The sequence below is a fragment of the Pedobacter hiemivivus genome, assembly GCF_005144565.1.
GTDB lineage: Bacteria > Bacteroidota > Bacteroidia > Sphingobacteriales > Sphingobacteriaceae > Pedobacter > Pedobacter hiemivivus.
The window spans coordinates 1-115,343 of record NZ_SWDX01000011.1 but is presented as its reverse complement, the minus strand read 5'-3'; the positions used below and the strand labels follow the sequence as shown (position 1 = coordinate 115,343).

The window sequence follows — 115,343 nt, the reverse complement described above, 5'->3', positions numbered from 1 at the left end:
CTGCCCTGAAGCAAAAACACGTAAGTTTTTCAACTTTATTTTTGCAACATTAAAAGTATACCCAACTTCAATATTTTTCAGTCTTAAATAAGAAGCATCCTCTACAAAAACACTCGAAACCTCACTTCCGCCATTGCCACTTGATGTTACCCGAGGGGTAGTATTACTCGTACCCTCACCATGCCAGCTATCCAATACGGAAACCATTGAATTAAAAGGGCGAGTATCATAATTTAAAATCTGTTTTAAGTCATTGTAGGTATCGACATCATTAACCCCCTGAAATAAAAACGAGAAATCAAATCTTTGATAGGATGCGGAAAATGCCAGGCCATAAGTGAGGTTAGGAATAGGACTACCAACAAAGGCTCTGTCGTCATCATTAACCTGGCCATCATTATTGAGATCCTTAAACCTAATATCACCAGGTAACCTCCCATTAACGTTCGTAAATAAATGACTGCTTACTTCTGCTGCATTTTGATAAATACCGTCGAAAACTCTACCATAATAGGAATTGATTGGCTGTCCCACTTCAGTTTTAGTATGCGTTTTACCGTCTGAAATATTCTTTACAAACTCATAGAGCTTGTCTACTCTATTGGTTAATGTTGCAAAATTGGCATTTACATTATACTTAAATTTATGGTCATTGTTCTGAAAGTTCAATCCAAATTCAAAGCCTTTATTGCTCACCTCACCAGCATTAACATAAGTCCTGTCGATTATCCCTACAGCAACCGCAGGTAGTTCTACCGTTAATAGAATATCCGTCGTTTTTTTAATAAAGTAATCCGCCGAAAAAGACAATTTATTTTTCAAAAGCCCCATATCTAATCCAATATTAGTTTGGGTAGTTGTTTCCCATTTGATATCAGGATTACCATATCTCACTACATTTACAACACCACCTGCTTCTGAAACAATGTTTTCATAGGCATTATTTGGAATTTCCTGGTTACCTAGTTTACCCCAACTTCCTCGCAGTTTTAAGTTACTCATCCAATCTACATCCTTCATAAATGCTTCATTGGAAATTAACCAACCTGCAGAAACAGAAGGAAAGTATCCCCATTTATTATTCGGACCAAAACGCGATGACCCGTCAGCCCTAAATGTTGCCGAAGCATAATACCTGTTATCATAACCATAGGTAGCTGAACCAAAGAAAGACACCAGATTAAAGCTACTTGCGCTTCCCGCACTACGCGCATTGGTTAAACTACCATAATCAAGGTACTGGAACTCCGGACTTGCATTGTCGAAATTTTGCCTGCTCCCACCTATTCCTGAAGATTTATTGCTAATATTTTCGGTACCTAACAGTAGGTTAAGCGTATGTTTTTCATTTAACGTTTTTAAATAATTTAAGGTATTTGTAAAAGTAAAAGCCATCACCTCGCCTCTGTTTTCATCCAGATTATTGGGCCTATTGTTACGCCCCATGCCCGGATAAAGCTCATTAGGATCGTTGTCATTGTCGTCGCCAAAATTCTTAGCAAAGTTCTTATTGTGTGAGAAACTGATATCAACCCCAACATTCGATCTGAATTTCAGCGATTTATCACTTAAGAAATTATATTCAGCGTATATATTTCCGAAGGTTTGAAAGGTTTTCCGCTTATCATTTGTAAAGTGAACAATGGCAATCGGGTTTGAGCTAAACTCAAAGTTTTGATCCCAACCGCCTGGACCAATATTATTTTTATAAAAAGGCAGGTCTGTAAATGGATCATCAGCCGACCATGTTGGATCAGATGGATTTTTATACACACCTAAAACAGGTGGCCTGATTAAGGCATGACGAATGATTCCCGGGACATCTCCACTAGATGACAGTTTATCCTGTTTCGTATAAGCCAGCTGCACATTCGCTCCAACTTTAAAACGATCAGTTACATCAGCATTAATATTTGTCCTGAAATTAAATCGTTCGTACTTATCGTGATTTTCAACAACAATACCGTCTTGATTAAAGTAACCAGTTGAGATTAAATATTGTACTTTTTCTGAACCGCCATCAACAGAAAGCTGAAGACTTTTAGAATGGCCAGTCTCAAACAGTTCGTCCAGCCAATCTGTGTTAGCCAGATCTGTTCTACTCCTTGCTAGCTCATATGGACTAACAGCCGTAGGAGAATTCCCTCCATTGTGCCAGGCTCTGTCTTTAACCGTCAAATATTGATCGGTATTTAACAGCTTGGGCAAATTGGTTGCCCGATAAAACCCTGAGAAATATTCGGCATTGACATTCGATTGGCCTTTTTGACCGCTATTTGTGGTAATGATAACGACACCACTGGCTGCTCTCGAACCATAAATTGCACTGGCAGCAGCATCTTTCAGCACGGTCATGGATTTAATATCAGCTGGGTTCAAAAAGGAGATGTCTCGAGTAGGTGCACCATCCACAATGTATAACGCCTCATTATTCCCAAGTGTTCCCTCTCCCCTGATCCGGACCTTTATCCCATCACCTGGCGCACCAGTATTGGCAGCAACGAATACACCCGCAACCTGACCCTGAAGGGCTTGAGCTACATCTGCAACACGGGTTTTTGCTAAATCATTCATATCAACGGTAGCGACAGCTCCCGAGATGGAAGCCTTACGTTGTGAGGTATATCCAACTACAATCACTTCATTTAAATCAGAACTGCTGGGTTTCATCCCCGTATTGACAATCGCGTTTCCCGTATAAGCTATGGTTACCGGCGTATAACCTACATAATTAAACACCAATGACTTCCCGCCTGCATCCAAAAGGACAATAGTATAATTACCATTTGCGTCAGTAGCGGTCTTGTTCTGTGTATTGAGTTGCTGAACAACAACCCCAGGGAAAGGCTGATTATTTTCATCAGTAACCTTTCCACTTAATTTTTGCTGGGCAAAGGCGGTAAAGCCTGATAGTACTATGGCTAGTACCACACCCAGAGAGAAGAGTAGATTTCTTTTCATCTGTAATTATATTTGGTTAGAACAAATTTAGACGGGGCCCGTCCAGAAGTAGTGCACTATAGTTACATTTTAGTTCACTATAATTACAAAGAGCTGGTATTTTCCTCATATTGCTGCTGCCGATACTCATTTGGTGCGCAATGGTAAATCTTTTTAAACTCCCTGAAAAAGTACGATTTGTTATTAAAACCCGTACGGTAAAAAATCTCAGAAACGGTATATTGGGAAGCGATCAGCATATCTGCCGCATGCTTTAACCGTATCCTTTTGATAAACTCTGCAGGAGTCATTCCAGCCAGCGATTTTAACCGCCTATACAATTGCATCTTACTAATCGACAATGCACCTTCTATCGTGGCCGAATTCAGCTCTGGCTCATCCAAATTACGCTCGATCACCTTTAACAGGCTTTCTAAGAATTTTTTATCTGTATCTGCAATATCCGCATCCATAAACTGAGTGGTAATATGCTGATCCTTGATCAGGCTTTGCATTCGGTTTCGGTAATCTAGTAGTTTACGAATTCTGACAAGCAGGTAATTAATCTGAAAAGGCTTAGGGATATAGGCGTCAGCACCCAATTCATAACCCTCCGCTTTATTGTCCTCAGAACCTCTTGCCGATAGAATCACAAAAGGAATCTGTGCCCATGCAGGCGTTTGTTTGGCTACCCGACACAGCTCTAACCCATTCATATCGGGCATCATCACATCGCTGATGATCAAATCAGGCAATGATTTTTGTAAAAATGCCTGTGCTTCCAGTCCTGTACCAGCCTCGTAAATCACATATTGGTCTTTCAATACATTTTTAATCAAGTACCGCAGCTCCGGTTCGTCTTCCACCAATAAGATACTGGGCTTATCCGATCGCTGTAGATCATCAATCAGGCTATTTTTATTTTCTGACTCGGCAGTACGCATTTCTGGCTGCTCGTAAACCTGTACCAATGATTCGTACAAGGTCGAAGGCGCAGAAGTAATCACCTTTGCATCCTGATCCTCAGCGGTTGCCAACTGTACTTTTACCCTAAAATCTATCCAGTCATCTTGCAACGTTGCTTTAATATCCGCCCCCATTAGGGTAACCAGCTCTTTGGTAAAGGCCAAACCTATACCGGTGCTAAACTTTTCCGTTTGCTGCTCATTGCTGACATAGAACTTATTGAAGATCTGCTCTAGATGCTCCGGTTTCAAGGTACATCCAGAATTGGAAACACTGACCTCCAGAATACTGAAAGCAGGGTTGAAGACTACATTGAACTTAATTGTTTCAACAGGACCAGCGTGTTTAAAGGCATTAGACAACAAGTTAAACTGAATCTTTTCAAACTTATCCTTATCTATAAAACCCGCAATCCCCTCCTGAATCGTCCTAATGTATTTTTGATTGTTTTTTTCACTTGCCGGGACAAATAGTTCTGAAAGACTATCCAACATCTTGCTGATGTCTACATAATCATCATTCTTTTTTAGGTAGCCCGCCTCGGCCTTCCTAAACTCCAGCAATTGCTGCACCAGATAGGTTAACCGGGCAGTGTGCTGATGAACGATAGAAATGAAATAGTTGTTCTCTTTATTTTTAAGGAGTTCGGACTTCTTATTCTGTAAAAAGTGCTCCACAGAGCCCATGATCATCGTTAATGGGGTCTGGATTTCATGAGCGATATTGGTGAAGAAATTTAAACGTTGCTGATGCTCCTCTTCATCCTTTTCCCTCAACAGATGCTCCATCTGCAATTGATATTTCATCTGCAGCTTGTTTTTCCGATACACGTGAAAAGCATAACCCGAAGCTCCGAGCACCAGGATATAGGCCAATAAAGCCGGATAGGTTAACCAAAAGTATTGCTCGACATGCAGTTTAAATACGCTTATGCCCTCAGTCCAAACTCCTTCGCCATTACTCCATCGTACCTGAAGCGTATAATTGCCCGGTGGCACATTGTTGTATATGATTGTACCAACAGCCCCTGAATAGCTCCATGTTTTATCCAGCCCCACTAGCCTATAAGCAAGCTCATTCTTGGCTTCATTCAAATAGCTCATCGGCTTTAAACTCAACTGGAAGAAATTGCTTTTACGGGCTAAAGTGTACTCGGGAATAATAGACCGGTTAGTTTTTAGCACCTGCAATCTATTCTCATCCAGATTTTTGCCACCCATCTGGATGCCTGAAATCAATAAATTGGGTTGCAATTTATTCCCAGTAATCCGTTCAGGAACGAAGTAATTAAAACCGTATATCCCCCCAAAAAAGAGTAATCCTTTTGACGATTTCCAAACTGCCCCATCACTAAACTCATTACTTTGTAAGCCATCACTCTCCCTAAAGTTGGCCACGGCATCATTATCGGGGTTTAACCGGGCCAGGCCTCTATTTGTACTGACCCAAATGCTACCCGAATTGGCCCCTTCAATGGCATGTATGGTATTGTTTGGCAGTCCCTCGTTCATCGTAAACTGCTTAAATTTAGGCTTATCCTTTAGAGACTCCTCATAGCTTAGCATATTTAAACCATAGCTGGTACCTATCCACAGTCTTTTCTTCCTATCCTTATATAGCGACAGCACATCATTATTAGAGAGGCCATTTGACGAGGAAGTTGCTTTAAAGGTTTTAAACCTGCCTGTTTGCTTGTTCAATACACTTAATCCGCCATATCGGCAAGCAATCCAAAGATTCCCATCATCGCCATTGCTCAAAGCATAAATAATATCATTGGCAGGGCCGTTCTCTGTCCCTGAAAGATATTGTCGGAAGGACGTTACACTCAAAACACCTTGCCTGTTTTTGGCCAATTTTAAGTGGATCAGACCACTCCCACTTGTCCCAAGCCACAATGAACTATCCTTATCCTGCAAAATAGCATATACCGACCCGAAAGCTGGCAATTCGGCCGAGCCCGCGACATCCGACCAAGTCATGCTACGCTTGGCAGCTAAATCATAAATACCTATCCCTCGCCCATCCGTACCAATATAGACATAAGGATCAGTGCCCTTTTTTAGGGCATAAACGGAGTTATTCTCCAATCCATTGCTTGCATTTAAGCCTTCTTTTGATGGCTGTAGGTAGAACCGAGCCAGGAAATCTTTTAAGATCACAATTCCCTTGCCTTTGGTACCTACCCATAAATTCCCATCTACCTCAGCAAAAGCACGCACAGGCTTATTCAAATCATTAAAGTTGCTTTTATTGACAAGCCCAAAATAGTTGATCTTTGGGTAAATCTTAATCAATCCATTCCCATCTGTCCCAATCCACAATACACCGTCTTTTGCCGATTCAATCGTTGTTACCCTAGTACTGGCCAATTGCTTTACCTCTTCCAGCATCAGCGCAGCGGGTTTAAATTCATGATCGAATACGCCGATCCCTTGGCCCTCCCAACCTACAATGTAATTAGATTGGTAATATTGAATAGATTTAATGCCGCCCAGATTGTTGCTTACTTTTTTAGGAACAAACTGAGTCTCATCTACAGTCCACAAATCTCCCCCCTCGACAGTATAAAAAACCCGGTTATTTGCCAGAAAGAAATTACTAATCGGCTTTTGCTGCTTTATCTTTTTGATCAGACTTAATCCTGCCGGATTTGTTTTGCAGGCCATCAAGATTCCATCATTTTGAAGAAACCACATCAATCCAGCGTCACTACTTTCCATTTTAATAAGCCGTTTATTCCCTGCCGGAGAAGGAATGCGCTTAAATTGATTTAACTGTGCATCAAACCTGCTTAAGCCATAGATTTTACTGTAACAAAAAACGGTTCCATCTTTAGCCACCACCAATTCATATTCTTTTTCGGCAATACTTCTTTTTGTCGCCTGATTATAAAAATACTGATAAAACTTCCCAGTAATCTTCTCAAAACGGGTTATCCCACCAATGGTACTGATCCATATATTGGCACTTTTGTCTTCCTTAATATCCTGGATTACATTGTTCCCAATACTACCCGCTGGATTTTCACTGTTGTAATTAAAAACTCTAAAATCCGTACCATCGTACATATTCAATCCATCCCAGGTACCTACCCACAACAGCTGGTCCTTATCCTGAAAGACTACATTTACGGCACTATTTGACAAACCATTACGATTATCAAACTGCTGAAAATAAAACTGTAAAGGTTCCTTTCTCTCAAAGGCGTGGACGAATTGAGTCGTAAGAAGTAAAAGAATCGTGAAATAAAGCTTGCAAAAGTATTTCATCAATCGTATATGGGAAGGAGGGTTATCTCTTCCAATATACGATTAAATTGCAAAGATTAATCGAAACTATTGCTTAGCCTGTTCAAGCAAGATATCAATCTGTACAGCCAACTTATGCTCCAGCTCTGCGCCTTCAAAACCAATAGTACGGAATTGCATTTTCCCTTGATGATCTATCACTGCAATTGTGGGAATAAGCGCAAAGCCAACTTTATCTCCTATATCAGGGTCATTGTTAAAATACAATGGAAAAGTATACTGTGGGTTCTTAGCCTCCCAGCCAATAGCATCCTTTATGGTATTTTTCGCCCCACTATTTACAACCATAAACATCAATTGGGAGTTGTTTTTATACTTGTCGTACACTTTCTGCAGATAGGGCATTTCCTGCATGCAGGGCACACACCAGGTGGCCCAGAAATCAAGGACCACGATTTTACCTTGCATCATTTCTTTGGTAACCGGCTTGCCTTTAAGATCGGTTAAACCAGTTAGCTCCGGCCCAGGCTTGTTCATCAACTGCTTTTTCAGGGCTGCCTTGAGTTGTGCTAGCTTTAATTCTTCCAGCTTCTTGAGTTTCGCATTGAATTCGATTTCAGAAGGATTAAACTTTAGAAAATTCGTTTTCGCTGATCTGATTGCGGCAGTATCTGAAGGATCTCCCAGCAGCACTTTCCATGTCGCCTCAAATGCTTTTTCAAGGTTACCGGCTAGTTCATAAAGCAGCGCTATGTTCATCAGGCTTTCTTTATTTGCGCCATTGCCTTCGGCTTTAGCCGCAAGCTTCATCGCTTCGTCTTTATTTCCCAGGTAAAACTTATTCAGGGCGACGATGGCATTAAGGCTTGATTTTGCTTCAGCAATAGTCTTGGTCCGCACACTATCCGCCACAAAAGGTAAAATATGACCGTACTCGGGAAAATACCTGATGACACCTATCGGCCATTGATCAGCAACCTTCAAAGATGCTTCGGCATAAGCAAGTGCAGTATCGGCGGCGAGTCTTTGCGCAGTCAATTTTTCAGCAATTGTTTTTAGTTTCTGAGGTGTATAGGGCTCTGGTGCACCCATGCTTTTACGAGCATGATAAACGGCTTTCGTCTCATCTTTAAGCTTGACATAATGCTCAAAAAGGATCCGGTGGATTTCTGTCGAATTTTCACCTGCTTCCTTATCTTTTTTTAGTAATGCTTCGAGCTGGGCTACTTTTTTAGTTTCATCCTTTTCTTTGGAAATAGCGGAGATCAGATAGTCTTTTGCCAGGTCTGATTCGGGGAAACGTTTTGAAACCACCTTACGGATAGAGTCCAGCCTGTAATTTTCTCCAATAATCAGATAGCCCATGGTCACTTTGTTAAGGTTACCTCCGAAGGTGGGATTTTCCTCGAACTTTGCAGCGATGATCTTTCTGGCCTCCAGGCGATGCTTCATCTTTTCCTCTGGCGTTTTTGCCAGGGTCATCAGTACGCTTTGCTCACGTACTTTGGCTTCGTAATTATTGGGATAGTTGGTCAGTTCTTTTTTTAGCAGTGCCAGTTGCAAAGCAGGCAATTTCGGAGATTTGGACATCTGAACCCCAAGGCTATAGGATTCATGTAAAAACCCATCTCTTACCCGCTTATTACCATTATATACGGCAATAGAATAGTGCCGATCGGCCGCAGGCTTATCGATGATTTCACCGCTCTGCAGATAAAAGGAAGCAAAGGTACCGTAGCGCTGTAAAACAAAAGACGCGATCCATTTGTCGCCCTGTTTGGTCATTGGTAACTTCCAGGGCTGATCGTAAAATGTAGAATAAGTAAAGTTGATGAGGATGCTGCTGGCATCTTTGCCGATTGCAGCACCCGCGATTCCAGGATGATAAGTGATGGTCACCTTTTCTCCTCGTTGTGGCTTTTCGGGGGTAATTTGTACCGCCTGTGCTTGTACTTGCAAAATTGCAAGTACAAGGAGGCAGCTCATGAGCATGTGTTTTAACATAAGGATGCGAATTAGTTATAGCCCGGATTTGGGACCAAACTGTTATTACTGTTTAAAGCGGAAGATGGGATCGGGAAAAGAATGGCAGTTGATTTCCATGCTGTTTTCGTCAGACTCAATACGTCATCTGCTCTGGTTTTAGTCGGATCGCCAGTAACGCTTTTCCAACGCTTTAAATCAAACCAGCGGTGCCCCCACTCGGTAAACAACTCCAGCCTTCTTTCATTTTCTACCTGTGCCATGGCGACAGCCAGATCTGCTGTTACTGGTAACAGATTTAAGCCGGCTCTCTGACGTATCACATCTAAATCGTCCTTCATTCCAGAGAAATTTAGCTGCTGCGCACGGGCTTCTGCGCGGATCAGAAAGGCTTCAGCAAACCTAAGTACCATGGAATATTCAGTGGGTGCATTAATAGTCCCCACCCTCACTTTGTACTTAAACGGGTAGTAATGGATCACCGGCGGAACGGCTGTTGTTGTATATTCGCCAACCCAATTTGTTTTCCTCAGGTCAGTAGTTCCGAATGCTTCAATTAAGCTGCCAGCTCCTTTATTCAGTCGATAAAATGGTGCACCAGTAGATAATAGTGTATTGCCTTCCCAGGTATTTCTTCCGATACTGGTATTAATAGCCTGCAGTTGCCATACCGTTTCAGCGCTGTTTTTCAGAAAAACCTTGGTCATGTGTGCCGCATTATTGGGATCAGGATGATTAAGTATGGCATAGCCGCTGGTACCGATAACCTCAGCTGCTTCCTGCTCCGCAAGCGGATAGTTTCCGTTGTATAGATAAGTCCTGGCAAGCAACAGCGTTGCTGCTGTTTTATTTGGGCGTATGCGCTCCTTATTTCCCGGATAAGCAAGAACCAACACTTTTTTGGCTTCAGTCAAATCCTTAATGATGGAAGCGTATACTTCAGCCTTTGGTGTTCTCGGCAGATTCGTATTTTTAAGCACATCAGAATCCAGGATCAATGGCACATCACCGAAAAAGTTTACAAGATAAAAATGGCAAAAGGCCCGTACAAACAAGGCTTCACCAAGCAATTGATTTTTAACTTCGGGTGTGAGTGTGGTAGATGCGGATACACCTTCTATAGCCAGGTTTGCACGATAAATGAAACTGTAGGGTTGATCCCACATGATTTTGACGTACTGATTTCCTGCCGTAAGTGAATTGTTCTTAAATTCATCAAAAGGTGCTGATGCAGAAGCATAGGTAAACTCATCGGCAGCCATGGCACACATAAAGGTAGTGACTACATTAGCAAACTGATAGTTGAATCCGTTCATATCACTGTAAATTCCCGTTAGCACAGCTGTAGCAGATGCATCATTTACAAAGACTAGTTTACTGATCAGTTGATCTTTTGGATCCTCGATATCTACATATTTTTTACAGGAAACCAGTGTGCTTAAAATCACAACACACAGAATAGAATATAATGTTTTCATAATTTCTTTTTTTAAAATGCCAATTGTAAACCTGCAGTATAAACGCTTAATGGTGGCAATGCATACCCCTTTGTTTCCGGATCAAAACCATCGTATGAGGTGATGGTAAACAGATTCTGCGCCTGAACATATACACTCAGGTTCTTAAATTTCGAATTCTTTATCACATCCGTAAGATTGTATTTCAGGGAGACATTTTTCAACCGGATAAAGGAAGCATCAACCCAATTGGCATTTGATAACCTGTATAAGTTTTGATAGGCATTATAAATAGCCTTCCCTGATGTTGTGCTTGCCCCCGGAATGGAAGTCACCTGACCTGGACTCTGCCATCTGTCTAATGCACTCAGATCTTTGTTTTTCAAAGCTCCATTGGAAAAAGTCTGGAAACCATAGTTAAGTCCTGGTCCTTCTTGTTTAGCGAACTGGAAAAAGAAATCCAGACTAATTTTTTTGTAAGTCAGACTATTCGATAATCCGCCGTAAAACTTCGGCATGGTATTGCCCATCACGACCATATCCATCGTTTCCGTAAATGCTCCGTCCCCATTCACATCTCTGAATAAGGGTACACCTGTGGCGGGATTTATGCCGGTGAAGTCATAACCTTTCACAATGGTAAGTGGCTGTCCGATCACATATCGGTTTGAATTTGCCGTTGTGGCCAGGTTTGGATAGTCTATCAATTTATTTCTGGCAATGGTCAGATTCGCGGAAGTATTCCAGGTAAAGTTTCCGCCACGCACATTTGCTGAAGTGATTTCGAACTCGAAACCCTGATTCTGCACCACTGCCGGTAAATTCGCCGTATATTCGGTAAATCCGGATTGCGAAGACAATGGGTAGCCAATCAACTGATTACCTGAACGGGTGCGGTAGAAATTCGCCGTCAGCATAAACCGATCCTGAACAAATCCTAAGTCAATTCCAAACTCAAGTTTCTTATTGACTTCCCAGCTGTAATCGGGATTGGGGAAACGACTAGGATAAATTCCCGCGGAACCACCATAAGGAAGTGAAGTTGAAGACCAGCTGTCTAAGAACTGGTAGCTTCCGATCTGATCATTACCTACTGTTCCGTAGCTTGTCCTCAATTTAGCAAAGGATAAGAATTTCAACTGATCTTTGACAAAAGATTCATTGCTGATGAGCCAGGCTGCACCAACCGATCCAAAATTACCAAATCGTTTTCCTGGTCCGAACCTGGAAGAACCATCACGACGGAATGTACCGTTGATGATGTATTTTTCATCAAAATTATAAGTTAAACGCCCGAAGAAAGAAGCATATCTGTATTTGGTGTAGGTATAAGTACGAGGTGTGACTACCGTTGCTGCTTTGATATTTTCTAATTGTTCATCGCTCACATAGCCTCCGCCGATCACGGATTGAGCTTCGGTAATACTGTGCTGAAAAGTTCCCCCGGCCAAGGCAGAAAGATTGCCTTTTCCCAATTGAATGGTATAATCCAGCTGAGGCTCCAGGATATAGGAGTTGAATGAGCCATTTCCGTAGTTCCCGGTACTTCCGCTATAGGTAGCGGGATTGAAACTGATTTTAGGCAGCGTTTGCACTTGTTTCGTTTCCAAACGGTTATATCCGGCACTTAATTTTGCATTCAAACCTTTGATAATGGTATAGGCCAATGAGGTGTTGACAAACATATTATTGGTATTGGTCACATTTGTGCGTTCGAGCAAAGCCATTGGGTTCTGCTCAGAAGGACTATACCAATAGTAATTGCCATTTGCATCGTATATCGGCAAATTAGGCGCCAGATTGAACGAACCTGCCAGGTCTGTGATTGCCGAATTGTTTTCGTCAATCACATATTTTATCGAGCTGGTCATTCTGAATTTATTGTCTTGCGAATTGTAATTCAAGGATGAATTTAAGGATCCTCTTGTATAACCAGTATTGCCTGGCAATACGGATTTCTCATTGCGGAATGTTCCGCCAACCAAAAAATTAGTCTGTTCAGTTCCACCGCTTAAACTTAACTGTGCTTCGGTGAGGCCTGCAGATTTTCCAAATAATTTTTCCTGCCAGTTCTGGTCCAGATCCGGACTCCAGGTTAACAGATCGGGAGCCAGCGTTTCAGTTGGGGTGACTGCATCATTTTTAAAGGCTTCGCGTCTTAATTCCAGATATTGCGCAGTATTGAGCATGTCAACTTTATGATTCACCTGCGCGAATCCCTGGTATACGTTCATGTTGACTTCCGCCTTTCCAGATCTACCTTTTTTTGTCGTAATTAAGATCACGCCGTTTGCACCCCTGGATCCATAAATAGAGGTCGCATCCGCATCTTTCAATACATCAATTCGCTCTATATCTGAGGGATTGATGCTACTCAATGGACTTTGCGTTCCATTTGCTCCAGTAAACTGGCTTAAACTTTCCGAAATAAATGGTATTCCATCCACAATATATAACGGCGAATTACCGGAGGATATGGAATTCTGTCCGCGCAGACGCACATTATATCCAGAGCCAGGATATCCTGTTACCGCAGAAATATCTAAACCTGCGACTCTCCCTTGTAATGCTGCAAGTGGATCTGCTACCGGTTGATTTGCAATGCTTTTGGCCGTAATGGAACTTACCGATCCGGTATTGTTTCTTTTTGTTGTAGTTCCATAACCGATGACAACCACATCATCAAGCGTACCCACATCAGGCCTTAAAGAAACATTCGTCATGCGCCCGTTTTTTACCGGGGCCTCTGCCGTAACATACCCGATATAGCTAAAAACAAGTATCACATTTTCATTAGCGACTCTTATAATGTATTTACCCTCACCGTCTGTAGTAACCCCGGTGTTTGTTCCCTTTACTTTAACAGACACACCCGGCAATGGAAGGTTATTTTCATCCTTCACAACACCATTGATCGTTATATCCTGAGCCTTGGCAGGCGCGTCTTTAAAAATAATGACACTATTGTTGACCTGTTTATAATTTAAGCCCGTCCCTTTCAACAACTCATCCAATGTGCTTTTTACGGATCGGCTTTCTCCGTTAAGGGTGACGTCCTTAACAGAGGAAATCAGCTCATTCCGGTAAGCAAACCTAAAGTCGGTTTGTTTTTCTATCTGAGAAAAAGCACTACGAAGTGTCCCCCTGTTGATGTCGATGGAGACTTTCACGTCGGAAAGTGTCTGAGCAGAACCTGGGGAGGCCGTTAAGCTGCCAACGGTAAAAAGAATGACCAATAAGAGGATCGCGTTTACTTTCATAAAAAATCTTAATTTTTTAAAATTAAACGGAGCGTAAAATGCCGGAACACACCGGCTTGCAAAACGAGTAGAATTGTAATACATTGCGTTGGTTTTAGTTTGAACTGATACGAGAATTGAAACCATCCGCAAACTCCGGGTGCAACCGGGGTTTGCTTCTTTTGGTTTGGCGTGTAAATATTATGGTGATGCCTTGTTGTTCATTTCTGGTTGTTTAGGTTTTTTTATTATTTAACATCCCGGTCCGTCGATCGTAACCAGATTGTTTTTTAAGGTTAATGTTGCTCCTGTAATATCTTCTACCACACTCAATACCTGAGTAATATCATTTCTATTTAAAAAAGCCGCTGTAAAGCGACACGATTTCACCTTCTCATTGTTAAACTGAATTTTCACACCATAACGCTCTGCTATCATTTCTGCAGCTTCGCCTAAGGTTATATCATCCATGATCAGATCATGTTTTTTCCACTCCACAACCTCAGCAGCATTGACTTTCATTTTTACTGGATCGGGTAATTTGGTATTCCATGCCAATTGCTGGTCTGGGGTTAAAACGGCCAGCATTTTCTTTCCGTTCTCTACCTTAACTTTTCCGCGTGTTACCGTTACAGTTACCGCATTATTGGCATCATAAGCGCTAATGTTAAAGGCAGTGCCCAATACAGTAGTTTTAATTTTTCCGGTATGGATTACAAAGGGATGCCTGGCATCATGCTTAATATCGAAATACGCTTCTCCTATTAGGCGAACTTCCCGTAGGGCCTTCCCTTCAAAAGTGTCGGCATACTCCAGATAGCTACCCTGATTTAATTGCACAGAACTTCCGTCAGGTAGTTTAACCCATTTATGGGCCTCATTTTTTTTCGGTGCCTGACTCGTCTTTTTTATTCCGGCCAAATCTCTTTGTTCAACACCTGACCTTAATTGTAACACACCAATGCTTGCTACCAATACCAACACTGCTGCCGCAGCTATCCATGTCCAATTCCAATGTTTTTTTACCGGTAATTTATCCTCAATAGCTTGATTTATTTTCTCAAAAAGCTTAGCTTCATCTATATTCAGATTTGGATGCGCCGAATTGGCAAATTCCTGTTCTGTAGCTTCCAATGCCTGGCGCCACTCTTCTTCATAACCACCAGCTTTAACAAAAGCCTCGACCTGCTTTATTTCAGCAAGACTACAGCGGTTTAAAATGAAATTTATAAATAATTCTTTGACCTGATTTTCCAATTTTTCTTTGCCTGTTTATTATATTACAATTAACAGGCAGGGTACATTTACTCCAATTGAAAATAAATATTCTTTTTTTGAAGAGGACTGTCACTTTAGATAGTATATATGTTTTTATGGGTATATTTGGGTATATTTTTGGATAATGAAGATCAACTCACTTACGATAACACCTGAAATTTTAAGCATTATTTCGGGCATAGATGAATTTAAAGGTACGTGGAAGGTATTGGGTAATCTCGCACCTGAACAACTAACCTCTTTAAGAAGAGTCGCTACTATCGAAAGTATAGGATCCTCAACCCGCATAGAAGGTAGTAAGTTAAATGACAGGCAAGTAGAAATGCTACTCTCTAATTTACAAATTCAAAAATTTGAAAATCGTGACGAACAGGAAGTTGCGGGTTACGCAGCAGTAATGAGTACCGTTTTTGAGAATTACCAGGAAATCCCTCTTACTGAAAATTATATACGTCAGTTTCACAGAGATTTACTGAGATATAGTGATAAAGACTCTCGTCATCGTGGTGAATATAAAAAACATAGTAATCAGGTAGAGGTGTTTAATTCCGGTGGTAAAAGTGTTGGGGTTATTTTTGTTACAGCGAGTCCTTTTGATACACCATTAAGAATGCAACATTTAGTGGAATGGACAAATGAAACTCTGGCTAATAAATCATTACATCCAATATTGGTTACGGCTATTTTTGTTGTAGAATTTTTAGCCATACACCCGTTTCAAGATGGCAATGGAAGACTTTCAAGGGTATTGACTACTTATTTATTGTTATCCACAGGATATGCATATGTGCCATATAGTTCACTTGAATCAATCATTGAACATAGCAAAGAAGGATATTATCTGGCACTTAGGCAAACTCAGGGAACATTGGAAAATGACGCTCCTGATTGGCAACCTTGGGTATTGTTTTTCTTGAAAGCCTTATTGAAGCAAAAACAAAGATTGGAGATAAAACTCGAGAAAGAATACTTACTCTTGGGGCAACTTCCACAATTATCTGTAGATATTTTAGAACTGGTAAAATCCAGGGGACAAGTAACTATTAGTAATATTGTTACAATTACCGGGGCTAATAGGAATACGATCAAAAAGCACTTGGAAAATTTGGCATTACAAAAACAACTTCAAAAACATGGAGTAGGCAAAGGAACCTTCTATACTCGATAAATTCTTTTAGATGGCTATCCCCAATAGTTCTAAACTAATCAGGGAAGCTAATGGGGATAAAACAAAATGAATAGCAAGGCCCCATTACGAACCATAAAATCTTTAATCGTTTTAAGTGCCTTTACCATTTGACTGTTTACAGTACTGTCTTTAATGCCTAATTTCTCCGCAGCCTGTTTATAGGAATAACCATCCTCTCTGCAAAGTTCATAAATGGCCTTCCGCTTAGGTGGAAGCTGATTTACCGCCAAACTAATGAACTCACCTGTTTGTTTTCGCTCGGTATATTGCAAACCATCTTCAGATTGATGTATGGCATGTGTAAATAGTTCATCCGAAATCCAGGTTTCCCTTGATGCTCGTTTAATTACATTTAGCGACAGGTTTCTGGCAATGGTAAAAAGGAAAGCCTGAACAGAGCGGTCTGTTTGAATGCTGGCGGCATGTTCCCATAATTTAACAAAAGTATCTTGAGTGATGTCTTCAGCAAGTGCAGGAGATTTAAGAATTCCCAAGGCATAGGCATAGATCTTCTTTACATACAAGTTGTACAACTGCGAAAATGCTTTTGGATCTTGTAGTTTAAGTTTTTCTAATAATTCTATTTCCCTACCGACAGACAACCTCATGTTCTACAAATTTAGTAGATTTTATCTCAGAATCTCAATCTTTCGATTATTAATGGGAAAGTTACAAAATTTTAACACGATTAAGAAAATGAGGGATTAAATTGAAGGGGGCAATTGCCGGACATAGGAAGAAAAAAATAATTTTTAATTGTATGCCTTAACTAACTGCAGAATAAGTGCTGTGGGCATCACAAGGCCGCTTACTCTACTGTAACGGGCAATATTTATTCCATAGAAATGTCCTTTCGCGTCAAATACAGGCCCCCCGCACTGCTCTGGCCTCAAGATGGCATCATGTGAGAATACCTTACTGAACCCATCACGCCTGAAACTTTTCCCTCCTGCAAAATTCTCCGCAGGATGGTTAAAACTGATTTGAGGCATTGTTCCCAGGGTAACTTCCCTGATCAGGATGGTATCTTTTAAGGGCTCACTATTTTTACGAGTTATTTTAAGGGCGATTTTATCCCCCGGCCAATATTTCTGGTAAGCACTGATAAAATCAAATGGCTGAATGATGTTTATTTTATCAATACCAGCAATATGATCTCCAGGCTGCAAGTCAGCTTTGCTGGCAGCTGAACCAGGGTTTATGCCGGTTATGGTTAGTTTACCTTCGTTAAATCCAATTCCAGCACCCAGGTACCCTGCACTGCTCATTTTAGGCAATTCAAATGCAGCACTACCGATGACACTAATTTTATAAGTATTATTGGATTGCGGTGAGATTAAAAATTCCCCCAACTGGCTAAGTGTCAAAGTATCGGAATTTAGTGCCGACAATTTTATACCTCCTTTAAGTTTAACAGCAGTGGAAAGCAAAACCAGATCATTATTTCTGTCCCGGGCAATAACTGTGGCGGCAACTTCTTTTCCATCAAGCTCAATGACTGGATTTTGTCCAACCAAAGAACTTTTGCTGACTAAAAGGCTGCGGTTTTTAAGTTTATTGTTTAAAGGAGAACCGTCAGCTTGAATCAGCGTGGCCTGTATTGTTTGCAATTTACCATCCAGCAGGCTTTTGAGCAGACAGACAGTCCCCTGGAGTTTAGCTGCATTTTTCCCGAAACTGATCTCCGGTGTTTCCAGTCCCGGTAATCCTGTAAGCTCCGCAACGATTGGATCTATGCCAATCTCATCTTCCAAAGCAGGAAATGCTTTATAAGTTTCTGCTTTATTTAATGCTGTCCAGTATTTTCGGTAAAGATCAACCGGGACCTCAAAGTTATCCTGCTCGCCAACATCAATTGCGCTATGCAGACCGATTAATCGGCCATGGTAATCGAACAGCGGGCCACCTGAATCTCCTGGTTCCATGATACAGGTGGATGTAATGAAGCCGCGTTTATTTAGTACTTCAGCCACATAGCCAAAGCGTACCGTAGGCAGGGATTGGTTAAGACTTTCAGGATAGGCTATACTGATACAGGGTTCGTGTTTTTTCAGGCTCGACGACCAGCCCATCTCTGCATAGGGCCATGTACCTTGCTCGATGATCTTCATCATCGCCACGTCGGGAACCGAGGTATTGCCTTCTAGCTCGATTTCGCCCAAGCCTCGGGCAATATGCTCCGATCCATCCGGGAACATTACTTTGTAGGTAGCACCAGGCTTGTTTACGTGTGCAGCGGTAAGGATATGCCCGCTTGCGCTGACAACCACGCCACTGAATTGTCCACCGGTCCGGATTTGCTTTTCTATATCATAACCCCACATCCTGACACTTGCCGCAGATGCCTTTTGAATGACTTTTTGGACGGTAATCGTTAAACGGTCGGGGTTGAATTTTTGTGCATAGGCATTGCTACCTGTTCCTGTGATTAGGAACAGTGTAGCAATACAAATAAGAAATTTTGTCATATTACAGGTTTTACCTTCTCTCGTTGAATACTCCGAATTCCGCAATCGAAGGAACGCTATCAAACGACAGATATTTAATCCTCACCTTATTCCCCCAGATACGGCCGAAACGGTGTATTAAGATTCTCGATTTGCTTTTCCCTTCGGCTAAAGGATGCCATGAACTGTTAGCAAAATACTCGATAGTATAGGATACCTGATCAGATTTTGCCTGGGTAATTACAATCGCGTTAAAGGCCGTTTCTTTGATAAGGTCGACCTCAAACCAAGGGTTTTTAACTGTCGGGTGCGAGGTCCAGTTAGAGCTGAAATCATCATCAACAGCAAAGTCCATGATGGACATGTCCCAGCTCCAGCTTCCGTTGGCCGGCTTTCTTTTGGCCAGATTCGACGAAATAACAGGTGCTTCTGCCGCAGGAAATTTAGGAAATCCGCCGATTGGTTTATATAGTTTACCCATTTCACGCAATGCAACAAGGGCATTGTCGTCAATTAAACCATCACGGTTAGGGGCCACGTTGAGGATGAAATTGCAATAAACCTGGTTGTAAGGAACAGCATTTTCATTTATCATTTTCTCAGGAGACTTGACTGCTGTGGTTGGAAAAGATGTTTTCCAAAACCAGTTTTCCTGTAGGGGTAAACACGCCAGGGCAGGTAATTTATTGTGCTCTTTAGAGATGTGCTGACCGGCACCTTGCTCATACGATTTAATATCGGTGTAAAACAAAGCTTCAGTCGGGTATTTGGCCGCGTTTAAATCCATCACCAAACAGTTTGGCTGTATGGACTTTATTAAATTGTAAATCTCTTCAAAAGGGACATCATCGTAGGAAATTCTGGACCATGGTGCGTCCCATCCATCAATAACCAAAGCAGAGATTTCACCATAATTAGTCAGCAACTCGGTGAGTTGTTCTTTGACCATTTTGATATGTACCGGGCTAATTTGGCCTGGACGAAGTTTATGGTGTGTATCTAAAATAGAATAATACAACATCACCTTCAATCCTGCTTTACGAAAAGAAGTTACGTATTCTTTAACCACATCCCGTTTCAAGGGACTATTCATCACATTATAATCTGTCGTTTTAGTATCCCATATCGCAAATCCGCTATGGTGTTTGGTTGTTAAACAACCATAAGACATATTTGCGGATTTAGCGGCTTTAGCCCATTGATCTGTATTAAGTTTTTTAGGGTTAAAGATTTCGGGGGATGCATCTGGATCCGCCCAATCATCGTTCATATAGGTAGGGATGTTGTAATGGATAAACATCCCGAATCCAAGGTCGACAAAAGCTTGTTGCAACTGTTGAAGCGGGCGCTGATCCGTGCGGCTTTGCGCGAAGGCACTATTTATAGAAGCAGCGCAGCCGAAAGCGCATAAGAATGCGGCAACAACTAAGAGTTTACATTTCATATTGTGTGTTCACTGAAAATTCAGATTTTGATGTCAACCATTTTTTTGCCGGGCGGGAAACACTTATTTTCGTCACAAGTCTGGTAAGACATGCCGCAGCTGATTGCCGAGCCTGGCTTTACATTTACAAGACTCAATTCTATGGAAAACGTAGCCTTGTCCTCAAAGATAAATACGCCTTCATATCCGGGAAACGGAACGGATGGAGAAGATTGCCACTCCCCTTTAATGCTTACGCCTTCTGGCAGTTCCAGGAGTACTTTTACGGGTATGAAGGGGCTGTCATCAGGAAGAAGTGCATAGGTATGCCAGCCTTTTAAGATGGCTGCATCGATATAAAGCCTTGCGGTGTTGCTATTTTGTCCGTAAACCAGTTTCGCCGAAACTGCTACCGGGTCTTCAATTGTAGGCCCGGCAATTTGAGCCGAAGTTTTCTCAGTGAGACTTACTGATGCGCTTTTGTTTTGCTGCCCGGATTGACCAAAGGTGTTCACGATAAATTTAAACCCAGCAGCCTCGGTAAAGAAAAGCTTTTGTTTATTGGTATTGAACCAATTTCTCCATTCTGCCGCAGTGGTAAAGCTTTCGTTAGTATAACGCAAGAGTACGCGTTTTGCCATTGCTTCATCCTGCTTTCTTTCCAACATTGTAATGCAATGTTCCAGTATGGCTGGCTTGCGATTGGATTTCTTCATTTGAGCTGCATCCGCATCCAATTGTAAAGCATAGGCATTGGCAGGATAGAAATACTCATAGTTTTCTCGGAAGTATTGGTGATATAGTGCGGTATTGGTGCCGAACTTCGCAAATAGCGCGTCACCCGCTTGCGTCTTCAGGTAGTCTTCAAAGCTTTCCATCGCATTGGTAACCGGCATTTTAAGAAATTGCTCATTACCTTTACCGATATCTTCTCCGGCATCCTTTTTATCTCTGAGTTCTTTTTGTAGTTTAAGCAGCCTTTCGTTTCCTACCTTCCGGGACACGATTGCTTTGTCATACAGCGCTCTGCTTATCCGATAGATTTTTTCATCTATGCTGGTACGGGTTTCAATCTGCACCTTTTTGACGATGGCGGGCTTATGATCGTATTTTTTTATATAACAAACAGTGTTTACAAATACATCTTTCGCCTCATCGGTCATGTAATCTGGAGATCCTGAGAAGCCCCACATGAAATAATTCCCTTGCCTGCCTAGTGCTACTGCTTCGGCATTTTTCAGGCATACACCCCCTGAAATCACTTCCGCATCCGGAGAGTCTTCAAAGCCTTCACCATGCGAGACCATACCGATCAGGTATTTTTGACCTGCGGGAAGATCTCCTTTTACCACTTGCCACATCGGCATGCTTTTTGGCGTTTTCTCACCTTGGTGTCCGTTGAAAAATGAACCCGGAGTGGGTTTGTTCTGCATCGTCAATTTAACTTTGTTAGGGGCATTGAAGATGGCATGTGTGGTTTTGATGTTCAGGGCTTCATCATCCAGGCACTGGCAGTACCAATCGAACTTAAGGCCTATAGGCAACCCAACGTTGGGTGCCATAGCATGCATTAGGATCATCGGACGACTGAAATCAGCTGGCAGTTTTACCGGGCCCGCATCCATGATCGTGACATCCACACCATTAGACATCTCTGCAGTGTAATCGCGTACATCCACAGTTTTGACTTCCTGAAAGCGGGTCTCTAAAAAAGCTTTGAAATCCGCCATTCGTGTCTGGTACATTTTGGCGACCACAGTGGCAGAGGTACTATAATAGACCACATCAGCTGGCATTGGTTTTTCGGGCTTGTAACCTACGTATAATACCTTTAGCTGGATCTTCTCCTTCGCAAACGCCTGCTGCATCGTCAGCAACACCAACGCGATCGTGAATAGTTTCTTCATTAGTTCATCAATTCAGCTAATTTTTTATTCAGGGCCTCACCCATCAGGTGGGAACCGATGATCTTGCCTTCAGGGCTGACCAGGAAATTGGCAGGAACGCCTGAGATACCATAGACCTTGCGGGCTTCATTATCCCAGCCTTTGAGGTCAGAGATTTGCGGCCATGTTAGTCCGTCTTTTTTGATTGCTTCCAACCATTTAGCTTTGTCGCTATCTACGGATACACCCAGGATTTCGAATCCTTTGTCTTTAAATGAAGCATACTGCTTCAGCAAATTCGGACTTTCCGCGCGACATGGAGAACACCAGCTGGCCCAAAATTCTATCAGCACATATTTGCCTTTAAAGTCAACTAATGAAACGGATTTACCGTTGACATCCTGCTGGGTAAAATTGGGTGCATTAACGCCTATGGCAGTGACAATGTGTGCATTTAATAGTTTGTATAGTCCCTGACCGGTATACGACAGGCGTAATGGCTCACTTAGTTTATTAAACAAAGGCAATACCATATCTGATTTCACACCATATCCACTTACAGATTCTGACAATGCTTGCAACGCAAAGTAAGAATTAGGATTATTTTTCGCAAAAACCAGCATCTTTTGTCCGCGTGCAATTCTCAATGCCTGCACTTGCTTATCCAGCGCCTTGAAATAAGCTGTATCTTTTTGCTGCGCAGGACTCGACCTGTTGATAGCAACATTGGCATTGTGGTGTACAGTCATTACTGTAGGGCCAACTTGTTTATCAAAAGCCAGCATTTCGTTATAGACTTTGGAGCCCGTCCATTTTGCATTGTAGAGCGAATCTGGCGAATTGATCTGTATCTTTTCTTTGCCAAAGCTGACATAAACCACATCTCCCAAGCCTTTGGTTCCGTAGATCTCTTTGTCGCGGATGCCTTCACGAGAAAGCGTCATTCTTGAATTAGCAATTCCCGCTATATTCCCGGTAAATTTAAACGCCCCATTTACAAGCGTTGCGGAATCTGATTTCCCTTCTCCTTCTGAGTTATAATCAATATACATCTTTGCAGGTGCATTAAGGTTTCCTATTTTACCAGTAATTGTAAAATTAGGTGTTTGTGCTATGGCCATGACGGGTAATAAAGTCGCCAGCATTAAAATTTTTAGTTTCATGATTCTTGTGTTTTTAGCTATTTTTCCATTTGAGCGGTGCGATATGCATCCGGCCTGGCTGAGCCTGACCGGATGCATTTTCATTTCCCGCTATTAATTTGTCCTGGTTAAAAAGTCTACGGGTGAGCCCGGTATGCCGTTTATGGTACTCAAGATATTCCCTTTTTTAGTCCCGGAGATATCAAGTGTATGTAAGGCTCCCTCCACACCGACATACAACTTATTGCCGTCATCGCTGATTTTAATCATTGAGATTTTCTTTCCTGCAAAATTCGCCTCCTGCATTTCTAAGGTCTGCCCGATCGGATTGTAACGATAAACCTTATCATTGGTTGAAAAATAGAATACGTTGATACTGTTTCGTACCCATTTGGAATCTGCCTGAACAAGCGAAGAACCTGCGAAGATGCGCTTTTCTTCGGCAACGATCGACTTCGTATCTGCCGTAAGCTGATTGTTGAATCTCAACTCATAGGTATTGCCGTCAGCTTCTTTGAAAAAAGCATAGGTTGTACCAGCTGAACTTGCTTTCATATAAATAAGATTTGTCAGCCCGATATTTTTAGGATCAAATGGAGCTGTCGGCAATGTACTGGAGGTATAGGTTTTTCCAAGGTAATTTCCTCCACCATCAAACGTAACAAGGCCTTTGGATTTAAGGTCGTACCCCAGGTAAAAGGCACCGCCATGGGTAAAGTAAGGAGACAAAGTATAATCGCCAATTTGTTCATTGGCAAACTTGCCATAATCAGGGGCAAACGGTGCGGTAGACTGCACGCCTATAAAAAGCTTTCCATTAATGACCCCCTGTGCAACTGTCCCCATCAACGTCTCCATACGCCCTGGAACAATTGTACTTGCCGGCAAGAAAAACTGGGATTTAAAATTGTCTTTGTATAATAGCGTACTTGGATTAACAATCGCACTTCCCGTTGCGGGGTCATTACACAATATCCAATATTCCTCTTTAGACAGCAATTGGTAAGGAAGTGGTTTGGAATAATAAAGCTGCACCGGATTTTTCGGCAGAGATCCCGTTTGAAGGCTCTCATAAATATTTGCCAAAATGGTATTGTCTGGCTTTACAAAAGAGAGTTTAGCTGTTCCGCCATCGTTACTTAGAATCAGCGTTCCCTGAGAAAACTGTGTGGTTCCGGTGATTTTAAACTTGTATTTATAGATCAGGCCGTTCCTTTTATCAGTAACAATTAAAGTTGAACTCCGTTCGCCCGTTCCCAGGTTAAACAGCATTTTTAGTGGATAGCCTGTGTAACTGATCTCTCTCAATTCTTCCAGTAATGTAATCCTCCATTCGAAGGTAAGATCCTTTAAAGGATCTGCTCCTGCCAGGCTGACTTCGGGCTTGATAATCAGCGAATCACCGATTAACGCAGGAATATTAGCATCCAGAATGCCTTTCACGACTGGCTCCGATGGCGGGGAATAGGTGTAGTTTCCCAGGTCCTTTTTACAGGAGGTATAAAAGATGGCTGCAAAAGCCAGTAGGTATAAAAGTTTTTGTTTCATGATGGTATATACTTAGTTCATGATAATTTGATTGCCATTCTCATTCATAAAGAAGTAGCTGTTGACTTGCGGGAAGAATTTGACATACGTTTTAATGGTTGGCGCATCCGCATGATAAAAATCATAATCTTCCGTTCCGTCTGTTCTTTTCGTGAGTATGTATCCTTTTTCGGGATATCTTGCTACCCATGCAAAAGGATCCCGGGTGAAATTCCGGGCATTTTGAAGATAGTAAAGTGACCTTGGAATACCAAGAAAGCCATTTGGCGCACTGGTATTCACCAATTCACCACCACCTGAAATTAGGTACAACTTGTGCGCGGTTCTGCTATAAGGACCGAGATTGCCTTGCCACCATACCCACCATACCGGCTGTTCCAGCCTGTTGGAGTACATAATCCGCTTCGTACGAATGGGAACCGGCAATAATCCTTCAAAATCTTCTCCTCCAATAACCCTCAGACCAAGGACAACCGAACTATTGGCCAGTTCGGGATCTATATTTTTAAGGATAACCGGAACGAGTACCTTTCCAGAATCCGCAGGAATTACATAATAAGGTTTCAAGGCTTCATAATGCAGGTTTACGCGGGCGGTAGTTAAACTATCGACCACAGTTAAAATAAATTTCCTGGCTGTCGACACCCGTTTACCAGCTATAGTAACCGGTACAAAAATCGTATCGCTGGCCAAACCTGGACTTTCCGCAAAAGAATAAGTAATTGCTGCAGTATCGGGATTGCCTTTGACATCTAAATAATTCAGGGAAATATTGTCAGTAAGCGTTTCATACTGAGTAATTTCATTTTTTTTGCAGGCAAACAAAAGTGTGCTGAGCAAGAGTATATAGTTGATGTTGGTTTTCATGGTGCTTATCAATTTAATTTCTGTAACCTAACTCATCAAGTGGCATAGGAAAAACAAAGATTTTATCAGATGCAGGATAGATCAACCCGTTGGTATTGAAAATATCCAGATTCAGCCTTTTGTGCATATAGAAAATCTGGCTTTCTCCATAAAATTCCTTTCTGGCATCTTTGACCAATTCTCTGATAAAATCACCTTTTACAATGGTCTTGGATAAAACAGTCCGGATTCCACGGTGAAGACGGACACTATCTACATAGGCCGTTGCCTGGTTCGGATTACTGTCGAAGCTAGCTTCGGCGGCGATGTAAAACATTTCAGACAACCGGATGGCGGGTGCAACCACCGGGTGCATATTGCGCAGGGGGGGTGAGTTCCGGGTATATTTCTGAAGATTAGTACGTTTTGCCCCGACGTTATCGAGGAACCATTGTCTGTAGCGCCAATCTTCTCCCCCCAATCCAGATTCATAAATCAGGTCTTTTTGAATGATTGTAGGCACAAAATCAGCATTATCATCAGAAAAACGATTCTCGAAATGCTTCATCGCATCAGTACCTAAAGCCCAGGAGGAAATTATTTCGGGATAAAAAAGCTTGTCACGTTGTTCTTTGTTGGTATTGAATACATCAACTTGCTGAGCCCATGGGAATTTCTTAGCTTCAATCACTTCCTTAGCATTGCTGAGGCTATTGATCAGGTCTTGTTTGTACAAATAAACCCTGGCCAATTCGCCGCAAGTACTAAAGTAATTCATCCGGTGTCTTCTGTTCTGGAGAAAAAGGGATGGATTTTTGGTCTCTGTAGATTTTGCACTTTCGGCTGTACCTTCCGGATAGGTTTTATCGGGATAACCGACTTTGTAATCTGCGGCCAGGATCGGATCTGAAGTCTTCAATAATATTTTGGCTTCATTAAGATCTGCAATGAGCTTATTCAACACTTCAGTTACATTAGAAAATGGGGTGGCCTTAATGGAAACAGCTGTCACATAGGGAATAGCCTTAGCCGTTGGGTTATTTTTGTAAGAAGGTGCATACATTCTCAATAGATCAAAGTGGAGATATGCCCGCAAAGTGAGTGTTTCACCTTTGATCAACTCATAGTTTTTACCTGCAAATACAGATTTCTTTTCATCAATAGCTTCCAGAATTGCGTTGCAATTCCCTATTGCTTTATAGGCATTGGTCCAGATCTGTGCTGCTTTACTCACCCATTGCGGATCGTCATATTTGAAAGCGGCCACGTTTTGCGTATTCAGATCGGTAAACTCGTAATTCTGTGCAATAATGTCGAGATTGCTCACCGTCAGGTTACCGCCGTACAAATCCAGGGTACTGCAATAGGTATACACTCCATTAAGTGCTTCTTTAAAGCCCTCTTCGGTACTAAACAGCTGTTCCTTCGTCACATCCGATTCTGGCTGAACATCCAGGAACTTTTTGCATGAGGTAAATACCATTATGCAGGCGATGATGTATAAATATTTTATTTTCATGTCAGTTGTGTTAAAATGAAGCCTGTAAAGAGAAGGTGATATTTCTTGCGAAAGGAGAATCTATACCCCGTTCAATCCCTACACTTGATGTCCTGAATATATCGTTCATGGTAATACTTGTCCTCAATGACTGGAAGCCTGCTCTGCGGATAAAGTCCTTTTTAAAGTCATAACTCATATAGACAGACTGCAGTTCGATTAAGTTTTCCTTTTGCACGAACCTTGAACTTACCTTTGTTGCCGTTAAATCAGCAATGTTTTTATACAAGGCATGATCGCCTGGCTTCACCCATCTTTGTGATAGTGCCCTGCTGTCTACGTTAAAGCGGGGATCAGCATTCTCGATCCTGTCTACCAGAGTTTGGTTGTAAGTCTGCCCACCAAAGCGGTAATAAAGGCTGAAGCTTAGCATGAAGCTTTTGTAACTGATGTTACTTCCAAAATTTCCGGAGATTTTTGGGGTACCATCGCCAATCGGTTGAGTGTCAGCAATGTCATAGTCGTAAGTCAGACTACCGTTCTTTTTAACATAAATTTCCCTTCCGTTTTCCGGATCAATGCCCAGTGATTTCACCCCATAAATGGTATAAAGGGATTGTCCTTCAGCATAACGGACGATAGGGATTGTCGCTAAACCAATTTCCCCTTCTTTATTGTTGTCCGGGCTGTTTTGGATGCCATTGATTTTATCATTGAAGGCCTGCAACGAATTAGACAGCTTAACCAGCTTGTTCGTATTATGCGTTGCATTTGCCGTAATGTTGACATTCCAATCCGCGTTTCGGAAGGCATTTGCTGTCAGGTATAGTTCAAACCCTTTGTTGGCGATGTCACCCAGGTTTTCCTTATAGGTTGTAAAACCCGTGGATGGCGGGAGTGTAATGTCTGTAATCAACCCTTTGGTTAGTTTGTAATAATAACGTGGAGAGATCACAATACGATCTTTTAAAAGCCCTAAATCCAAACCTGCGTCATAGGTCGTGGTTTTTTGCCATTCCAGGTTATCGTTGCCGTAGCCTACAAGCGTAGCTCCAATACCTGTAGAATACCAGTTCCCTGTCTCATATTGATAAATGGCCCGTGACATATAAGGATCAAAACCAACTGACCCCACCTGCCCTGTACTTGCTTTTAATCTCAGCTGGCTGATTATTTTAGCATCCTGCAGAAAGCTTTCGTTATGTACGTTCCATCCCAAACCAGTAGCCCAAAAAGGGGCGAAACGCTTGTTTGATCCAAATGACGAAGAACCGTCCATTCTAAATGAGGCATCTGCCAGATACCTGTTTTTATAAGAATAGTTTCCGGAAAAGAAAGCACCCAGGGTCCGGTTGATCAGCACATTGCCACCGGGAGCTGAGTTCTCCTTATAGATACGGGCGAAACCAATATTGGTGAATTTGTCATTCGAGAAACCTTGAGCCGAGATAGATTTGAAATCTGATTTTCTCGCGATCACATTTGTACCGAGTACCAGATTGAAAAAGTTTTCGCCAAGTTGTTTATTATAATTCAACGTTACGTTTCCATCAAGTCCAAAAGCATTCGTAGTGGTATAATCGTAACTACCCCTGTTATTCAGTTTATCGGTAGCATAGGTATAAAACTGACTGCTCAAAGGAGACGTAAAACGATCAGACTTTGATGTGGTTTGATTCAAGCTCATCAGCGCTTTTAAGCGGAAACTTTCAGACAATTTATAATCTATGGTGAATGCATCTATCAATTCCAGATAGCTGTCTTTACTAAAGTTGTTCAGACCAGCCTCAAAAAGCGGATTAAAAACATAGGCGGTTCTATATTGCTCAGTACCAGTCCCGTTTCCATCATTCCTGTCTATGCGCCATCTGGCCAATTCCTGTACAATCCGGCCTGCATTGTCGGTTTTCGGGTAATACGGGTTCATGGATGCGTAGGTAGAAAAACTGCCGTAAGGAGAGTTTTCACCGTTGGTTTGATTAATGGAAAGGTTATTTCTGAAAATCAGCTTTTTAGATGGCATATAAGTAAAATCCATGCCCCCACTGTATCGATCTCTGGTTACACCTTTCATTACACCGGGCTGGGTCTGGTAACGCATATCAATACCATAGCGAAAACTTTGGTCCCCACCCTGAATGTTTAGGGAATGCTTCTGTGCGTATGCATTACGAAGTGGTTGAGATAACCAATACGTATCTACACCACTGGCTACATTTTTCAACTTGTTAAAAAGTTCCTGGTCCAGGGCGTCTTGAGTAAGATCACCTACACCTGGCGTAAGTTTGCGGTACAAGCCGGCCATTTGTTCATAAGCAATCTTGTCTTTTGCATTAAGTACATTGTAACCAGACAAATCCGGAGCAGAAAGGGTAAGTTCCGAATTGTAAAATAACTGCAGTTTTCCGGAAACGGGCGCTTTGGTGGTGATGACCATTACACCATTGGCAGCTCTTGAACCATATACAGCTGTAGCCGCTGCATCTTTTAATATGTTTATTGACTCAATGCGGTTGATGTCCAGGTCTACAACTTTTTGTAAGGAAACTTCAAAACCATCCAGGATAAAAGCGGGTAAGTTAAAGGAGCTGGACAGGTTATTACGATCCAGAACATCGTCTTTATTCTGCGGCAGCCCCGGCAATGCGGTTGCACCTCTTACGTTTATTCTGGGCATGGCATTTGGATCTGATCCAGCTAAGTTGTTATCCAGCAACCTGAAAGAAGGGTCAAAGCTTTGAATCGCCTTGAGCACATTCTGCGGATTTGTTCTTTTCAAGTCATCCCCTTTTATGGTAATGGCATTACCCGTATAACTTTCCTTCTTTATGGTTTGGTAACCGGTAACCACCACATCGTTCATTTGATTGATCTGTGCTTCAAGGCTTACGGTTAAAAACTTGGCATCACCCACCTTAACTTCTTTTTCCTTAAATCCGATATAAGTAAAAACCAGTACATCACCGGGTTGGGCATCGATTTTAAACTCCCCGTTACTATTGGTTTGGGCCCTTATGCTTTTGTTTCCTTTGATAGTAATGTTTACCCCCGGAATTCCAGTCTGGCTTTGTGGGTCGATCACCTTCCCTGTTACATCAATCCGGGCATTAGCCGTTTCGATATTATTGTCAACCATCTTGTTTCGGACTACAATGGTTTTATCGACTATATTAAAAGTTAAATTCTGGTCAGTAAGGCATGCCTTAAGGGCTTCCTCCAATGGAACATTCTTCAATTCTACATTGAGTATTTGCCTGTTCAGGTTTACCTTTCCACTATAGAAAAACAGGTAGCCTGTTTGCTTTTTAATATCTCCGAAAACGGTTTCAAGTGTAGTGTTTTTCCTGGAAACAGTAACACTTTGTGAATAGCTCGCAGCAGACAAATGCATCGTGCCGATCAGTAATAAAATAGCAGTTAATTTCATCACTATTAGTAATTTGTACTTTACCTGCCGTATAGAAAATACGGGGTTGTAAAGAAAAGTTAATTTCATACTTTTGGAATAGAATTAAGTGAATAAATAGCAACCCGGTCTCAACATCTGGCTGCTGACTTTTTTTTGACCGGAAGAGGTGAGATGCTTCCGGTTTTTTAGTCAAATCTTTTGTGGTTCTCGATCTATTGTAGTTTTCTTATCATTTGTGGTTGGTTTAGTTGATTAAAGATTAAGTTGATTATTTTATTGATTTTGGGCTTGTTGCTGTGGATGGTCGCTGGTTATACGACACTTTAACGGTTTTCCCTACAACATCAAAATTTACATTATTGAGTTCCAGTATTTTAAATACTTCTGAAAGTTTACTGCTTCTGGAAATTTCTCCAAAATATTTCTCCTCGCTTATCGGCCCTACGTAGATTACATTGACATCATACCATCTGGCAACCTGTCGCATGACAGATTTCAGATCATCGCCTTCAAAGGAGAAAATACCATTGATCCATGCAGTTTCCTTATTGATATTGACACGATGTTTAACGATAGAATTTGCATCGCCTCTATCCAATACTACCTGCTCTCCAGGTTCAATTAAGGCTGATTCTTTAAGTGTAGAAACTTTTACCGCGCCTTCCAGCAATGTTGTCTTTATGGTTTGTTCATCTGCATAAGCATTGACATTGAAATGGGTACCCAACACCTCTACAGTCTGTACACCTGAAACTACCCTGAATCGTTTATTTTTATGCTTAGCTACTTCAAAATAGGCTTCACCATTTAACTCGACCATACGATCTCCTTCTTTGAAGGATGTCGGGAAGGTTACAGAGGATGCCGAGTTCAGCATCACTTTAGTCCCATCAGAAAGTATGATGGTATATTGCCCGCCCTTAGGCGTAGAAATTGTATTGTGCGTGTTTTCAGTTGGTACATCCTCGCCCCCATTAACGACTGTGTAAATCAGTTCGCCATCATTAGATTTACTGACACTAATTCCCGACTGCTTAGAAATTTCTCCTTTAGCAGCATCATTCAGCACAATTTTCTTTCCATTGGCCAGCGTAAGAATAGCATTATTACCTCCGGGTGCAATATCAGTTACCACTGCATTACCATCTTTTAGCTTAGGCCCTATATTATAAAAATATAAGCCCAGACCACATCCAATTAATAGAACCACTGCCGCAGCAATGCGGGACCATACATTTAAACGTAGCACCTTTGGCTTTATAGGCTGTCCCGATTTTTCAAGGGTACCATTCCAAATCTCGTCTTTTAAATGCAGGAAATTACTTTCCTGATCAGACAGTTGATACTTAAGAGACTCATCCAGGTACCAGTTTTCTACCCATAACCTTTCTTCGGCGGTAGCTAATCCTTCGTTATATCTTTCTATGAGTTCTTTTGCTTGATCCCTATTCATTCTTTCTTATTACAGAAGGCAGACTTATTACAGATGGCCTATTTAAATGAAAGAACAGCTGAAAGTTCCTTTGGGGGTAGACAATATGAAAATATTTTTTAAAAGGCGTTAAATTCGGCCCAATTGGGGTCTAGCGCAGAAAAAAAAGCACAAAAATGCCAGACTCTACCATTGGAAGTCTATTTTTTATGATTTTCAATGCATTTTGAACTTGCTTTTTAACGGTCTGGTCAGAAAGATTTAATTTTTTTGCAATTTCCTTATGGGAGAGGTTATCCTTTCGGCTCAATTCGAAGATTTCTTTCATCCGCGGTGGCAACTTTTGAATCTCGGCCTCTACAATATCCAATATTTGTTGTTCATCAAATACTGATGCATCATTGGTTGATTCAGTAATAAAAGCCGCTACCGAGCTTAAATAATCATTCCGGACCTTATTTTGGGCAACCAAGTTCAAGACCTTGTTCCTTACAGAAATATAAAGGTGTCCGGATAACTTAGTACTCACATTTAGGGAAGCTGATTTTAACCATAGGCTACTGAAAACGTCCTGAACAACATCTTTTGAACTATCCTCATCCCTAAGCATCCGAAAAGTATGATAATACATCTCCGCCCAGTAACGATTGTAAATTTCAGTAAAAGCGATCTGATCCTCCTGTTTTAACAAAACGGTCAGTTCCTCATCACTGAAATTACTATAAACTGGCATGGCTCAATTGATCTGATTGGATCCATACGAAATTAGGCTTTCTTCTCCATATTTTCTATAAATTTGCAAACAGACATAAAAAAACTGACTATGACTTATCAGGAAAAACTAGCGCAAATACGCAATCAAATGAAGGCCGATAATGTACATGCCTACATTATTCCATCTGCCGACCCTCATATTAGCGAATACTTACCGAAACATTATAAGTGCATTCCCTTCGCCTCTGGCTTTAAAGGATCTGCAGGAACATTAGTCATCACTCATGATCATGCGGGTTTGTGGACTGACTTCCGCTATTTTGAACAAGCTGTAGATGAACTTAAGGATAGTGGTTTTGAGTTGATGAAGCAAAAAGTTCAACATGCACCTGAATATATTCAATGGTTAATTGAAAAGTTAGATAAAGGCAGTGTAGTAGCTGCTGATGATAAATTATTGTCTGTTTTATTGGGCGACCTGCTTACTCAACAGTTCGCTGTTAAAGAAATTAGCCTGACTAGCAAAGATTATTTAAGTCCTATCTGGGAAAATCGCCCGGCATTACCTTCAGAAAAAGCATTTCTAATTGAAGAAAAACACATCGGTCAGTCTGTAAGGTCGAAACTGACCCAGGTAAGAACGGCCTTACAAAAACAATTTGCAAGCCATCACCTAATTTCATCTTTAGATGACCTAGCCTGGTTGTTTAACATCCGCGGAAAAGATGTAAGCTATAATCCTGTCGTACTAAGTTTCGCTTTGATCAACCAAAAGTATGCTACGCTATTTATGGATGAAGATAAGCTGAGCGTCGAAGAAAAAAAAGACCTATGGAGCAGTGGTGTTGAGGTATTGTCTTACACTGATATTGAGCCGGCCATATTAGATATCCCTGCCAGCAGTACTATTTTTATAGACCCAAAACGCAATTGCTTTGCCTTCTATAAATTAATTCCGGCCTCTATTAAAATTATCAAAGACACCAATCCTACGACGAACTTAAAGGCCATTAAAAACGAAACTGAGTTGGCTAACACCAGAGCAGCAATGCTTAAGGATGGGGTTGCCATCACTCGTTTCTTAAAATGGCTTTCAGAAAATATCGGAAAAATTACCATCACAGAACTTTCTGCAGCTGCTGAATTGCGAAAGTTTAGAGAACAACAAGAAGGCTTTGTAGGGGATAGTTTTAACACCATCAGCGCTTACAAAGCACACGGTGCCTTACCTCATTATGGTGCATCGGAAGAAAGTAACGTCGAAGTAAAAGCGGAAGGTTTGTTTCTGGTAGATTCAGGCGGTCAGTACTTTTATGGAACAACCGACATCACCCGTACCATCCCAATGGGAAACAATACGGAAGAAGAAAGTACCGATTATACCTTGGTTTTAAAAGGTATGATTGATGGTTGTAAAGTACGTTTCCCTAAAGGTACTTGCGGCTATCAGATTGATGCCATTACCAGAAAGCCTTTATGGGACTATGCCATTAATTACGGACATGGAACTGGCCATGGGGTAGGTTATTTCTTAAATGTGCATGAAGGACCTCAGGTATTTAACGCTAGCGCTACTCCTGTAGCGGTTGAATTGGGTATGATCACTTCTGTTGAACCTGGTGTTTACCGTCCGGGCAAGCATGGTATTCGTATCGAAAACCTGGTGAATACAATTGCTGATGTAAGCAATGAATTTAATGAATTCTATGCTTTTGAGGTTTTAACCATCGCGCCTATTAGCACTAAAATTGTAAAGAAAGAATTGCTGGATCAATCACAAATTGATTGGTTAAACAGCTACAATGCTTTGGTATTTGAAAAGCTAAGTCCGCTGTTAAATGCAGATGAGGCCGCTTGGTTAAAAGCTGAGGTTAAAGCTATCTAATAGCGCTAAATACTACAAAAAAGGGAATCTGCTATTCAATTCTGCATAATTCGCACGCTGAAGAAGCGGCGAACAACGCTAGGAATTTCATTAGCACTTTCCCTTTTTAAATAATATTGCACCACAGCATAACTCGCTAAACTGACAGGCTTTTCATGCTGCAGTATTCACAAAAAAATCGGATATACTGTGAAAAGACCTTCTGAGCTTTGCTCCCTTTTCGGGGAGCCTAAGATCAGGCAGTCTTTGAAGAGTGTATCCGATTTTTTATGTAGTATTCCCTTAATATTTTATGCCGGACTAATCGACCTGTCCAAATGCACATACCCACCATCTACATACACCAATTGCCCGGTAGTATGGCTAGACACATTAGAAAGCAAAAATACCGCTGCATTCGCAATCTCCTCAGCTGTTGTCATCCTTTGTCCTAAAGGAATCTTAGCCTTTATGGCGGCCAGTTTTTCTTCAGAATTTGGAATTGAACTGATCCAGGTTTGATACAATGGCGTATAACACTCTGCTACGATCACAGAATTCACTCTGATACCATAAGGCAATAATTCTACAGCCCACTCACGTGTCAACGCATTCCTTGCACCATTTGATGCGGCATAAGCAGACGTTCCACCCTGTCCGGTATCCGCTACCTTTGATCCAATATTCACAATAGAACCATTGGAAGCCTTAAGCGCTGGTAAAGCGTGATGCGCCATTAAATAGTAATGAATCACGTTTTTATGCAAGCTATCTACAAACTTCTCATAATTACCGCTCTCCAATCCAACGCCATCATTTACACCAGCATTATTTACCAGTCCGTCAATACGGCCAAACTTCTCCAAAACAGTCGCTATTGCTTTTTCTATATCCTTCGGGTTAGCAAGTTCGGCTATAAGCTGAAAAGCCTGACCGCCATTCGCGATCACCTCATTTGCCAGTTTCAAATTATCCTGTTCATTTCTACCAACAATTACAGGAATAGCTCCTTCGCTTGCCAGCACCCTAACAATACCCGCTCCAATACCTTTGGCACCACCGGTAACAATAACCACTTTATCTTTTAATTGCAGATCCATAGATTGCTTTATTATTATTATAAATTATAAAATTTTGTTGCATTACCTCCCCAGAAGAGCGCCTGCTCATCCAAAGAATACATGAAGACATACCCCTCCATTAATTCAATCGTATACTGATAAGAAGAGGCTAGAAGACACACAGGCCAATCAGATCCGTACATAACCCGCTCAAGACCAAAGGCCTCAAAGACGACATCCATATAAGGGTAAAAATCGGTTGCCACCCCTAGTTCCCAGTCGGCTTCAGTAACGATTCCAGACACCTTACAATATACATTTTTGTGCTTGGCCAAGGCTCTAATATCCCTTTTCCATTCCTTAATTTTACCAGCTTTGATGTAAGGCTTGGCTATGTGATCCAATACAAACGGTTGATCCGGGAATTTGGCTACCAGTTCTGCGACATACTTTAACTGATCTGGAAAGATCAATATATCATAAGTATAACCGTATGACTGTAATTTACTTATCCCATTTAAAAATGCAGGCTTTAACATCAATGCGCGGTCTTTTTCACCTTGCAGGATGTGCCTAAACCCTTTCAGTTTATCGTACTGTTTTAAATCTGCCAGTTGATCTTCAATATCCTCAGCTTGTAGATCTACCCAGCCAACAACCCCTTTGACAAAAGAATGATCCGCCGCATTTTTTAGCTGAAAAAGATTCTCAGCAGGAGACTGGTCCGACTGAACGACAACACTCCCATCAAAATGATGTTGTTGAAGTATTGGTAACAATGTTGAGGGCGTATAATCAGCCCTCAATACTGCCATATCATCCGTTATCCAGCTGTCCCTAACCGCATCATAAATCCAGAAATGCTGATGGGAATCAATTTTTAACATAGTTCTTTACCTGCTGCTTAGAGGTACCCAAGCCATCAATACCCAACTCTATCACATCACCATCTTTAAGGTATACTGGTGGGTTAAAGCCTAAGCCTACCCCAGCAGGAGTTCCTGTAGAAATCACATCCCCCGGCAATAAAGTCATGAACTGACTTACATAAGCCACCACAAAGGGAACATTAAATATAAAGTTAGACGTGTTGCCATCCTGCATTTTCTGACCGTTTACGGTCAACCAAAGACGCATATTATTCACATCCGAAATTTCATCCTGAGTAGCCAAAAATGGACCTAGCGGGGCAAAAGTATCGCAACCTTTTCCCTTATCCCATGTACCATTTCTCTCCAACTGAAACTCACGCTCAGATACATCGTTATGTAAAGCATAACCTGCTACATAATCCAATGCATCAGCCTCTTCAACGTAAGATGCTTTCTTACCAATAACTACGGCAAGCTCTACTTCCCAATCTGTTTTTACAGAGTTTTTAGGAATCACTACATTATCAAAAGGCCCAACCATTGAAGTACTGGCCTTCATAAATATAACCGGCTCAGTTGGAATAGCTGCATTAGTTTCCCTGGCATGATCGGCATAGTTTAATCCGATACAAACAATTTTTGAAGGACGGGCTATTGGAGATCCTAACCTTGTTCCGGCAGGAATAACGGTTAACTTACCTTCATTTGCTTTCACAAACTCTGCAAGTCTCTCTAATCCATTGTCATTAAAAAACTGTTCGTTATAATCTCCACCGAAGGCAGAAGTATCATACCAAGTATCGTTTACAATTACACCGATTTTCTCTTGATCGGCAGCTCCCCATCTAATTAATTTCATCTTTTTGTTCCTATTTAATTTTCAATTCAATGATGGTGTCAATGTCGTCCATTGCCACCCCATCTAAATATATTATTGTCTGATCTGCAGTTTGTTTGAATTTCAATTTAGCACCGCCATTCATTAAAGTAGCAGAAACCACTTTTTGCTTTAATTTTGGCAAAGTAATGGACGGCTGTTTAAGCTTATTGATCACATGCGCATATAAAGTTTTGTCCTTTGCAGTAACTACACCCCATTCCTGCACATCGATAAGGTTACCTCTGGTACCATATATACTTGCGCCGTATACCTTCGTCCACTCGCCGATTTTAGCTAGTGTATCAATGTTTTCTGGCTGAATGATTCCATTTGGCATCGGGCCAACATTTAATAAAAAGTTGGCATTTCGTCCGGCATCATTTACCAGGTAGTGGATCAACTGTTTTACGGTTTTATACTTCCTGTCGGTGATGCTAAATCCCCATGAATTGTTCATCGTTTCGCAAGTTTCCAGTGGAAGCTGAGAAATGCTTGCTCCACCAAAACCAGTCGTATTCACACCTGGCAAATCCTTTTCGAACATTTGAAAATCTTCACCTGCAATAGGCGATAAATGATGATTATTACCCACCATACATTGCGGCTGCAGCTTATGAATTAAACTGTAAATCTCATCGTAATGCCAATCTACCTTCGATTTTAAGGTTTTATCCTTGTCATTATCCAACTGATCCCAATGTCCATCAAACCAAATTCCGGAAATTTCTCCATAATTGGTAAGCAACTCTGTTAACTGTGCCTTCATGAAGGCAATATAATTATTCCAATCGCCTTTCTCTGTACGTCCGGTACCTTTTCCTGTTTTCCCTGTGGCGTAGTGATAATCGGTGCGCGACCAGTCCAGCAATGAATAGTATAAAAACAACTTTATGCCCTGTTTATGGCACTCTTTAGCCATTGCGGCTACGATATCCTTTCCGTAAGGTGTTTCCGTTATTTTCCAGTCCGACTGCTTCGTATCCCAGTTGCTAAAACCATCGTGGTGACGGGTAATCAGTGTAATGTACTTCATACCGGCACCTTTTGCCGCATCCACCCATTTTTTTGCATCAAAGGCTGTAGGATTAAAAATCCCTTTTAGCCGCTTGTAGTCCTCTACTTTGATATTTTTATTGTTCATCACCCACTCGCCATCACTCAGGACGCTAAAAGCCCCCCAATGAATAAACATCCCAAATTTCATGTCCTGAAAATCCTTTCTTGAAGCAAGGTTCTCGGCCGTTGGGCTGTACTGCTGCGCCTTTAAGCCAAACGAGCAGCTCATCGCAAAAAGTAAGATAATCAAGCGTAGTTTCATATTTTTTTGGTTATGAGTTATGAATGGTAGGTTACGCGTTTGGGGTTTTAGTTGTTCAACTTAATAAATCCTCCATCTAAAGGATAATCGTTTCCAGTTACAAAACCAGCCTCTTCCGAACACAGATAAAGCGCCAATGAAGCTACTTCTTCTGGTTTCCCCATCCGGCCTATTGGCTGACTTTTCGACAATTTCTCGAATATTTCAGCTTCCTGACCCGCATAATTTTTAGCAATAAAACCATCTACAAAAGGGGTATGGACCCTTGCTGGAGAAATGCTGTTACACCTGATCCCTTCAGCCATATAATCTTTGGCTACAGACATCGTCATCGCGAAAATCGCCCCTTTACTCATAGAGTAAGCAAAACGGTCTGACAAGCCCACTACCGCGCCAATAGAAGCCATGTTTAGCACTACTCCTGAACCTTGTGCTTTCATTGCCGGAATAGCCGCATACAAGCAGTTATAAGCTCCTTTAACATTTACATCAAATACTTTCACAAAGTCGGCTTCGCTGGTATTATCGGCTCTTCCAATATGGGCAATGCCCGCATTATTCACTAAGATATCAATTTTTCCGATTTGCTTAAAGATGCTAACAACAGCTTCCTGGTTGCTGACATCACAACCGTATGCATCGGCTGATCCGCCTTCGGCCTTTATTTCATTTACAGTTTGTAAACCTGCATCTGCATTCAATTCTATAATATGGACGTGAGCACCCTGTTTGGCAAAAAGCACTGATATTGCCTTGCCAATTCCACTTCCTCCACCTGTAATAATTGCTGATTTTCCTTTTAAACTAAACATTTTTTATAATTATAATGAAACTCCTCTTTTCCAAGGAATAAAATCGTCTTGATTTAATAACACTGCTTTAGGGATTTCCTCTCCACTTGCAGCTTTAATGCAGTATTCCAAAATCTCGGTCCCCATTTCTGCAATGGTTTTCTCACCACGGATAATGGCACCTGTATCAATGTCAATAATATCACTCATCCTTGTCGCCAGCGCCGTATTGGTCGCTACTTTTATAACCGGACAAACAGGATTTCCTGTTGGGGTACCCAATCCAGTTGTAAATAAAATTAAAGTAGCCCCGCTTGCTGCCTTTCCTGTAGTCGCCTCCACATCATTTCCGGGTGTACAAACCAAACTAAGTCCAGGTTTTGTTACCGGCTCTGTATAATCCAACACATCTACTACTGGCGAATTACCCGCTTTTTTAGCCGCTCCAGTACTTTTTATCGCATCAGTAATTAAACCATCCTTAATATTACCTGGCGAAGGGTTCATGTGAAATCCTGAGCCCACAGCATGAGCCTGTGCATCATATTCCTGCATTAACCTAATAAATTTCTCCGCAGTTGGTTCATTTACACACCTGTCTATTAAATTCTGCTCGGCCCCACAAAGTTCAGGGAACTCTGCAAGTAAAACTTTTGCACCTAAAGCTACTAATAAATCAGACGTATATCCAACTGCCGGATTAGCAGATATTCCACTAAAGCCATCACTTCCACCACATTTAACTCCTACACATAACTTACTTAAGGGTGCAGGTTTCCTTTCTACCTTATTGATCTCTTCTAAGCCTACAAATGTTTTTAGAATGGCATCTTTAATTAGCTGCTCTTCGCTCTGACTTTGCTGTTGTTCAAATATGATGACAGGTTTATCGAATGAAGGATTTCTCTTTTTAACGTCGTCCAGTAAATTCTGTGTTTGTAAATGCTGACAACCCAAACTTAATATGGTGATACCGGCAACATTTGGATGATCGGCATAAGCAGCCAACAATTGGCTAAGCAACGCAGAATCTTGTCTTGTACCACCACATCCACCCTGATGATTTAAAAACTTAATGCCATCAACTTGCTTAAATACGCGCTTTTTAAGAGGCTCCGCAGGGGCAAGCTCATCAATTTTAAATGAGGTAATATCCTCTCCATTTTGGTAGGCCTCCAACAATTGCTCTGTAAACTGTTTGTATTTATCCGTTACAGTATAGCCCAAAGTATTGTATAAGGCTTCTTTTATGACATCCAGGTTTCTGTTTTCGCAGAATACCGTAGGCACAAACAGCCAATAATTTGCAGTCCCGACCCTACCATCAGCACGATGGTAACCATTAAAAGTTCTGTCCTTAAATTTGGTTACATCTGGCACCTGCCATTCATAATTAACTTTCCGATAAGCATAATCCTGCGAAGCATGATGTACATTATCGGTAGTCATCAATCCACCTTGCGGGATAAAAGCCGTCGCCTTTCCAACAAGCACGCCATACATTAAAACCTCTCCTCCAACGGAAAGATCCTCAATAAAGAATTTATGTTTAGCCCGTACATCATCTTTTAAGGTAATCTCCTTACCCTTCCACGCTACGATTTGACCTTTCGGCAAATCTTGCAAAGCCACCAACACATTGTCATCGGGGTGGATTTGCAGAAAACTTTTCACTGTATTTACTGACATTAGGCTTTTAACTCAAATATTTTATCCATCATTATCCATTTCTCTCCAGGCTTAGCTCCAGGTACTGCTTGCTGATATTTCCACATTAAGGTTTCCCATTCCTGTACTTTATCATTACCTGCATCCATTGCCGACTTACGATCAAAGCTAAACTCATCATTTACCTCCATAATCATAAACAAGCGATTGCCCGTTCTATAAATCTCCAGATTTTCAATCCCGGCACTGGTTATACTTTCTATAATCTCCGGCCACACTTTACGATGCATCTCCTCATACTCAGCAATCAATTTATCGTTGGGTATCAAGTCCAGCGTTAGGTAGTATCTCTTCATTATTGTTTAAATTATATTTTATGGACTTTTTAACTTTATATCCTTGTAAGCCATATAGAAAAACAACTACAAAGCAAATCAATGGTACAATGTATGATATAGGAGTGGAATAATGATCCGCAACACTTCCCATCACATAAGGCACCAGTGCCCCCCCTACAATAGACATAATAATGAAAGATGAGGCCTTTTTTGTATGCTGCCCCAAATCTTTGATACTTAACGCAAAAATTGTAGGGAACATGATAGACATAAAAAAGAACAGCGCCATAAGGGCATAGATAGAGATCCAACCATCATTAAGCATCACTACTCCGCACAACAGCACATTTATCACAGCATACAGGGCCAACAATTTATTGGGTTCAAAAACACGCATCAAGGCTGTACCAACAAAACGGCCCGCGGTAAATAAAATCAGTCCTCCGGAAAGTAATTTTGCCGCGGTAGCGTTATCTAACTTTACACCACTTTCAGTGCAGTAGTTGATAAATAAAGTTGCTATCCCAACCTGAGCCGCCACGTAAAAGAATTGAGCAACAATTCCCAATACAAAATTACTATGGCTAAATAAAGGTCTTTTATTTAATTCCGAGGAACTAACAATTTCGCTCTCTTTAATTTCAGGCAATTTGATCTTCAAAAATACACCTACAACAAGCAAGACCAATATGCCTATAATTACATAAATCAGCTTAACCGAGTCCAGGTTACTACCTCCTGAACTGTTGCTTTCACCAAAAAACAGGTAGGAAGCAATAATTGGCCCAAGGAAAGATCCTACCCCATTAAAACATTGAGATAGATTTAACCTGGTAGCTGAAGTCTCCGGTGAACCAAGTACAGTTACGTACGGATTGGCGGCTGTTTCTAAACAAGCTAATCCTGATGCAAGTATAAACAAGGCAAGTAAAAAAGAATTGAAACTCGCCTGCTCTGCCGCCGGATAAAACAAAAATGCACCAACAGCGTATAAAAGGAGTCCCATAATAATCCCCTTTTTATAACCATACTTATTCATGAACATTCCTGCTGGTAAGGCAACGAGAAAATAAGCGCCAAAATAGGCAGCTTGTAATAAAGTAGACCTAGTTTTTGTGATATCAAGTGCTTCCTGAAAGTGCTTATTAAGCACATCCAATAATCCATAAGCAAAGCCCCACATAAAGAATAATGAGGTAATCATGATAAAAGGGAAAAGATATTTATTTTTCGTCATCGGGTTTAATTATTTGGTTATTCAAAGGACGCGAATTCTAGCAGTAATTATTTTATGATATTATCATATCATTAAACGATTTTAGCATATAAAGTGACCATTCTCCTCTAAGGCTGGAATCTTTGCCTGAAAAAGGCAAAGTTCCTAGGCCTTTTCGGAGAAGGTAACTTTATTCCTCACAAGATTCAAAAAGGAAAAAACCGCACAAAGTGTAAAACAAAAAAGCCTCGGTTACCCGAAGCTTAAATCTTATACTGCAATACAAAAACATTTATCTATGCATCATGCTTAAGAGTAAACAACCATTTCGTTTGTAAACTCCCTTTTGTGCATCATGTTTAAAAGTAAAATTACCTTCTCTGAAACGGCCTCAGCGTTCTTCGCTCCTTCAGCGAAGTAATGCAGCCGTAGAAGAGAACGGTCATTTTACTATTTAATAATTTTGAGCAAATACTCCCCATAACCACTTTTCACCAATGGCTCAGCAATCACTCCTAACTGTTCTTTATCAATGAATCCCATACGGTAAGCAACCTCTTCAATGCAACCAATTTTCAATCCCTGACGTTCTTCTATGACCTGCACAAACTGACCAGCTTGCATTAAAGAAGCAAAAGTTCCGGTATCTAACCAGGCTGTGCCTCTGCTCAATACCCCAACTTTTAATTTCCCTTGCTCCAGATAAACTTTATTTACATCCGTAATTTCATATTCGCCCCTTGGAGAAGGCTTAATATTTTTAGCAATTTCTACAACGCTATTGTCGTAAAAATACAATCCAGGAACGGCATAATCAGACTTTGGCTGAGCGGGTTTCTCTTCGATAGAGATCGCCACATTCTCCTCATTAAATTCTACGACTCCATAACGCTCCGGATCAGAAACCCGGTAAGCAAATACAACCCCACCTTCAGGGTCTGCACTGGATTGCAAAAGTTTTGACATTCCATCACCGTAGAAAATGTTATCACCCAATACCAATGCGACTTTATCCGTGCCAATAAAATCAGCACCGATCACAAATGCCTGAGCTAGACCATTAGGCTGCTCTTGCACAGCATAAGAAAACTTACAGCCCAGCTTCGAACCATCTCCCAATAGCTTCTCGAAGTTTGGCAAATCATGAGGTGTAGAAATGATCAGCACTTCGTTGATGCCGGCTAACATCAGGATAGATAATGGATAATAGATCATTGGCTTATCATAAACAGGCATCATTTGCTTGCTCATAACCAAGGTTAAAGGATGTAGTCTTGTACCACTTCCTCCGGCTAGAATTATTCCTTTCAAGTTATATTATATTTGAGGTTAATATTTAAGATTGATTTTTAATTTGATTAGCTCAGGCATTACTTATCTCGAAGATACACTATTTTCAAGTTCAGCATACCATTCAGCACCATATTTTCTAATCAGTGGTCCTTTTAAAAACTGATATACAGGAACTTTCAGCTCTCTTCCGAATGAACAAGCATCATGGCAAATGTGCCATCTGTCATAATTCAACACTTCAAATTCAGGGTATTGGGTAATCCTGATTGGATACAAATGGCAAGAGATTGGCTTTTGCCAGTCTACCAGGCCTTGCTCATACCCTTTCTCTATCCCACATTTAGTGATTCCATTTTCAAATGTGACATACGCACATTCTTTATTCCCATCCACACAGGGCGTAGTCAGGTCGCCATCAGCATCTACCACAGATGTGCCTTGCGCCTCAATAGCGGCAATTCCTTTAGCTTCAAGCAGGTGCTTGATCTTTGGATAAATATCTTTGAGAATAGCGGTTTCAGCTACATCAAGCGGCGCACCCGCATCTCCTTCCACACAACAAATGCCCTTGCACTTGTTCAGGTTACATACAAAACTTTCCGTAATGACGTCCTCATGAACCAGCGTATTCTGTACTTCTATCATTTTCTTATTGTACTATGGCCAATGGATATTTCAATCCATCTGCCGATTTAATCTCCATGGTTACAGATCCAACTATAATCTCCACCTGAGCCTTCACAGGCACCCTGTTTCCATCATCTGTTATCCAAAGGTATAATTTACTATCTTTTCTAAAAACTCGCCCAGGCTTTATAGAAGGGCTAAATTTTAAACACTTTATTTTACCAAGTTTAGTTTTAACCACTTCCCTGCCTACAAATTGAATTTCGAGCTGACTAATTTCATCACCCAGGAAATAATTCAACTTCACAAAATCGCCCGACTTCATTTTCGAGATGTCCAGGCTCCGGGCAAAATAATAGGCCGACACCAAATCAAAAGTCTGCGTATTGGGGGTTTTAAATGTACCCTGTGTAGCCACAACTTTCTTTTCTTCCTGTTGAAACCTTGCCTTATCCTGTCTACGGTATCCACCCTCGCGTATATTCTCCTGGTAGAAATAAGGCTTTAAATTGTCCTTATCAATAAACGAATCGTAATGATCTCTTATTTTGTAAAAAATATCGAAGGTGCCTGAAGTCGCCCCATCAACTAATAATTTATAAGTAGGCTCACCATCAAATTTCAGATCTGATTCCTGCACCCGAATTTGGCCTTCGGCAGCAGTGATAAAACCATATTTCAATTTATACTTCAATACTTCTCCCGCCTGAAAAACGGGTTCCTTCACAAAAGGCAGCTCCTGGGCAAGGCCTTTAAAACTCAGAAATACGACAATTACAAACAATAGGGATCTTCTCATAGCTGAGTTAAAACAAAAAGCAAACCAATTAATCTTTGCGCTTGTAAATCGGCACGGTAGAACATGGCTCACCGTACATAATACTTTTCGCAACCGGGGTCAACAAATTGGTGATTTCTACGTAAGCAGCAACTGTAACGTCTATATCTGCACAACCCTTAATTACAACGCGTTCTCCTGCAAAGTCATCTAAATTTATTTTAGCTAATGCTTTGGTAAATAAGACCGCCTCCAATGTCTCCAAACTTCCAAATGAGACTTCATTGGCATAAGGCTTCATTTTAGTAGCCAACAACATATACGCCCAGGTTGGTACAATTGCATCTGCACTACAAATGACTGCTACATTTTTACCGGTATAGGCAGACCAGTCATTCTCTTTTATAAATGCTCTAAAATCCTTTTCTCTTAACATCAGGCCATGAAAAAGGTTCTCCTTTATGTCGTAGACAACACGTTCACCATGATTAAAATAATCTTCAAGGTTAAGTGTAATCAAACCACTTGCTGCCACTTTATTAACGAAATTTTCCTGAATATCCATGTTCTCAATATTATTAACCAGATCAAAACTGGCTTCAAAGCTAGTTAAATGAGATTCCTGATACCGGCCTTCACCGGCATAACGAACTCAAGATGACATATAACGCACAAAAAAGCCGGAAGCTGTTAGGCTTCCGGCTACAAAATTACGTAAAATAAGATTAATAGAATTTCACCCTATTGTCTTTTATCTTGCTTTTATCTTGTAATGCCTGGAATGCTGCACCTAAAGAGCGCTGAGCATTAGCAGCCATCATCGTTTCTTTTTGCTTGTAAGTGTTAGACAATGCAGCTGGATTGCTAAACCCATCTACTGCAAACACATATACGCCCATGTTACCATCAACTGGTTTTGAAACTTTTCCTGGCTGAGAACCGAATACAGATCCAACCAATTTATTTTCTTGAGATGCACCCGGAATAATTGGGTTAGCAAATACAATGTTCTCTACAGGATTAAGTTGCTTACCTAATTTTTGAGCCACCTGCTCAATTTTAGCTGCACCTTCTAAAGCTTTATTTGCTTTTTCTATAAGCATTTTAGCTTTAACTGCATTGCGAACCATTGGCTCAATTTCTTTTTTAACTGCTTCTAACGAAAGTTGACCTTTTGGCTTCACATCGGTTACATGAGCTACTACATAAGCATTGTCCATTTGATAAACCTCTTTCAAGATATCACCTTTCTCTGCTGCATAAGCATCACGGATCAATTGACGTGGGTTATCTAAACCTGGAGCAAAACCTTGAGTTGGAGTCACTTTATCTGCTACACCTACTGTATAACCACCTTTTTGCGCTAGTGCAGCAAAATTATCACCTTTAACTTCGTTTAGGAAGCTGTTTGCTTTTTTATAAGCTGCATCTCTTGTTTTATTACTAGAAACTAGTCCTTTCTCTATGTAAGCAAGCTTAGCTACTTTTGAAGAACCAATTTGTTTCTCGATTTTAATTAAGTGTACACCAAATTGAGAAGTCACCACTTTAAGATCACCCGGCTTGCCATTGAATGCTGCATTCTCAAATACAGGCACCATTTGACCACGGCTAAATGTACCTAAGTCGCCACCTTTATCTTTAGAACCATCAACGCTGTACTGACGTGCAAGGCTAGCAAAATCACCACCATTTTGAACCAATGTTCTCAATGAATCAGCCAATTTTATCGCTTTATCATTACCACCCATTTTAGATGGGTCAATTAAGATATGGCTTGCTTTTACTGAATCTGGTGAGAAACGAGTATCAATAACCTTAACTATTTTGTAAGAGTTACCTGAGAATTTAGGTCCATAAAAACTACCTGCAGGAAGGTTAAATACTACTGAATCAATAGCAGGATCCAATTTACCTTTAGACATATAAGTATAAGGAACTTTCACATCAGAGTTAACTGCTGCAAATAAAGAGTCATTTCCAGCGATTTTGAAATCAGCAGCCAATTTATCTACCTGCGTTTTTACTGCTGCAGAATCGGATTTCGTTGGGTTTACACTGAAAGCCACATATTCGAATGAACGAGTTTCTGTAGGGTTTTCAAAACGTTTTTTGTTTTCGTTGTAATAATCTGAATAATCAGACTCTGTTGGTTTTACAGTTGCATCAGGAATTGATGCATAATCCAACAATGCATATTTAAAACTTGCCAGTTTATTACGGTTCAGATATTCGTCATTTGCTTCCAAAGTGGTTACATAAATAGAATTGCTGATTAAGTTGGCATATTTTTTCTGTAATGCTTGTTTCTCGATCTCAACTTGCAAAAGATCCCACTGTTGTTTTAACTGAGGGTTTTTACCTTGTTCTTTCAGTGAGTTTATAATTTCAGCACGATTTACTTCGCCAGTTTGAGGATTACCGAAATACTGTACAATCAGTGGACTTGGATTTTTTCCTTGAAGCAAGTCAAACAATTCATCACCTGATACAATTAAACCTAAACGAGCATATTCCTTACCTAAAAGGACACTTGCTACTTCACCTTGCCATACATTATCTACAGCCATAGCTTGCATTTGCGCATTGCCGGAACCCCCATATTGTTGTTTAAACTGAGCTAAACTCTGGTCTACTTTCGGACCAAATTGATCTATGCTAATTTCTTCACCATCAATTGATCCTACAACTTTCTGAGATTCGGCCCAAAAAGGCTTCCCTACGTTAATTGCATCGCCAACTAAAAATGCAACAATTGCAAAACCGATGGCTCCTATCAAAATATAGCCAGCACGATTACGCAAAAATGTCATTAATCCCATAATATTCTTATTTATAATTCTTTTTTAAGAGCGCGCAAGATACAACTTTTGCGAAAAAAAGAAAACATTAAATTATTCGCCCAATTTTTCGTCTATATAAGTCTCACCGTAACCACTTCCAGCCGTGTAATAACTAAAGTCCTGAGGTGCGCTAAAGTTAACCGCATTGGCAAAAGAGCCATCAGGCCTGGTCACTATTCCTTTAGGTGAAAAAAACATTTGTTTATTCTGATCCCAGGTCAGCTCTTCTGTATTAAAAGTCAGCGACTGGTTCACTACAACCACATTTCTTTTAAAAATGGTTAGCTTTTCAGCCTCCTTCATAATGGCATAATCTGAAGTAATAGACCCAGTAATAGCCAGCTTGTCATCCAGAAATTGAATCTTTACGCCTTTTGGCATCTCCTGAAACATGGCACCACTTGCGGGGGTAATCTTATCCAGTACAGGGGCAAATCCTTTGGCCTTAACTTTTGCAGAATCACTATAAATAATCTCTACACCGAGGGTCCTGTTCGTATCCAGACTAACTTTTTTTGAAAGTTTTGCTACCTTTTTCAGATCATCATCGCCACATGAGCTCAGAGAAAGCTGAACAACACAAAGCATTGCTATACAAAAAACCATACCCGGACTTTTCATCCAGGTATGTGTATTTTTTAATGCTGATAAAGCTTTCATAAACTTATTATGAGTTCATTAGTCAAACTTGAATCGCTTAAACCAAGTATCGTTAAGTGTAATTCCTAAATGAAAATTAATATAATTTTCCTGAACCAGACCATTGGTCAATGTTCCTCTTCTACCCAGTTCCGTTGTAAAATTAAGTTTACTAACCGCAAATCTGGTATATCCAAGCGGAAGGCCTAGACCAAAAGTAACGGCCATTTGTTTAATATCCTGATCTTTTACATTGATATAGGTCTTATCATAAGCAAAACCTAATCTATAGTCTACTCTGTTAAAGTAACTTCCAATTGAGGTCATATCTGGCGTAAGCTGTCCACCTATTGAAGCTCCCCAGCTGTCATTAAGGCCGTTGTTCACCCCATCAATACTCAATTTAGACCAATTTCCCATTCTATAATCTGCACCGATCAACCATTTGTTATCTTTCTGTATGCTAATTCCAAAATTATGAACTAAAGGCAGTTTTAACTTTGCAGAACCGTTTTCAACAAAAATCGGCGTATCAATAGCTGTTCCTTCTTCTCCAGTGCTCTGTCTAAGATATCTTGTTACCAAAAACGTCCTTTTAGAGTTTATTGAAGATGGTGAAGAGCCTGAATAACCGATTGTGATGCGGCTTTTAAGGCTTAATGGAATCTCATATTGAGCGCCATAAGAGAAACCAATACCACCGATACTATTTTTTTCCTGTTGCTTGGTGTTCACAGATCCGATACTTTGTAGTTCTAATCCGCGGTTCTCCACCATGTTTCCAAAAATGTATTCTACGTTTACACCTACTCTAAAGTGATCACCAAATTGCTGACCAATTCCCATGTAAGCTTTTGTCAATCCACCTTCTCCGGAAAACAGCCTAGTCACGGAATTGGTATCATTGTCCAATTTTCCGGTATTGCTATTCTCATACCCAAGTTCTGTGTATGGCAACAAACCAAAGCTCAGTCCTGTACGGCCCGCTTTAATTGGAAAAGCAAGGGCTACATGGTTTAAAGTAGCATTAAAGCTACCTTCACTAGCGTTATCTCTCTTCAAAGTCTTAAGTGTTCCGGTCAGCCCCATATCAACTGTTGCTGATGTAATGCCCGAATAAGTTGCCGGATTCTGCATGTTGATATTGTTGAAATACATGCTAGGTTTGAAAACGCCTGTAGAGATGCCGCCCATTGCCCTAAACTGAGGCAACAACAACCCTTTAACATTTCCAAGACCATATCTCGAATATGGTGATTGTGAAGTAACCTGTGCCTTTACAGTAGCACTGGTTAACAAGATCATAACGGCTACTATATAATTAATTTTTTTGTACATATTCAAATGCAATAACTTCATTTAATCCTTTTAATACCAAATACGGATCATGTGTAATTTGAGGCGCAAAGATGCTGTTTTTTAATTGTTCTAGCAAAAAAGCTGCATTACCCCCTGTCAACAATACCGTCAGGCCTTTATTTTCTTTATTATAAGCCGATATGAAACCCTCGACTTCGTTTATTACTCCTTGTAAAACACCATTTTTAATCGCCGAATTGGTATCCGTACCTTTAGGTATTTCTGCCTCCTCCTCCCATTTTACCAATGGCAATCTGCCTGTAAAATGATGAAGCGCTTTAAAACGCATATCAATCCCTAAACTAATGCTCCCGCCAAAATACTCGCTATTGCTGTTCAGTAAATCATAAGTAATACATGTTCCTGAATCGATCATCAAACAATTTTGTCCGGGGTAGCAGCGATTGGCGGCTATTACTTTAGCCCATCTGTCTAAGCCCAGTGTAGAAAGTGTTTGATAATTATTCTTTATTCCCGTATTGATGCTGGTAGAAAATGGGATGTAATTTGTGTTTGATTGCAAAACATGAATTACGTCTAATAAATCTTCACTAACACTGGAAATAGATGAATTAACTATATGGTATTGTTTTATGAGGTTGATCAGTTCAGCAGGTACAATTTCTTTAAGAACCTGGTAGTTAACCATTGTTTTTTCATCAAAAACAGCCAGTTTACTATTTGTATTACCTATATCTATAACCAGATTATGCATTAACGGCTCCAAAGTTCATTGCACAAAGCTATCAATCTTTAGCTAGTTTCAAGGTCTCAAATTGTTAAAAAAAGTTAAACAAACAAAAAGTATTGAATGGCAAAAACCAGGATCAGGAACAGACTTTCATAAAACCATCTCTTTTTTGCATTTGAAAAATAATAAGCAAGCAATACGGCACCCGAAGGCACGCACAATAAGAAGTGATATAATCTGAAATCAGGTTTGGTATAAAAGCTGGCAATGCTAACGATGAACATAAAAAATAACAGCTGAAATGCTTTACGGGTGCTGATAAAGCTCCTGAAAAAATTCTCTCTCAATTGAAGTACCGCCAAAACCATCATGACCAAAACAGGCACCAACACTAAATAGTCGTTATAATTGATCTTAAAAACTGACGGAAATTTATTACCAAGTGGCAGCCATATCTTGTAAAACATGGACAAACTATCGTTCCAGTAATAAAATACACCTACAAAAAAGAAAATGGTTAAGAATCCCACCAAGCCAGATACCCACTCGCGCCAGTTAAAGGATCTGTATAGCAGTAAGGCCAGCCAAATCATCACCAGCATCACGATAAAGGGGAAGTAGATCAATGTTCCAATGGCGATGATCATCCCAATATCTAACATAATCATGATCGCATTTGGCGATTTGCCAATCTTCAAAAACTTATCCATCATCCAGATGACCAGAAAATTACAGATCAATGTAGGACTCAATACCAAAAAAGGCATAAATAAACTTGCGCCAGTAATGTACATCAGGGCGGGTAAAAACCCCGGGCGATTCAATAAGCCATGATTATTTACCATTCGGTTGAACAGAATGGCTTGGACATAAATCAAAATGCCTGCAAAAAAAACGTTGCTTACCGGAGAAAAGAAACTTTGTACCGGTATTTTAATAAAGAACCGGGTATAAGATTCTAAAAACTCGAAATTCAGTTGAGGTGGAAGGTCTGCAAAAATAGCCATGCGCATAAAAAAAGTATATGCGAATAGCAGGAGCAGGTTTATGGGGTTTAAATTTCTAAATTGATTGATCATGCCGCTTTACGAAAGCAAAGTAAAGCAAATTATCTGGCAAACTGCTTGACAACTTTATCAATTACGGCTGCCGTTTCATCTGGAAAATCAAACTGATGTTCCTGCGGCCGGTTTACCCAATCTTTAATTATTGGCAGCCAATTCTTATTGCTGGCCCAAATTACGGGCAGACCAAATTGTTTAAGGGCGTAAGCATTGCACTGTTGTTCGTACTGAAATTTCATTGGTGCAACCAACAATTTCTTTCCCAGGAAAAGTGCTTCTGCGGGCCCTTCAAATCCACCGCCTGTAAATAATCCTTCACAAGAAGCGAGACTTTTATTAAACAATTCGTTGTTTATTGGGCTAACATTTACATTCCCATCTACATAACTCTGCTTGCAATGTTTAGAAAACACTTCCCAGTTGACATGTGGAATTTGCTTTAGCAATGGAACCAGAGACTGATCATCTATTGCAGGTAAGTATACTGTATAATGGCCCAGATTGGTGGTCAGCATATTTCTGATCTCTGCTCTGATGACTGGTGTGTGAATAAAATCATCATACCTGTCAAAATGAAAACCTACATAATGTGTAGCTGGAGCATAATATTTCATCACCAACTGTGCCCAATCAATACTTTTAGGTTTTGGAACTCTGCGGGATTGAAAAGATGCCTGATGACTAAGGCCAACACTTTCTATCCCTTTGGTTTTACAGGCCCATGCGGTTACCGGCTCAAAATCATTAAGGATCAGATTATAATCTTTAAGGGGTATCTGGCGCATATCTTTTACAAATTGCGGCAGATCCATAGACTTCCAGGTTTCGTAATGATTTACACCGCCTTTTTTTCCAAAAATAAAACTAAAGCCATGCAGCTGATACTTTACTTCCTGGGTCAATTTCACATCTGCCTGTGTCCCGCTAATCAATAGATCCACATCGCCATATTGTTGTAATAGGGGCACAATCTCCCTTGCGCGACTAACGTGGCCATTGCCTGTACCTTGTATGGCATAAAGTATCTTCATCCGCACCGAATATCTGTAATTTTTAGGCTTTAGGCAATTTCTAATTTAATCTTTTGCAATAGGATATTGATATTGAGTTTGCTATGTAGGTCATCCCCGTCAGACAATTCTCCTTCTTCTACCTCATCCTTTTGAAAGTTTTCCTGTTCGTATTTAAAGATCTTCCAGGAGTTATCATAATACTCAAGTGCAGTAAGGTTTTCCACCCAATCACCACTATTCAAATAAGTTACCTCGCCATTCTCCGTAGCGATTGTTCTCATTTCAGGCTGATGAATGTGTCCACAAACTACGTATTCATATCCCTTTTCCGCAGCCAGCTCGGCCGCTGTATTTTCAAAACCATTGATAAACTTTACCGCGTCTTTAAACTTTGCCTTAATCCGTTTAGAGAAACTCATTTTTTCTCGTCCCATAAGCACCAGACACCAATTTACCATACTATTAATTAGGATGAGTGTATCATAGCCCACCGCTCCTAACTTGGCCAGCCATTTGGAATGCTGCATGGTGACATCAAATATATCACCATGAAAAAACCAGGCTTTTTTGCCATCTAACTCTACTACCAGTTTATTTTGCAAGTGAAATGTTCCCATATGCATATCTGCGAATTTCCGCAGCAGCTCGTCATGGTTACCCGTAAGGTAATAAACAGGCACGCCTTCTACCACAAATTTCATTAGCTTCCTAACGACTTTCATGTGGGTTTCGGGCCAGTATCTTTTGCTAAACTGCCAGATATCGATGATGTCGCCATTTAAAACCAGCATTTTGGGTTTAATACTTTTAAGGTATTTCAACAATTCCTTAGCATGGCAACCGTAAGTACCTAAATGTACATCAGAGATTACGGCGATATCAACTTCTCTTTTTGGCGTCATTCTTTTCAAGCAATACTTTTCTACTTTACAAAGATGCAAGCGTCAAATTAACAAGGCGTTAAGTTATCGTTAAATCCTTCAAAACCACATAAAAAAGAGGTTGCATCATCTTTTTTTATCGATGATACAACCTCTTTTTTCTACGTCCGTCATTCTGAACTTATTTCAGAATCTCGCACCAATTATTCAAAAACACCTCAGGAGTGATTCTGAAATAAGTTCAGAATGACGGACGCGTTATAATACACGCGCTCTCCTAAGCAGCTTTTTTCTTTTTGTTTTCCGTATAAAATGCATAGCCTAAACCTGCAACCAATAAAATTGATCCAATTAATGAGATCCACTCTCCTGTATAGTAAGCTACTGGCTCAAACTTAAATTCTACTTTGTGGTTACCAGCTTCAAGTTGTGCTGCACGTAACACGTAATCTGCTCTAAAATAAGGCTTCTTCACACCATCCACATACATGTTCCATCCTTTATCATAATAGATCTCAGAGAACACCGCGATAACGTCTGTAGGCGCACTATAAGTATACACAAGGTGATCTGGGTTGTAACTCTCCTGTTTAATCAGTGCGCCGGCACCTGGGCCTAAACGCTTCTCATCAATCATGTTTTTATACTTCACGTCAACAATCGCTTCTTGCTTCGGGTCGAAACTGCTAATTGCTTTCATTTCCTCATCAGCATCTTTTGCAAACTGAACATGTGGTACAATCCAGGCATGTCCCGCAGCAGTAGCATTACGCTGCATTTTGTAAGAACCGTTCTGCTGATCCTGAGTGATGATGTACTTGGTATTTAACATATCCAACACATCCTGATTGATGCTTTTAGAAAACTGGTGATCAATTAACTCCTGGTAGCGTTTTAATTTAGCCGCATGATATCCACCAATTGTTTTATGGAATGCTGAGGCACTCGCATCAGAGAAAGTATTAATGGTAAGGTCTAATACTCTAAAATCAGGATCTTTATCAGCAGCAATAAACGTATCTACATCTCTTGCTTGATAATGATTGGCTAAATCACTTTTGCTTGAAAAATTGGCATTGTTCAAATAACGACGATCCACTTGCCACATATCGATCAACACGGCTAAGGTCAATAAACCAAATGCCAGTTGCATATTCATTTTCTTCGTAATGAATGCCCAAACCAACACAAAACCAACTGCGATAAAAATGAATGAACGAATCGCATCTGCACGAGCTATAGAGATTCTGTCCTCGATCAATGCATTGGCAATTTTATGTGCCAGCGCAGCATTATTTTGCAAACTCTGCGTTAATGCCTGCACCATCTGCTGATGGTTTTCTGTAGTAAAACTGAAAAACAAAGTCGGTGCTATCGCCACGATTAAGGCAAAGCCACCTGTAATACCAGCAGACCATTGTAATTTTTTAATTAATATTTTTTGATCAATCTTACCGTCCTGTACCTCTTTCAAAGCAAGTATAGCTAGTAATGGCACCATCAATCCAACTACAGCTAAAATAGATTCAACGGCTCTGAACTTGTTGTACAATGGGAAATAATCGAAGAACAAGTTTGACAACATCGGGAAGTTTTTACCGAAAGACAATAGGATGAACAACACTGTTGTAGCCAATATCCACCACTTTAAGTGGCTCCTTACGATAAATAATCCGAATACAAAGAGGAAGCACATAATGGCCCCGAAGTAATATCCACCAGAAGTCCCAGGTTTTTCGCCCCAATACTGCTGCATATTTAAACTTTGTGCCAATTGCTGAATAGCCTGGGTAGTTTGGTTAGGATCACCACCTGTAACCTCTGATATAGCCTTGTACATATGGCTTTCAGGCTTAACTAATTCATTTATGCTGGTCGCCCCACCATATAAGTCAGGGATTAAAAAGGTAAAACTTTCACCAACGCCCTGACTCCAGCCAAAAGCATATTCTTTTGCCTTGGCATTGTTATCAGTACCACCTGCAGCCGGAGCTGTTAGGTTAGGTTTACCCCTATTGGTTTCTGCAGCATATTCAGCTGTAGTCCACAATACACTTGCATTTACCATCACAGCGACAAGCAATGCGCCCGCTAGCACTCCGATAGCCTTGCCTAATGCAGGAAGTGTTTTTGCTTTATAGGCATGGTAAATTTCGATTCCCATAAAAATAAGGACAGATAGGAACAGATAATAAGCCATCTGTATGTGATTGGCCCTAACCAATAAGGCGAGGAACAAAGCGGTCAGCGAGCCCCCAACCCAATATCGTCCACGTAAGGTCAGGATAAACCCTGCTATGATGGGCGCAAAAAATCCAATTGCAAGGGCCTTATTGTTGTGTCCGGCACCTATGAGCACAAAATTATATAGTGTAAAGGCAAATGCGATTGCACCTGCGGCGGCAAGCCATGGATTTGCTTTTAATACGATGAATAAGAAATAAGCTCCGGTTAACAGCAGTAAAACCGTACCGACCGGACTCGGCAGCGTGCTTGTTATAAATCTGATTCCGTAGGTAGCTCCATTGTAAGCATACTGAGTCCAAATCTGATAAGCTGGCATTCCACCAAACATTTGATTGGTCCATAAAGGAGCCTTACCGTCTTTATCCTTGTACTCCATGATCTCCTTTTGCATGGCCTTAGCAGCCACTACATCACTTTGAAAGGGAACCTTGCCTTGGAAGACAGGACTGAAATAGACGAAACAGATGATTACAAAAAATCCAAATATGGCCAGATGAATGCCATTCGCTTTTAACCAGTTATTCATTAAGGTTTGTTTAAGATTAAACTAACCCCAAACTTAGATAAAATGATTTATTTTTATCAGCGTACGAGAATTTTTTTAAAAAAAATATTTAGCGGAGTAAAGCGCGGCTATTTTACCTCTTCGTAATCTACAAAATCTCCAAGATTATCGGATTTCCCGGTCTTATCTTTTGGTGGCATATAATCAATGGAGATTGATCCTTCTGGTTTGGCATTCTGTTGTCTTGCCTGCTTCTCAGCCTGCCGCTGAACCTTGCTAAACAAGTTCCTCAACACCAAAGGAAATACCAAACGAATGATAACGCGGATGATGTAAAGTATTAGTAAAGTGATTAATATGAATTTTATAATTCCCATTTTCTTATTTTAACTTTTATAATAGACGGAGTTGAAATCTTAATATTACAGCACCGTTCTGTTTATTGCATAGCAATTACAATACCATGGGCTTAATTGTCATCCACAATAGCGGCTACCCTGCCTATTTGTCCATCTTCCAGCCTCACCTTAATGCCACGTGAGTGAAATGATGCCGAAGTAAGCAAATTTGCAACTATGCCTCTTGTTAATTTTCCGCTTCTCTGGTCCTTTTTAAGGATAATGTCCACTTCTAACCCTGGATATATATCCTGTCTGCTCTTTCCGTCCATTATACAAAGCTACGACTTAGCAAATCTTTCTTCAAACATTTTTTCCATGGCAAACATTTCATCCCGTAAACGGGCAGCCAATAAAAAGTCCATATCTTTTGCCGCTTTACTCATGTCCTTACGCGTTTTATCAATTGACTTCTGCATTTCGGCTTTAGTCATATATTGTACGATCGGATCAGCGGCCATGCTCACTTCATCTACTTCAACATAGGCTTTGGCACGTCTCGTCTCCCCCGAAGAGAAATCGAGCACCGAAGTTTGTTCGAGTATCGCTTCCCTACTTTTACCCACAGTTTTAGGTGTAATACCGTGTTCAAGGTTGTAAGCAACTTGTTTCTCTCTACGTCTATTGGTTTCCTCTATGGTACGGGACATGGAATCGGTCATCTTATCGGCATACATAATTACCCTTCCTCTATCATTTCTGGCGGCCCTACCAATGGTTTGAATCAGGGCACGATCTGAACGAAGAAAACCTTCTTTATCCGCATCTAAAATAGCAACAAGGGACACCTCCGGCAAGTCTAATCCTTCTCTTAACAGGTTAATTCCGATCAACACATCAAACTCGCCCAAACGTAGGCCGCGCAAAATCTCTACCCGTTCTAGTGTTTTCACTTCAGAGTGAATGTAACGAACTTTAATATTCAGTCGATCCATGTACTTGGTCAACTCTTCGGCCATCCGCTTAGTTAGGGTGGTGACCAATATCCGGTCGCCCATTTTAATGGTCTTGTCAATTTCATCCAGCAAATCATCAACCTGGTTAATGGCCGGACGCACCTCAATTAAAGGATCTAGCAATCCTGTAGGCCTAATCACCTGCTCGATAACGACACCTTCCGATTTTTGCAATTCATAGTCTGCCGGCGTTGCACTCACATAAATTGTTTGTGGTGCCAGGGCTTCAAATTCATCAAAATTCAGGGGTCTATTGTCTAATGCCGAAGGCAGACGGAAACCGTATTCAACCAGCGACAACTTCCGCGATCTATCGCCACCGTACATAGCTCTAATTTGAGGCACGGTAACATGGCTTTCATCAATCACCATTAGATAATCATCTGGAAAATAATCCAGCAAACAGAAGGGACGCATACCGGGCGATCTGCCATCGAAGAATCTGGAGTAGTTCTCAATACCTGAGCAATAACCCAATTCTTTCATCATCTCGATATCGAAATTCACACGCTCTTCCAGCCTTTTTGCTTCCAGCATATGCCTGTCGCCAATCAATTGGTTTTTGCGAACTTCCAGTTCTTCTTGTATCCCCCAGATGGATGAAGTAAACCTATCCTTAGGGGTAACAAACAAATTGGCTGGGTAAATGGCCATATCTTCCAGCTTTTCCAGTGTTTTCCCCGTCACCGGATCGATCACCGTTAGCTCTTCAATATCATCACCGAAAAAAGAAACGCGGTAAGCGCTATCCAGGTATGCTGGAAAAATATCTACTGTATCTCCTTTGACCCTAAACGTTCCTCGTTTAAAATCATTGGTGGTACGTGCGTATAAAATCTCTACAAGGCTATGTAAAAAAGAGTTTCTGGAAATCCTTGTCCCTACAGAAAAGCGGAATACTGATCTTGAAAAATCTTCGGGATTACCCATACCATAGATACAGGAGATAGAAGATACAACAATAATATCCCTGCGACCAGACATCAGAGCAGATGTAGTCCGCAGCCTTAATTTTTCTATTTCCTCATTGATACTTAAATCCTTCTCTATATAAGTGTTGCTGCTGGCAATAAAGGCCTCAGGCTGATAATAATCGTAGTAGGATACAAAATAGTTCACTGCATTTTCGGGGAAGAATTGTTTAAACTCTCCATAAAGTTGGGCAGCAAGGGTTTTATTGTGACTCAGAATTAGTGTTGGTTTTTGGGTTTCCTGAATAACGTTGGCAATGGTAAACGTTTTTCCGGAACCTGTTACGCCTAATAATGTCTGATAATGCTCATCGCTATTTACACCTTCAACTAGCTGTTTAATGGCAGTTGGCTGGTCTCCAGTGGGACTGTAATCGGAAACAATATTAAATTTCATCCGTAAAGTATATTTAAGACAGGCACTCCTGTTCTGAAGAACCTGGAACTATCAAATATAAGGATAATTTATTTTGGGCATAAAAAAACTCCCCTGGACAATCGTCCAAAGGGGAGCATATCATAGGGAGATATTTATATTTTAATGTTAAAAACTAGCGGATGTTTTGAGGTATGCCAGCTAGCTCAACGATTCTATTTGGAATCGGCAATGCATACTTCGGATGGTCTGGAAGCAGCTCATAAACTTTTCCGGCAACATCCCTTTTTAGGGTTATCCGGAATTCAGGTTCTTTGTTTAAGCGCTTTAAGTCCATCCAACGGGTACCTCTCAAGATCAATTCTTTTCTACGCTCTTCCAGAATCATTTTAAGTGCTGCTTTAGAATCAGCGACAGTTAAATCGGTAAACCCATAAATACGTTTTTTTAATAGTGTATTCAGATCTTTCATCGCGGCGGTTGCATTATCAACTCGAGCATAACACTCCGCGCGGGTTAAATACAATTCATCCGTTGCTACTCCTGTAAAGTAGGAGTAATCGCCAGTATAGCTTCCTCTAAATCCGACAGTACCATTTCTAAGCTCTTCGAAGAATAGATCTTTACGATAATCATCATCTGAATAAGCATCAAAAAACTCCTTAGCTATTCTAAATGTTAATGAAACATCTGTTTGAAAGAACATAATCATTTCAGGGCTATTATACCCCTCCATTGGCCATGGGTAGAATGAATCCAACGTTGCATAATCAACCAACTTATTATTAATCTGTAAAGCGGAATCGGCATATTTACCTGCAGTCGGATAATCACGCATCGCAAGGTAAGTTCTCGACAAATAAGCATACGCAGCTGCCTTAGAAGGACGCATTACATGAGCCGCCAGTCTAGGAAGTAATGGTAGAGATGCCTTCAAATCCTTCAAAATCTGATCATAAGTCTCTTTTACATTTGGCCTGGTTGTTTTTATATTAAAATTGGTCGTCCTTGTTAATGGAACCCCTGGGTCAGTTTCTGCAGTAGCAGGCTCATAAGCCTTAGCCCATATCAGGGCCGCCTCCAGAAAAACACGCCCTCTAAAAAACAAGGCAGTTCCTTTTACATTATCCCATTTATCCTTATTGCTAGCAGTTCTCGCTATGCCCTCTATACCCTCAATTACAATATTCGCATTGTAAATCTGACTATAACTGGTGCTCCAATCGTTCCCACCCTGCTCTTCAGACATACTATTGTCTGCCCAAGTATATAAATTTCTATTAAAAAGACTTAGCCCATTGAAATCTGCCGTAGTCTGGTAATAATCATCCGAACTCATAATCCCGGACATTGCCGTCGCTAAATTCATCTCAAAATTAGCGTCCATTAAAGTCTGATATTCTTCAGGAGTAGTAGGTATCAACAATTGTTTATCTGGTTTCTCATCCAGAAACTTTTTGCAGGAAGGGAATAGACTTGCCCCTGCAAGTAGCAAGATATATAAATTAGCTCTTTTCATTTTTTCGAGGTTTAAGGGTTAAAAATTTGCACGGAAACCAAGTGCATAACTTGCACGCGGGCGAATAACATTGTTATAATCCGGATCGAGATCAAACTTGTTGGCTTTCCACAATATGCCCAGGTTACTGGCATTGGCATAAAACTGCAACTCCTTAACAGGAAGTTTTACCAGCTGGCTCTTTTTTAAACTATAAGCCAGATTAACAAATTGTAGGCGAATATGATCGCCCTTACTAACCAAAACTTCTGATGAATTATAAAAACTGTTTCTATTTTCGTTATTTGGGTAGATAAAAGAAGGAACGTTGGTGTTTTTTTCATCACCTGTCTTTTGCCATCTATTCGCATAATCAGCATGTAAATTTTTACCACCAAATTTATTGATCTCGGTATAATCTACCGATGATCTTTTAAAATAGTAGCCCATTTTATAAGTAACATTTACACTAAGCGTCAATTCTTTCCAGCTCACCGTATTGGTGAAATTACCAAATACAGTGGGCATAGCCGAGCCACTGAACACCATGTTTTCTATCGGATTTTGAATCCCTTTTAAAGCCGCATAATCTTTAGAAACCGTCCCATTTAAATAACCTTGAGGCTCTCCAGTTAGCGGATCCAAACCAGCCCAGCGTTGGGAAATAACGGTATAGACCGGCTGACCAACCATTGGCGTAGCTGTATTTGTACCATTATTTACAAAATCACTACCAATAATACTCCTGTTATAATATTTAGTCACTTCGTTAGTATTATAGCTAAAATTGAAATTTTGGAACCATTTTATCCCACGATTTAAAATTTTACTACTCAACTCTACATCAATACCATTTCCTTTCATATCGGCCACATTCTTCGTCATCACTTTTACACCTGTAGTGGTATAATCCATTTCCGCCAATCCAAAAAGATCATTTCCTCTTTTATGATAATACTCAATACTACCAGAGAGCACATTGTTAATCAGTTCGAAATCTGCACCGATGTTAAACATCTTTGCTTTCTCCCAACGCAATTCAGGATTTGGATAATTATATACGAATGATTGTGGCAAATTGGTGTAAAAAGCACCCGAACTTGATCCTACCAGGGAAGTAACAGCGGCCTGTCTGGGATCCAGATTTCCGCTTGCACCATAAGTAGTCCTTAATCTTAAATAAGGGAGAAAGGAAACGTTATAAAAGGACTCCTCGGAAAGATTCCATGATGCTCCTGCCGACCATAATGGTACACCTTTATTATTCGTCTTCACCCCAAAAATATTAGATTGATCCTTACGTGCACTTCCAGAAACTGTGTATTTACCTTTGTAAGTGTAAGCCGCATTTCCGAATACTGAAACGTAATTATTCATTGTCTCTCTTAAGCGTATTCCATCCGGGATATTTTTATCGATTCCCGTTATAAAATCTTTACGCTTAACATCATAGTTTACAAGTCCCGTTTTAAGAATATCATCATAATATCCATAAATCAAATTTGAGTTGGATTTCCCTGCTGTTGACCGTACCTCTACACCGCCAATAGCTACAATCGAATGATCTCCAAATGTTTTGTTTAAATTCAATTGGGCGCGTGCATTTTGAGAAATAATGCTGGAAATATCATTAAGCAAAATACTACCCTCAGGAACAGCATATTTAAGCTCCGAACCTGGAGATGTATTTTCTAAATAACGCCCTCTGTTAATTGCATTTCTGGTAAAAAAACTATTCTCTTCGTGAAGCGTTTTGGATTTGACTTGCTGATTTTCATACTGATACTTCAAATCCAAACTCAAACCCTTTACAAATTCATAATTTAAGCCTGCATTAGCCAAAATACTTTGTAAGTTAGAAGTTGTTCGATCTGATTTATAATCCTCTAAAGGATAATACTTCCAGTCCTTTAGTCGGTCCATACCCACCCCTTCAGTATAAGATTTACGGTACACATCAATCGGGACATCATTTCCATTTCCATCCTTTAACTGAGTATAAGGATAAATTGGAAAACCGATATCCCCAGGTTGATAGGCCGGTTTTCCAGATTTAGAATTACTATTTGTATAATATAAGGAAGTAATAATCTGCAAATTATCAGCAGGCTTAAAAGTATTTGAAGCTCGCAGATTTATACGATCACTTTTAGCAGAAAGCACAGATAACCCATGGTCGTAACCTGCTGACAGGTTATAAGCGTTAGTTGCGGAACCACCTTGAAAAGCAATTGCATACTGTTGATCTACAGCATTATTATATAAATACTTAGCAGCATCATTTCTAACATCATTACCTCTAAGTGCATCAATACGAGCTTTAGCTACCGATGCTGTAATTTTATTATCTCTTTGCGCAATTAACGTTTCTATAACTTCAGATAATCCAGGCTTATCTTTGTTGCTCTCCTGCACAGTATATCTGCCTTTCGAGAACAAAAACTGCTCTACATCAATATAATCACTGGCACTCGCTAAATTGTAATCAAAAAGATTTGGCTTTCCAGTAAACGTAATATTGGAATTGAAATTGATTGCTAAGGGCTTATTTAATGTCCCCTTTTTTGTGACAATAACAATCACACCATTACCGGCTCTTGCGCCCCAAATTGAAGATGCTTGTGCATCCTTCAAAATACTAACGCTTTCCACATCGTTCGGATTGATATTATTAAAATCTCCCTCATAAGGAAAGTTATCTAAAATAACTAATGGCGCTTGGTTTCCTTTGATACTGCTTAAACCACGAACAGTAAAACTAGGACGTCCAACACCGTTATCAAAAGAAATGCTATTCGCAACTCCATTTAAGCGGTTGAGTATATTCTTTCCAACCTGCTCATTAAGCTTTTCATTACTAATATGCGTAAATGAACCTGTAGCACGTTCTTTTGGAAGCGTCTGATAACCTGTACTTACCATTACGCTCACTTCATCCAACTCTCCAGCCTTAACCTCCATTTTAATTGAAGGATTAGCTTTCAACTCATTCACAGTAATTTCCATGGTTTTATAGCCCAGATAATTGATCACCAATACGGCATTTTCATCAACACTTGCCAATTGAAACTCTCCGTTTCCGTTGGTTTGCGTGGTTTTACTGCCGTCTTTTGTTTTTACAGTCGCTCCAGGTAAAGGCAAGCCTTTTTCATCCAGGACTCTCCCTTTTACCTCTACAGCAGCAATAAAATCTATTACCTTATCAAAAAAGGTCTTTTGTTTGATCCGGATCACAATACTATTGTCTTCAATAGCATAAGATAAAGGCTGTTTCAATAAGCATTTATCCAGGACCTCATTCAAATCAGCATTTTTAAAGTCAACATTGATGGTTCTTGCTGCATTGATGCTTTTATCAGCATAAAACACCTCATAACCCGTTTGTTTGGTGATCTCTTTAAATATCTGCTCCAATGTTGCACCTTTCTGCTTATAAGTAAGTTTCTGGGCAAAACCAGCAGCAGCAACCTGTAACAGGCAGGTGGTCATGATCAATACGACTAATTTAACGCGCATAAGTAGTTTTCTTTTCCCAGTCTCACTAAATCTGCTCATTGCTAGATTTATGATGAACGGGAGTTTTTGAGGCAGCCGGGACTGTGGCATGCCTAGGTTAAAAGCATTTAATTTCATAGTTTTGTTTAGTTGGGTTAATGCCAGAAATGGTTACAATTTTTTCTTCCGGTGCATTACCGGAAAGGGGTTAACTCATCATTTTAACCGGATCGTGCTGAGAACACGTTCCGGCTTTTTTTATAGTACCCTTTTTGATTTCAGGATTATAGTAAATGTCTATTCATTTTGTGTGTTGGTTTTTGTTGATATGGTTAATGATTTATTTTAATACGGTTATTCTTCGATCTTTAATTTTAAAACCCACCACTCCGGTCATTTCAAGTCGACGTAGTACTTTCTCTACCCGATCAAACCGGGATAATGTACCGCTAAAGGTTTCTTGTTTAGGCACGCTACCAGCATATACGACTTCTACATCGTACCAGCGTGAAATTTTTCTCATGATGCCTTCCAAACTTTCATTCTTGAAAATGAACTTGTTACTTTTCCAGTCTATGCTTTTTTCCAGATCAGCTTGCTGAACGACAAAATCATCAGCAGTTAATACAGCCTCCTGGCCCGGTTTTAAGATCACATTATGGCTTTTACCGGCTTGGCTAACTTTTACAACCCCTTCCAGCAAAGTAGTCTTTGTATTTGCCTCATCGGCATATGCATTAATGTTAAAATGCGTACCCAATACTTCTACCTCCTGCTTGCCACTAACGACAATAAAAGGCAGTTTTTTCGGTGCATTAATCTTGGCTACTTCAAAGTAAGCTTCGCCGCTTAATTCAACTTTTCTTTTGGTTAAACCAGAGAAGGTTGATGGGAACTTAAGGGAAGAAGCGGCGTTTAGCCATACTTTGGTGCCATCCGGCAAATTCACTTGATATTGACCTCCTCTCGGAGTGGTTAAGGTATTCATATGCCCAGGCGCTGCCTTGGTCGTACCTTCTTGTTTATTGTTATAGACCAATTGGCCGCTTTGAGTTTTTATGACCAGAGTACCAGCCTCATTGGCAAGCTGACCGTTCTTTGCGTCTTCCAAGTTGATAACAGTACCATTGTCTAAAGTTAAAACAGCCTTATTCCCACCGGGAGTAATTACAGGTTGTTCGTCTGTGCTGGTATTTTGTGCTTGCTGATTTTCTGATAGGTTTTTGTTATTGAAAAAATAAAGACCAATCGCGCTAACCGTTAGCAACAAGGCGGCAACAGCGGTTAATCTGCTCCAGTTACGCTTCCTTATTATTGGCGTAACCACAGCGGATTCAACATCCACTTCATGATTGAATACGTGCTGTAACAGATTCTCCTTTTCTGATGAATTTAATTGGTATTCAGGTCCTGTATTGCGGACTGCCTCTGCCAACAGATCACTAAACTCCAATTCATTGGCAGGGTCATTAACCAAGGCATAAAATTCTGCCAACTCAGTTTCAGAACAACTCTTATTTAAATACTGATTTAACAGGTACGGAAGTCTTTGATTCATCATAGCCAATAAGCATTATTTAGTCCGTTATAGACCGTCTGCATATACATTGACACGAAAAAATAGGGCTCGGGGGAGTCTAATTGAAAATAAATTTTACGACACCAACAGCGTCACCACAACAATGGGGATTCCCATTTTTTTTAGATGTTTCCTTAAACCGCCGAGTGCTGCCTTCATGTGCGAATGAACAGTGGAAGGCGCAATATTAAGTCTGATTGCAGCCTGTTCATAGGTAAGTCCTTCTTTGTGACAAAGCCTGTATACCGATTGTTGCTGAGGGGGCAATTTGGCAATAGCATCCTGCATCAGCTGCAGCGTATCCTTATAGGCCAATGACTGCTCGGTGGTATGATCCGGAAAATTCTCATCGGCCTCCAAACTATCCAACACCTTATCCTTTGCAATATTTCGCAAAGCATTGAAAGATAGGTTGCGGGTAATTCTATTGATATAGGCGTCAAAATTTACAATTGTTTCTAAAGACGCCCGGTTTAGCCAGATATTTAAAAACACATCCTGAATAATTTCCTCCGCCAATACCTTAGATCGCGTAAGTTTAAAAGCAAACGTATAAAGATTGGAATACTTGGCTTCAAACAAAGCGGAAAAAGCAAGGTGATCCCCTTTAGCTGTAGCCTTCAGTAGTTTTCTGTCCTCAACTATTTCTTCTCCTTGCAGTCCTTCAGGCCCGCCGTATATTGGTGTAAGTGGCAATTCTAATCTCTAACTATAAATACAATGCTGAATATCAAAGATAATGTTAAATTTATGATATGAAACTTTTGGTTTACGTTCCGCAGCTTAGCCCGCGCATAAAGTACATCTTCAGCTTTATATTTAACGATATACTGAAGACCGAGATCGGTTTTACCCAAGATCAAGAAGAGTTTACAAAATCCAACCTCCCCAAATTCAGTTATGCCCCGCAGCCCATTGGCGAGGAACTGTTTTTCAAAAGCACAAACCTGCTGCTGGAACATAAGTTAACTGAACAGCAGATAAAAATAACAACCTTTGGGGGGATCAAAGTACCTTTTCCGGTCCAAAAAAGCACACTGCCATTTGATGTCTTTGCAGCATCCTTTTATTTTTTAAGCCGATACGAGGAGTACCTAGTGATCAGCGATCAAAAACATAAGCACTATCCGGCCGAATCCAGCTTACAATATCAACTCGACATTTTAAAGCTGCCTATAATAGATGGATGGGCTTTGATCCTTAAAAACATCCTGGCAAAACACTTCCCATCCCTGTCATTTGGAAGCAAACATTTTTCTTTTGATCCCATTTACGTCGATCATCCACCCCCGAAAACAAAAGACAGCAATATCGTTTCCAATACCATTACTTACCTAAGAACCTTTATAGACAAGACACGAACCAAGCGGAAGGAAAGACTTGCCGACATCAGCCGGGTAATAGCGGATATGCAGCACTATGGCTTTGTGCAAAATCCTCGCTTTTTTATTCCTCAAAAAAATGAACACCACATTGGTTCAAACATACATATCCCCAAAAGCTATGTTAAACTCATAAAACACAAAGTCCAGAATGATTACAGCATGTATTATCACAATCATCCTGGCTTCAGAGCAGGCACCTGTAGCCCCTTCTATTGGTACGATTTACAACTAGACAAAAACACGCAGTTGCTGCTACATCCTGTTGCCGCTACAGATATTGCTTTATTAAACAACAAAACAAGGGAAGACTTGTTATTACAAATTAATGAGCTTATAGACAGCGTTAAGCTCGTTAACGGTAATTTTTACTTTTTATCTTCATGTAATGATATTCGACCTCAGTAAAACCAATTCTATTGCAAATGTTTTTATCGCTGAGATCAGGGATGAACAAATTCAAAAGGATCCTATGCGTTTCCGTACTAATATGGAGCGAATAGGTGCATATTTCGCATTCGAAATCAGTAAAACACTTATTTACCAGAATACAGAAACACAAACGCCTTTAGGTGTTGCCAAAACGGTACATTTGGCAGAACTCCCCGTTCTGGCTACCATTACCCGTGCCGGAATACCCATGCACAAAGGGATGCTTGATATTTTTGATCGCGCAGACTGTGCTTTTGTTGCGGCTTATCGAAAAGCGCATAAAAGCGGCCACTTTGAAATCGCTATAGAATATATTTCCTCACCCGATTTGACAGATAGAATCGTCATCATGGTAGATCCAATGTTGGCTACGGGCATGAGCATGGTGCTTTGCTGCAAGGAGTTGATGGGCAGATATAAAGTTAAAGAGTTGCATATCGTTTCCGCAATTGCCAGCTCAGAAGGCATTAGACATGTAAGGGCAAATTTACCCAAAGCAAAATTATGGATAGGGGCAATTGATGAAGAAATGACGAGTAAATCGTACATTGTGCCCGGATTGGGTGACGCAGGAGATCTGGCTTATGGCGCCAAGGTTTAGCAGGTTCCCTGCCTTTTAAACATTACAAAATGATCAAACATATATTTTTCGATCTGGACCATACCATCTGGGATTTTGACCGAAATGCAGAAGAAACTTTAAGAGAGCTTTATCAATTGTATAAACTGGAGCAACTGGGCCTCAATTCTTGTGAGGAATTTATTGCGACCTATACAGAGAATAACCATCGTTTGTGGGCAGATTATCATGTAGGTAGAATTACCAAAGAGCAGCTGAGGTCGGAAAGGTTTCATAAAACATTTAGACAGCTCGGTGTAAAACCTGATAGAATTCCTTTGCAATTCGAAGAGGACTATGTGCGCATCAGTCCTACTAAAACCAATCTTTTTCTGGGCTCAGAAAAGGTGCTCGGTTATCTATACGAGAAATACACACTACATATCATCTCTAATGGTTTTAAAGAAACTACCCTTACTAAAATGGACGTTTCTGGCTTAAACCCCTATTTCCAGAATGTCATCATCTCTGAAGATGTAGGTGTAAACAAACCACACAAGGCTATTTTTGAATATGCTTTAAATAAAGCTGCCGCAGAAAAGCATGAAAGCATTATGATCGGGGATAGTTTAGAAGCCGACATTCGTGGGGCACAGGATTATGGAATTAAAGCCATTTATTTTAACCCATTAAAAAAGGAAAAGCCTAGTGATGTAGAATGGCAAATTACCAATTTAGAAGAGTTGATGTTGCACTTTTAAGCTTCAAGACCAGGAACACTAATCGTTTGTCTTCCTGTGTCTGATGTAATATTGTGCCAGATTAGCCGCTATAAATAGATGGTTAATCAGGTTTGGAATCAGTCCATAATATTTACTGAAAATGCGGAACCGCTCTTTTAAGCTGGCCAAATGCTTTTTCTTGGAAATTCCGCCCACCAGATACTTGGCTACATAAATATGTGTATTTACAATACTTGATGCACTTTTGGCTGCACGTATAATCCAATCTATATCCGCACTGTATTTATACTGCAAGTCGAATTGCCCCGCTATACTCCTTTTCACATAGATCGCCTGGTGGCTAATGTTCATCCCGTATCTAAAGCTTTTCCAGCTAAAATGTTCTGGCGCATGATGTCTTCTTTGCCCCAGGCTTTGCCATTGTTCATCGAACATCTCTGTCTCACCATAATAAATATCGGCCGAAGAGGCAGTTTCAAAGACATCTGCAACCGTTTCAGGAGCGTAAATCTCATCCGCAGAATTCATAAACAGCACATAATCACCCGTAGCCAGCGAAAGTCCTTTATTCATGGCATCGTAAATGCCCTTATCAGGTTCAGAAATAAACTGAGCTAACCTCGACTTATAGTTATAAATAATATCTTTTGTCCCATCTGTTGATGCCCCATCAATAATGATGTACTCTATATTGGGATAAGTTTGGTTCAGAACAGACAGCATCGTGCGCTCAATATCCCTTACATTATTATAAACGATAGTAATCACGGAGAGTGTTGGCATCATGGCTGTCATTTCTTTAAAATTGATTGATAAACTTCAATATATTGTTGTGCGACCTTTTTATTTGTAAAAGTGTTTAACACTTTCGCCCTGGCATTTGAGGAAATTTCTTCTGAACGTGCCGAATAAAGCATTTCGTACATCCCTTTAGCTAGATCAGATGCTGACTTGAAATCAGCTAAATAGCCATTTTGCTGATGATCGATCAGATCTGGCAAGCCACCGGTATTAAAAGCAACTACTGGTGTTCCACAAGAAAGGGATTCCATAGCCGTATTTGGCAAATTATCTTCTATAGAAGGAAGTACAAACACATCTGCCAGCCCGTATATTTCGGCAAGATCTTGCTGAGCAGTAATTACATTCAGTTCGTAAACCGGGAAAGGCAATTTTGTAACATCAAACTGCTTGTTCTTTCCAAAAATGACAACTTCCACGGCTGCAGATTCTGGATACTGATCACGTAAATATTGTAATCCTTCAAATAGATAATCGATTCCTTTACGCCTGTCTGAAATGTTAGCAGCACCAAATAAAATAATTTTAGCCTCAGGGTTAATGTTCCATTTTAATCTGGCCTTACGCTTATCTCGGGGCGAATAAACATCGATATCAATGGGATTCGGAATAGTCCGTATCTGGAATTTCTTTAACAATGCGCTTTGTCGTGCAACACCTTCAAGCCAGTTGCTACAAGTTACAAAGGTTATATTGTTTGCATAGGCGTATAAATCTTCTTTACGCAACCATCCTTCATGCGAAATGTCTGCTACAGCAGGTTTCTTTAAAAAGTAACAATCCCCACACTGTCGGATAAAATGATCACAAGTCCCAGCATAATGACAACCACCAGTAAAATACCACATGTCATGCAGTGTTACGACCATAGGTTTTCCAAGTTTAACCAGCTCTTTTAGATTGGCAATAGAAAGAAAGCCCGAATTTACCCAGTGTAAGTGTAAAATATCAGCATCTAAGATCATTGGGTCATTAACAATACTTGCGCCTGCATTTGCGGTAGAGAAAGCAAAACGAACGGACTTATCTCTTTCATAGAAGAAAATGAATGGTAATCTTTCGTACAAAAAATTAATCTTTGCCCTTAGTCTATCGAAGAAACTTTTTTGGACCGCTTTAACATTTGCTCCAGTCGTTTTTTTAGTCTGAACCAGAAATCCAGCATCTACATTTTCTGAGGCCAGCGCTTTTAAAAGTCGAAGACTTGCCGCAGGTGCCCCTCCTCCAGAATCCGAAGTATTAATCAGTGTAACCTTCATTAAACTTTCAGGATATGGTTTCTTAAATACCTAATTCCGCGCTGAACCAGATTTCCTTTTCTATGTTTTAAAAAATATCTCAAGGCCTGATAAGCTTCCGGATGCTCCTCAATTTTATCAGGAAAAGAGGCAACCGGATCAGGTTTAACAGTCACCGCATAGATATTGCTTTTTTCTGAGTGCACTCCTGAACCGTCATGACCGATGTTATCGACCATAGAGACAGATGTCTGCAAGCCCAATCCACCTTTTAAAAACACGGAGGCATACCACCTGATTGCCCAGGAGTTATTTTTACCATGTTTAAATTCCATCACATGTTTCCAGAAATTCATTGCTCCGTCTAGCTGGAATGCAAACTTCTTCTTTTCATCAAACTGCTGAATGATCTTATCTATATCAGGTTCAAAATATTGCCACGCACGATCCCATGTAGCCCAGCACTGACTGCTAATGTGCCTCACAAAGAAGGTTTCAGGAAGTCCTTTTGTATCAATCGCATACATAAAAGCACCAATATGCATCACCTTGGGTGTGTCTTTGTATTTTTCTAAAGCATCATTAAAGTACTTTAGGCTATAAGGAGAAGAAACCACATCGTCCTCAAAAACGATGACATGTCCATATTCTTTGTTGAGCTGTGTTACACCGCTAATCACTGATTTTGCCAATCCATAATTAGACGGTCTCTCGACAACGGTTACGGACTTAAAGCCTTCCGTTTTTTTCACCAAATCCCGCACTTCATTAACGACATCTTCATCCCCGCTCCTTGCCCCATCAGAAAATATATATAGGTCGGATAATTCCGCATGTACATTTTTTTGAAGTGCTTCTATTACCCGTTGGGTATGTACAGGACGGTTGTAGACAAAGAGGGCTATGGGGGCAAAATTTTGCATTTGCAAATCTAACTATATTTATCTGCTTTTACCGTCCCCATTCTACCTGCTAATCCATCATTAATAGCTCCTAAAAACTTTTTATAGTTTTTTTGCTTAGCGGTAATTTGACTGATCAACCATTGTCCCGTTAAAAAAAAACACTTATTAATACTATACATTGTAGGATTGGTTACGTTAAATCTGGCATAAAAGTAAATGCTGTTTCGCACCTGGTAATAAGTCCTAAAACTCCATAAATCCAAATACACGGATCGCCAGAAATGCTTTACATAGGTAATCCCCTGAGACTTATCGATATCGACAATTTGACTAGCAGGAACCAGCCATATCGTCGCCCCTTTTTGTGTCATTCTGTAAGTGTATTCAGAATCATCAGCGTACACAAAAAAACTTTCATCCGGGTAGCCAATCAAATCAACCATCCGCCTATGAAAAAACATACCACCATAAGCGGCATATGGCATCACTGCCTTTTCTTTAAAATCTACAGGCTTATTAAACTTACTGCGCAATTTATAGTATTTATTAATCGGAGCCCGAAATAAATTAAAGCCCATAAAGCTATTCTCAACCAATAAAAAGCGATTTGCGTCTTCTCCCTGTGCGATCTGCACATGATTTTTCCGATCTAAGCGGAGCGAAAATAAGGCTTTCTGATCGTCATCCAGAGATATCGTACTCCATGTATCCGTTAGCTTTTCGAGGGCATCAAGATTAGGAAGGTTGTCATCGTCCAATAACCAGACAAAATCAGCATCAGTCTCTTGCATAAAGAACTCCAGTCCGCCTTTGTAACCGCCAGCAGATCCTAAATTCTCAGTATGGGTAACAACTTGAATGCGATTATCTTGTAGCAACTTACAATTCTGCTCCACATTATAAATGGAAGCATTGTCTACCACAATAACATTTGTTACATTTTCAAGGGTAGTAACTCTCCTCAGTATCTGTTCTAAAAATTGCCACCTATCACTATAGGTTACAATTAACACACAAATATTATATGTTATCTTTGCCATCTTATCCCGGCAAGTTTACGACATATAAACACATATTACAAACGACGGAAAATTTATTTGCAAAACAGGATAGGCTATATTTAAATTAAAAACGATCTTTATTACGGATGGGCATTATTCAGCAACAAACATTAAAAGGAACCTTCTACTCATATTTAGGTGTTTTAATTGGCTTCTTATCCATTTATCTAATACAACCACACGTGCTCTCACCGGAACAGGTTGGTTTAATAAGTATCCTTGCCTCTTTTCCAATTTTGTTTGCCCAAATTTCCATACTCGGTTTTAATGCAACAGCAAGGATTTTCCCATATTTTAGGAACCCTAAAAATCATGACAATGGATACCTGGGGCTTGCCTGTTTAATTTCTACTATTGGATTTATACTGTTTTGCATTGCGGCATATTTCTTAAAAGATCAAATTATCCAGCAAAAAAGCTCCGAAAACCAACTTTTTGAAACCTACTTTTGGTATTTAATTCCCTTGACCTTTTTCACTATGCTCTTCAATATTCTGGAGTTGTACTCTAGAATGCTCTACGATACTACTACAGGTAGGATATTAAGAGAATTTACCAAACGTATATTTATCCTTGCAGCTTTATTATTGCTACTCTTTACATCGGTAAGTTTTGAGGCTTTTATGTGGGTATGGCTCTTGTGTAACATCATTCCAACAGGAATGATCGCATTTAGATTGTACAAGCGCAATCAATTGTCCTTAAGCCTTAATTTAAAATTCCTTGACAAGCCTATAAGAAGGCAAATCATCAATCTTTGTTTTTTCGGCATACTAACCGGCGCTTCCCCATTTATCGTCGAAAACATAGACAAGTATATGATCATTGAAAGTTATGGCCTTACTGGTACAGGAATCTATGCAATAGCTTTTGCTTTTGCAACGATTATTAGCTTACCTGCACGCTCTTTATATAGTATTGCCTATACAGTAATTGCTGAAGCCTGGAAAAATGAAAATATGGCGGAAATTAAATCTGTATATCAAAAAAGCTGCATCAGTCAGCTCATCGCTACACTCTTTCTGTTTTTACTGATTTGGGCAAATATCCATAACATTTACCATTACCTTCCTGCCGAGTATGCCGCAGGAGAGTATGTGATATTTTTTATTGGCTTGGGCTATTTAATTGACGCCTCGACAGGCGTAAATGGAGTTATCCTGGCTACCTCCAGGTTTTATAAATACGATTCTTTTTTCTATGTGGCCTTAATAGGGATCACCATTGGTGCAAACCTGATATTTATCCCAATTTATGGGATAACCGGTGCTGCAGTAGCCTCCGCTGTTACCTTCTTTATCTTTAACCTGTTCAGATTCTTATTCATCTTAATTCTGTTTAAGATGCAACCCTACACCTACAGAACCCCCCTTACCATCGTTACGGGTGTAGTAGTGTATTTTATAGTGAACATAATACCTCCGATCCCCAACTTTATTGCGGATACCATCCTGCGCTCGGGAATAATCACCTTATTGTATGGGGGAACTGTTTACTACCTTAGGTTATCTGAAGATATCAATGGCTTAATTAACAACCTTGTTAAACAGTATCTCCTGAAAAAATAGCTCTTACCAGTCCTTTCCTAAAGAAAGGCGGGATTAAAGCTTCTCCGGGGCTCAAGAAAAACATCACACCTTTAGTAGAGCTGATGGTATAATTTCTTTCCGACAGGTACTTACTAAATTTATTAAAATCATCCTGCTTATGATAGGTACATAAAGCTATTTTAGGATGATGCTGAGTAATGGTTAGCTCCATCCCTTTTAACACCCGGTCTTCGGCCCCTTCGACATCAATTTTTACCAAATCCGGAACAAAAGATTTTCCTGAAAGAAAGGTGTCGATACAGATGTTATCCGCATCGTTCTGATCTGATACAAACTTGGAAATGATCTCTACCTTATCCTTCCACGGCTCAAATGTGGCTTCCAGTGCTTCAACCCATTCTGGTTCTCTTTCAAAAAGAACAGCCTTTTCCAGCATCTCAATATTCGATAAGGAGAATATCCCTTCAGCAGATCCAACATCCAGTAAGACATCGCCCTGTTTAAGATCAAACCCCACAGCAGTATAGCGGTGCGGAGATTCTGGATCCTGTTCTGCAAGTAAACCATTGTAAAGCAACTTAACCGTAATGGCATTATATGACCGCTTAAAATACAAACGATGCCCGCCATGATTTACCCACAAAAGATTTTTGGATTCGTCTTTATGAACTTCAACATCCTTAAAATTATATTTATCTGTAAATGAATCCTGGAAAACACCTAAAGGGTGATTTTTAAGATAGGCAACGGCAGCTTTTAATTCAGGAGTAGCCGGTTCATTTTTGGCATAATAATCCAATATGGTTTCTTTCCGCTTTTCCGAACGTTGTTTGTTCTTATAAGTATTTAAACGACTCTTAACTTTATATTGAAGCTTGCTAAACAAATTCATAAGTAAATATAGTGGCTATTTATTTAAATAAAAAAAAGGTGCCCTAATTTCTTAGGACACCTTCATATATTTATCAATAAAATATAAAAACGCTTAGTTTTTACCTTTTATTTTACGTTCAGCCTCAGTTAAGTAGATTTTACGTAAACGCATGCTTGCCGGTGTAACCTCAATGTACTCATCAGCCTGGATATACTCCATTGCCTCTTCCAAAGAGAATTTAATTGCCGGAGCAATACGCTGACTATCATCTGTACCAGAAGCACGCATGTTAGTCAAAGCTTTACCTTTTACGATGTTAATTACTAAGTCATTGTCACGGATGTGCTCACCAAGGATTTGACCTTCGTAAATATCTACTCCCGGATCAACGAAGAAACGACCACGATCTTGTAATTTATCAATTGAATAAGCTGTTGTGCTTCCTTTTTCCATAGAAACCAATACACCGTTCAATCGACCAGGAATTGTACCTTTCCAAGGCTCGTAAGCTTTGAAACGGTGAGCCATAATCGCTTCACCACCTGTTGCAGTTAATACGTTATTTCTCAATCCGATGATACCACGTGCAGGAATCTCAAATTCTAAGTGTTGTAAATCACCTTTAGGCTCCATAACTAACAACTCACCTTTACGTTGAGTAACCAATTCAATAACCTTACCAGCAACTTCACCCGGAACATCAACGATCAAGGTCTCAATTGGCTCACATTTTTTACCATCAATTTCTTTAATGATAACTTGTGGCTGACCAACCTGGATTTCGTACCCTTCGCGACGCATAGTCTCGATTAGTACTGATAAATGGAGAATACCCCTTCCGTATACCAAATAAGCATCAGGAGATTCTGTCTCAACCACTTTAAGGGCTAAGTTTTTCTCCATCTCTTTGTACAAACGCTCTCTGATACGTTGAGAAGTAACAAATTTACCTTCTTTACCAAAAAATGGTGAGTTATTGATCGTGAACAACATGTTCATCGTAGGCTCATCAATTTTGATAACTGGCAATTGCTCTGGAGCATCAAAATCAGCAATAGTATCACCGATATCAAAACCATCAATACCTACAACTGCGCAGATATCACCTGATTTTACTTCAGTAGTACGGATTTTACCTAAACCTTCGAAAGTATATAATTCTTTTACTCTTGATTTCACCATTTTTCCATCACGTTTGATCAAAGTAACCGGTTGGTTTTCTTTGATGCTACCGCGGTGTACACGTCCAACTGCAATACGACCTACGAAAGATGAATAATCTAACGAAGTGATTTGCATTTGTAAAGTACCATCATTGGTTGGTGCAGGAGGAATATTAGCAACAACTGCATCTAACAATGCAAAAATATCTGTAGTAGGCACTTTCCAGTCAGTACTCATCCATCCTTGTTTAGATGAACCGTAAATTACCGGGAAGTCTAACTGATCTTCTGTTGCTTCTAAGTTGAAGAACAATTCAAAGATTTGCTCATAAACTTCTTCAGGGCGACAGTTCTCTTTATCTACCTTATTTACAACCACAATTGGCTTTAAGCCTAAAGCTAAAGCTTTTTGAGTTACGAAACGCGTTTGAGGCATTGCACCTTCAAAAGCATCACACAATAACAACACACCATCAGCCATTTTCAATACACGCTCAACCTCACCACCGAAATCGGCGTGACCAGGTGTATCAATAATGTTGATCTTTACATCTTTATATTGTACGGAAACGTTTTTCGACACGATGGTAATTCCTCGCTCACGCTCCAGATCATTGTTGTCAAGTATTAAATCTCCCGACTGCTCATTATCACGGAAGATTGAACAAGCGTGTAAGATCTTATCAACCAGTGTAGTTTTACCGTGGTCAACGTGGGCTATGATAGCTATATTTCTAATTTTTTGCATAAAATGCGTATGATTTTTGGCGCAAAGATAGGGTTTATTATCGATATATCAAGCAATTAGCTAAGACAGAATGTAAAGAATTCAGTTTTTCCTTTAATCCTTTGATCCCAACAATTGTTTATCTAATTTAAAATCCCTAAATTTTAATCCTGGGGAAGGCTTCGTGTGGATGCCCATTAATCTGAAAAAAGAAAAACATGATGAACGATTTTACGCTCGGAATTGAAGAAGAGTATATGGTGATAGACCCTGTAACCAGGGAGCTCAGCTCACATGATCAGAAAATAGTGGAGGCGGCTCAAAAAATCCATAAGGACCAGATAAAGGCAGAAATGCACCAGGCTGTTGTGGAGGTAGGCACCGGAATTTGCAAAAATACAGCACAGGCACGCGCGGAGATCTCAGAATTGAGGTACACCGTTTCACAACTCGCTGGCGAGCTGGGCTTGCGAATTGGCGCTGCAGGAACTCACCCCTTCTCTCACTGGGAGAAACAGCTCATCACCGAGCATCCACGCTACAGCAATATTGTAAATGAATTGCAAGAAGCAGCACGCTCTAACCTGATCTTTGGTCTACATGTACATATAGGCATTCAATCGCGCGAGTTAGCCATACACATTGCCAACCAGGTGCGCTATTTTTTACCGCATGTGTTTGCTTTATCCACCAACTCCCCTTTTTGGGAAGGTCGGAACACAGGATACAAATCCTACAGAACCAAGATATTTGACAAGTTCCCGCGTACAGGCATCCCTGATACTTTTAACAGCATTGAGGATTACGACAACTATGTGAAATTGCTGATTAAGACCAACAGTATAGATAATGCCAAGAAAATCTGGTGGGACATTAGGGTACATCCCTTTTTCGAAACCATAGAGTTCAGAATTTGCGACTGTCCGATGTTAATCGAGGAAACGATGGCTTTTGCAGCCCTGTTCCAGGCATTATGCGCCAAACTATACAAGTTGCGTTTACAGAACATGGAATTTATCAGTTATTCCAGAGCATTGATCAATGAGAATAAGTGGAGGGCGGCCAGATACGGTATTGACGGAAACCTGATTGATTTTGGCAAGGAAATGGAGGTAAACTGCCGAAACCTTGTATTGGAATTATTGGACTTTATTGATGATGTGGTAGACGAATTGGGCTGTAGAAATGAGATCAACTATGTGTTAAAAATACTGGAAAACGGAACGGGAGCAGACAGACAGTTAGCCATTTATGAACAATCTGGCAACTTTGAAGCTGTGGTAGACTATATAACTACTCAAACATTAATTGGAGCAAAGCAGTAAATGACGGATAAGAATAAGATAGAAATAGCCGTTATTGATATGAATAAGGGGAATGCCAACGAGGGAATGCGTGGCATAGCCGAAATCTTGTTGCGCTATCAGACCGAAATGGGCCTAAGCTTATCATTTGATGTGTTTGACTTGAGACAGAAAGGCGAAATACCTGATCTGAATTATGACATATACATTTCAAGTGGTGGCCCCGGGAGCCCTTATGATGGTGAACAATGGGAAAATGACTTTTTTGATCTGCTGGGACAAATTGAAAGTTTTAATGTAAACAATGAGCAGACTAAGAAGTATGCTTTCCTAATCTGTCATTCCTTCCAAATGGCTTGCCGCAAGTTCGGGCTCGGCCATGTCATCCAAAGGCAGTCTCCTGCTTTTGGCATCTTTCCCATGTTTTTAACAGAAGAGGGCAAAAACGACCCCTTGTTTAATGGTCTGCCAACCCCCTTTTATGCCGTTGATAGTCGCCACTGGCAAGTGATAAACCCTGAGCATACCCCCTTTTATATTACGGACAACAAGGTACTCGCACTCGAAAAAGACAGACCGCATATTGATCTGGAACGATGTGTGATGTCGATCCGTTTTACAAAAGAGATTGTTGGCACTCAGTTTCACCCGGAGGCCGATCCCATAGGCATAAAATTATATCTGCTTCAGGAGGATAAAAAGAAGACCATCATCGAAAACCATGGCATAGAAAAGTATAACGAGATGCTCAATAGTATTGATGATCCTACCCGGATTGCTTTAACGCAACAGGTTATTTTGCCAAACTTTTTAAACGAGGCCATAAACACTTTACAGAAAGGATGACATGATCGAGCGCTACAGGAGCAGTTTTAACACCTTATTTACTAAAGAAAAGTACAACAATTTTATCCATAATCTTGAAGAAGGCTTTGTAAAAATTCCTTTTAGAGTGGCTGAAACTCCTATATTTATACCCAAAGCCTTAGAAAAGCAGCTAATTGCTGCCGGAGCAGAGCTCATTGCCTTAATTAAACAACCAGACTTCAAAACTCTGACCAATGATGCTATTCCTGCAGCTTGGAACGTAGCTAACGAGAACGACCATCCCCATTTTTTGTCCTTCGATTTTGGTATTTGCAAAGACGATCAGGGTAATCTGCTGCCTAAACTAATTGAGATGCAGGGCTTCCCTTCTCTTTATGGCTTTCAGGCGCATTTAGCAAATACATACAAAACGACATTTGACCTGCCTCATCATTTAAGCCCCTATTTTAACGGACTAAATGAGGCTCAATATATTGATTTACTTAAATCGATTATTTTAGGTAAGCATCAGCCACACGAAGTGGCCCTGATGGATGTAGATGCTCCGGAACAAAAAACGTTGATCGATTTCTTGATCACCAAACAATTTCTTGGTCTAAAAATACTGAGCCTAACCGACATCTTTAAAGAAGGACAAAATCTATTTTATCAGGAAAATGGAAAAAAAGTACAGTTAAAAAGAATATACAACCGGCTGGTATTTGATGAGATTGCGGATCAAACAGAATTGTTTAAAAGCAACTTTGATCCACGAGAGGCATTAGATATAGAATGGATTACCCATCCCAACTGGTTCTACAGAATCAGCAAGTATACCATGCCTTTTCTCAAAACTGAGTTTGTCCCAGAAACGCATTTTTTAAATACGTTAACTACTATCCCTGCGGATCTGGAGAATTACGTATTGAAACCTTTGTTCTCTTTTGCAGGAAAGGATGTAATTATTGATGTGACGCTGGCTGATATCCATAACATAAAGGATCCTCAGAACTGGATTTTGCAAAGAAAGGTGATTTATGAACCTGTAGTACAGGCACCTGAAGGTGGTATAAAAGTAGAAATCAGGCTGATGTATTTATGGCCAGATGGACAGGAGCCCAAACTTTGTATTAACCTGACCAGGTTAAGCAGAGGTAAAATGATTGGCGTAAGCTATAATAAAGATTTTGACTGGGTAGGTGGCACTGTCGGTTTGATGGAACGCTAAATTTACATTTAACAGACCCCTTTTGCCCAAGGGCTTTATATTTTTGTAATATGGATATTCAAATGATTTTAGTGACTTTACTATTTGCTGCCGCCATATTTTATGTCGGTCGTATGGTATATCGCGCTGTATCTCCTAAAAGCGGAGGTTGTGCTTCGAATTGTAAATGCGGTGTCGACTTTTCTAATATCGAACCCAATAAGAAATAGATCTCATCCAAAATTATATGCTGGAGCAATTTAAAGCCTACCTACAGAACAAAGTCGCCATCACAGATGAGCAATTTGAACTTATTTCCGGCAAACTAAAAATAAAAACCTTTGAAAAGAATGAAATGATCCTGATGAAAGGTGAAGTTTCGGCCCACGGTTATTTTGTAATGAGCGGCCTATTGCGCAGTTACTCAATAGATAGCAAAGGAAAAACACATATCATACAGTTTGCACCTGAGCAATGGTGGCTATCTGACCGTAATGGGATGCTTTTTAACGAAGCTTCTGATTTCTTTATTGATGCCATAGAACGGACAGAAGCTGTAGTGATTCCCAAAGATTATATCAATGATGCTGCGAAAATTGTTCCCTGCATGCATGATTTAAACCATACCATCCTCAACAATTCTATCAGGTTTATGCAAAAACGGATCAATATGCTCCTAAGTGCAACCGCCGAAGAGCGTTACCTGAATTTTATAAAACTCTATCCAAATCTTACCTTAAGGGTACCACAATGGATGATAGCATCCTATCTAGGCATCACGCCAGAGTCGCTAAGTAGGGTCCGCAAAGATCTGGCACATAAGCATTTTAAAATTTAATGCTTTCTTAACATACATCAATGTAGCGCTAAACATATCACCATAACTTTGTGTTGTTAATTAAAAGAAATATATAAAACAACAATATTATGGCAACTACAACTTGGGTTTTGGACCCTACTCACAGTGAATTACAATTTAAAGTAAAACATTTAATGATCACTACTGTAACTGGTAGCATGAATGTATTGACGGCAACATTAACTTCTGAATCAGACGATTTCCAAGGCGCTCATGTTAAGTTTGAAGCTGAGACTGGATCAATTGATACTGGAAATACCGATCGTGATACGCACTTAAAAAGCGGCGACTTTTTTAATGCTGATGAATTTCCAAAAGTTAGCTTTGAATCTACTTCGTTCGAAAAGGACGGAAGTGACTATGTACTAGCAGGTAATTTAACCATTAGGGATGTAACCAAATCGGTAAAATTAGATGTAGAATTTGGTGGTATCGCTACTGATCCATGGGGAAATACTAAAGCTGGATTTACCTTAAGTGGAAAAATTAAAAGAACAGATTTCGGCTTAACCTGGAATGCTGCTTTAGAAACTGGTGGCGTAATGGTAAGTGAAGATGTAAGAATTTTAGGTGAATTACAATTCGTAAAACAAGCCTAAGTGGAATTGAAACAACGCATCCAGTTGTAAAGAGAAAGGAGAAAAGATGGAAGCAAATACAAAACAGGTGTCGGCTGTATTAAGTCCGCCGGCACCACATATGGTTGGTGATGGGTTTAGGGTACATAACTTTTTCCCCAGCGGTTACAAAATTAAAATGAGCCCATTTTTTCTGCTTGATTACAACGCTAAAATTGGATTTTCGGCGAGAAATGAACCTAGAGGCGTTGGCGTACACCCACACAGGGGCTTCGAAACTGTAACCATTGCCTATCACGGTGCCGTAGCGCATCACGATAGTGCTGGCAATAGTGGCGTAATTTATCCTGGCGATGTACAATGGATGACTGCAGCGAGAGGAATATTGCATAAAGAATTTCACGAAGCAGAATACAGTAAAAAGGGGGGTGATTTTCAGATGGTGCAACTATGGGTTAATTTACCAGCCAAGGATAAAATGAGTCCGCCAAAATATCAGGGCATTAAACATGAAAATATTGCCAAACACATTTTATCTGATGATGGTGATGCCATTGAAGTCATTGCCGGAACATACCAGGATACCAAAGGTTCTGCCAGTACTTTCAGCCCCATTAATGTGTACAATGCACGCCTAAACAAAGGTGGAAAAGCGGAGTTTAGCTTCCCCGCAACGTATAATACTGGCTTTGTGATTATTGAAGGCCGGATACAGGTGAATGATGCTGAAGTAGCTGAAACAGACCAATTTGTTCATTTTAAAAATGAGGGCACGGAAATTAAAATTGAAGCTTTAGAAGATAGTGTGGTTTTAATCCTTAGTGGCGAACCTATTAATGAACCTATTGCGCAATACGGACCGTTTCTGATGAACACAGCGGAAGAAATACAACAGGCTATTAGTGATTATAATCAAGGTAAGTTTGGGTATTTGGAAGAAGAATAAGAGAAGAAATGACCGTTCTCTTCAACGGCTGCATTGCTTCGCTGAAGGGCGAAGAACGCTGAGGCCGTTTCTGAGAAGGTAATTTCTTTGCTTACTACAGACCTAGAAGGGGGTAAAAAAGACAGAAACCTCGTTCTAGTAACAAGAAAAAAAGGCAATGCCCCGGAATCTATTCCGGGGCATTGCCTTTTTCATTTATAGGAATAACTAAGTTCTCAAAGCAGTTCCGTTTATCCTTATTGTGAAAGAAAAATTACCTTCTCAGAAACGGCCTCAGCGTTCTTCGCTTCTTCGGCGATTAATGCAGCCGTTGAAGAGAACGGTTATTTTTCACGTTGAATTAAGCACACTGCATAAGCAACAACACCTTCTTCACGACCAATAAAACCCATTTGTTCATTGGTAGTCGCTTTTATGGAGATATCTTCAGTTGAGATCCCCGCTGCTTCAGCAATATGCTGTTGCATAGCAGGAATATGAGGATTGATTTTAGGTGCCTCAATGCACAGCATGGCATCGATATTACCTATTTCGTAACCTTTATCGGTTAATAGTTTAACGGTTTCTTGTAGCAAGATCAGGCTGCTGATTCCCTTCCAGCGAGGATCGGTATTTTTAAAATGATAGCCTATATCTCTTAAGTTGGCAGCTCCAAGTAATGCGTCGCATATGGCATGTAGTAATACATCGGCATCCGAATGCCCAAAAGCCCCACTATGATGTTCCAAATTAACCCCTCCAACTATAAATGGATGGTTTTCTTTTAACTGGTGTACATCAAATCCAAAACCTACTTTAATTTTCATTCTTTACGTATTTTCTATTTTACACTCTTTCTATTACACGCGTTCTATTACACCCTCGTCGGGTTTAGCGCAATTATTAAGGCTGGTTTCCTGCAGCTCCAAAATTAAATAGCATGCTAAACCTTAGCGTATTGGCCAGGGGGCTTTTCTGCACATTTGCGACCAGGTAGGCAATATCAATATTAAACACATTATACTTTAAACCAGCTCCAAGGGTAAAATAACGCCTGTTTCCTTTAGTCGGACTTTCGTAAAAGTAACCGATCCTTAAAGCAAATTGCTGATTGTACCAATACTCCATGCCGGCAGCAATATTGATTTCTCTTATCTCTTCTTTAAAGCCGCCCGGAGCATCATTAAAGGAACCAAAAATACCGGCAGGCACCGAGCGATCGGGATCTTCGCCGGCAATAATTTTTCCATTTGCATCATAGATAGGTTGGGTAGGCACCAATAATTTATTAAAATCCAATGCAAAAGTAAACTGGTTATAATCATCAATCAGAAAAGTTGAAGCACCACCAATTTTGAGATTTGTGGGCAGAAAATAACTATTCCCTTTATCCGAATAACTGAGCTTTGTACCAATATTCGAAATGTTAAGTCCCGCAGAAACAATTGCATCAGTGCCCAAAAATATAGTAGGCTTTTTAAAAAAAGCAGAAACATCAACAGCGACCGCTCTACCTGGACTAACCTGCTGTCCTGCCGAAAATTGGCCCGAAGTAAGATTGGAATAAATATATCTTAAGGAAGTCCCTAAGGAAAAAGTGGCGTCCAGCTGTCGGGCATAAGTAATATCGGCAGCCAATTCACTAGGTGTGTAAATACCCAAATCCTGCTGATTTACGTCGGTCAACTGGATTTCTCCGAGGTTAAAATATCGCAAAGAGCCACCTATTGTTGTTTTTTCATTCGGCTTATAAAAGCCGCTAACATAAGTCAGGTTTACATCAGGCACAAGACTTTTTAGCCAAGGACTGTAAGAAATCGCAAAACCATATTTCTTGTCTAAAAAGGCTAATTTAGAGGGGTTTATAGCCATTGCATTCCCATCGGGCTGCACAGCTACCCCCACATCTCCCATACTTCCCGAACGGGCATCGGGTGTGATGAGTAAAAAAGGCACACCTGTAATAATGTTGTTGGTCACACTGCCATTAGTTAGGGTACCAGGTTGCACCTCCTGGGCAGACAGATCCTTAGAAACTGCAAGCAAAGAAAATACACATAAAGCAGTTTTAACGAAGCGCCCTAAATTCATCAGCTCTGAATAATTTAACAATTATTGAACGCAAGTTAACATAGTAAGGAGTAATTTCAAAGTATTGTGTCCTTCTATAGTTTTAAATTAACTCCTTATTTTAAATTATTGATTATGTTCTTGCAGCGTAATCCTTTTTTTGTGTAATTTTAACTCTTAGTAATGTTAAAGGTGATTTAACCTCATACGATAACGCTTATAGATAGATTTATACTACATTAAATGAAAAAAACATCCTTATTTTCACTTATTTCCGTAATGGCTATTACCTCTTTTGTTTCCTGTAAATCTAAATCAGGATCATCAGATAAAACGGGAATGGCCTACAACAAACAGGAATATGGCGGTTTTGCGGTAAATAATAGATACAGACGTGGCCCAGGCCCCGGTTTGGTGGAGATTGAGGGTGGTGCCTTTGTAGTTGGTGGTAGTGCAATTAATGTACCCGGACAAGAATTAGGCAATTACAACCATAAAAAGGAAACTACAGTTAACTCCTTTTATATGGACGAAACTGAGGTTTCTAACACCAACTGGTTAGAGTATCTAAACTGGATACGTACCAACTTCCCTAAAGATTACGAATATTACTACACTGAACTACCTGATACATTGGTTTGGCGTAGACCACTTTCTTATAATGAGCCATACGTAGATAATTATTTAAGACATCCTGCCTATCAGGATTATCCAGTAGTTGGTGTGAGCTGGGAACAAGCAGCACGCTATTGCGAATGGAGAACAGATAGGGTTAACGAATTGTTGCTTCGCGAGCGTGGTTATATGACCAGCTTTAGAGACTTAAACGGTGGTACTGCAAGAGCTAATGGTGCCGGCGCTAACGCAAATGCTGCAGCTGGCCCCAAATCTACCGGACCTTTTAGTACTGGAACTTATTTAAACGACCAGATCGATGATAAGGGGAAAAGAGCAATGAAAGATTTAAACCCTTCCAGTGCAGGAGCAGCCACCGGCAAAAACATGGCAACCAGAAATGTAAGACTTGAAGACGGTATTTTGAAACAGCCTTATCGTTTACCTACGGAAACGGAATGGGAATATGCTGCATTGGGACTTATTGGTAATACTCAATATGAAAACATCAATGACAATAAAATATATCCATGGAGCGGCTTAGGCTTAAGCTCGGCTAAGAAAAGCACTAGAGGATTGATACTGGCCAACTTTAAAAGAACTAAAGGTGATTATATGGGTGTTGGTGGTTCATTAAATGATAAAGGAGCAATTACTGTTGCTGTAAGATCCTACACACCAAACGATTTCGGACTTTACAACATGGCTGGAAACGTAAATGAATGGACTGGAGATACCTACCGTGTGAGTACATTCGAAGCGGCAGAGGCTTTCAACCCATTCAGGGGTAACCTTTACCAGGATAAAAAGATCATTGATGCAGTTACGGGTAAGATTGCTGTTGACAAGTACAACAGACCTGTCATGATCAATGCCTTAAACGCAAAAAAACAAACCTGGGCAGAAAAACAAGCAGCAGCAGCAAAACCTGATTCTGTAAAAACCTTCAATGCCGATCAACGTGGTTACAGAGATCCAGAAAGCGAATTGTATGGTGAGATTACCTTGGTAAACAACCAATCAAAGGTATATAAAGGCGGCTCATGGAATGATCAGGCACTATGGCTTAATCCTGCAAGCAGAAGATTTTTGCAACAAGACGAATCCTCAGCAGATATCGGTTTCCGTTGCGCAATGAGTATGCTAGGTGCACCTGAAATTCATCCAGCAGGGAAAGCTCAGTTTAAAAACAAACCACCTAGAGGTTTCAAAGGAAGATAATCCAACCGAATTATAAACAAGAAAAGCTGCGCTTCAAATGAAGCGCAGCTTTTTTTATGCTTCGTCATCCTGAATTTATTTCAGGATCTCGCACCAGTTAGTCAAAAACATAGCCAAGAGGGATCCTGAAATAAATTCAGGATGACGACCGATTTAAGAGAACTGTATCAGCACCTCGTTTTTCTCGACTTTAACGCCCTTATTAACCAGAACTTTCTTAACCGTACCACTACTTGGTGATTTAAGGATATTCTCCATCTTCATCGCTTCCAATACCAATAGGTTATCCCCTTTATTCACTTCCTGTCCTTCTGCAACCATGATATTCAATACCAAACCAGGCATCGGTGCTTTAACTTCCAGCATCTTATTAGCCTTTGTATTGTCAAGGCCAAGCTGCTTAAGCAACAGGTCGTATTGGTCTTCAATGGCCACTTCATAAAGTGTTCCATTCACCTTAACCACACTTTTCTTTTCTGCCTTATCCTCAGAAACCAATTCTATATTGTATGATTTGTTATTGTATATAACATGTGTATGGCCATCTGCAAGTGTTGTCGAATCAATCTGTAACTCCACACCATCTACTTTCAATAGCTTTTGCTCAAGTTCTACATCAAAATTAAATCGGTCATTTACTTTTACATTCATAGTTATTGTGTTAATGCATACTGAATTAAATTTGCACCCATTTTAAGTGCGCTTGTCCGCTTTTCCTGAGTATCCTCAGGATAGGTGCCAAAATCTTCCCAACCATTGCCTAGATCGCATTCAAATGTGTAATAACAAACAATCCTGTTCTGCCATGTCAAGGCATATCCTTTAGCAGGCTTACCATCATGTTCGTGTATTTTAGGAAGCCCATTAGGGAACTTAAACTTTTGGTTGTATAGACTGTGGTTGGCTGGCAATTCTACAAATGACAATTCAGGAAAGACCTTTTTCATCTCTATACGGATAAACTTATCCAGGCCATAATTATCATCAATATGGAGGAAACCACCGCCAATTAAATATTTACGGAGATTAGCAGCCTCAGCATCACTAAAAACCACATTCCCATGTCCGGTAAGATAAACAAAGGGGTAATTAAAAATATCAGCACTACCTACTTCCACAATTGCTTCTTGTGGGGCAAAATTGGTTTTAAGGTTTTGATTACAAAATTCAATCAGATTTGGCAATGCCGTACGATTGGCATACCAATCGCCACCACCATTGTATTTCAACTTCGCTATTTTATAGGTAGGCACCCAGAAACTACTCAGCAGCACAACTGTTAAAAGAAGTAAAAACCGTCCCCTCATCTATTTAAATAATTCACTTCAAAACAAGCAGCCAGGGCCGCGGTTTCTGTTCTTAATCGTGTATTACCTAAAGTTAAGGGTTTATAGCCGCTTTGCAAAGCCAATTCAATTTCAGCACCTGTAAAATCGCCTTCGGGGCCAATAAGGATCGTGTAACGTTCCTTTGGTCTGGTTACCTCGGCAATAAACTGCCTTGGTTCATTATCCAAACAATGCGCAATCATTTTAACGCTATCGTTAGCTTGTTTTAGAAAAGTGGACAAGCTAATTTGGGGATTTAATACCGGGTGATAAGCTTGCAGCGATTGCTTTACTGCAGAGGTGATGACCTTATACAGGCGGTCCTCTTTAACGATTTTCCGCTCCGATCGATCACAAATAACTGGGGTAATTTCATCAATACCAATTTCAGTAGCCTTCTCCAGAAACCACTCTAAGCGGTCTATGTTTTTGGTGGGTGCAATTGCAATGTGCAGGTGATGATTACGCTTATTGTATTCATGCTTTGCTTCCACCACCTTAAGGCTCACATGCTTTTTATGCTCCCCTGTAATTTCAGCCTTATAAAGACCGCCAATACCATCAATCAAGTAAACCATTGCACCGGTACCCAAGCGCAAAACTTTAGTACAATGCTTGCTCTCCTCCTCATTTAAAACATACTCGTTGGAGCTGATATCCGGGGTATAAAAAACATGCATTGGTTTGATTTTAATGTAAGTCTATCGCATCGCTTTTATTGATCACCAACTCCAGCTTAATGGTCTCTATATTTTGTTCTGTTTTTTTTAAGATCGTAAACAAGTAGCCATAGCATTCTTCGCTATCTCCAACCTCAGGTATTTTACCAAAAGCATGAGATACCAATCCACCTACAGTATCAAAATCTTCATCCTCTGGAAGGTCGTGTGGGAGGTGCTCATTTACATCATAAACTGTAGCGTAAGCATTAATGATAAATTCGGTATCAGATATCTTTTCTACTGTAGGCTTCTCCTCATCATACTCATCCTGTATTTCGCCAACAATTTCTTCTACAATATCTTCAAGGGTAACCATACCGGCAGTCCCACCAAACTCATCAATTACAATAGCAATTTGAATGCGTTTTTGCTGAAGTTCACTCAACAGATCATTGATCTTTTTAGTCTCAGGAACAAAATAAGGCTTTCTAATGATGTCACTTAACGTCCAGTCCTTATTTTGAGCCAACAACGGAAGGATGTCCTTAGCATGCACAATACCGATAATCTTATCAATAATATCATCGTATACAGGCAGGCGCGAATATCCTTCCGAAATAATCATTTCAACGACTTCCATTTTAGGGGTAGAAAGCTCTACACCAGAAATCTTAGTACGTGGAACCATAATATTTTTTACTACACGCTCATTAAAATCAAAAACGTTTTTAATCAGCTCATGCTCATTCGTGTCTAATGCGCCACTTTGCTTTCCCTGATCCAGCAAATAGTAAAGCTCTTCGGTACTGTGAACAGAATCATGTCCGCCAATAGTAGAGATACCAAATACTTTCAAGACAATATTGGCAAAACCGTTTAGCACCCATATAAAAGGTCTAAACAACCAATAAAATGCCTGAAGTGGCAGGGCGATAAACAATGTGGTAGCCACTGGTCTTTGGATGGCAATAGATTTTGGTGCCAATTCTCCAAAAACAATGTGCATTACCGTAATGAACAAGAAGGCCAATCCGGTTGAAATAGAAGTTATCAATACCTCAGAAAGTTGGAAATTGATCAGCAAGTCATGCACAAGACTGTGCATAACAGACTCACCCACCCAACCTAAACCAAGAGAGGCCAGGGTAATTCCCAACTGTGTTGCGGCAAGATACCCATCCAAATGCTGGGTAATGTGTTTTGCGATGTTAGCAACACGGCTCCCGGATTTAGCTTTTATCTCAATCTGAGAAGCCCGAACTTTTACAATTGCAAACTCAGCAGCAACAAAAAAGCCGTTTAGGGCGACCAGAAAAAAGGTAAAAAATATTTTGAATAACTCCATTTAAGATTTATTTCTAAACTCTTTGTCGTAAAGCTCCATGCTTTCTTGTATTACTTTGTGTGCGTAACGCACTCCAAGTAAATGTTCAATTGTTACTTGTTTTTCTTCCAAAGCTTTGTAATCCTGGAAAAACTTCACGATTTCTTTCATTGTATGTGGAGGCAATTCCGCAAGGTCATTGATGTAGTTTACTGACATGTCGTTTTTAGCTACCGCAATAATCTTATCATCTTGCTCACCATTGTCTACCATGTGCATTACACCGATAACTTTGGCTTCAATAATGGTCATAGGATAAACATCCACAGAACATAGTACCAGAATATCTAATGGATCATTATCATCGCAATAAGTTTGCGGGATAAAGCCATAATTTGCAGGATACATTACAGAAGAAAAAAGAACACGGTCTAATTTAATTAGATTCGAATCCTTATCAATTTCATATTTCGCTTTTGATCCCTTAGGGATTTCAATAATTGCATTCACTATCTCTGGCACATTGTGGCCTGGAGATACACTGTGCCACGGGTGATGGTCGTCTTTACTCATTTTTATTGTTCAGTATTTGATAATTCATCATTGCCATCCTTAACCACTTTCTTTTTCACAAAGGTGTAAATCAGCGGAATTGAAGTGATGACAATAAAACCTATAATTATATATAATAAATAATCGTTAATCTCTTTTTCAAATCTTTTGCCCAGAAAATAACCAAGCAAAGTTAAGGAAGCTATCCATATTAATGCACCTGCAACATTGTACAAGGCAAATCTTTTAAAATCCAATTTTACTACACCAGCAAAAATCGGTGCAAAAGTTCTAACGATGGGTACAAATCTACCCATAATCAGTGCAAAAGCTCCCTGCTTATTGTAATATTCCTCTGCAGCCTTTAAATAACGGCGTTTAAAGAAGAAAGACTCCTTCCGATGATACAATACCGGGCCCGTCTTTCGACCAAACCAATACCCTACAAAATTGCCTGAAACTGCAGAAACACACAGACCAAAAATCAGGACATAGATATTTACATCCAATTTGCCTGTGGCTACAAACATACCGGCAAGAAACAAAAGATAGTCTCCAGGTAGAAAAAACCCAAAGAACAAGCCTGTCTCGGCAAATATCACGAACATTACAACGTAAAAACCACCTTCTCTAAGTAATTTTTCGGGATCAATGAAGTGCTGTAATGTGGTCCAGAAATCGTGCATATTTCAATTATTCGTAAAACTACAAATAATTATCAATAGAAAAGCCTATATCAAATTTAAAATTACCGCTGGATATACCCCTAAAAATATGGTAATCAAAGCCGAGAAAACAAGCACCAACTGGTATTGAAAAGGTGTTTGTAATTCCGTCTCGCTACCTTCTTTGAAATACATAGCCACAATAACTCTAAAATAATAATAGAAACCTACCAGTGCATTTAAAATAGCAAAAGCAACCAGATATACCTGATACTCCTTCATCACATTTAAAAACATCAGGTATTTCCCGATAAACCCAGCCGTAAGCGGAATACCTGCAAGCGAAAGCATCGCTATAGTCAATATTAGCGCCGTAAATGGATTACGTTTAGCCAAACCATTAAAGCTATCGAAATTGTCGTTTCCAGTCTTCTGCTTCACCAAAATTAAAACCGCAAAAGCAATGATCGTTGCAAAAGTATAAGCAGCAGCATATACCAATACATTGTTAGCCGAATTTGCAGTTAAAGCAATTAGTGAGAATAACAAATAACCCGCATGTGAGATACTCGAATAGGCCAACATTCTTTTAAAGTTCTTTTGGAACAAGGCCGTTACGTTTCCGATTAACAAGGTTAAACATACGATAGCCATCAATGGTGGCATCCAGAAATCATGTAAAGGCGCAAAAGTACCCGCAAACAAACGAAGGAATGCAGCAAAACCCGCAGTCTTAACGATGGTAGACATGAATGTAGTAATCAATGTAGGCGCACCTTCATATACATCAGGCGTCCAAAAGTGGAATGGAGCTGCACCAATCTTAAAGCATAAGCCAACCATTAGCAATATGATCCCCGGATAAAACATCGGAGAAATTGATTTATAGTTGGTCACCAAATACTGATTGATTACTCCAAGATCAAAAGATCCTGTTGCACCGTAAATCAGCGTAATCCCAAATAAAAGAAAACCTGTAGAGAATGCACCCATCAGGAAATACTTTAATGAAGCCTCATTAGAGGCAAAGTTACTTTTACGTATACCCGCAAGGATATATAAACTCACCGACATGATTTCTACGCCGATAAACAACATCGACATATTTGTATAAGAAACCATGATCACGATACCTGTAAGGGCAAAAAGAATCAAGGTAAAGTACTCCGCAATATTTTCGCTGTCTGCAGCAAAGTAGTTTTGAGTAAGTAAAAATATAAGTAAAGTACCAAATACCGTTATTCCGGTAAATGCTAATGCAAAATTATCCATTTGCATCATGCCATAGTAGCTGTGATCGGCATTCCAGCCTGTAGCCACAAAAGCCAACGAGGTAAGTAAACCAAGTAAGGTAATGGGTAATAACGCTTTTTTAGCTTTAAACAAACCTGCGTAAAGCACCACTAAAGCTGTAACAGTTATTGTTATAATGATATTCATTTCCTTAGTTTACCGATGTTAATTTTTGTGTTACCTGTTCTATTAAATGTTGTACCGATGCCTCAGAAAGCTGCAGAATTGGTTTTGGATAAACACCCAATACAATAACCAATGCGCAGATAACGTACAATACAATCTGCTCTGATCCTTTTATATCTGTAAAACCAATGGTCAGTTCATTGGTTTTGCCCAGCATAATGTTTTGATACATTCTGAACATATAAACCGCACCAAAAATGATGGTTAAACCTGCAAATATTGCAGCCCATAAGCTATATTGATAAATACCAATCAGTAAAAGGAATTCCCCTATAAATCCATTCGTTCCCGGTAAAGCTACCGTTCCCAGAAGAATAATCAGAAATGCAATAGCCAACTTAGGTGCTTGTTTAGCAATACCACCCAATTCAGCAATTTTGTAAGTCCCCATACGGCCGGCAATAATATCCAGCACGAAGAACAAACCTACCACGTTTATACCATGACTCAACATCTGGATCATTGCACCCTGCATACCTTGCACATTTAAAGCGAAGATACCAGCAGCGATTAAACCAACGTGACCAATCGAAGAGTAAGCAACCAATCTTTTGGCATCCTTTTGTGTAAATGCAATCAAAGAAGCATAAACCACACCGATGATAGATAAAATGATCGCTACATGTCCCCATTGCTGAACGCCAGCTGGCACGATAGGCAATAGCCATCTGATCACACCATAAATACCCATTTTAAGCATGATACCCGAAAGTAACATGGTTCCTTGAGTCGGAGCTTCGGTATAGGTGTCAGGCTGCCAGGTATGGAAAGGAAATATTGGCATCTTAATCGCAAAAGCAATAAAGAAAGCCCAGAATATCCATGCCTGTTGAGTTGAATCTAAACTAAGGCTATAAAATGCCTGTATGTCGAAATTATTTGAAGGGTTCTGTAAATAAAGGTAAATGATACCCAACAACATAAACAATGAACCTGCAATGGTGTAAACAAAGAACTTCATGTTTACTTTAATGCGGTTTTTACCACCCCATATCGCACAGATAAAGTAAATCGGAATCAAAGCTGCTTCCCATCCAATATAGAATAGGAAAGCGTCCATAGCGGTAAACACCACCAATAAACCACTTTGCATAAACAATATCAAAGCGAAAAAAGCATTCGCATTTTTATACTGATGTTGGTAAGCCGAAAGAATGATGAGCGGAACCAATGCGTTAGTCAACAGTATCGTGATCATGCTGATCCCATCAACACCGGCATGGAAACTAATTCCAAGATCTTTTATCCATGGACAGTTTACCACAAACTGTGTGCTTGCATCCGGGATAAAATTACATACCATAACCAAGGCCAGGGCTAAAGAAACAATTGCATTAACCAATGCAACATGTTTTGCTCCATTTCCCGTAAACGCCGTAACCAAGGCGCCAAGCAATGGTATAAATATAAGAAGTACTAAAAGTTGTTCCATTATCTTTTCTTGAACGATCTTTTATAGTGATAAATAAGTATACAATAACATTGAGATGATTCCTATCACCATCATAAAAATATAAAAGCCAACATTTCCCGTTTGCAATAAACGTAAGCCCTTGCTAGCCTCAGAAGTTGTCCAGCCCAAGCCATTTACAATTCCGTCTACAATTTTATTGTCAACGATTTTATAAAAGAAGCCTGAAATCGCATCTAAAGGTTTCGTGAATAAAACATTATATATTTCATCAAAATAAAACTTGTTGTAAGATAGGTTGGCCAATCCGGTGCGCTTGCCTTCGTCTGGTATAGGAATATGGTTTTGTTTAACATATTTACCATAAGCAACAGCGATAGAAATTAACACCCCAACCACAGAAACAGCCATTAACATATACTCTGTAGCATGATCCGGAGATTCACCTACATGTTTAATTACTGGAGACAGCCAATGCGATAACCAATGACTTCCACCTAATGCTTCTGGAATGCCAATCACACCACCTATGGCAGATAAAACAGCCAGAACGATCAAAGGAACGGTCATAGATTTTGGTGACTCATGAATTTTCTCTTCAGCATGGTGTGTACCGCGGTATTTTCCATAAAAAGTAAGGAACAACATTCTAAACATATAAAATGCCGTTAAGAAAGCTGTAAATACTGCAACTCCCCACATTACTTTATCATGTAAATAAACATGTGCTAAAATCTCATCCTTAGAGAAGAACCCTGAAAAGGGTGGTAAACCTGCAATAGCAATGGTACCAATTAACATGGTGATAAAAGTAACTGGTAATTTCTTACGCAAGCCCCCCATATGACGCATATCCTGCTCATGGTGTAAAGCATGAATCACAGAACCTGCACATAAGAACAATAGAGCTTTAAAGAAAGCATGGGTAATTACGTGGAAGAAAGCCCCATTGTAAGCACCAACACCTAAACCAAGGAACATATAACCCAATTGAGATACGGTTGAATAGGCCAGTACCTTTTTAATATCATTTTGTGTCAAGGCGATGATCGCTGCAACAACAGCCGTAGCCAAACCAACAATAGCAATTACATGCTGTATCATTGGTGCCAGGTCAAATAACAGGTTCGATCTTGCAATCATATAAATACCTGCTGTAACCATGGTAGCTGCGTGGATTAGCGCCGAAACCGGAGTTGGACCCGCCATCGCATCTGGCAACCAGGTAAATAATGGCAACTGCGCAGATTTACCGCAGGCACCTATAAATAAGAATAAAGCGATTAAAGCAATGGTACCATTACCGGGCAACATATTTTGTGCTTGAGGGAAGATCTTACCAAACTCTACACTACCAAAAGTTGTGAAGATTAAAAACACACCCAACAAGAAACCTAAATCACCAATACGGTTCATCACAAAGGCCTTTTTCGCTGCCGATGCATACGCGCTATTTGTATACCAGAAGCCAATTAGTAAGTAAGAACATAATCCTACACCTTCCCAACCGATAAACATCACAATATAGTTTGATCCTAAAACCAATAGCAACATAAAGAAGATAAACAGGTTCAGGTAGCTAAAAAACTTACCAAAACCCTCATCGCTATGCATATAGCCAATAGCGTAAATGTGGATCAGAAAGCCTACTCCTGTAATGATTAAGAGCATTAATGAACTTAATGGATCAACTAAAAAAGACAAAGGAATGTGTAAACTTCCAGCGCTGATCCAATCAAAAAGAAATATCTCATGAGATTTATTCGCATCAGCACCCAGCTCAAAAAATATTCCCAAACTGATGGCGAACGAAATGAATATTACACTGCTTCCTATAAACCCGATCAGGTTTTTGGACAATGAATTTCTGCCAAGGCCATTTATTATAAAGCCCAACAGAGGAATCAACGGAACCAGCCAAACTAAATTTATCATCTTATAATTTCTTCTTAATAATTACCACTTAAGGCGATTCAACACATTAACATCTGTAGACTGGGTATTTCTGTAAATCATTACAATAATACTCAAGCCAATTGCCACCTCTGCGGCAGCCAGTACCATAATAAAAAACACGAATACTTGACCTGAAGCATCATTGTTATGTACCGAGAATGCGGTTAACAACAAATTCACGGCATTCAGCATCAGCTCTACAGACATGAAGATCACGATTGCATTTCTGCGTGTTAGCACACCAATAACACCAATGGTGAAGATGATTGCACTTAGCCAAATGTAATGGTTAAGCGGAACTCCTTGTAATTCCTGAGTAATGTTCCCCATTATACTTTTTCTTTTTTAGTTAATAATATAGCACCTACCATTGCCGAAAGCAATAAGATAGAACACAGTTCAAATGGCAACATAAAAGGGCCAAACAACTCTTTACCCAGGTTCTTTACCAAACCCAGATTAGGGTTTCTCAATACCACAGGATCAGAAATCGCTGTCGCTTTTAAAGCACCAGCGAATGTAACCAGTAAACAACATCCTGCAATTACCCCCACTACCTTAATCAAGGTCGATTTTAGTGGTTCATTGTCCTTATTCAGGTTCAGTAGCATCAATACGAAGAGGAATAAAACCATGATCGCACCCATGTACACAATAAAATTTACCACGGCCAAAAACTGTGCATTCAGCAAAATGTAATGAACCGTAAACGTAAAAAACGTAACAATCAGGTAAAGCACACTATGCACTGGGTTCTTTGCAAAAATAACCATCAGTGAAAAGATGATACTTAGTGTGGCAACAAAATAGAATATTGATGTAGTCATTTATTATTTATTTAATGGTTGTTCTACCAACTTATCTTTACCGTAAATAAAGTCTTTACGCAAATAATCAGCAGGTACAATTGGTCCATCCAGGTAAATTGCTTCTTTCGGACAAGCCTCTTCACACAAACCACAAAAAATGCAGCGTAGCATGTTGATCTCATATACCGAAGCATATTTTTCCTCACGGTAAAGGTCTTTCTCCTCAGGTTTACGCTCAGCGGCAATCATCGTAATTGCTTCTGCCGGGCATGATAAAGCGCATAAACCACAAGCTGTGCAACGCTCTTTACCTTCTTCATCTCTTTTTAAAGAGTGCATCCCCCTAAAATTGGTAGAGAACTCCCGCTCCACCTCAGGATATCTGATCGTCGCTTCTTTCTTAAAGAAGTGACTAATGGTAATAGCCATCCCCTTAGCGATAGCAGGCAAATACATGCGCTCTGCAAAGGTTAAGGGCTTTTGTTCTAATACTTTCTTCTTACTGGTTAATGGTTCCATTAAACCTCCTTATTATTCCACTTACGTGGATGTTAAAATCCTTCAATTACCGCAATCACCACACTGGTAACTACTATATTCGCTATAGCCAAAGGGATCAATACCTTCCAGCCCAAATGCATCAACTGATCGTAGCGGAAACGTGGAATAGTCCAACGAACCCACATAAAGAAAAATATAAATGCAAATATTTTAATAAAGAATACGCCTACTCCGATTAGCGGACCAATTACAGCTCCAGTATTGGCCAATACCCAATCCATACCAGGGTAGTTATAACCACCGAAATATAAAGTAGCCATTACTGCTGCAGAAACAAACATATTGATGTATTCAGCAAACAAATAGAAACCAAGTTTCATAGAGGAATACTCTGTGTGGTATCCACCAATTAGCTCCGTTTCACACTCAGGTAAATCGAAAGGCGCTCTATTCGTCTCTGCAAAAGCACAAACCATAAAAAGTATAAAGCCAACTGGCTGATACAATACATTCCAGTGCCAGCCATGCTGTCCTTCTACAATCTCTTTCAAGCTCATAGAACCCGTTACCAGCAATAAAGCAATGATCGATAAGCCCATCGCAATCTCATAACTGATATTCTGAGAAGCAGCTCTAATCGCACTTAACAACGAATATTTGTTATTGGATGCCCAACCACCAATCATCACACCATATACACCTAATGACACAACGCCAAAAATGTATAAGATACCAACGTTGATGTCCGTTACCTGTAAAGGGATAACCCGGTCGCCAATAGTGATTGCACTACCCCAAGGAATAACTGCAGTACCAATACAAGCGGTTAACATGGCCAAACCAGGACCAATCATAAACAACCATTTACTGGCATTTGTAGGAATAATCTCTTCCTTCATGAACATTTTTAGTCCATCAGCCAAAGGCTGCAATATGCCAAAAGGGCCTGCTCTATCCGGTCCTAAACGGTCCTGTAAAAAAGCAGCCACTTTTCTTTCTGCATAAGTAGAATACATGGCAATCACTAAACTGATACCAAATATGATAGCTACAAGTACAAATTTTTCAATTACAAAAGCTATATCCATTAGAATTTTATAGTTTTTTCTAGTTCAATGCGGTTCGCTTCCTGCAATTTCGGATTCGGCTGAATAACCGGCAATGGTTTTAAAGTTTCGTAGTGATTAGAAGAAATCACTGAAGTATCACTAATTTGTGTAGGATGTTCAATTACCCAATCCGCAGTTTTTTTCTTGTCAAAACGGCAAGTATTGCAAATAAACTCCTCTACTTCCCCGTAAATATCTTTACGTGCAGTAACCCTGATCACATCTTCACCTTTATACCACAACGTTACTTTACCGCTACAAGTAGGGCAATCTCTGTGTGCATCGATAGGTTTAGTAAACCAAACTCTGTTTTTAAATCGGAAAGTTTTATCAGTTAAAGCACCAACCGGGCAAACATCAATTACGTTTCCTGAAAAATCATTGTCAACCGCAGTCTGAATATAAGTTGAAATCTCCGAGTGATCACCTCTATTTAAGATACCATGTACCCTTTTATTTGTAATCTGATCCGCAGTAAACACACAACGGTAGCATAAAATGCAACGGTTCATGTGCAACTGGATCTTATCGCCAATATCTATACGCTCAAACGTTCTACGCTCAAACTCATATCTTGTTTTCTGCAAACCATGCTCGTAGCCAAGATTCTGAAGATCACATTCACCAGCCTGGTCACAAACCGGACAATCCAATGGATGGTTGATCAACAACATCTCTACTACACCACTGCGGGCTTCAATTACTTCTGGAGAAGTAATGTTCATCACCTCCATACCATCCATTACAGCAGTACGGCATGATGCTACCAGTTTAGGCATTGGACGCGGGTCTTTTTCAGAACCTTTGCTTACCTTAACAATACAAGTACGGCACTTCCCACCGCTGCCTTCTAATTTAGAATAATAGCACATTGCAGGTGGCACAATATCTCCGCCTATCTGCCTTGCAGCATTTAGGATAGAGGTACCGGGGGCCACTTCTACTGTTATTCCGTCTATGGTTACTTTAACTGTATCACTCATTGTTGCAGCTATTCTTTTCTCTGTTGTTAATTTTCTACCGTAACAGCTTTGGCAATCGGCTCAGCATAATTAGCCAAACCATAATTTGTAGATAAGCTTTTAACCGGCTCATTTACATGCCATTCAAATTCGTCTCTGAAATGTCTGATCGCACTTGCTACAGGCCATGCAGCCGCGTCACCAAGTGGACAAATCGTATTTCCTTCTATTTTTTTAGACACATCAACCAATAAGTCAATGTCGCTCATTTTGCCATGTCCATACTCCAACCTGTGCAGCACTTTTTCCATCCAGCCCGTTCCTTCTCTACAAGGCGAACACTGTCCACAACTTTCATGGTGATAGAAACGAGAGAAGTTCCAGGTGTTTCTAACGATACACTGATCCTCATCAAAAGCGATAAAACCACCCGATCCCATCATCGAACCAGTAGCAAAACCACCTTCAGACAATGACTCATAGCTCATCAACCTTGGTTCGCCATTGGCCAGCTTTAAAGTCAAATTTGCAGGTAATATAGGCACCGATGATCCGCCGACAACGGTAGCTTTCAGACGTTTGCCATTAGCAATACCACCACACCATTCATCAGAATAGATGAATTCCTCAACAGGTAGGCCCAATTCAATTTCATAAACTCCCGGTCTCACTAAATTACCCGAAGCAGAAATCAATTTCGTTCCAGTACTGCGACCAATACCAACCTTTGCATACTCATCACCCCCATCATTAATGATCGGAACAACAGCAGCAATAGATTCCACATTGTTCACTACCGTCGGACAACCATACAATCCCGCAATAGCAGGGAAAGGTGGTTTAATCCTTGGGTTTCCGCGTTTACCTTCCAGTGATTCCAGCAAAGCTGTTTCCTCACCACAGATATAGGCACCACCACCTGGCTGAACGTATAGTTCCAGATCGTAACCTGAACCTAAAATATTTTTACCTAAAAATCCAGCATTTTTGGCTTCGGCAATTGCTCTCTCCAGAATACGGATCTGCGGCATCATCTCACCACGTACATAGATGTAAGAAGTCTTAGCACCCAATGCGAAACTGGAAACAATCATTCCTTCAATCAATGCATGGGGGATGTGTGTCATCAAATACCGGTCTTTAAAAGTACCCGGCTCCGACTCATCTGCATTGCAAACCAGGTAACGGGCAACGCCCTCTGGTTTAGCCAAAAAGCTCCATTTCATTCCCGTAGGGAATCCTGCACCACCGCGACCGCGTAATCCGGACTTCTTAACCTCTTCTACTACTTCATCAGGAGTAAGGGTCTTTAAAGCCTTCTCAACGGCACGATACCCGCCTTTTTGGCGATAAACATCAAGTGTATTGATGCCCGGTACGTTTATATGTTCTAATAATAGTTTACGTCCCATTATTTTTTGCGTAAATCTTCTATCAATTCGTCTACCTTTTGCTCGTTCAGGTTTTCGTAAAATGTATATTCAGGGCCAATTTGTAAAACCGGGCCGTAACCGCAAGCAGCTAAACATTCAACACCTCTCCAGCTAAATAAACCATCTTCGGTCACCTGGTTTTCTTTCACTCCAAGCTTCGCTTCAATATGGCCCATCAGCTTCTCAGCACCAACAAGACAGCAAGGTCCTGTTCTGCAAACCTCCAGTACATATTTACCTTGCGGCTTTAAAAAATACATGCTGTAAAACGAGGCTACCTCATAAACTTCAATATCCTGAATGTCCAAATAAGCGGCAACTTTATCCATTGCAGCTGGGCTTAACCAGCCTAGCTCAGCCTGCACTTCATGCAGAATAGGCAGTAAGGCCGACTTTTGCTTGCCTTCAGGATATCTTTTAACGAGCTCATCAAACTTTTCTATTAAAGCTGACGAAAACTCTACAGGTTGTTGTTCTTCTACTTTAAGCATCTAATTCTCCTGCAATAATATTCATGCTACTCATGTTAATAATGGCATCTGACAACAGCATACCTTTACTCATGGACGCATACATTTGATAATTTATAAAACTAGGTCTTCTGAAATGCAAACGGTAAGGTGTTCTTCCACCATCATTGATCAGGTAAAAACCAAGCTCACCGTTACCACCTTCAACAGCATGGTAAACCTCAGCTTTAGGGGCATCAATCTCTCCCATCACAATTTTAAAGTGATAAATCAATGCTTCCATATTGTTATATACCTCTTCCTTGGCCGGTAAATAGAATTCAGGAACATCTGCATGGAATATTCCCGCAGGTTCTTTCTTCAATTTCTCCATTGCCTGCTCAATCAGACGTACACTTTGCCACATTTCTTCGTTACGAACCCTATAGCGATCATAAATATCACCGCTAGTACCAACAGGAACTTCAAAATCAAAATCCTGATAAGATGAATAAGGCTCACTCATTCGCACATCATAATCTACACCTGTAGCGCGCAATAATGGACCAGTCCAGCTAAAATCTAAGGCCTGTTCCGGAGTCACACAAGCTACCCCCGCAGTACGATCAATAAAGATCCTGTTACGGTTTAGTAAACTTTCAAACTCCTTCAATGCTACGGGAAACTCTTTCAAAAACTTATTGATCTTTGCAAAAGCGATGTCATTGAAATCTCTTTCAAAACCGCCGATACGGCCAACGTTTGTTGTTAAACGCGCACCGCAAATCTCTTCGTAAATCTCGTAAATATGTTCCCTGAACTGGAAAAGGTAAAGGAAAGTTGTAGTTGCTCCCGTATCCTGAGCAATAATGGTATTGCAAATGATATGGTCAGAAATACGTGCCAATTCCATGATGATTACCCTAAGGTAATCCACGCGCTTAGGCATTTGAATATTCAGCAATTTCTCTACTGTCATATGCCATCCCATGTTATTGATGGGCGACGAACAATAGTTTAATCGATCTGTTAAAGGCGTGATCTGATAAAACGGCCTGTGTTCAGCAATTTTTTCAAATGCACGGTGAATATACCCAATGGTAGAAACACCACTCACAATGCGTTCACCGTCCATTTGTAACACGTTCTGGAACACACCATGGGTTGCCGGGTGTGTTGGGCCCAAATTAAGGGTTACCAATTCACTCTGCGGATCATTATCTGTATATACTGGTTGATTGTGACTCATATGCTTATCTACCAAAGTATTCATCTTTTTTATCCACTCTATTTGGATCTTCCAAAGGATATTGCTTCAACATCGGGAAAACGCCAAGATCATCCATGTTTAAGATTCTTCTTAAGTCAGGATGTCCCTCAAATTTCACACCGAAAAAGTCGTAAGTCTCGCGTTCCATCCAGTTTGCACCATTCCAAACCGAAGTTGCGGTAGGGATAGTAGGATGCTGCTCATCAATATATACTTTGATCCTTACTCTGATCCCTTTAACCATACTATGCAAGTGATAAACCACTGCAATACCATGCTTTTTTTCAGGATAATGAACCGCTGTAATATCTGTAAGAAAATTAAAGTCAGTTGCCGTGTTTTCTTTCAAAAACTTAAGCACTTCAATAATTACATCTTTAGTCGTTTCAAAAGTAAGCAAGCCATAAGGCTCATTCACGTCTGTAATCTTATTACCAAACTTCTCGTCTAGCAATGCAATTACTTCTTGATTAGTCACCTTTGCCATTATAGTATTCCGTATGAAGCCAACATTTCTTTGTACTGATCAGAATCCCTTCTCCTCGAAGATTCATTTCTCACCAATTCTTGAATTTTGCCAAAGCCATCTAAAATAGCTTCAGGTCTTGGTGGACAGCCCGGAACATATACGTCAACAGGAATAATTTCGTCAATACCCTGTAAAACAGAGTAAGTATCGAATATACCTCCACTTGATGCGCAAGCACCTACAGCAATCACCCAACGAGGTTCAGCCATTTGCAAATAAACTTGTTTTAAAACCGGGCTCATCTTTTTAGCGATGGTACCCATCACCATTAGCAAATCTGCCTGACGCGGAGAAAAGCTTAAACGTTCTGACCCAAAACGGCCAAGATCGTAATGAGAACCCATGGTTGCCATAAACTCGATACCACAACAAGATGTAGCAAAGGGTAGCGGCCATAACGAATGGGAGCGAGCCAAACCAATAACTTTATCTAAAGAGGTGGCAAAAAAACCAGATCCTTCAATGCCTGGCGGCGCGTCTACTATATTGATGTCACTCATGATACAAAACGAAAAAGGTTCATTCCTTTAAAGAATGAACCACAAATTTACAATTTTTTGAAGCAATTGGTCTACGCTATATGCATTTAGAACCGATCTAAATAGATTAATTCCAGTCCAGCGCTTTCTTTTTTATCACATATATAAAACCCAGTAATAGGGTCCCCATAAATATAAACATTTCTACCATGCCGGTCATGCCCAGCTCCCTGAAATTAACTGCCCAGGGATACATGAAAATTACCTCAATATCAAAAAGGACAAAGAGGATAGCTACTAAAAAGTATTTAATAGAGAATGGCTGACGCGCATTACCAATGGTCTTAATCCCTGCTTCAAAGGTTTCCAATTTATCTTTGGTCTTCCTTCTTGGCCCTAAAAAGTGTGTTGCAATTAAAGTAACAACAACAAATCCTAAAGCAACGATTACTTGAATTATAATTGGTAAAAAATCTACAGGTACACTTTGCGTTTCCATTTGAAAATAATTTGGGACAAAAATAAAACAAAAAGGCAGGATAACAACCCTGCCTTTCTATTTATTATTTAATTTATTACTTTTTCTTCATCGGAGCCTTAGGAGCCGGTGATGTCAAATCCTTTAAGCGGTTTTGAGCACCTACGTTTGCAGGGTCAATAGCCAAAGCCTTATTCAGGTATTCTTTTGCTTTTTCTTTATCAGTCTGAGCGTAAAAAGAACCTACATAAACATAAGCCTCTACAAGGTCCTTAGCTGAAGCAGTAGCCAATTCAGGCTTAGTCACAGTAACCAGTTGAATCAACTGCTCATAATAAGGAACAGCCAACCATTTAGGGTTATTAGGGTCATCAGAATATTTAGCAACACGCGCTCTGAAAGTATAAGCTAAAGCAAAATCATTTTTCACCTTAATGATGTGCGCAAAAGCAGAATCCGCCTCAACCATGATTTTCTTATCAGGGTGTTTACCATCTCTGTCTTTAATTGCATAGTCATAGTATCTAGCTGTACCTAAGTAATAATAATTGGTTAAAGCATTTTTTCCTTCAGGATTAGCCTTCACAGAAGCTGCGTACGCATCACCTGCTTGACTATATTTTTTACCTTTAAATAAAGCCAACGCTACTTCGTCCAAAGCCTCAGTAGTAGTCGAATCCTTAGCCACTGCTTTAAGGATCGTAGGTAAAGCCAAACTATCATTACCATTCTGCAATAAAGCTTTACCCAAGTATAAATAATCACCTGCTACTATACGTGAAGTATCTTTATTCTTAGCAAAGAAATCATTCATATACTCTAAACTTTTCGGATAGTTCTTATTCTCAAATGCCGAATAACCACGTAATCTTAAAACTACAAGCGCTTTTGGATCATTAGGGTTAGTTGTTGCAAGTGCAGATGTTACTTCCTCTAAAGTTTTAAAATCCTTTGCATAGAACAAGAACTGCGCATAACGCAATTTCGACTCAAAAGAGTTATCAGTTAAATCAATATATTTCTTGTAATTTTCTACAGCCTGAGCAGATCTTGCTGGAAACTCATTAGCCAGTTGAAGTGCCCACTGCATATACAGCTCCGCAATTTCACGGTAAGCAGGACCATAGTTAGGATCTTTAGCAATCACCTCTTTTAACGCTTCTTCCGACTCCGCAAATGCCCTTGATTCTTTGTACATACGGCCAATCTGAACTTTACCTCTTAAAAGAGCTTCGTTGATGTTACCTGCACGCATATAATTTTGCAAAGCCTCAGAATTTTTCTTTTGCAAAGCATAATAATCACCTAATGCTAAAAACGTTTCTGCGTCTTTATCATTTACATCCAGCTCTTCAGCTTTTTGAAGGTATGGCAATGCAGCCTCAAAATCAGGCTTAGCTCCTGAGATATACGCTTTTCCAATATACAATTGAGGGATATAATCTTTTTTAGAAGAAACTTCTACCGCTTTAGCAAAGTTTGTTTTTGCTGAAGTTGGATTATTTGAAGCTAAATCCGCTTCACCAAGACCAATATAATTTAATGAATTTTTAGCATCAGCAGCCACACCCTGAGTAAATACTGCACGTGCAGAATCAGGATATTCCATAAGTAAATATACCTCTCCTAAAGTATAGTAGTTTTCGCCTTTACTGGCTTGATTCTTTACAAGTGTTTTAAGCATTGAAGCCGCTTTCTGATACTGTTCAGCATCTATGGCCTTCTTTGCGTCACTTAAGCTCTGAGCAAAAGAGGCAGAACCCATCACTACCAAACCTAAACTTAAGGTTATTGCTTTCTTTGTCATTTTCATGGTTCGTTTATTGTTTTTTAGTTCTTTTGAAACTTGCCCACGCAGGCTTCATCTTTCAAATATAAAATTTAGTTTGTATTCTTAAAATTAAAATCGCGAGAAGCCATCTTATGTGGACCTAATCCGGATTTAAGTACAATCAGTTGTCCCCTCGGACTTACTAACCAATTTGCAAAACCTGTACCTAAACCATCCCTGCCTTCCGCATTGATAATATATATATTTCTTAAGAAAGGATAAATTCCATTAATTAAATTCGTCTGGATTGGTTGATAAAATTTATCATCCCCTTTTTTACCCTTCACATTCTTCACGCCCATCATCTTCACTTTATCCAGATAACCGGCCATATCTTTGTTATTATCGATCAGCCAGTTCACTCCTACAACTCCTATAGACCCTTTATTTTCTGCAATATACTTAATCACATCGTTATTGGTCTTTAAAGTATAAATTCCTTTTGGCGGCAATGTTGTAATGCCTGCCAGTGTTTTAAAATAACGTAAAGTACTCGAATAAGCATTATCGAATACCAACTGTTTACCATTTATTGATGTCCCTTTTAATATACTAACGACCTCATCCACTGTAATATTGCTATCCAGGTTATCCTTATTGGTAATTAAAGCAATGCCATCAATTGCAAACCTCGAACTTTTTGGGACAATACTTCTATTTCTATACATCTTATCCTCTTCAGGTGTAAGCATTCTCGATGAAATAAGCACCCGCACACTGTCATTTAAAAAAGTAGGCAGGATGCGCTGCTCGTTGCCCTCGATGATGGTAAACTTAGTATCCGGGTAATCTGTTTTAAATACTTCTATCTGATCGGCTAACACTCCCGAGAAAGACTCGTCTACCAGCATACTCACAGTACCAGATGTACGCGTCTCTTCCACACCGCTTGCAGGCTTTGGCTTCTGTTTACAAGCCACAAAAACCATCAGTAAAAGGACAAAACTAAGATTCTTCATACTAAACAATAAATTATTAATCCTCTTCAGGTTTCTGGTTAATTAAACGTATAAATCTGATCACTGCATAGGCGATCAACAAGCAGCCTAACAAGATTCTGTACATCGGCTGAATCTGATTCAACAGCGTTGTTCCAAAGATCAACATCCCGCCAAGTACCAGGTAAAAGAGGAACATGACCAGCCCTAAAATGAACAGAAATCGCTGTTGAGGCGATTTCTGTCTAAATGTTTCGAAATTAAACATTCTAATTTGATAAGGTAAAGCTAATTGGAATATTGTACTTCACACGTACTGGTTTACCGTTTTGAATACCCGGTGTCCAGTTCGGACTCGCTTTAAGTACCCTGATGGCTTCCTCATCGGTACCGCCACCTAGTTTTCTTTCCACTTTAATGTCAGTAAGCTTTCCATTTTTCTCTACTACGAAAGATAAGAACACTTTACCTTGAATATTATTCTCTTGAGCCATTGCAGGATATCTAACTGCTTTTTTCAAGTAAGCGTAGAATTTCTCCAAACCACCTGGGAATCCTGGCTGAGTTTCGATACTCACAAAGTCATAAACCTTGGTATCTTCCACTACTGCTGCCTGTTTAGGGCCATCTCCAACCGGACCAGCGATAACGATATCAGCTGTTGGGTCACCTTCAATGGTTTTCTGACCTGGGTCAGCCTTTTTCAAATCTTCAATCTGAACAGGTTCTTTATCAATTACCTCATTATCCGGTTTTACAATCGGAGGAGGGAATTTAATCTGATCCTGTTTTGGTGGCGGTGGCTCAACCGGTGGTGGCGGAGGTGTCTCCGGGTTTACCGGTGGAGGTGGCGCAACCACAACCTCAACCTGTTTCACTACCTCTTCTTCAGGTAGCTTACCTTTGATCAAGCTAATGATCTTAGGCGCCACAAACATCAGTATAAATACCGATGATGCGATGACAAGAGCCTTTGTAGTATTTGCAGCACTTTGCTTACGCAGCTCGTAAGCTCCGTATTTCTTATTCTTATTTGCAAATACAACGTCTAGCCACTCTGTCTTTAATAAATCTATCTTAGAACCAAACATAGCTTCCTATTTTTAATATTGTTAATTATTTTATTATAAAATTCCAGCCTGTTTCATGAACTCCTTTTCACTATCAAGAATGTTCTCGTCATCAATCGCTGGTGCTGTAGTGATCTTAGTGATCGACAACTCATCCATAATATCAACAAAGTTCTTATAAGTCGCTCCAGAAGTCGGTTTAATAATCATAATGATCTGCCTTCCGCCAGTAGCATCTGCTACCTTCTTTTTATTATCTAATATTGACTTTCTGATATCAGCAAAAGCTTCAACATTAGGTTTTGATTTACCTGCTTCCCCCATATACCAGGCTACTTTATTGTTTTTACCCAATAAGATAGTCATCGTTTCCGAAGCACGTAATTCATTCCTTTCAACTGAGTTATCGTCTTTATCAGGCTTTGCAATATCCATTGCAATTGGTTTCGACAGGGAGGTGGTTAACATAAAGAAAGTGATTAGCAAGAAGGCCAAATCCACCATCGCAGTTAAATCTACTTTGGTACTTTGTTTCTTACTCCTTACTTTTTTGCCTTTTTTGCCCCCCCCGCCGGAGGTATCTAATTCTGCCATAATATAATATTATTTAGCATCGCCTTCGGCGGATGTAATTAAACTGAATTTGTTAATTTTTTGCTTCTGAAGAATGTCAACGATTTTTTTAACCGAAGGATATTCTTCTTCTGCATCTCCTTTTATACTCACACGCATTTGTGTAGAGTGTAATTCGGCAACAGACGTACGGGACTGCAGGATCCATTCGGCCAACTGATTGTCAGTTGAATCGGCAGGAATACCGCCAGCGTTCTTTTGAAACTCTGTTCTTTTCTCTCCATCCATAGCGATGAATCCTTTTAAACTCTGGATCGGAACTCCAAACGCTCCAATTACACCAAAACGCTCACGCTCTTGTGGAGTAAATTGAATGTTGTATTTTTCGCCCATCTTATCCAGCGTAGACATTTTAACGTCTTTACCTACGATTTCGTAGAACACTTGTCCTTTACCTATTGACAATATCCCCATATCCAAATCAGGAACCTTAAGTTTATAGGTTGATGAAGGAATAGTAACATCCAAAGGATCAGGTTGGCGCGCTGTTGCTGTTAATATAAAGAAAGTAAGCAATAGGAAAGATACGTCGCACATGGCGGTCATATCTATCGCAGTACTCTTTCTTTGAACCTTTGCTCTTGGCATAATTTTTTAAAATTACTTATGTTTTAAACTAATGATGTTAATTCTCCCGGTTTTCCATAAAGCCGGTAAAAAAAAATTCATTATTTTTTATTTATGCGTACTAGCGTAAGTTTGGATGATGCTGAAACCTGCTTCATCAATTGCATAAGTTAATTTATCAATTTTAGAAGTAAGGATGTTGTACATGATAATTGCAAGTGTAGAAGTACCAATACCTGTAGCCGTGTTAATCAAAGCCTCAGAGATACCAGTTGCTAACGCAGCTTGATCTGGAGCACCAGAGTTAGCCAAACCACCGAAGGCCTTGATCATACCTGTTACTGTTCCTAATAGACCCATCAAAGTACCTACCGATACTAAAGTAGCAATTACAGTTAAGTTTTGCTCTAACATTGGCATTTCCAAAGTAGTAGCTTCTTCGATATCCTTCTGGATAGCTAAGCATTTTTGGTCAGTGTCCATATTTGGCTCAACTTCCATTTCACGGTATTTTTTCAATCCCGATTTGATAACGTTTGCAACAGAACCTTGTTGTTTGTCACACTCAGCCATAGCAGACTCAATGTTGTTTGCATTCAAAAGTGATTGCACTTTTTTAACAAAACCGTCTAAGCTTCCTTTACCTGTTGCTTTACCAATAACAATAAAACGCTCAACAGAGAATACGATTACCATTAAGAACATACCCATTAAGATTGGTACGATAAAACCACCTTTATAAGCCATACCTGCGTAGTTACCTACTTTAGGCAAATTTTCAACGTTATCGTCGATAAAGTTTTTTGGATCACCCAAGATAAATTTAAAAATACATATACCGATGATGATACAAATTGGAATCGTTAATGTAGCGAATAGATTTGAAGCTGTCGAGCTTTCTTTTTTTACTGTTGTAGGTTTTGGTGCGTTTGCCATTTTTTTTTAGTTTTTTAGTTTTTAGTACTTTGTTTTTTAAAATTAGATAAATATTCCGTAATACACACAACGACCATTATAAAGTATTGTTGTAACAACAAATTTATAATTTTCATTTTAATTCCAAATTAAATTATCGTTAGCCTATTCCCCCGAATATTTCCCTTCACGTAGTTAGTATAATTAAAAAAGATTGTCCCGGTGGAGAGACAATCTTTCGCAATTAAAACTAAAAAAAAATTGAAATGCAAATTTTTCGAGAAAAAAATGCTTTTAATGCGCGTTTTCGACAACTTTAGGCACGGATGCAAGCATTTCTTCACTCGCATAGGCTTCAAACTGCTTAAAGTTATTTATAAATGCCAAAGCCAATTCGCTTGCTTTTACATCATATTCCTTCGGATCCGCCCAGGTATTTCTTGGGTTCAATATTTCTGCAGGGACATTCGGACAACCTACAGGAATACACAATCCGAATACAGGGTCTGCTTCAAAAGCGATATTTTCAAATTCCCCCTTCAATGCCGCAGCAATCATGGCCCTTGTATAGGCTAATTTCATCCGTTTTCCTACGCCATAAGCTCCGCCACTCCATCCTGTATTGATCAACCAAACATTCACCTTGTGCTTTTGCATCTTCTCGCCTAGCAAACTTGCATAGCGTGTTGGGTGCAATGGCATAAATGCTTTACCAAAACAAGCAGAGAAGGTCAACTGAGGCTCTGTAACCCCGGCTTCTGTCCCTGCAACCTTAGCAGTATAGCCAGATATAAAATGAAACATTGCCTGTCCCGGAGTTAATTTTGATATCGGAGGTAAAACGCCAAACGCATCAGCCGTTAAAAAGAAAATATTTTTAGGCATTCCGGCTATTGATGGTAAAATCGCATTATCAATATAATTAATAGGATAAGCTACCCTCGTATTTTCTGTTTTATCTATATTACAAAAATCTACGGTACGTGTATGAGGGAAATAATTGATATTCTCCAGCAATGCACCAAACTTAATGGCGTTATATATCTGGGGTTCTTTCTCGGCAGTTAGATCTACGCATTTAGCATAACATCCGCCTTCAAAATTGAATACAGAATCGTCACTCCAGCCATGCTCATCATCACCGATCAGTCCCCTTTCAGGATCAGCCGAAAGCGTGGTTTTTCCCGTCCCTGAAAGGCCAAAAAAGATTGCTGTATCGCCATCCTTGCCCACATTTGCAGAGCAATGCATCGATAAAGTCTTTCTTTGTTCCGGTAAAATGAAGTTAAGCACAGAGAATATTCCTTTTTTGATCTCCCCAGTATAACCTGATCCACCTACCAAAATCATCTTTTTAGTAAAGTTCAGGATAGAAAAATTTGGTTGCCTGGTGCCATCTACAGCGGGATCGGCTAAAAAAGTAGGCGCAGCTATAATCGTCCACTCTGGTTGGCCAACCACCTCTTCTTCCTCCCCAAATCTCAAAAACAGGTTATTGGCGAAAAGATTTTGATAAGCCGTTTCCGTAACCACTCTGATGGTTGTTTTATACGTTTCATCTGCACAGGCATAAGCATCCCGTACATAGAAATCCTTCTGGTTAAGGTGTGCAGTAATCTTATTAAAAAGAGAATCGAAATGGTGTGCATCAATCTTGATGTTAATGTCCCCCCACCAAACGGTATCCTGAGTAATGTCATCGCAAACAATAAATCTGTCTTTCGGAGAACGACCGGTAAATTTACCTGTGTCAATTGCCAATGCACCGCTATCGGCAAGCGTACCTTCTCCATTCTTCAAGGCCTCTTCAACCAGTTGTGCCACATTAAGCTGAAATAGAGCATTATCTGAATCTAGGTTCAAATAGTTCAAGTCAGGCTTAAGCATAAACGCTTTGCTCATAAATAAGTAAGTTAGTCCGACAAAGTTATGCAGATAAAAAGGTAATAAGCATAATTTTACCCGAAAAAATTTACTTATTGTCGCAGATACACCAACTTCAATTAACTGAATATCAACAATTTAAAACGTTTTCAGAAAACATTATCAGCCCCCTGATTTTTTGACTTTAAAGCCTTCTTTTTGAAGTAACAACAAGACTTTATCTCTAAAGTCGCCCTGGATTAGAATTTCGCCATCTTTACTTGCCCCGCCTACCCCACATTTGGTTTTCAGCATTTTGCTCAGCTTCTCCAACTCTTCATCACTCCCAACAAAACCAGTAACCAATGTTACAGCTTTTCCGCCACGGTTCTTTTTGTCCAACATTACACGCAAATTCTGCTGATTGTTAGCCAGAGCTTCAGCAGGTTCTGCATTTTCATCCTCGTAAGTAAAAGATGGATCTGTTGAATACATGATTCCACCTAAGTCGTTTAGTGTTTTCTTTTTAGGCTTCATAATCAGGCGTAATGATATTTAAAGACAGAGGGTTAACAGTAACAGCGATTTCTTTCCCCATAAAATAAGGCTCTCCATCAATATGTATGGCATCTTCCTTTATTCGGCTGATGTGTATTTTTTTTCCTTTAATAATTTCTACCATGTTCGAGTTGTCCGTTTTTAACCGCAACATTTGATAAGCCAAAACAGGGATTTTATACAATGGAAACTCCTTTACAATACAAACATCCAGCAAGCCATCTGTAACCGATGCTTTTGGAGAGATGTGTGCATTGTTGCCATACTGCGAAGAATTGGCTACACTGATCACAAATGCCTTGCGCGAGTATTCTTTTCCATCAACAGTAATCTGGTATGTTTGCGGCTTGTAGCTAAACATTTCTTGCAAACCCAATTTTACATACCCACTTAGTCCCCGACTCTTATTACCTGCAAACACAGAGCTGATGTGGGCATCAAATCCCATACCGGCCATGTTAAAAAAGCACTTCTCGTTAAATGTAGCCGTATCAATAACCGATACTTTACATTTATTAATCACGTTTATCGCTTTTACCGTATTCATCGGTATTTTTAAGAATCTTGCTAAACCATTTCCTGATCCAAAAGGCAAGACACCAAGAATTTTGTTCTGCTGCATCACTTTGGCTGCAACTTCATTTATTGTGCCATCACCGCCAACGGCAACAATCACATCGAAGTTCTTGTTTGCAGCTTCCTCTGCTATTTCAGCAGCATGGCCAACATATTCAGTAAATGCAAAGTTCGGATTGAACTTCGCCCGATCCAGATGAGCGTCTATCAGTGCAGGAATCTTTAACTTATTCTTCCCCCCCGATATTGGGTTTATGATAAATAAAATATTTAATTTTGACAAGGTCTTCGCGCTTTATTAGAATACAAAATAATAGATATTTTTTGACTATTTGAATATATAGTGTAATTTTGCAGCATTAAAGTGGACTGATTTGCGATGCTATGTAAAAATAGCGGGATTGCAACCACGTAAAAAAAAGTGCTAACCTGTCATACACTTCATTTTACTGCCTGTTTTTGCAGGATCAACTTCCATTTTACGTAATTGTTTACTTATTTAAATTAATTATTTAAAATGTCGTATTTATTTACATCAGAATCTGTTTCCGAAGGACATCCTGATAAAATCGCTGATCAAATTTCTGATGCGTTAATTGATAACTTCCTGGCTTTTGATCCAGATTCAAAAGTAGCTTGCGAAACACTAGTGACTACCGGCCAGGTGATTCTAGCCGGAGAAGTAAAATCTACTACCTACCTGGATGTACAACAAATCGCCCGCGATGTAATCCGTAAAATCGGTTACACCAAAAGTGAGTATATGTTTGAGGCGAACTCTTGCGGTATCCTTTCGGCTATCCATGAGCAATCTCAAGACATCAACCAAGGAGTTGATAGAAGCAGCAAAGAAGAGCAAGGTGCTGGTGATCAGGGAATGATGTTTGGTTATGCAACCAGCGAAACTGAAAACTATATGCCTTTGGCCTTAGACTTGTCGCATACTTTGCTACAAGAACTAGCTATCTTAAGACGCGAAAACAAGGAAATCACTTATTTACGCCCAGATGCGAAATCCCAGGTAACTCTTGAATATTCAGACGATAACAAGCCGGTACGGATTGCTGCGATTGTAATTTCTACACAGCATGATGATTTTGCTGAGGAAGCTACAATGCTAGCCAAAATCAAAAAAGACTTAGTTGACATCCTGATTCCAAGAATCATTGCTAAATACCCTCAATACGCACACTTCTTTAACGATAAAATTGAATATCATATCAACCCGACCGGTAAGTTCGTAATCGGTGGTCCACATGGTGATACTGGTTTAACAGGCCGTAAAATCATTGTAGATACTTATGGTGGTAAAGGTGCACATGGTGGTGGAGCTTTCTCTGGAAAAGATCCAAGTAAGGTTGATAGAAGTGCAGCTTATGCTACACGTCACATTGCTAAAAACCTTGCTGCAGCAGGTGTTGCTGATGAAATCCTGGTACAGGTAAGTTATGCTATCGGTGTAGCTCAACCTATGGGAATTTACATCAACACTTACGGAACAAGCAAAGTCAACAAAACTGATGGCGAGATTGCTAAAATCGTAGAGGGTATATTTGATATGCGTCCTTACTTTATTGAGCAACGCTTGAAATTAAGAAATCCTATTTATAGCGAAACAGCTGCTTATGGTCACATGGGCCGTACTCCAGAAACTGTGACCAAAACTTTCAAAACACCAAATGGTGAAGAGAAAACAGTTACTGTTGAGCTGTTTACCTGGGAAAAGCTTGATTTTGTAGATAAAGTGAAAGCTGCTTTTTCTTTGTAAACCTAGTTCCATAATACTAAAAAGGGGGATGTAACGCTTGTGAGGGCACTGAAAAAGTCCTTTTAAATATTTGGAGTCCAAAAAGAGCAGAAGAACTATGGTTATCTGCTCTTTTTTTGTACCTTAAAAGTAGGTTTTAAAAGGTGCCCAATGTTAGCTCATCAACAAAAGATTCAATTCAGTGCCTACTCAGGATTGTATGATTTGATCATTCCCAAAGACAATTTACTTCGAAAGATCAACGATCTAATAGACTTCAGTTTCATTTATGATGAACTGCTCGAGAAGTACTGCCACACCAATGGACGTACTGCGGAGAGTCCGATCCGTATGTTTAA

Annotated in this window: 96 protein-coding genes and 1 pseudogene (1 of these 97 running past the window's edge); 15 read left to right on the top strand and 82 right to left on the bottom strand. The window is 40.0% G+C overall.

Going from position 1 to position 115,343, the window contains the following annotated elements; translation table 11 throughout:
* The 6 genes from FBD94_RS22250 to FBD94_RS22225 form a co-directional block, all read right to left on the bottom strand.
* Nucleotides 1-2,961, bottom strand: partial view of a SusC/RagA family TonB-linked outer membrane protein gene (locus FBD94_RS22250; protein WP_136881838.1) — the 5' portion only. Its footprint begins 117 nt before the window's first position; only the first 2,961 of its 3,078 coding nucleotides appear in the window; it begins with the start codon at nucleotides 2,959-2,961; the stop codon falls past the left edge of the window.
* An 83-nt stretch (nucleotides 2,962-3,044) separates the two neighbouring features.
* Entirely contained in the window at nucleotides 3,045-7,055 is a 4,011-nt protein-coding gene (locus FBD94_RS22245; RefSeq protein ID WP_235884597.1) for a hybrid sensor histidine kinase/response regulator transcription factor, read from the bottom strand.
* A gap of 189 nt (nucleotides 7,056-7,244) precedes the next feature.
* Nucleotides 7,245-9,143, bottom strand: a complete 1,899-nt coding sequence (locus tag FBD94_RS22240) for a TlpA family protein disulfide reductase (protein ID WP_235884596.1) — start codon at nucleotides 9,141-9,143, stop codon at nucleotides 7,245-7,247.
* A gap of 29 nt (nucleotides 9,144-9,172) precedes the next feature.
* The gene (locus FBD94_RS22235) at nucleotides 9,173-10,618 is read right to left on the bottom strand and encodes a RagB/SusD family nutrient uptake outer membrane protein (RefSeq protein WP_136881835.1); all 1,446 of its coding nucleotides are present in this window, start codon (nucleotides 10,616-10,618) and stop codon (nucleotides 9,173-9,175) included.
* A gap of 11 nt (nucleotides 10,619-10,629) precedes the next feature.
* Entirely contained in the window at nucleotides 10,630-13,857 is a 3,228-nt protein-coding gene (locus tag FBD94_RS22230) for a TonB-dependent receptor (RefSeq protein WP_235884595.1), read from the bottom strand.
* Nucleotides 13,858-14,088: 231 nt separating this feature from the next.
* Nucleotides 14,089-15,093, bottom strand: a complete 1,005-nt coding sequence (locus FBD94_RS22225) for a FecR family protein (protein WP_136881833.1) — start codon at nucleotides 15,091-15,093, stop codon at nucleotides 14,089-14,091.
* A 145-nt stretch (nucleotides 15,094-15,238) separates the two neighbouring features.
* Between FBD94_RS22225 and FBD94_RS22220 the strand changes: the two genes are divergently transcribed.
* On the top strand, nucleotides 15,239-16,282 hold the full coding sequence (locus tag FBD94_RS22220) for a Fic family protein (RefSeq protein ID WP_136881832.1): 1,044 nt from the start codon (nucleotides 15,239-15,241) through the stop codon (nucleotides 16,280-16,282).
* A gap of 47 nt (nucleotides 16,283-16,329) precedes the next feature.
* On the opposite strand, the gene FBD94_RS22215 is transcribed toward FBD94_RS22220, so the two are convergent.
* The 11 genes from FBD94_RS22215 to FBD94_RS22165 form a co-directional block, all read right to left on the bottom strand.
* Nucleotides 16,330-16,911 (bottom strand): RNA polymerase sigma factor, encoded by a 582-nt coding sequence (locus FBD94_RS22215; protein ID WP_131609327.1) that lies wholly within the window; start codon nucleotides 16,909-16,911, stop codon nucleotides 16,330-16,332.
* A gap of 144 nt (nucleotides 16,912-17,055) precedes the next feature.
* Nucleotides 17,056-18,771, bottom strand: coding sequence for a trypsin-like peptidase domain-containing protein (locus FBD94_RS22210; RefSeq protein ID WP_136881831.1), 1,716 nt, complete (start codon nucleotides 18,769-18,771; stop codon nucleotides 17,056-17,058).
* Between the two features lie 10 nt (nucleotides 18,772-18,781).
* Nucleotides 18,782-20,194 (bottom strand): alpha-L-fucosidase, encoded by a 1,413-nt coding sequence (locus tag FBD94_RS22205; protein WP_136881830.1) that lies wholly within the window; start codon nucleotides 20,192-20,194, stop codon nucleotides 18,782-18,784.
* 20 nt (nucleotides 20,195-20,214) lie between these two features.
* Nucleotides 20,215-22,080 (bottom strand): protein-disulfide reductase DsbD domain-containing protein, encoded by a 1,866-nt coding sequence (locus FBD94_RS22200; protein WP_136881829.1) that lies wholly within the window; start codon nucleotides 22,078-22,080, stop codon nucleotides 20,215-20,217.
* Nucleotides 22,080-23,222 carry a TlpA disulfide reductase family protein gene (locus FBD94_RS22195; RefSeq protein WP_136881828.1) on the bottom strand — a complete coding sequence of 381 codons (1,143 nt, stop codon included), beginning with the start codon at nucleotides 23,220-23,222 and terminating at the stop codon, nucleotides 22,080-22,082. The genes FBD94_RS22200 and FBD94_RS22195 overlap by 1 nt, the downstream gene beginning before the upstream one ends.
* Nucleotides 23,223-23,315: 93 nt before the next feature.
* Nucleotides 23,316-24,749 (bottom strand): PKD-like family lipoprotein, encoded by a 1,434-nt coding sequence (locus tag FBD94_RS22190; protein WP_136881827.1) that lies wholly within the window; start codon nucleotides 24,747-24,749, stop codon nucleotides 23,316-23,318.
* A 12-nt stretch (nucleotides 24,750-24,761) separates the two neighbouring features.
* Nucleotides 24,762-25,616, bottom strand: coding sequence for a DUF4843 domain-containing protein (locus FBD94_RS22185; protein WP_136881826.1), 855 nt, complete (start codon nucleotides 25,614-25,616; stop codon nucleotides 24,762-24,764).
* A gap of 13 nt (nucleotides 25,617-25,629) precedes the next feature.
* Nucleotides 25,630-27,114, bottom strand: coding sequence for a RagB/SusD family nutrient uptake outer membrane protein (locus tag FBD94_RS22180; protein WP_136881825.1), 1,485 nt, complete (start codon nucleotides 27,112-27,114; stop codon nucleotides 25,630-25,632).
* Between the two features lie 10 nt (nucleotides 27,115-27,124).
* A complete protein-coding gene (locus FBD94_RS22175) occupies nucleotides 27,125-30,589 on the bottom strand; it encodes a SusC/RagA family TonB-linked outer membrane protein (protein ID WP_136881824.1) in 3,465 nt (1,154 codons plus the stop codon).
* 181 nt (nucleotides 30,590-30,770) lie between these two features.
* On the bottom strand, nucleotides 30,771-31,955 hold the full coding sequence (locus tag FBD94_RS22170) for a FecR family protein (protein ID WP_136881823.1): 1,185 nt from the start codon (nucleotides 31,953-31,955) through the stop codon (nucleotides 30,771-30,773).
* A gap of 130 nt (nucleotides 31,956-32,085) precedes the next feature.
* The gene (locus FBD94_RS22165) at nucleotides 32,086-32,667 is read right to left on the bottom strand and encodes an RNA polymerase sigma factor (protein ID WP_136881822.1); all 582 of its coding nucleotides are present in this window, start codon (nucleotides 32,665-32,667) and stop codon (nucleotides 32,086-32,088) included.
* A gap of 90 nt (nucleotides 32,668-32,757) precedes the next feature.
* On the opposite strand from FBD94_RS22165, the gene FBD94_RS22160 reads away from it, so the two are divergent.
* Complete coding sequence (locus FBD94_RS22160) at nucleotides 32,758-34,533, top strand: aminopeptidase family protein P (protein WP_136881821.1); 1,776 nt, start codon at nucleotides 32,758-32,760, stop codon at nucleotides 34,531-34,533.
* Nucleotides 34,534-34,823: 290 nt separating this feature from the next.
* On the opposite strand, the gene FBD94_RS22155 is transcribed toward FBD94_RS22160, so the two are convergent.
* From FBD94_RS22155 to FBD94_RS22025, 27 genes are all read right to left on the bottom strand, one after another.
* Nucleotides 34,824-35,612 carry an SDR family oxidoreductase gene (locus FBD94_RS22155; RefSeq protein ID WP_131609360.1) on the bottom strand — a complete coding sequence of 263 codons (789 nt, stop codon included), beginning with the start codon at nucleotides 35,610-35,612 and terminating at the stop codon, nucleotides 34,824-34,826.
* Nucleotides 35,613-35,629: 17 nt separating this feature from the next.
* Entirely contained in the window at nucleotides 35,630-36,460 is an 831-nt protein-coding gene (locus FBD94_RS22150; protein ID WP_136881820.1) for an amidohydrolase family protein, read from the bottom strand.
* Nucleotides 36,447-37,304, bottom strand: coding sequence for a fumarylacetoacetate hydrolase family protein (locus FBD94_RS22145; protein ID WP_136881819.1), 858 nt, complete (start codon nucleotides 37,302-37,304; stop codon nucleotides 36,447-36,449). The genes FBD94_RS22150 and FBD94_RS22145 overlap by 14 nt, the downstream gene beginning before the upstream one ends.
* A 10-nt stretch (nucleotides 37,305-37,314) precedes the next feature.
* Nucleotides 37,315-38,643 (bottom strand): alpha-L-fucosidase, encoded by a 1,329-nt coding sequence (locus FBD94_RS22140; protein ID WP_136881818.1) that lies wholly within the window; start codon nucleotides 38,641-38,643, stop codon nucleotides 37,315-37,317.
* Between the two features lie 47 nt (nucleotides 38,644-38,690).
* The gene (locus FBD94_RS22135) at nucleotides 38,691-39,455 is read right to left on the bottom strand and encodes an SDR family NAD(P)-dependent oxidoreductase (protein WP_131609368.1); all 765 of its coding nucleotides are present in this window, start codon (nucleotides 39,453-39,455) and stop codon (nucleotides 38,691-38,693) included.
* A 9-nt stretch (nucleotides 39,456-39,464) separates the two neighbouring features.
* On the bottom strand, nucleotides 39,465-41,123 hold the full coding sequence (locus FBD94_RS22130) for a UxaA family hydrolase (RefSeq protein WP_131609369.1): 1,659 nt from the start codon (nucleotides 41,121-41,123) through the stop codon (nucleotides 39,465-39,467).
* Nucleotides 41,123-41,458, bottom strand: coding sequence for an L-rhamnose mutarotase (locus FBD94_RS22125; RefSeq protein ID WP_131609371.1), 336 nt, complete (start codon nucleotides 41,456-41,458; stop codon nucleotides 41,123-41,125). The genes FBD94_RS22130 and FBD94_RS22125 overlap by 1 nt, the downstream gene beginning before the upstream one ends.
* Nucleotides 41,415-42,677: an L-fucose:H+ symporter permease gene (gene fucP / locus FBD94_RS22120; RefSeq protein ID WP_136881817.1), complete on the bottom strand. Its 1,263-nt coding sequence runs from the start codon at nucleotides 42,675-42,677 to the stop codon at nucleotides 41,415-41,417. The genes FBD94_RS22125 and fucP overlap by 44 nt, the downstream gene beginning before the upstream one ends.
* A gap of 429 nt (nucleotides 42,678-43,106) precedes the next feature.
* A complete protein-coding gene (gene rfbA, locus FBD94_RS22115; RefSeq protein WP_131609375.1) occupies nucleotides 43,107-43,967 on the bottom strand; it encodes a glucose-1-phosphate thymidylyltransferase RfbA in 861 nt (286 codons plus the stop codon).
* Nucleotides 43,968-44,030: 63 nt separating this feature from the next.
* Complete coding sequence (locus tag FBD94_RS22110; protein WP_131609377.1) at nucleotides 44,031-44,594, bottom strand: DUF3109 family protein; 564 nt, start codon at nucleotides 44,592-44,594, stop codon at nucleotides 44,031-44,033.
* A gap of 4 nt (nucleotides 44,595-44,598) precedes the next feature.
* Nucleotides 44,599-45,375, bottom strand: coding sequence for a DUF3108 domain-containing protein (locus FBD94_RS22105; RefSeq protein WP_136881816.1), 777 nt, complete (start codon nucleotides 45,373-45,375; stop codon nucleotides 44,599-44,601).
* 28 nt (nucleotides 45,376-45,403) lie between these two features.
* Nucleotides 45,404-45,919, bottom strand: a complete 516-nt coding sequence (locus FBD94_RS22100) for a DUF2480 family protein (protein ID WP_136881815.1) — start codon at nucleotides 45,917-45,919, stop codon at nucleotides 45,404-45,406.
* 160 nt (nucleotides 45,920-46,079) lie between these two features.
* A complete protein-coding gene (locus FBD94_RS22095; protein ID WP_136881814.1) occupies nucleotides 46,080-48,176 on the bottom strand; it encodes a peptidylprolyl isomerase in 2,097 nt (698 codons plus the stop codon).
* Nucleotides 48,177-48,248: 72 nt separating this feature from the next.
* Nucleotides 48,249-48,857 carry an LptA/OstA family protein gene (locus FBD94_RS22090; RefSeq protein ID WP_225874719.1) on the bottom strand — a complete coding sequence of 203 codons (609 nt, stop codon included), beginning with the start codon at nucleotides 48,855-48,857 and terminating at the stop codon, nucleotides 48,249-48,251.
* Nucleotides 48,858-48,875: 18 nt separating this feature from the next.
* Nucleotides 48,876-50,195, bottom strand: coding sequence for an outer membrane protein transport protein (locus FBD94_RS22085; protein WP_235884594.1), 1,320 nt, complete (start codon nucleotides 50,193-50,195; stop codon nucleotides 48,876-48,878).
* Nucleotides 50,158-50,910 carry a type III pantothenate kinase gene (locus tag FBD94_RS22080; RefSeq protein ID WP_136881813.1) on the bottom strand — a complete coding sequence of 251 codons (753 nt, stop codon included), beginning with the start codon at nucleotides 50,908-50,910 and terminating at the stop codon, nucleotides 50,158-50,160. Before FBD94_RS22080 ends, FBD94_RS22085 begins: the two co-directional genes overlap by 38 nt.
* 74 nt (nucleotides 50,911-50,984) lie before the next feature.
* Nucleotides 50,985-51,893 (bottom strand): DUF6427 family protein, encoded by a 909-nt coding sequence (locus FBD94_RS22075; protein ID WP_235884593.1) that lies wholly within the window; start codon nucleotides 51,891-51,893, stop codon nucleotides 50,985-50,987.
* A 101-nt stretch (nucleotides 51,894-51,994) separates the two neighbouring features.
* A complete protein-coding gene (locus tag FBD94_RS22070) occupies nucleotides 51,995-52,981 on the bottom strand; it encodes a glycosyltransferase family protein (RefSeq protein WP_136881812.1) in 987 nt (328 codons plus the stop codon).
* Between the two features lie 29 nt (nucleotides 52,982-53,010).
* Nucleotides 53,011-53,865 (bottom strand): UDP-2,3-diacylglucosamine diphosphatase, encoded by an 855-nt coding sequence (locus FBD94_RS22065; protein WP_136881811.1) that lies wholly within the window; start codon nucleotides 53,863-53,865, stop codon nucleotides 53,011-53,013.
* A gap of 256 nt (nucleotides 53,866-54,121) precedes the next feature.
* Nucleotides 54,122-56,617 (bottom strand): YfhO family protein, encoded by a 2,496-nt coding sequence (locus FBD94_RS22060; protein WP_136881810.1) that lies wholly within the window; start codon nucleotides 56,615-56,617, stop codon nucleotides 54,122-54,124.
* Nucleotides 56,618-56,724: 107 nt separating this feature from the next.
* Nucleotides 56,725-56,973 carry a DUF4834 domain-containing protein gene (locus tag FBD94_RS22055; protein WP_136881809.1) on the bottom strand — a complete coding sequence of 83 codons (249 nt, stop codon included), beginning with the start codon at nucleotides 56,971-56,973 and terminating at the stop codon, nucleotides 56,725-56,727.
* Between the two features lie 92 nt (nucleotides 56,974-57,065).
* Entirely contained in the window at nucleotides 57,066-57,266 is a 201-nt protein-coding gene (locus FBD94_RS22050; protein WP_090777975.1) for a YwbE family protein, read from the bottom strand.
* A gap of 9 nt (nucleotides 57,267-57,275) precedes the next feature.
* Complete coding sequence (gene uvrB, locus FBD94_RS22045) at nucleotides 57,276-59,318, bottom strand: excinuclease ABC subunit UvrB (RefSeq protein ID WP_131609395.1); 2,043 nt, start codon at nucleotides 59,316-59,318, stop codon at nucleotides 57,276-57,278.
* Nucleotides 59,319-59,472: 154 nt separating this feature from the next.
* A complete protein-coding gene (locus tag FBD94_RS22040; protein ID WP_136881808.1) occupies nucleotides 59,473-60,816 on the bottom strand; it encodes a RagB/SusD family nutrient uptake outer membrane protein in 1,344 nt (447 codons plus the stop codon).
* Nucleotides 60,817-60,834: 18 nt separating this feature from the next.
* Nucleotides 60,835-64,350: a SusC/RagA family TonB-linked outer membrane protein gene (locus FBD94_RS22035; protein ID WP_169472385.1), complete on the bottom strand. Its 3,516-nt coding sequence runs from the start codon at nucleotides 64,348-64,350 to the stop codon at nucleotides 60,835-60,837.
* 280 nt (nucleotides 64,351-64,630) lie between these two features.
* Nucleotides 64,631-65,851 (bottom strand): FecR family protein, encoded by a 1,221-nt coding sequence (locus FBD94_RS22030; protein ID WP_136881806.1) that lies wholly within the window; start codon nucleotides 65,849-65,851, stop codon nucleotides 64,631-64,633.
* A gap of 93 nt (nucleotides 65,852-65,944) precedes the next feature.
* Nucleotides 65,945-66,565, bottom strand: coding sequence for an RNA polymerase sigma factor (locus FBD94_RS22025; RefSeq protein WP_136881805.1), 621 nt, complete (start codon nucleotides 66,563-66,565; stop codon nucleotides 65,945-65,947).
* 59 nt (nucleotides 66,566-66,624) lie between these two features.
* On the opposite strand from FBD94_RS22025, the gene FBD94_RS22020 reads away from it, so the two are divergent.
* Genes FBD94_RS22020 through FBD94_RS22010 form a run of 3 tightly spaced genes read left to right on the top strand, consistent with a single transcriptional unit; the run spans nucleotide 66,625 to nucleotide 69,003 of the window.
* On the top strand, nucleotides 66,625-67,659 hold the full coding sequence (locus FBD94_RS22020; RefSeq protein ID WP_136881804.1) for a DUF7033 domain-containing protein: 1,035 nt from the start codon (nucleotides 66,625-66,627) through the stop codon (nucleotides 67,657-67,659).
* A complete protein-coding gene (upp, locus tag FBD94_RS22015) occupies nucleotides 67,640-68,284 on the top strand; it encodes a uracil phosphoribosyltransferase (protein WP_131609407.1) in 645 nt (214 codons plus the stop codon). The genes FBD94_RS22020 and upp overlap by 20 nt, the downstream gene beginning before the upstream one ends.
* Nucleotides 68,285-68,313: 29 nt before the next feature.
* The gene (locus tag FBD94_RS22010) at nucleotides 68,314-69,003 is read left to right on the top strand and encodes a YjjG family noncanonical pyrimidine nucleotidase (RefSeq protein ID WP_131609409.1); all 690 of its coding nucleotides are present in this window, start codon (nucleotides 68,314-68,316) and stop codon (nucleotides 69,001-69,003) included.
* Nucleotides 69,004-69,021: 18 nt separating this feature from the next.
* Here the strand turns inward: FBD94_RS22010 and FBD94_RS22005 are convergent, their stop codons facing one another.
* From FBD94_RS22005 to FBD94_RS21990, 4 genes are read right to left on the bottom strand one after another with little or no spacing between them, the layout of a single operon-like run.
* A complete protein-coding gene (locus tag FBD94_RS22005; protein ID WP_131609411.1) occupies nucleotides 69,022-69,780 on the bottom strand; it encodes a glycosyltransferase family 2 protein in 759 nt (252 codons plus the stop codon).
* Complete coding sequence (locus FBD94_RS22000) at nucleotides 69,777-71,045, bottom strand: glycosyltransferase family 4 protein (protein ID WP_136881803.1); 1,269 nt, start codon at nucleotides 71,043-71,045, stop codon at nucleotides 69,777-69,779. Before FBD94_RS22000 ends, FBD94_RS22005 begins: the two co-directional genes overlap by 4 nt.
* Nucleotides 71,045-71,947 (bottom strand): glycosyltransferase, encoded by a 903-nt coding sequence (locus FBD94_RS21995; RefSeq protein WP_136881802.1) that lies wholly within the window; start codon nucleotides 71,945-71,947, stop codon nucleotides 71,045-71,047. Before FBD94_RS21995 ends, FBD94_RS22000 begins: the two co-directional genes overlap by 1 nt.
* Nucleotides 71,948-71,955: 8 nt before the next feature.
* Nucleotides 71,956-72,969, bottom strand: coding sequence for a glycosyltransferase (locus FBD94_RS21990; RefSeq protein ID WP_136881801.1), 1,014 nt, complete (start codon nucleotides 72,967-72,969; stop codon nucleotides 71,956-71,958).
* 107 nt (nucleotides 72,970-73,076) lie between these two features.
* On the opposite strand from FBD94_RS21990, the gene FBD94_RS21985 reads away from it, so the two are divergent.
* Entirely contained in the window at nucleotides 73,077-74,558 is a 1,482-nt protein-coding gene (locus FBD94_RS21985) for a polysaccharide biosynthesis C-terminal domain-containing protein (protein ID WP_136881800.1), read from the top strand.
* On the opposite strand, the gene FBD94_RS21980 is transcribed toward FBD94_RS21985, so the two are convergent.
* Complete coding sequence (locus FBD94_RS21980) at nucleotides 74,533-75,432, bottom strand: FkbM family methyltransferase (RefSeq protein WP_136881799.1); 900 nt, start codon at nucleotides 75,430-75,432, stop codon at nucleotides 74,533-74,535. The two genes, FBD94_RS21985 and FBD94_RS21980, sit on opposite strands and share 26 nt — an antisense overlap.
* Nucleotides 75,433-75,525: 93 nt before the next feature.
* Complete coding sequence (gene typA, locus FBD94_RS21975) at nucleotides 75,526-77,325, bottom strand: translational GTPase TypA (RefSeq protein WP_131609422.1); 1,800 nt, start codon at nucleotides 77,323-77,325, stop codon at nucleotides 75,526-75,528.
* 197 nt (nucleotides 77,326-77,522) lie between these two features.
* Here typA and FBD94_RS21970 point away from each other — a divergent pair, with 197 nt between their 5' ends.
* The 6 genes from FBD94_RS21970 (at nucleotide 77,523) to FBD94_RS21940 (ending at nucleotide 83,005) form a co-directional block, all read left to right on the top strand.
* Nucleotides 77,523-78,629: a carboxylate-amine ligase gene (locus tag FBD94_RS21970; protein WP_136881798.1), complete on the top strand. Its 1,107-nt coding sequence runs from the start codon at nucleotides 77,523-77,525 to the stop codon at nucleotides 78,627-78,629.
* Entirely contained in the window at nucleotides 78,630-79,454 is an 825-nt protein-coding gene (locus tag FBD94_RS21965) for a type 1 glutamine amidotransferase (RefSeq protein WP_136881797.1), read from the top strand.
* A gap of 1 nt (nucleotide 79,455) precedes the next feature.
* Entirely contained in the window at nucleotides 79,456-80,643 is a 1,188-nt protein-coding gene (locus tag FBD94_RS21960; protein ID WP_136881796.1) for a hypothetical protein, read from the top strand.
* 226 nt (nucleotides 80,644-80,869) lie between these two features.
* Nucleotides 80,870-81,460 carry a Crp/Fnr family transcriptional regulator gene (locus FBD94_RS21950; RefSeq protein WP_136881794.1) on the top strand — a complete coding sequence of 197 codons (591 nt, stop codon included), beginning with the start codon at nucleotides 80,870-80,872 and terminating at the stop codon, nucleotides 81,458-81,460.
* Between the two features lie 89 nt (nucleotides 81,461-81,549).
* The gene (locus tag FBD94_RS21945) at nucleotides 81,550-82,080 is read left to right on the top strand and encodes a YceI family protein (protein WP_136881793.1); all 531 of its coding nucleotides are present in this window, start codon (nucleotides 81,550-81,552) and stop codon (nucleotides 82,078-82,080) included.
* 46 nt (nucleotides 82,081-82,126) lie between these two features.
* Entirely contained in the window at nucleotides 82,127-83,005 is an 879-nt protein-coding gene (locus tag FBD94_RS21940) for a pirin family protein (RefSeq protein ID WP_136881792.1), read from the top strand.
* 323 nt (nucleotides 83,006-83,328) lie between these two features.
* On the opposite strand, the gene ispF is transcribed toward FBD94_RS21940, so the two are convergent.
* Both ispF and porV read right to left on the bottom strand, forming a co-directional pair.
* Nucleotides 83,329-83,811 (bottom strand): 2-C-methyl-D-erythritol 2,4-cyclodiphosphate synthase, encoded by a 483-nt coding sequence (gene ispF / locus FBD94_RS21935; RefSeq protein WP_131609437.1) that lies wholly within the window; start codon nucleotides 83,809-83,811, stop codon nucleotides 83,329-83,331.
* A 76-nt stretch (nucleotides 83,812-83,887) separates the two neighbouring features.
* The gene (porV, locus tag FBD94_RS21930) at nucleotides 83,888-85,075 is read right to left on the bottom strand and encodes a type IX secretion system outer membrane channel protein PorV (RefSeq protein WP_136881791.1); all 1,188 of its coding nucleotides are present in this window, start codon (nucleotides 85,073-85,075) and stop codon (nucleotides 83,888-83,890) included.
* Nucleotides 85,076-85,297: 222 nt separating this feature from the next.
* Here porV and FBD94_RS21925 point away from each other — a divergent pair, with 222 nt between their 5' ends.
* Entirely contained in the window at nucleotides 85,298-86,890 is a 1,593-nt protein-coding gene (locus tag FBD94_RS21925) for an SUMF1/EgtB/PvdO family nonheme iron enzyme (protein WP_136881790.1), read from the top strand.
* A gap of 153 nt (nucleotides 86,891-87,043) precedes the next feature.
* Here FBD94_RS21925 and FBD94_RS21920 read toward each other — a convergent pair whose 3' ends face one another.
* The 30 genes from FBD94_RS21920 to FBD94_RS21775 all read right to left on the bottom strand — a co-directional run bounded on the left by FBD94_RS21920 (nucleotide 87,044) and on the right by FBD94_RS21775 (nucleotide 113,520).
* Nucleotides 87,044-87,541 carry a biotin/lipoyl-containing protein gene (locus FBD94_RS21920; RefSeq protein WP_136881789.1) on the bottom strand — a complete coding sequence of 166 codons (498 nt, stop codon included), beginning with the start codon at nucleotides 87,539-87,541 and terminating at the stop codon, nucleotides 87,044-87,046.
* A 2-nt stretch (nucleotides 87,542-87,543) separates the two neighbouring features.
* Nucleotides 87,544-88,197: a DUF4159 domain-containing protein gene (locus FBD94_RS21915; RefSeq protein WP_136881788.1), complete on the bottom strand. Its 654-nt coding sequence runs from the start codon at nucleotides 88,195-88,197 to the stop codon at nucleotides 87,544-87,546.
* Nucleotides 88,194-88,898: a 16S rRNA (uracil(1498)-N(3))-methyltransferase gene (locus FBD94_RS21910; RefSeq protein ID WP_136881787.1), complete on the bottom strand. Its 705-nt coding sequence runs from the start codon at nucleotides 88,896-88,898 to the stop codon at nucleotides 88,194-88,196. Before FBD94_RS21910 ends, FBD94_RS21915 begins: the two co-directional genes overlap by 4 nt.
* 10 nt (nucleotides 88,899-88,908) lie before the next feature.
* The gene (locus FBD94_RS21905) at nucleotides 88,909-90,225 is read right to left on the bottom strand and encodes a hemolysin family protein (RefSeq protein WP_131609448.1); all 1,317 of its coding nucleotides are present in this window, start codon (nucleotides 90,223-90,225) and stop codon (nucleotides 88,909-88,911) included.
* Nucleotides 90,226-90,777, bottom strand: coding sequence for an inorganic diphosphatase (locus tag FBD94_RS21900; RefSeq protein ID WP_131609450.1), 552 nt, complete (start codon nucleotides 90,775-90,777; stop codon nucleotides 90,226-90,228). It lies immediately after the preceding gene.
* A gap of 2 nt (nucleotides 90,778-90,779) precedes the next feature.
* Nucleotides 90,780-91,442 (bottom strand): DedA family protein, encoded by a 663-nt coding sequence (locus FBD94_RS21895; RefSeq protein WP_136881786.1) that lies wholly within the window; start codon nucleotides 91,440-91,442, stop codon nucleotides 90,780-90,782.
* A gap of 45 nt (nucleotides 91,443-91,487) precedes the next feature.
* A complete protein-coding gene (locus FBD94_RS21890) occupies nucleotides 91,488-92,861 on the bottom strand; it encodes an NADH-quinone oxidoreductase subunit N (protein WP_131609454.1) in 1,374 nt (457 codons plus the stop codon).
* Between the two features lie 4 nt (nucleotides 92,862-92,865).
* On the bottom strand, nucleotides 92,866-94,332 hold the full coding sequence (locus FBD94_RS21885) for a complex I subunit 4 family protein (protein ID WP_136881785.1): 1,467 nt from the start codon (nucleotides 94,330-94,332) through the stop codon (nucleotides 92,866-92,868).
* A gap of 21 nt (nucleotides 94,333-94,353) precedes the next feature.
* A complete protein-coding gene (gene nuoL / locus FBD94_RS21880; protein WP_136881784.1) occupies nucleotides 94,354-96,246 on the bottom strand; it encodes an NADH-quinone oxidoreductase subunit L in 1,893 nt (630 codons plus the stop codon).
* A gap of 21 nt (nucleotides 96,247-96,267) precedes the next feature.
* The gene (gene nuoK, locus FBD94_RS21875) at nucleotides 96,268-96,597 is read right to left on the bottom strand and encodes an NADH-quinone oxidoreductase subunit NuoK (protein WP_131609460.1); all 330 of its coding nucleotides are present in this window, start codon (nucleotides 96,595-96,597) and stop codon (nucleotides 96,268-96,270) included.
* Nucleotides 96,597-97,094 carry an NADH-quinone oxidoreductase subunit J family protein gene (locus tag FBD94_RS21870; protein ID WP_136881783.1) on the bottom strand — a complete coding sequence of 166 codons (498 nt, stop codon included), beginning with the start codon at nucleotides 97,092-97,094 and terminating at the stop codon, nucleotides 96,597-96,599. Before FBD94_RS21870 ends, nuoK begins: the two co-directional genes overlap by 1 nt.
* A gap of 3 nt (nucleotides 97,095-97,097) precedes the next feature.
* A complete protein-coding gene (locus FBD94_RS21865) occupies nucleotides 97,098-97,595 on the bottom strand; it encodes a NuoI/complex I 23 kDa subunit family protein (RefSeq protein WP_131609464.1) in 498 nt (165 codons plus the stop codon).
* A 32-nt stretch (nucleotides 97,596-97,627) separates the two neighbouring features.
* Nucleotides 97,628-98,665, bottom strand: a complete 1,038-nt coding sequence (gene nuoH, locus FBD94_RS21860; protein ID WP_131609466.1) for an NADH-quinone oxidoreductase subunit NuoH — start codon at nucleotides 98,663-98,665, stop codon at nucleotides 97,628-97,630.
* Complete coding sequence (locus FBD94_RS21855) at nucleotides 98,665-99,669, bottom strand: 2Fe-2S iron-sulfur cluster-binding protein (protein ID WP_131609467.1); 1,005 nt, start codon at nucleotides 99,667-99,669, stop codon at nucleotides 98,665-98,667. Before FBD94_RS21855 ends, nuoH begins: the two co-directional genes overlap by 1 nt.
* A gap of 26 nt (nucleotides 99,670-99,695) precedes the next feature.
* Complete coding sequence (gene nuoF, locus FBD94_RS21850; RefSeq protein ID WP_136881782.1) at nucleotides 99,696-101,060, bottom strand: NADH-quinone oxidoreductase subunit NuoF; 1,365 nt, start codon at nucleotides 101,058-101,060, stop codon at nucleotides 99,696-99,698.
* Complete coding sequence (locus FBD94_RS21845) at nucleotides 101,060-101,572, bottom strand: NADH-quinone oxidoreductase subunit NuoE family protein (RefSeq protein WP_131609471.1); 513 nt, start codon at nucleotides 101,570-101,572, stop codon at nucleotides 101,060-101,062. The genes nuoF and FBD94_RS21845 overlap by 1 nt, the downstream gene beginning before the upstream one ends.
* Complete coding sequence (locus FBD94_RS21840; protein WP_136881875.1) at nucleotides 101,565-102,779, bottom strand: NADH-quinone oxidoreductase subunit D; 1,215 nt, start codon at nucleotides 102,777-102,779, stop codon at nucleotides 101,565-101,567. The genes FBD94_RS21845 and FBD94_RS21840 overlap by 8 nt, the downstream gene beginning before the upstream one ends.
* Nucleotides 102,780-102,783: 4 nt before the next feature.
* Nucleotides 102,784-103,287, bottom strand: a complete 504-nt coding sequence (locus tag FBD94_RS21835; protein WP_136881781.1) for an NADH-quinone oxidoreductase subunit C — start codon at nucleotides 103,285-103,287, stop codon at nucleotides 102,784-102,786.
* Nucleotides 103,287-103,829 (bottom strand): NADH-quinone oxidoreductase subunit B, encoded by a 543-nt coding sequence (locus tag FBD94_RS21830; protein WP_131609475.1) that lies wholly within the window; start codon nucleotides 103,827-103,829, stop codon nucleotides 103,287-103,289. The genes FBD94_RS21835 and FBD94_RS21830 overlap by 1 nt, the downstream gene beginning before the upstream one ends.
* A 106-nt stretch (nucleotides 103,830-103,935) precedes the next feature.
* Nucleotides 103,936-104,307 (bottom strand): NADH-quinone oxidoreductase subunit A, encoded by a 372-nt coding sequence (locus FBD94_RS21825; protein WP_131609477.1) that lies wholly within the window; start codon nucleotides 104,305-104,307, stop codon nucleotides 103,936-103,938.
* Nucleotides 104,308-104,383: 76 nt separating this feature from the next.
* A complete protein-coding gene (locus FBD94_RS21820) occupies nucleotides 104,384-106,093 on the bottom strand; it encodes a tetratricopeptide repeat protein (protein ID WP_235884592.1) in 1,710 nt (569 codons plus the stop codon).
* A gap of 74 nt (nucleotides 106,094-106,167) precedes the next feature.
* The gene (locus FBD94_RS21815) at nucleotides 106,168-107,076 is read right to left on the bottom strand and encodes a substrate-binding domain-containing protein (RefSeq protein WP_131609480.1); all 909 of its coding nucleotides are present in this window, start codon (nucleotides 107,074-107,076) and stop codon (nucleotides 106,168-106,170) included.
* 16 nt (nucleotides 107,077-107,092) lie between these two features.
* The gene (locus tag FBD94_RS21810; protein WP_131609482.1) at nucleotides 107,093-107,323 is read right to left on the bottom strand and encodes a hypothetical protein; all 231 of its coding nucleotides are present in this window, start codon (nucleotides 107,321-107,323) and stop codon (nucleotides 107,093-107,095) included.
* A gap of 1 nt (nucleotide 107,324) precedes the next feature.
* Nucleotides 107,325-108,146 carry an energy transducer TonB gene (locus FBD94_RS21805; RefSeq protein WP_131609484.1) on the bottom strand — a complete coding sequence of 274 codons (822 nt, stop codon included), beginning with the start codon at nucleotides 108,144-108,146 and terminating at the stop codon, nucleotides 107,325-107,327.
* A 33-nt stretch (nucleotides 108,147-108,179) separates the two neighbouring features.
* Nucleotides 108,180-108,719: an ExbD/TolR family protein gene (locus tag FBD94_RS21800; protein WP_131609486.1), complete on the bottom strand. Its 540-nt coding sequence runs from the start codon at nucleotides 108,717-108,719 to the stop codon at nucleotides 108,180-108,182.
* Nucleotides 108,720-108,728: 9 nt separating this feature from the next.
* Entirely contained in the window at nucleotides 108,729-109,346 is a 618-nt protein-coding gene (locus FBD94_RS21795) for an ExbD/TolR family protein (protein WP_131609488.1), read from the bottom strand.
* 87 nt (nucleotides 109,347-109,433) lie between these two features.
* Nucleotides 109,434-110,261 (bottom strand): MotA/TolQ/ExbB proton channel family protein, encoded by an 828-nt coding sequence (locus FBD94_RS21790; RefSeq protein ID WP_131609489.1) that lies wholly within the window; start codon nucleotides 110,259-110,261, stop codon nucleotides 109,434-109,436.
* 273 nt (nucleotides 110,262-110,534) lie between these two features.
* Complete coding sequence (gene pckA, locus FBD94_RS21785; RefSeq protein WP_136881779.1) at nucleotides 110,535-112,142, bottom strand: phosphoenolpyruvate carboxykinase (ATP); 1,608 nt, start codon at nucleotides 112,140-112,142, stop codon at nucleotides 110,535-110,537.
* A gap of 144 nt (nucleotides 112,143-112,286) precedes the next feature.
* Entirely contained in the window at nucleotides 112,287-112,640 is a 354-nt protein-coding gene (locus FBD94_RS21780) for a translation initiation factor (RefSeq protein WP_136881778.1), read from the bottom strand.
* A complete protein-coding gene (locus FBD94_RS21775) occupies nucleotides 112,630-113,520 on the bottom strand; it encodes a diacylglycerol/lipid kinase family protein (RefSeq protein ID WP_136881777.1) in 891 nt (296 codons plus the stop codon). Before FBD94_RS21775 ends, FBD94_RS21780 begins: the two co-directional genes overlap by 11 nt.
* Before the next feature lie 234 nt (nucleotides 113,521-113,754).
* Between FBD94_RS21775 and metK the strand changes: the two genes are divergently transcribed.
* Nucleotides 113,755-115,005 (top strand): methionine adenosyltransferase, encoded by a 1,251-nt coding sequence (metK, locus tag FBD94_RS21770; protein WP_136881776.1) that lies wholly within the window; start codon nucleotides 113,755-113,757, stop codon nucleotides 115,003-115,005.
* 150 nt (nucleotides 115,006-115,155) lie between these two features.
* Nucleotides 115,156-115,343 (top strand): annotated as a pseudogene (locus FBD94_RS21765) (IS5/IS1182 family transposase); the annotation flags it as partial.

Coding starts and splice junctions, on each gene's coding strand:
- porV (WP_136881791.1), bottom strand. CDS start 85,075: ATGAATTTAGGGCGCTTCGTTAAAACTGCTTTATGTGTATTTTCTTTG.
- FBD94_RS22020 (WP_136881804.1), top strand. CDS start 66,625: ATGAAACTTTTGGTTTACGTTCCGCAGCTTAGCCCGCGCATAAAGTAC.
- FBD94_RS22190 (WP_136881827.1), bottom strand. CDS start 24,749: ATGAAACAAAAACTTTTATACCTACTGGCTTTTGCAGCCATCTTTTAT.
- FBD94_RS22005 (WP_131609411.1), bottom strand. CDS start 69,780: ATGACAGCCATGATGCCAACACTCTCCGTGATTACTATCGTTTATAAT.
- FBD94_RS22080 (WP_136881813.1), bottom strand. CDS start 50,910: ATGCATAATCTGGTTATAGATATAGGTAATACAAATAGTAAACTGGCT.
- nuoL (WP_136881784.1), bottom strand. CDS start 96,246: ATGATAAATTTAGTTTGGCTGGTTCCGTTGATTCCTCTGTTGGGCTTT.
- FBD94_RS22220 (WP_136881832.1), top strand. CDS start 15,239: ATGAAGATCAACTCACTTACGATAACACCTGAAATTTTAAGCATTATT.
- FBD94_RS21840 (WP_136881875.1), bottom strand. CDS start 102,779: ATGAGTCACAATCAACCAGTATATACAGATAATGATCCGCAGAGTGAA.
- FBD94_RS22065 (WP_136881811.1), bottom strand. CDS start 53,865: ATGACGCCAAAAAGAGAAGTTGATATCGCCGTAATCTCTGATGTACAT.
- FBD94_RS21810 (WP_131609482.1), bottom strand. CDS start 107,323: ATGTTTAATTTCGAAACATTTAGACAGAAATCGCCTCAACAGCGATTT.
- FBD94_RS22215 (WP_131609327.1), bottom strand. CDS start 16,911: ATGAGGTTGTCTGTCGGTAGGGAAATAGAATTATTAGAAAAACTTAAA.
- FBD94_RS21915 (WP_136881788.1), bottom strand. CDS start 88,197: ATGAGGGGACGGTTTTTACTTCTTTTAACAGTTGTGCTGCTGAGTAGT.
- FBD94_RS21950 (WP_136881794.1), top strand. CDS start 80,870: ATGCTGGAGCAATTTAAAGCCTACCTACAGAACAAAGTCGCCATCACA.
- FBD94_RS21960 (WP_136881796.1), top strand. CDS start 79,456: ATGATCGAGCGCTACAGGAGCAGTTTTAACACCTTATTTACTAAAGAA.
- FBD94_RS22105 (WP_136881816.1), bottom strand. CDS start 45,375: ATGAGAAGATCCCTATTGTTTGTAATTGTCGTATTTCTGAGTTTTAAA.
- FBD94_RS22125 (WP_131609371.1), bottom strand. CDS start 41,458: ATGAAGAGATACTACCTAACGCTGGACTTGATACCCAACGATAAATTG.
- FBD94_RS21985 (WP_136881800.1), top strand. CDS start 73,077: ATGGGCATTATTCAGCAACAAACATTAAAAGGAACCTTCTACTCATAT.
- fucP (WP_136881817.1), bottom strand. CDS start 42,677: ATGACGAAAAATAAATATCTTTTCCCTTTTATCATGATTACCTCATTA.
- FBD94_RS22035 (WP_169472385.1), bottom strand. CDS start 64,350: ATGAGCAGATTTAGTGAGACTGGGAAAAGAAAACTACTTATGCGCGTT.
- FBD94_RS21815 (WP_131609480.1), bottom strand. CDS start 107,076: ATGAAGAATCTTAGTTTTGTCCTTTTACTGATGGTTTTTGTGGCTTGT.
- FBD94_RS21920 (WP_136881789.1), bottom strand. CDS start 87,541: ATGAATGTAAAAGTAAATGACCGATTTAATTTTGATGTAGAACTTGAG.
- FBD94_RS21830 (WP_131609475.1), bottom strand. CDS start 103,829: ATGAGTGACATCAATATAGTAGACGCGCCGCCAGGCATTGAAGGATCT.
- typA (WP_131609422.1), bottom strand. CDS start 77,325: ATGCAAAAAATTAGAAATATAGCTATCATAGCCCACGTTGACCACGGT.
- upp (WP_131609407.1), top strand. CDS start 67,640: ATGATATTCGACCTCAGTAAAACCAATTCTATTGCAAATGTTTTTATC.
- FBD94_RS22200 (WP_136881829.1), bottom strand. CDS start 22,080: ATGAAGAAACTATTCACGATCGCGTTGGTGTTGCTGACGATGCAGCAG.
- FBD94_RS22110 (WP_131609377.1), bottom strand. CDS start 44,594: ATGATAGAAGTACAGAATACGCTGGTTCATGAGGACGTCATTACGGAA.
- FBD94_RS21970 (WP_136881798.1), top strand. CDS start 77,523: ATGATGAACGATTTTACGCTCGGAATTGAAGAAGAGTATATGGTGATA.
- FBD94_RS22075 (WP_235884593.1), bottom strand. CDS start 51,893: ATGGCTATTTTTGCAGACCTTCCACCTCAACTGAATTTCGAGTTTTTA.
- ispF (WP_131609437.1), bottom strand. CDS start 83,811: ATGAAAATTAAAGTAGGTTTTGGATTTGATGTACACCAGTTAAAAGAA.
- FBD94_RS22170 (WP_136881823.1), bottom strand. CDS start 31,955: ATGAATAGGGATCAAGCAAAAGAACTCATAGAAAGATATAACGAAGGA.
- FBD94_RS22175 (WP_136881824.1), bottom strand. CDS start 30,589: ATGAAATTAACTTTTCTTTACAACCCCGTATTTTCTATACGGCAGGTA.
- FBD94_RS21865 (WP_131609464.1), bottom strand. CDS start 97,595: ATGGAACCATTAACCAGTAAGAAGAAAGTATTAGAACAAAAGCCCTTA.
- FBD94_RS21905 (WP_131609448.1), bottom strand. CDS start 90,225: ATGGAGTTATTCAAAATATTTTTTACCTTTTTTCTGGTCGCCCTAAAC.
- FBD94_RS22165 (WP_136881822.1), bottom strand. CDS start 32,667: ATGCCAGTTTATAGTAATTTCAGTGATGAGGAACTGACCGTTTTGTTA.
- FBD94_RS21805 (WP_131609484.1), bottom strand. CDS start 108,146: ATGTTTGGTTCTAAGATAGATTTATTAAAGACAGAGTGGCTAGACGTT.
- FBD94_RS22060 (WP_136881810.1), bottom strand. CDS start 56,617: ATGAATAACTGGTTAAAAGCGAATGGCATTCATCTGGCCATATTTGGA.
- FBD94_RS21890 (WP_131609454.1), bottom strand. CDS start 92,861: ATGAATATCATTATAACAATAACTGTTACAGCTTTAGTGGTGCTTTAC.
- FBD94_RS22010 (WP_131609409.1), top strand. CDS start 68,314: ATGATCAAACATATATTTTTCGATCTGGACCATACCATCTGGGATTTT.
- FBD94_RS22135 (WP_131609368.1), bottom strand. CDS start 39,455: ATGTTTAGTTTAAAAGGAAAATCAGCAATTATTACAGGTGGAGGAAGT.
- FBD94_RS22180 (WP_136881825.1), bottom strand. CDS start 27,114: ATGAAAATAAAATATTTATACATCATCGCCTGCATAATGGTATTTACC.
- FBD94_RS22000 (WP_136881803.1), bottom strand. CDS start 71,045: ATGAAGGTTACACTGATTAATACTTCGGATTCTGGAGGAGGGGCACCT.
- FBD94_RS21895 (WP_136881786.1), bottom strand. CDS start 91,442: ATGCACGATTTCTGGACCACATTACAGCACTTCATTGATCCCGAAAAA.
- FBD94_RS21925 (WP_136881790.1), top strand. CDS start 85,298: ATGAAAAAAACATCCTTATTTTCACTTATTTCCGTAATGGCTATTACC.
- nuoF (WP_136881782.1), bottom strand. CDS start 101,060: ATGGGACGTAAACTATTATTAGAACATATAAACGTACCGGGCATCAAT.
- FBD94_RS21855 (WP_131609467.1), bottom strand. CDS start 99,669: ATGAGTGATACAGTTAAAGTAACCATAGACGGAATAACAGTAGAAGTG.
- pckA (WP_136881779.1), bottom strand. CDS start 112,142: ATGAGCAAAGCGTTTATGCTTAAGCCTGACTTGAACTATTTGAACCTA.
- FBD94_RS22145 (WP_136881819.1), bottom strand. CDS start 37,304: ATGAAATTAATTAGATGGGGAGCTGCCGATCAAGAGAAAATCGGTGTA.
- FBD94_RS21800 (WP_131609486.1), bottom strand. CDS start 108,719: ATGGCAGAATTAGATACCTCCGGCGGGGGGGGCAAAAAAGGCAAAAAA.
- metK (WP_136881776.1), top strand. CDS start 113,755: ATGTCGTATTTATTTACATCAGAATCTGTTTCCGAAGGACATCCTGAT.
- FBD94_RS22140 (WP_136881818.1), bottom strand. CDS start 38,643: ATGAAACTACGCTTGATTATCTTACTTTTTGCGATGAGCTGCTCGTTT.
- FBD94_RS21790 (WP_131609489.1), bottom strand. CDS start 110,261: ATGGCAAACGCACCAAAACCTACAACAGTAAAAAAAGAAAGCTCGACA.
- FBD94_RS21825 (WP_131609477.1), bottom strand. CDS start 104,307: ATGGAAACGCAAAGTGTACCTGTAGATTTTTTACCAATTATAATTCAA.
- FBD94_RS21845 (WP_131609471.1), bottom strand. CDS start 101,572: ATGCTTAAAGTAGAAGAACAACAACCTGTAGAGTTTTCGTCAGCTTTA.
- FBD94_RS21780 (WP_136881778.1), bottom strand. CDS start 112,640: ATGAAGCCTAAAAAGAAAACACTAAACGACTTAGGTGGAATCATGTAT.
- FBD94_RS21835 (WP_136881781.1), bottom strand. CDS start 103,287: ATGGCAAAGGTGACTAATCAAGAAGTAATTGCATTGCTAGACGAGAAG.
- FBD94_RS21980 (WP_136881799.1), bottom strand. CDS start 75,432: ATGAATTTGTTTAGCAAGCTTCAATATAAAGTTAAGAGTCGTTTAAAT.
- FBD94_RS22070 (WP_136881812.1), bottom strand. CDS start 52,981: ATGAAGATACTTTATGCCATACAAGGTACAGGCAATGGCCACGTTAGT.
- FBD94_RS21995 (WP_136881802.1), bottom strand. CDS start 71,947: ATGCAAAATTTTGCCCCCATAGCCCTCTTTGTCTACAACCGTCCTGTA.
- FBD94_RS21945 (WP_136881793.1), top strand. CDS start 81,550: ATGGCAACTACAACTTGGGTTTTGGACCCTACTCACAGTGAATTACAA.
- uvrB (WP_131609395.1), bottom strand. CDS start 59,318: ATGAAATTTAATATTGTTTCCGATTACAGTCCCACTGGAGACCAGCCA.
- FBD94_RS22100 (WP_136881815.1), bottom strand. CDS start 45,919: ATGGATATTCAGGAAAATTTCGTTAATAAAGTGGCAGCAAGTGGTTTG.
- FBD94_RS21820 (WP_235884592.1), bottom strand. CDS start 106,093: ATGACAAAGAAAGCAATAACCTTAAGTTTAGGTTTGGTAGTGATGGGT.
- FBD94_RS22235 (WP_136881835.1), bottom strand. CDS start 10,618: ATGAAAACATTATATTCTATTCTGTGTGTTGTGATTTTAAGCACACTG.
- nuoH (WP_131609466.1), bottom strand. CDS start 98,665: ATGGATATAGCTTTTGTAATTGAAAAATTTGTACTTGTAGCTATCATA.
- FBD94_RS22040 (WP_136881808.1), bottom strand. CDS start 60,816: ATGAAAAGAGCTAATTTATATATCTTGCTACTTGCAGGGGCAAGTCTA.
- FBD94_RS22085 (WP_235884594.1), bottom strand. CDS start 50,195: ATGAAGTTATTGCATTTGAATATGTACAAAAAAATTAATTATATAGTA.
- FBD94_RS22155 (WP_131609360.1), bottom strand. CDS start 35,612: ATGGATCTGCAATTAAAAGATAAAGTGGTTATTGTTACCGGTGGTGCC.
- FBD94_RS22195 (WP_136881828.1), bottom strand. CDS start 23,222: ATGAAACTAAAAATTTTAATGCTGGCGACTTTATTACCCGTCATGGCC.
- FBD94_RS22050 (WP_090777975.1), bottom strand. CDS start 57,266: ATGGACGGAAAGAGCAGACAGGATATATATCCAGGGTTAGAAGTGGAC.
- FBD94_RS22160 (WP_136881821.1), top strand. CDS start 32,758: ATGACTTATCAGGAAAAACTAGCGCAAATACGCAATCAAATGAAGGCC.
- FBD94_RS21910 (WP_136881787.1), bottom strand. CDS start 88,898: ATGCATGTTTTTTATACCCCGGATATCAGCTCCAACGAGTATGTTTTA.
- FBD94_RS22240 (WP_235884596.1), bottom strand. CDS start 9,143: ATGAGCTGCCTCCTTGTACTTGCAATTTTGCAAGTACAAGCACAGGCG.
- FBD94_RS22210 (WP_136881831.1), bottom strand. CDS start 18,771: ATGACAAAATTTCTTATTTGTATTGCTACACTGTTCCTAATCACAGGA.
- FBD94_RS21870 (WP_136881783.1), bottom strand. CDS start 97,094: ATGACTACATCAATATTCTATTTTGTTGCCACACTAAGTATCATCTTT.
- FBD94_RS21990 (WP_136881801.1), bottom strand. CDS start 72,969: ATGGCAAAGATAACATATAATATTTGTGTGTTAATTGTAACCTATAGT.
- FBD94_RS21965 (WP_136881797.1), top strand. CDS start 78,630: ATGACGGATAAGAATAAGATAGAAATAGCCGTTATTGATATGAATAAG.
- FBD94_RS21900 (WP_131609450.1), bottom strand. CDS start 90,777: ATGAGTAAAGACGACCATCACCCGTGGCACAGTGTATCTCCAGGCCAC.
- FBD94_RS21795 (WP_131609488.1), bottom strand. CDS start 109,346: ATGCCAAGAGCAAAGGTTCAAAGAAAGAGTACTGCGATAGATATGACC.
- FBD94_RS22030 (WP_136881806.1), bottom strand. CDS start 65,851: ATGATGAATCAAAGACTTCCGTACCTGTTAAATCAGTATTTAAATAAG.
- FBD94_RS22055 (WP_136881809.1), bottom strand. CDS start 56,973: ATGGGAATTATAAAATTCATATTAATCACTTTACTAATACTTTACATC.
- FBD94_RS21940 (WP_136881792.1), top strand. CDS start 82,127: ATGGAAGCAAATACAAAACAGGTGTCGGCTGTATTAAGTCCGCCGGCA.
- FBD94_RS22150 (WP_136881820.1), bottom strand. CDS start 36,460: ATGTTAAAAATTGATTCCCATCAGCATTTCTGGATTTATGATGCGGTT.
- FBD94_RS22130 (WP_131609369.1), bottom strand. CDS start 41,123: ATGTCAGTAAATACAGTGAAAAGTTTTCTGCAAATCCACCCCGATGAC.
- FBD94_RS21885 (WP_136881785.1), bottom strand. CDS start 94,332: ATGGAACAACTTTTAGTACTTCTTATATTTATACCATTGCTTGGCGCC.
- FBD94_RS22230 (WP_235884595.1), bottom strand. CDS start 13,857: ATGAAAGTAAACGCGATCCTCTTATTGGTCATTCTTTTTACCGTTGGC.
- FBD94_RS22090 (WP_225874719.1), bottom strand. CDS start 48,857: ATGAAAGCTTTATCAGCATTAAAAAATACACATACCTGGATGAAAAGT.
- FBD94_RS22095 (WP_136881814.1), bottom strand. CDS start 48,176: ATGGGATTAATGACATTTTTGCGTAATCGTGCTGGCTATATTTTGATA.
- FBD94_RS22205 (WP_136881830.1), bottom strand. CDS start 20,194: ATGAAATGTAAACTCTTAGTTGTTGCCGCATTCTTATGCGCTTTCGGC.
- FBD94_RS22185 (WP_136881826.1), bottom strand. CDS start 25,616: ATGAAAACCAACATCAACTATATACTCTTGCTCAGCACACTTTTGTTT.
- nuoK (WP_131609460.1), bottom strand. CDS start 96,597: ATGGGGAACATTACTCAGGAATTACAAGGAGTTCCGCTTAACCATTAC.